The sequence below is a fragment of the Demequina muriae genome (genome assembly GCF_030418295.1).
Lineage (GTDB): Bacteria > Actinomycetota > Actinomycetes > Actinomycetales > Demequinaceae > Demequina > Demequina muriae.
This window is the reverse complement of sequence record NZ_JAUHQA010000001.1, coordinates 1,307,537-1,422,879: the sequence shown is the minus strand read 5'-3', so window position 1 is coordinate 1,422,879 and position 115,343 is coordinate 1,307,537. Positions and strand designations below refer to the sequence as shown.

The 115,343-nt window shown below is 68.8% G+C and carries 101 protein-coding genes and 3 tRNA genes (2 of these 104 running past the window's edge); 44 read left to right on the top strand and 60 right to left on the bottom strand.

Going from position 1 to position 115,343, the window contains the following annotated elements; genetic code table 11:
- Window positions 1-537, bottom strand: the 5' portion of a protein-coding gene (locus tag QQX02_RS06605) for an iron ABC transporter substrate-binding protein (protein WP_301142025.1). 525 nt of this gene lie to the left of the window's left edge; 537 of the gene's 1,062 nt are visible here — the first part of the coding sequence; the start codon lies at window positions 535-537; its stop codon lies beyond the left edge, outside the window.
- Between the two features lie 309 nt (window positions 538-846).
- Here QQX02_RS06605 and QQX02_RS06600 point away from each other — a divergent pair, with 309 nt between their 5' ends.
- The 4 genes from QQX02_RS06600 to QQX02_RS06585 are packed head-to-tail and all read left to right on the top strand — an operon-like array spanning window position 847 to window position 3,873.
- Window positions 847-2,016: a type III polyketide synthase gene (locus QQX02_RS06600; RefSeq protein WP_301142024.1), complete on the top strand. Its 1,170-nt coding sequence runs from the start codon at window positions 847-849 to the stop codon at window positions 2,014-2,016.
- An 11-nt stretch (window positions 2,017-2,027) separates the two neighbouring features.
- The gene (locus QQX02_RS06595) at window positions 2,028-2,714 is read left to right on the top strand and encodes a class I SAM-dependent methyltransferase (protein ID WP_301142023.1); all 687 of its coding nucleotides are present in this window, start codon (window positions 2,028-2,030) and stop codon (window positions 2,712-2,714) included.
- Window positions 2,711-3,061, top strand: a complete 351-nt coding sequence (locus QQX02_RS06590) for a hypothetical protein (protein ID WP_301142022.1) — start codon at window positions 2,711-2,713, stop codon at window positions 3,059-3,061. The genes QQX02_RS06595 and QQX02_RS06590 overlap by 4 nt, the downstream gene beginning before the upstream one ends.
- Window positions 3,061-3,873: a nitroreductase family protein gene (locus tag QQX02_RS06585; RefSeq protein ID WP_301142021.1), complete on the top strand. Its 813-nt coding sequence runs from the start codon at window positions 3,061-3,063 to the stop codon at window positions 3,871-3,873. Before QQX02_RS06590 ends, QQX02_RS06585 begins: the two co-directional genes overlap by 1 nt.
- A gap of 34 nt (window positions 3,874-3,907) precedes the next feature.
- Here the strand turns inward: QQX02_RS06585 and QQX02_RS06580 are convergent, their stop codons facing one another.
- The 12 genes from QQX02_RS06580 to gcvP all read right to left on the bottom strand — a co-directional run bounded on the left by QQX02_RS06580 (window position 3,908) and on the right by gcvP (window position 25,415).
- On the bottom strand, window positions 3,908-4,426 hold the full coding sequence (locus QQX02_RS06580) for a (deoxy)nucleoside triphosphate pyrophosphohydrolase (RefSeq protein WP_301142020.1): 519 nt from the start codon (window positions 4,424-4,426) through the stop codon (window positions 3,908-3,910).
- A gap of 4 nt (window positions 4,427-4,430) precedes the next feature.
- Window positions 4,431-4,814 (bottom strand): glycine cleavage system protein GcvH, encoded by a 384-nt coding sequence (gene gcvH, locus QQX02_RS06575; protein ID WP_301142019.1) that lies wholly within the window; start codon window positions 4,812-4,814, stop codon window positions 4,431-4,433.
- Window positions 4,815-4,867: 53 nt separating this feature from the next.
- Window positions 4,868-6,001: a glycine cleavage system aminomethyltransferase GcvT gene (gene gcvT, locus QQX02_RS06570; RefSeq protein ID WP_301142018.1), complete on the bottom strand. Its 1,134-nt coding sequence runs from the start codon at window positions 5,999-6,001 to the stop codon at window positions 4,868-4,870.
- Window positions 6,002-6,114: 113 nt separating this feature from the next.
- Window positions 6,115-6,786, bottom strand: a complete 672-nt coding sequence (locus QQX02_RS06565; protein WP_301142017.1) for a hypothetical protein — start codon at window positions 6,784-6,786, stop codon at window positions 6,115-6,117.
- 101 nt (window positions 6,787-6,887) lie between these two features.
- On the bottom strand, window positions 6,888-7,706 hold the full coding sequence (locus QQX02_RS06560; protein ID WP_301142015.1) for a PP2C family protein-serine/threonine phosphatase: 819 nt from the start codon (window positions 7,704-7,706) through the stop codon (window positions 6,888-6,890).
- Entirely contained in the window at window positions 7,703-10,150 is a 2,448-nt protein-coding gene (locus QQX02_RS06555) for an FHA domain-containing protein (protein ID WP_301142013.1), read from the bottom strand. The genes QQX02_RS06560 and QQX02_RS06555 overlap by 4 nt, the downstream gene beginning before the upstream one ends.
- A gap of 98 nt (window positions 10,151-10,248) precedes the next feature.
- Window positions 10,249-12,828 (bottom strand): transglutaminaseTgpA domain-containing protein, encoded by a 2,580-nt coding sequence (locus tag QQX02_RS06550; protein WP_301142012.1) that lies wholly within the window; start codon window positions 12,826-12,828, stop codon window positions 10,249-10,251.
- 35 nt (window positions 12,829-12,863) lie between these two features.
- Window positions 12,864-14,255: a DUF58 domain-containing protein gene (locus QQX02_RS06545; protein ID WP_301142011.1), complete on the bottom strand. Its 1,392-nt coding sequence runs from the start codon at window positions 14,253-14,255 to the stop codon at window positions 12,864-12,866.
- Window positions 14,252-15,217 carry an AAA family ATPase gene (locus tag QQX02_RS06540; RefSeq protein ID WP_301142010.1) on the bottom strand — a complete coding sequence of 322 codons (966 nt, stop codon included), beginning with the start codon at window positions 15,215-15,217 and terminating at the stop codon, window positions 14,252-14,254. Before QQX02_RS06540 ends, QQX02_RS06545 begins: the two co-directional genes overlap by 4 nt.
- Before the next feature lie 73 nt (window positions 15,218-15,290).
- A complete protein-coding gene (locus QQX02_RS06535) occupies window positions 15,291-21,284 on the bottom strand; it encodes an Ig-like domain-containing protein (protein ID WP_301142008.1) in 5,994 nt (1,997 codons plus the stop codon).
- A 4-nt stretch (window positions 21,285-21,288) separates the two neighbouring features.
- On the bottom strand, window positions 21,289-22,404 hold the full coding sequence (locus tag QQX02_RS06530; RefSeq protein WP_301142007.1) for a serine/threonine-protein kinase: 1,116 nt from the start codon (window positions 22,402-22,404) through the stop codon (window positions 21,289-21,291).
- A gap of 152 nt (window positions 22,405-22,556) precedes the next feature.
- Window positions 22,557-25,415, bottom strand: coding sequence for an aminomethyl-transferring glycine dehydrogenase (gene gcvP / locus QQX02_RS06525; RefSeq protein ID WP_301142005.1), 2,859 nt, complete (start codon window positions 25,413-25,415; stop codon window positions 22,557-22,559).
- Between the two features lie 112 nt (window positions 25,416-25,527).
- Here gcvP and QQX02_RS06520 point away from each other — a divergent pair, with 112 nt between their 5' ends.
- The 3 genes from QQX02_RS06520 to QQX02_RS06510 all read left to right on the top strand — a co-directional run bounded on the left by QQX02_RS06520 (window position 25,528) and on the right by QQX02_RS06510 (window position 29,363).
- On the top strand, window positions 25,528-25,818 hold the full coding sequence (locus QQX02_RS06520) for a hypothetical protein (RefSeq protein ID WP_301142004.1): 291 nt from the start codon (window positions 25,528-25,530) through the stop codon (window positions 25,816-25,818).
- A 10-nt stretch (window positions 25,819-25,828) separates the two neighbouring features.
- Window positions 25,829-26,815, top strand: coding sequence for a glycosyltransferase family 2 protein (locus QQX02_RS06515; protein ID WP_301142003.1), 987 nt, complete (start codon window positions 25,829-25,831; stop codon window positions 26,813-26,815).
- 91 nt (window positions 26,816-26,906) lie between these two features.
- Complete coding sequence (locus QQX02_RS06510; protein WP_301142002.1) at window positions 26,907-29,363, top strand: glycogen/starch/alpha-glucan phosphorylase; 2,457 nt, start codon at window positions 26,907-26,909, stop codon at window positions 29,361-29,363.
- Window positions 29,364-29,570: 207 nt separating this feature from the next.
- Here the strand turns inward: QQX02_RS06510 and QQX02_RS06505 are convergent, their stop codons facing one another.
- Entirely contained in the window at window positions 29,571-29,954 is a 384-nt protein-coding gene (locus tag QQX02_RS06505; protein WP_301142001.1) for an RNA-binding S4 domain-containing protein, read from the bottom strand.
- 62 nt (window positions 29,955-30,016) lie between these two features.
- Here QQX02_RS06505 and QQX02_RS06500 point away from each other — a divergent pair, with 62 nt between their 5' ends.
- From QQX02_RS06500 to QQX02_RS06485, 4 genes are all read left to right on the top strand, one after another.
- Entirely contained in the window at window positions 30,017-30,664 is a 648-nt protein-coding gene (locus QQX02_RS06500; protein WP_301142000.1) for a hypothetical protein, read from the top strand.
- Window positions 30,661-31,755: a threonine aldolase family protein gene (locus QQX02_RS06495; protein WP_301141998.1), complete on the top strand. Its 1,095-nt coding sequence runs from the start codon at window positions 30,661-30,663 to the stop codon at window positions 31,753-31,755. Before QQX02_RS06500 ends, QQX02_RS06495 begins: the two co-directional genes overlap by 4 nt.
- Window positions 31,755-32,135, top strand: a complete 381-nt coding sequence (locus QQX02_RS06490) for a YchJ family protein (RefSeq protein ID WP_301141996.1) — start codon at window positions 31,755-31,757, stop codon at window positions 32,133-32,135. The genes QQX02_RS06495 and QQX02_RS06490 overlap by 1 nt, the downstream gene beginning before the upstream one ends.
- Window positions 32,136-32,216: 81 nt before the next feature.
- Complete coding sequence (locus tag QQX02_RS06485) at window positions 32,217-32,750, top strand: type 1 glutamine amidotransferase domain-containing protein (protein ID WP_301141994.1); 534 nt, start codon at window positions 32,217-32,219, stop codon at window positions 32,748-32,750.
- Between the two features lie 260 nt (window positions 32,751-33,010).
- On the opposite strand, the gene QQX02_RS06480 is transcribed toward QQX02_RS06485, so the two are convergent.
- The 5 genes from QQX02_RS06480 to QQX02_RS06460 form a co-directional block, all read right to left on the bottom strand.
- The gene (locus QQX02_RS06480) at window positions 33,011-34,492 is read right to left on the bottom strand and encodes a stalk domain-containing protein (RefSeq protein WP_301141993.1); all 1,482 of its coding nucleotides are present in this window, start codon (window positions 34,490-34,492) and stop codon (window positions 33,011-33,013) included.
- A gap of 21 nt (window positions 34,493-34,513) precedes the next feature.
- Window positions 34,514-35,389, bottom strand: a complete 876-nt coding sequence (locus QQX02_RS06475; RefSeq protein ID WP_301141991.1) for a carbohydrate ABC transporter permease — start codon at window positions 35,387-35,389, stop codon at window positions 34,514-34,516.
- 13 nt (window positions 35,390-35,402) lie between these two features.
- Window positions 35,403-36,401 (bottom strand): ABC transporter permease, encoded by a 999-nt coding sequence (locus tag QQX02_RS06470; protein ID WP_301141989.1) that lies wholly within the window; start codon window positions 36,399-36,401, stop codon window positions 35,403-35,405.
- Between the two features lie 13 nt (window positions 36,402-36,414).
- On the bottom strand, window positions 36,415-37,893 hold the full coding sequence (locus QQX02_RS06465) for an ABC transporter substrate-binding protein (protein WP_301141987.1): 1,479 nt from the start codon (window positions 37,891-37,893) through the stop codon (window positions 36,415-36,417).
- Between the two features lie 79 nt (window positions 37,894-37,972).
- The gene (locus tag QQX02_RS06460; protein WP_301141986.1) at window positions 37,973-38,809 is read right to left on the bottom strand and encodes an alpha/beta hydrolase; all 837 of its coding nucleotides are present in this window, start codon (window positions 38,807-38,809) and stop codon (window positions 37,973-37,975) included.
- Window positions 38,810-39,182: 373 nt separating this feature from the next.
- Here QQX02_RS06460 and QQX02_RS06455 point away from each other — a divergent pair, with 373 nt between their 5' ends.
- From QQX02_RS06455 to QQX02_RS06435, 5 genes are all read left to right on the top strand, one after another.
- On the top strand, window positions 39,183-40,220 hold the full coding sequence (locus QQX02_RS06455; RefSeq protein ID WP_301141984.1) for a LacI family DNA-binding transcriptional regulator: 1,038 nt from the start codon (window positions 39,183-39,185) through the stop codon (window positions 40,218-40,220).
- Between the two features lie 47 nt (window positions 40,221-40,267).
- Window positions 40,268-41,494, top strand: coding sequence for an MFS transporter (locus QQX02_RS06450; protein ID WP_301141982.1), 1,227 nt, complete (start codon window positions 40,268-40,270; stop codon window positions 41,492-41,494).
- Between the two features lie 8 nt (window positions 41,495-41,502).
- Window positions 41,503-42,528, top strand: coding sequence for a carboxylesterase family protein (locus tag QQX02_RS06445; RefSeq protein ID WP_301141980.1), 1,026 nt, complete (start codon window positions 41,503-41,505; stop codon window positions 42,526-42,528).
- A 17-nt stretch (window positions 42,529-42,545) separates the two neighbouring features.
- A complete protein-coding gene (gene gtfA, locus QQX02_RS06440; protein ID WP_301141979.1) occupies window positions 42,546-44,012 on the top strand; it encodes a sucrose phosphorylase in 1,467 nt (488 codons plus the stop codon).
- 199 nt (window positions 44,013-44,211) lie between these two features.
- Entirely contained in the window at window positions 44,212-44,394 is a 183-nt protein-coding gene (locus QQX02_RS06435) for a type 1 glutamine amidotransferase family protein (protein WP_301141978.1), read from the top strand.
- A gap of 76 nt (window positions 44,395-44,470) precedes the next feature.
- Here QQX02_RS06435 and gtfA (QQX02_RS06430) read toward each other — a convergent pair whose 3' ends face one another.
- From gtfA (QQX02_RS06430) to QQX02_RS06410, 5 genes are read right to left on the bottom strand one after another with little or no spacing between them, the layout of a single operon-like run.
- Complete coding sequence (gene gtfA, locus QQX02_RS06430; protein WP_301141977.1) at window positions 44,471-45,961, bottom strand: sucrose phosphorylase; 1,491 nt, start codon at window positions 45,959-45,961, stop codon at window positions 44,471-44,473.
- A 14-nt stretch (window positions 45,962-45,975) separates the two neighbouring features.
- Window positions 45,976-46,944, bottom strand: a complete 969-nt coding sequence (locus tag QQX02_RS06425; RefSeq protein WP_301141976.1) for an alpha/beta hydrolase — start codon at window positions 46,942-46,944, stop codon at window positions 45,976-45,978.
- Complete coding sequence (locus QQX02_RS06420) at window positions 46,941-47,765, bottom strand: carbohydrate ABC transporter permease (protein ID WP_301141975.1); 825 nt, start codon at window positions 47,763-47,765, stop codon at window positions 46,941-46,943. Before QQX02_RS06420 ends, QQX02_RS06425 begins: the two co-directional genes overlap by 4 nt.
- Window positions 47,762-48,736 carry a carbohydrate ABC transporter permease gene (locus QQX02_RS06415; protein WP_301141974.1) on the bottom strand — a complete coding sequence of 325 codons (975 nt, stop codon included), beginning with the start codon at window positions 48,734-48,736 and terminating at the stop codon, window positions 47,762-47,764. The genes QQX02_RS06420 and QQX02_RS06415 overlap by 4 nt, the downstream gene beginning before the upstream one ends.
- Window positions 48,737-48,744: 8 nt before the next feature.
- Entirely contained in the window at window positions 48,745-50,136 is a 1,392-nt protein-coding gene (locus tag QQX02_RS06410; protein WP_301141973.1) for an ABC transporter substrate-binding protein, read from the bottom strand.
- A gap of 172 nt (window positions 50,137-50,308) precedes the next feature.
- Here QQX02_RS06410 and QQX02_RS06405 point away from each other — a divergent pair, with 172 nt between their 5' ends.
- Window positions 50,309-51,373 carry a LacI family DNA-binding transcriptional regulator gene (locus tag QQX02_RS06405; protein ID WP_301141972.1) on the top strand — a complete coding sequence of 355 codons (1,065 nt, stop codon included), beginning with the start codon at window positions 50,309-50,311 and terminating at the stop codon, window positions 51,371-51,373.
- Between the two features lie 79 nt (window positions 51,374-51,452).
- Here the strand turns inward: QQX02_RS06405 and QQX02_RS06400 are convergent, their stop codons facing one another.
- Window positions 51,453-51,764 (bottom strand): hypothetical protein, encoded by a 312-nt coding sequence (locus tag QQX02_RS06400; RefSeq protein ID WP_301141970.1) that lies wholly within the window; start codon window positions 51,762-51,764, stop codon window positions 51,453-51,455.
- 21 nt (window positions 51,765-51,785) lie between these two features.
- On the opposite strand from QQX02_RS06400, the gene QQX02_RS06395 reads away from it, so the two are divergent.
- Window positions 51,786-51,944, top strand: a complete 159-nt coding sequence (locus tag QQX02_RS06395; RefSeq protein ID WP_301141968.1) for a hypothetical protein — start codon at window positions 51,786-51,788, stop codon at window positions 51,942-51,944.
- Between the two features lie 281 nt (window positions 51,945-52,225).
- Here QQX02_RS06395 and QQX02_RS06390 read toward each other — a convergent pair whose 3' ends face one another.
- Both QQX02_RS06390 and QQX02_RS06385 read right to left on the bottom strand, forming a co-directional pair.
- Window positions 52,226-52,783, bottom strand: a complete 558-nt coding sequence (locus QQX02_RS06390; protein WP_301141966.1) for a hypothetical protein — start codon at window positions 52,781-52,783, stop codon at window positions 52,226-52,228.
- 352 nt (window positions 52,784-53,135) lie between these two features.
- Window positions 53,136-53,221 (bottom strand) — tRNA-Leu (locus QQX02_RS06385).
- Between the two features lie 48 nt (window positions 53,222-53,269).
- On the opposite strand from QQX02_RS06385, the gene QQX02_RS06380 reads away from it, so the two are divergent.
- The 13 genes from QQX02_RS06380 (at window position 53,270) to QQX02_RS06320 (ending at window position 67,208) form a co-directional block, all read left to right on the top strand.
- Window positions 53,270-53,977 (top strand): FHA domain-containing protein, encoded by a 708-nt coding sequence (locus QQX02_RS06380; RefSeq protein ID WP_301141964.1) that lies wholly within the window; start codon window positions 53,270-53,272, stop codon window positions 53,975-53,977.
- A gap of 4 nt (window positions 53,978-53,981) precedes the next feature.
- Window positions 53,982-54,503, top strand: coding sequence for an FHA domain-containing protein FhaB/FipA (locus tag QQX02_RS06375; protein WP_301141963.1), 522 nt, complete (start codon window positions 53,982-53,984; stop codon window positions 54,501-54,503).
- A gap of 1 nt (window position 54,504) precedes the next feature.
- Window positions 54,505-55,860, top strand: a complete 1,356-nt coding sequence (locus QQX02_RS06370) for a PP2C family protein-serine/threonine phosphatase (protein ID WP_301141962.1) — start codon at window positions 54,505-54,507, stop codon at window positions 55,858-55,860.
- The gene (locus QQX02_RS06365; protein ID WP_301141961.1) at window positions 55,861-57,210 is read left to right on the top strand and encodes an FtsW/RodA/SpoVE family cell cycle protein; all 1,350 of its coding nucleotides are present in this window, start codon (window positions 55,861-55,863) and stop codon (window positions 57,208-57,210) included.
- A complete protein-coding gene (locus QQX02_RS06360; protein ID WP_301141960.1) occupies window positions 57,207-58,676 on the top strand; it encodes a peptidoglycan D,D-transpeptidase FtsI family protein in 1,470 nt (489 codons plus the stop codon). Before QQX02_RS06365 ends, QQX02_RS06360 begins: the two co-directional genes overlap by 4 nt.
- Complete coding sequence (locus tag QQX02_RS06355; RefSeq protein ID WP_301141958.1) at window positions 58,673-59,698, top strand: serine/threonine-protein kinase; 1,026 nt, start codon at window positions 58,673-58,675, stop codon at window positions 59,696-59,698. Before QQX02_RS06360 ends, QQX02_RS06355 begins: the two co-directional genes overlap by 4 nt.
- Before the next feature lie 52 nt (window positions 59,699-59,750).
- Window positions 59,751-61,856 carry a Stk1 family PASTA domain-containing Ser/Thr kinase gene (gene pknB, locus QQX02_RS06350; RefSeq protein WP_301141957.1) on the top strand — a complete coding sequence of 702 codons (2,106 nt, stop codon included), beginning with the start codon at window positions 59,751-59,753 and terminating at the stop codon, window positions 61,854-61,856.
- A gap of 159 nt (window positions 61,857-62,015) precedes the next feature.
- Window positions 62,016-63,089, top strand: a complete 1,074-nt coding sequence (locus QQX02_RS06345; protein WP_301141956.1) for a polyprenyl synthetase family protein — start codon at window positions 62,016-62,018, stop codon at window positions 63,087-63,089.
- 41 nt (window positions 63,090-63,130) lie between these two features.
- The gene (locus QQX02_RS06340) at window positions 63,131-63,994 is read left to right on the top strand and encodes a phytoene/squalene synthase family protein (protein ID WP_301141955.1); all 864 of its coding nucleotides are present in this window, start codon (window positions 63,131-63,133) and stop codon (window positions 63,992-63,994) included.
- 13 nt (window positions 63,995-64,007) lie between these two features.
- Entirely contained in the window at window positions 64,008-65,657 is a 1,650-nt protein-coding gene (crtI, locus tag QQX02_RS06335) for a phytoene desaturase family protein (protein WP_301141954.1), read from the top strand.
- On the top strand, window positions 65,654-65,995 hold the full coding sequence (locus tag QQX02_RS06330; protein WP_301141953.1) for a lycopene cyclase domain-containing protein: 342 nt from the start codon (window positions 65,654-65,656) through the stop codon (window positions 65,993-65,995). The genes crtI and QQX02_RS06330 overlap by 4 nt, the downstream gene beginning before the upstream one ends.
- On the top strand, window positions 65,992-66,333 hold the full coding sequence (locus tag QQX02_RS06325; protein WP_301141951.1) for a lycopene cyclase domain-containing protein: 342 nt from the start codon (window positions 65,992-65,994) through the stop codon (window positions 66,331-66,333). Before QQX02_RS06330 ends, QQX02_RS06325 begins: the two co-directional genes overlap by 4 nt.
- On the top strand, window positions 66,330-67,208 hold the full coding sequence (locus QQX02_RS06320; RefSeq protein WP_367304229.1) for a prenyltransferase: 879 nt from the start codon (window positions 66,330-66,332) through the stop codon (window positions 67,206-67,208). The genes QQX02_RS06325 and QQX02_RS06320 overlap by 4 nt, the downstream gene beginning before the upstream one ends.
- Before the next feature lie 118 nt (window positions 67,209-67,326).
- Here the strand turns inward: QQX02_RS06320 and QQX02_RS06315 are convergent, their stop codons facing one another.
- Genes QQX02_RS06315 through QQX02_RS06305 form a run of 3 tightly spaced genes read right to left on the bottom strand, consistent with a single transcriptional unit; the run spans window position 67,327 to window position 68,893 of the window.
- Window positions 67,327-67,953 (bottom strand): aminodeoxychorismate/anthranilate synthase component II, encoded by a 627-nt coding sequence (locus QQX02_RS06315; RefSeq protein WP_301141949.1) that lies wholly within the window; start codon window positions 67,951-67,953, stop codon window positions 67,327-67,329.
- Window positions 67,950-68,114 (bottom strand): hypothetical protein, encoded by a 165-nt coding sequence (locus QQX02_RS06310; protein WP_301143768.1) that lies wholly within the window; start codon window positions 68,112-68,114, stop codon window positions 67,950-67,952. Before QQX02_RS06310 ends, QQX02_RS06315 begins: the two co-directional genes overlap by 4 nt.
- Window positions 68,111-68,893: a class E sortase gene (locus tag QQX02_RS06305; protein WP_301141947.1), complete on the bottom strand. Its 783-nt coding sequence runs from the start codon at window positions 68,891-68,893 to the stop codon at window positions 68,111-68,113. The genes QQX02_RS06310 and QQX02_RS06305 overlap by 4 nt, the downstream gene beginning before the upstream one ends.
- 116 nt (window positions 68,894-69,009) lie before the next feature.
- Here QQX02_RS06305 and QQX02_RS06300 point away from each other — a divergent pair, with 116 nt between their 5' ends.
- Window positions 69,010-69,258 (top strand): cell division protein CrgA, encoded by a 249-nt coding sequence (locus QQX02_RS06300; RefSeq protein ID WP_301141945.1) that lies wholly within the window; start codon window positions 69,010-69,012, stop codon window positions 69,256-69,258.
- A 162-nt stretch (window positions 69,259-69,420) separates the two neighbouring features.
- On the opposite strand, the gene QQX02_RS06295 is transcribed toward QQX02_RS06300, so the two are convergent.
- Together QQX02_RS06295 and QQX02_RS06290 are read right to left on the bottom strand one after the other, a co-directional pair.
- The gene (locus tag QQX02_RS06295) at window positions 69,421-70,257 is read right to left on the bottom strand and encodes a rhomboid family intramembrane serine protease (protein ID WP_301141944.1); all 837 of its coding nucleotides are present in this window, start codon (window positions 70,255-70,257) and stop codon (window positions 69,421-69,423) included.
- 11 nt (window positions 70,258-70,268) lie between these two features.
- Complete coding sequence (locus QQX02_RS06290) at window positions 70,269-70,805, bottom strand: peptidylprolyl isomerase (RefSeq protein WP_301141942.1); 537 nt, start codon at window positions 70,803-70,805, stop codon at window positions 70,269-70,271.
- A gap of 91 nt (window positions 70,806-70,896) precedes the next feature.
- Between QQX02_RS06290 and QQX02_RS06285 the strand changes: the two genes are divergently transcribed.
- Window positions 70,897-71,946, top strand: coding sequence for a hypothetical protein (locus QQX02_RS06285; protein ID WP_301141941.1), 1,050 nt, complete (start codon window positions 70,897-70,899; stop codon window positions 71,944-71,946).
- 92 nt (window positions 71,947-72,038) lie between these two features.
- Here the strand turns inward: QQX02_RS06285 and QQX02_RS06280 are convergent, their stop codons facing one another.
- From QQX02_RS06280 to QQX02_RS06220, 13 genes are all read right to left on the bottom strand, one after another.
- Entirely contained in the window at window positions 72,039-72,503 is a 465-nt protein-coding gene (locus tag QQX02_RS06280) for a gamma-glutamylcyclotransferase family protein (protein ID WP_301141940.1), read from the bottom strand.
- 84 nt (window positions 72,504-72,587) lie between these two features.
- A complete protein-coding gene (locus QQX02_RS06275) occupies window positions 72,588-73,139 on the bottom strand; it encodes a DUF5317 domain-containing protein (RefSeq protein WP_301141939.1) in 552 nt (183 codons plus the stop codon).
- Window positions 73,140-73,141: 2 nt separating this feature from the next.
- Window positions 73,142-75,100, bottom strand: a complete 1,959-nt coding sequence (locus QQX02_RS06270) for a putative bifunctional diguanylate cyclase/phosphodiesterase (protein WP_301141937.1) — start codon at window positions 75,098-75,100, stop codon at window positions 73,142-73,144.
- A 501-nt stretch (window positions 75,101-75,601) separates the two neighbouring features.
- Window positions 75,602-76,807 (bottom strand): ice-binding family protein, encoded by a 1,206-nt coding sequence (locus QQX02_RS06265; RefSeq protein WP_301141936.1) that lies wholly within the window; start codon window positions 76,805-76,807, stop codon window positions 75,602-75,604.
- A 231-nt stretch (window positions 76,808-77,038) separates the two neighbouring features.
- A tRNA-Ala gene (locus QQX02_RS06260) sits at window positions 77,039-77,114 on the bottom strand.
- A 145-nt stretch (window positions 77,115-77,259) separates the two neighbouring features.
- Window positions 77,260-77,333, bottom strand: a tRNA-Ile gene (locus QQX02_RS06255).
- Between the two features lie 95 nt (window positions 77,334-77,428).
- Window positions 77,429-78,364: a DUF3566 domain-containing protein gene (locus QQX02_RS06250; protein ID WP_301141935.1), complete on the bottom strand. Its 936-nt coding sequence runs from the start codon at window positions 78,362-78,364 to the stop codon at window positions 77,429-77,431.
- Window positions 78,365-78,629: 265 nt separating this feature from the next.
- Window positions 78,630-80,141 carry a catalase gene (locus tag QQX02_RS06245; RefSeq protein ID WP_301141934.1) on the bottom strand — a complete coding sequence of 504 codons (1,512 nt, stop codon included), beginning with the start codon at window positions 80,139-80,141 and terminating at the stop codon, window positions 78,630-78,632.
- A gap of 40 nt (window positions 80,142-80,181) precedes the next feature.
- Window positions 80,182-80,646 carry a Fur family transcriptional regulator gene (locus QQX02_RS06240; RefSeq protein ID WP_301141933.1) on the bottom strand — a complete coding sequence of 155 codons (465 nt, stop codon included), beginning with the start codon at window positions 80,644-80,646 and terminating at the stop codon, window positions 80,182-80,184.
- Window positions 80,647-80,733: 87 nt separating this feature from the next.
- Window positions 80,734-81,027 (bottom strand): putative quinol monooxygenase, encoded by a 294-nt coding sequence (locus QQX02_RS06235; protein WP_301141932.1) that lies wholly within the window; start codon window positions 81,025-81,027, stop codon window positions 80,734-80,736.
- Between the two features lie 2 nt (window positions 81,028-81,029).
- Window positions 81,030-81,839, bottom strand: a complete 810-nt coding sequence (locus QQX02_RS06230) for an ATP-binding cassette domain-containing protein (protein WP_301141931.1) — start codon at window positions 81,837-81,839, stop codon at window positions 81,030-81,032.
- Window positions 81,839-82,864 (bottom strand): ABC transporter permease, encoded by a 1,026-nt coding sequence (locus QQX02_RS06225; RefSeq protein ID WP_301141930.1) that lies wholly within the window; start codon window positions 82,862-82,864, stop codon window positions 81,839-81,841. Before QQX02_RS06225 ends, QQX02_RS06230 begins: the two co-directional genes overlap by 1 nt.
- 66 nt (window positions 82,865-82,930) lie before the next feature.
- Entirely contained in the window at window positions 82,931-84,040 is a 1,110-nt protein-coding gene (locus QQX02_RS06220) for a substrate-binding domain-containing protein (protein ID WP_301141929.1), read from the bottom strand.
- A gap of 122 nt (window positions 84,041-84,162) precedes the next feature.
- Here QQX02_RS06220 and QQX02_RS06215 point away from each other — a divergent pair, with 122 nt between their 5' ends.
- Window positions 84,163-85,209, top strand: coding sequence for a LacI family DNA-binding transcriptional regulator (locus QQX02_RS06215; RefSeq protein ID WP_301141928.1), 1,047 nt, complete (start codon window positions 84,163-84,165; stop codon window positions 85,207-85,209).
- A 183-nt stretch (window positions 85,210-85,392) separates the two neighbouring features.
- The gene (locus QQX02_RS06210) at window positions 85,393-87,888 is read left to right on the top strand and encodes an FAD-dependent oxidoreductase (RefSeq protein WP_301141927.1); all 2,496 of its coding nucleotides are present in this window, start codon (window positions 85,393-85,395) and stop codon (window positions 87,886-87,888) included.
- A 30-nt stretch (window positions 87,889-87,918) separates the two neighbouring features.
- Here QQX02_RS06210 and QQX02_RS06205 read toward each other — a convergent pair whose 3' ends face one another.
- The gene (locus tag QQX02_RS06205) at window positions 87,919-88,689 is read right to left on the bottom strand and encodes a glycerophosphodiester phosphodiesterase family protein (RefSeq protein ID WP_301141926.1); all 771 of its coding nucleotides are present in this window, start codon (window positions 88,687-88,689) and stop codon (window positions 87,919-87,921) included.
- Window positions 88,686-89,654, bottom strand: a complete 969-nt coding sequence (locus QQX02_RS06200) for an alpha/beta hydrolase (protein WP_301141925.1) — start codon at window positions 89,652-89,654, stop codon at window positions 88,686-88,688. Before QQX02_RS06200 ends, QQX02_RS06205 begins: the two co-directional genes overlap by 4 nt.
- Window positions 89,655-89,747: 93 nt before the next feature.
- Between QQX02_RS06200 and QQX02_RS06195 the strand changes: the two genes are divergently transcribed.
- A complete protein-coding gene (locus QQX02_RS06195) occupies window positions 89,748-91,130 on the top strand; it encodes an MFS transporter (protein WP_301141924.1) in 1,383 nt (460 codons plus the stop codon).
- Between the two features lie 127 nt (window positions 91,131-91,257).
- Here QQX02_RS06195 and gyrA read toward each other — a convergent pair whose 3' ends face one another.
- The 7 genes from gyrA to dnaA all read right to left on the bottom strand — a co-directional run bounded on the left by gyrA (window position 91,258) and on the right by dnaA (window position 102,042).
- Entirely contained in the window at window positions 91,258-93,864 is a 2,607-nt protein-coding gene (gene gyrA, locus QQX02_RS06190) for a DNA gyrase subunit A (protein WP_436968523.1), read from the bottom strand.
- Between the two features lie 46 nt (window positions 93,865-93,910).
- On the bottom strand, window positions 93,911-95,914 hold the full coding sequence (gene gyrB / locus QQX02_RS06185) for a DNA topoisomerase (ATP-hydrolyzing) subunit B (RefSeq protein ID WP_301141922.1): 2,004 nt from the start codon (window positions 95,912-95,914) through the stop codon (window positions 93,911-93,913).
- Between the two features lie 285 nt (window positions 95,915-96,199).
- Complete coding sequence (locus tag QQX02_RS06180) at window positions 96,200-97,048, bottom strand: DUF4190 domain-containing protein (protein ID WP_301141920.1); 849 nt, start codon at window positions 97,046-97,048, stop codon at window positions 96,200-96,202.
- A gap of 231 nt (window positions 97,049-97,279) precedes the next feature.
- Window positions 97,280-97,891, bottom strand: a complete 612-nt coding sequence (locus QQX02_RS06175) for a DciA family protein (protein ID WP_301141919.1) — start codon at window positions 97,889-97,891, stop codon at window positions 97,280-97,282.
- On the bottom strand, window positions 97,884-99,077 hold the full coding sequence (recF, locus tag QQX02_RS06170) for a DNA replication/repair protein RecF (RefSeq protein ID WP_301141918.1): 1,194 nt from the start codon (window positions 99,075-99,077) through the stop codon (window positions 97,884-97,886). Before recF ends, QQX02_RS06175 begins: the two co-directional genes overlap by 8 nt.
- Window positions 99,078-99,092: 15 nt before the next feature.
- Complete coding sequence (gene dnaN / locus QQX02_RS06165) at window positions 99,093-100,220, bottom strand: DNA polymerase III subunit beta (protein WP_301141917.1); 1,128 nt, start codon at window positions 100,218-100,220, stop codon at window positions 99,093-99,095.
- A gap of 424 nt (window positions 100,221-100,644) precedes the next feature.
- Entirely contained in the window at window positions 100,645-102,042 is a 1,398-nt protein-coding gene (gene dnaA, locus QQX02_RS06160; protein ID WP_301141915.1) for a chromosomal replication initiator protein DnaA, read from the bottom strand.
- Between the two features lie 230 nt (window positions 102,043-102,272).
- Between dnaA and rpmH the strand changes: the two genes are divergently transcribed.
- The 8 genes from rpmH (at window position 102,273) to QQX02_RS06120 (ending at window position 107,623) form a co-directional block, all read left to right on the top strand.
- Window positions 102,273-102,410, top strand: coding sequence for a 50S ribosomal protein L34 (gene rpmH / locus QQX02_RS06155; RefSeq protein ID WP_062137792.1), 138 nt, complete (start codon window positions 102,273-102,275; stop codon window positions 102,408-102,410).
- Window position 102,411: 1 nt separating this feature from the next.
- On the top strand, window positions 102,412-102,759 hold the full coding sequence (gene rnpA, locus QQX02_RS06150) for a ribonuclease P protein component (RefSeq protein ID WP_301141914.1): 348 nt from the start codon (window positions 102,412-102,414) through the stop codon (window positions 102,757-102,759).
- Complete coding sequence (yidD, locus tag QQX02_RS06145) at window positions 102,756-103,082, top strand: membrane protein insertion efficiency factor YidD (RefSeq protein WP_301141913.1); 327 nt, start codon at window positions 102,756-102,758, stop codon at window positions 103,080-103,082. The genes rnpA and yidD overlap by 4 nt, the downstream gene beginning before the upstream one ends.
- A gap of 8 nt (window positions 103,083-103,090) precedes the next feature.
- Window positions 103,091-104,176 carry a membrane protein insertase YidC gene (yidC, locus tag QQX02_RS06140; RefSeq protein WP_301141912.1) on the top strand — a complete coding sequence of 362 codons (1,086 nt, stop codon included), beginning with the start codon at window positions 103,091-103,093 and terminating at the stop codon, window positions 104,174-104,176.
- A complete protein-coding gene (locus QQX02_RS06135; RefSeq protein WP_301141910.1) occupies window positions 104,176-104,664 on the top strand; it encodes a Jag family protein in 489 nt (162 codons plus the stop codon). Before yidC ends, QQX02_RS06135 begins: the two co-directional genes overlap by 1 nt.
- Window positions 104,665-104,766: 102 nt before the next feature.
- Window positions 104,767-105,363, top strand: a complete 597-nt coding sequence (gene rsmG, locus QQX02_RS06130; protein WP_301141908.1) for a 16S rRNA (guanine(527)-N(7))-methyltransferase RsmG — start codon at window positions 104,767-104,769, stop codon at window positions 105,361-105,363.
- Between the two features lie 197 nt (window positions 105,364-105,560).
- Window positions 105,561-106,577 carry a ParA family protein gene (locus QQX02_RS06125; protein ID WP_301141907.1) on the top strand — a complete coding sequence of 339 codons (1,017 nt, stop codon included), beginning with the start codon at window positions 105,561-105,563 and terminating at the stop codon, window positions 106,575-106,577.
- Window positions 106,574-107,623 (top strand): ParB/RepB/Spo0J family partition protein, encoded by a 1,050-nt coding sequence (locus QQX02_RS06120; RefSeq protein ID WP_301141906.1) that lies wholly within the window; start codon window positions 106,574-106,576, stop codon window positions 107,621-107,623. The genes QQX02_RS06125 and QQX02_RS06120 overlap by 4 nt, the downstream gene beginning before the upstream one ends.
- A gap of 57 nt (window positions 107,624-107,680) precedes the next feature.
- On the opposite strand, the gene QQX02_RS06115 is transcribed toward QQX02_RS06120, so the two are convergent.
- The 6 genes from QQX02_RS06115 to QQX02_RS06085 form a co-directional block, all read right to left on the bottom strand.
- Window positions 107,681-108,610 (bottom strand): D-alanine--D-alanine ligase family protein, encoded by a 930-nt coding sequence (locus QQX02_RS06115; RefSeq protein WP_301141905.1) that lies wholly within the window; start codon window positions 108,608-108,610, stop codon window positions 107,681-107,683.
- A gap of 31 nt (window positions 108,611-108,641) precedes the next feature.
- Window positions 108,642-109,943, bottom strand: coding sequence for an aminotransferase-like domain-containing protein (locus tag QQX02_RS06110; RefSeq protein WP_301141904.1), 1,302 nt, complete (start codon window positions 109,941-109,943; stop codon window positions 108,642-108,644).
- Window positions 109,944-110,043: 100 nt separating this feature from the next.
- Window positions 110,044-111,408 (bottom strand): thioredoxin-disulfide reductase, encoded by a 1,365-nt coding sequence (gene trxB / locus QQX02_RS06100; protein ID WP_436968503.1) that lies wholly within the window; start codon window positions 111,406-111,408, stop codon window positions 110,044-110,046.
- Window positions 111,409-111,471: 63 nt separating this feature from the next.
- Window positions 111,472-112,779, bottom strand: a complete 1,308-nt coding sequence (locus QQX02_RS06095; protein WP_301141903.1) for a protein kinase family protein — start codon at window positions 112,777-112,779, stop codon at window positions 111,472-111,474.
- A 115-nt stretch (window positions 112,780-112,894) separates the two neighbouring features.
- Window positions 112,895-114,586, bottom strand: coding sequence for a murein biosynthesis integral membrane protein MurJ (murJ, locus tag QQX02_RS06090; RefSeq protein ID WP_301141902.1), 1,692 nt, complete (start codon window positions 114,584-114,586; stop codon window positions 112,895-112,897).
- On the bottom strand, window positions 114,579-115,343 hold the final stretch of the coding sequence (locus QQX02_RS06085) for a DUF6049 family protein (RefSeq protein ID WP_301141901.1). Its footprint extends 1,410 nt past the window's final position; the window shows 765 of its 2,175 coding nt (coding positions 1,411-2,175); its start codon lies beyond the right edge, outside the window; its stop codon occupies window positions 114,579-114,581. Before QQX02_RS06085 ends, murJ begins: the two co-directional genes overlap by 8 nt.

Here is a 115,343-nt window from a genome sequence, read left to right as displayed (position 1 = left end):
AGCGATGCCGACCTCGGACGACCACTGCTCATCGGTGAGCGCGGCCACGGTCGTGGGGACCTCATCGGCGCTCAGCTGATCGCTGTCGTAGACCACCACGCGTGCGCGGCCGGTGACGCCGACCCACGATCCGTCGGTCGACGTGAAGCCCGCCGGTACCGTCTCGGTGATGCTCTCGGGCAGCGTGGCGAACATGTCCGCCTTGGCGACGGCTCCCAGTGCGCCGGCGTCCTGCGCCAGGAACACGCCGGCGGGAGTCGCGTCGCCCTCCTCGAGCAGCAGCGCGGCGAGCTCGGTGCTCCCCGCGTAGCGCACATCGACGCTGACGCCGGTCTCGGACTCGAACTGCTCGATCAGCGGATCGATCAGCTCCTGGTCGCGCCCGGCGTAGAGCGTGAACGCGTCGTCGGCCACGGCAGCGGAGTCGGACGAGGTGCCCGGAGTGGGCGAGGTGCCGTCGTCGGCGGCGGAGCATGCGCTGAGGGTGAGCGCCGCGAGGGCGGCGGTCGCAATGGCGGCAGGGCGCAGGGCAATCATGGGTGGCCTCTCGGAAGGTGTCGTGCAGAAGTGAGGCAACCCTAATATGGAATTACGCAACATGCCAATTGCGTAACTGGCAGGGAGTTGTCGCGCCTGTCGACCCACACACCACTCAGGCCCACACCACCCCTGCGCGCTGCACATCGGCACACGTGAGTGTTGACTGTTCCCGGTCGCGCAAGCGATTCTGAACCCCAGGGTCACGGGGTCCTTCTCCTATGCCGCACGTTTCTCCGTCGCCATCCATGTCTGCAGGGCACGGTCGCCCACGGCTGAGCGAGCAGCACACGATCAGAGGATCAGCGCATGATCACCACGGGCGTCCAGACAGGTGCCGTCAGTGTGCGATCGATCGCCACGGCCGTGCCGCCGACCGTCCTCGAGCAGGAGAGGGTGCGCGACCTGTTCGTCGGCCAAGCCGATCTCTCACGCCTCGCGCGGCGACTGGTCGGCTCCGTCTTCGACGCCTCGGCCATCGCGCGTCGCCACACCGTCGTGGACGAGTTCGCGGGTGCGACCTCCGGCGCCGCAGCGTTCTACGAAGCACAGAGCCAGACCATCCTCACCCCGTCCACCGGAGTCCGCAATGCCGCGTACACCCGCGAGGTGCGGCCGCTGCTGACGGCAGCTGCAGCAAGCGCGATCGACGAGGCACCGGGACTCGAACGATCCGACATCACTCACGTCATCACCGTGTCCTGCACCGGGTTCTTCGCGCCCGGACCCGACTACGTCCTGGTGCGGGACCTCGGCCTCGCCCCCTCCACCCGACGCCTGCACATCGGATTCATGGGATGCTACGGCGCGTTCCCGGCGCTGCGCGCCGCCGTCTCGACATGCCTGGCTGAGCCGACCGCGACCGTGCTCATCGTGTGCGTCGAGCTGTGCACGCTGCACGTCCGGTCATCGAACGACCCCGACACGATCGTCGCCTCTTCGGTCTTCGCCGACGGCGCAGCGGCCGCGGTGGTCTCCGCACGGCCAGCGCCCGCCGGCTCGGCGGTGCTCAGCATCGACGCCCAGGAGACGATCCTGACCGATGGCGGCGAGACCGACATGGCCTGGACGATCGGCGACCTCGGGTTCGAGATGGTGCTGTCCCGCTACGTGCCGCGCATCATCGAGGATCAGATCGTCGGCGCGCTCCTGCCCCTCCTGGGCACTGATCCCGCGTCCGCCGCCACCGCGTGGTCGCAGATCGACCGGTGGGCGGTGCACCCAGGCGGGCGCGCGATCCTGGACCGCGTGCAACGCGCGCTCGACCTCACCGAGGAGCAGATGTCCCCCTCGCGAGAGGTGCTGCGCGACTACGGCAACATGTCGAGCGCGACGGTTCTGTTCATTCTGAAGAAGCATCTGGACCACCGGGGACAGGAGGCGGCCACCCCTTCGTCCCCCGAGCGAATCGCCGCGATGGCGTTCGGGCCAGGTCTGACCGTCGAGTCCGCGCTGTTCACACGGCTGGTGACACCATGAGGTCCGGTGGGATGGCCCGTCGGGACACCGAGGCGCGAGAGTTCATGGACGAGCCGGACTGCGACCCCCACCGTCTCGAGCGCACCTACCGGCACTTCACCACCGTCAACCGGCTGGTCTCGGGCTGGCGCCGCATCTACCGGGGAAGGATTCGGCCGCATCTGAGTACCCACACGCCGACCACAGTGCTGGACGTCGGCTTCGGCGGCGGGGACATTCCACGCTCCCTCGCACGGTGGGCCGCCGACGATGGACTGGCGCTGCACATCACAGCCATCGATCCGGACCCGCGCGCGCTCCTCCACGTCCGCCGGCTGCCCACCGCGGATGTCCGCTTCGAGCAGGCGTCGAGCGCAGACCTGGTCGCCCGTGGCGACACGTTCGACATGGTGATCTCGAACCACGTCCTCCACCACCTCGACGCGCACGAGGTGGGCTCGCTGCTGGACGACAGTCTCGCCCTGTCGCGACACCTGGTGATCCACAACGACCTGTCGCGAGGACGCCTCGGCTATCACCTCTACGCGGCAGCGACGGTGTCACTCTCGCGACGGTCGTTCGTGCACCAGGACGGCCTGCTGTCGATCCGCCGCAGCTACCGGCCTCCTGAACTGCGCGCGCAGGTACCCCCGGAATGGAGGGTCGAGCCGATGTTCCCCCAGCGGCTGCTACTCACCCATGAAAGAGTCGGAGGATGAGCCAGCCTCCGGACGGACGGGCGACCCGGGGCCTGATCACGATGGCAGCCGCGTGCTACGCCACCAATGTCGCCTTCGGGCTAGGGGTGGCAACCGGTGTGATCGACAACAGGCGCATCCACTGGGTCCACCACGCGCTGTTCATTGCCACCGGCTCAGTGACAGCACTCGCACTCGCCGCGAGCGCTGTCCAGCGCAGGCCCGCCGGTCTCCCGCTGCTGCTTGCCGTCGGCCCGCTCGCGGCGCTGCCGTATGCCGGTGGACGCCTGCGTCGACATGCGACCGTGGCCGGCATGGCGGCGCCGTCGTTCGTGACCGCGCTCATTCTCGCCTGGAGGAGGCACTGATGGAATTCCTTGACGTCGTCCGTCGCCGCAAGACCACCAACGGGGCTTTCCTGCCCGACCCGGTCACCGAGGAGCATCAACGCCTCCTGATGGAGGTGGCGGGCCGTGCCCCGTCGCAGCTGAACAGCCAGCCGTGGCGATTCGTGATCGTCGAGGAACGCTCGACCATCGAGCGAGTAGCGCAGATCAGCGGCGAGAGCATGACCGAGGCGATGTCGAACGGCACGTTCTTCGAGCGCTACAAGCCGTACTTCCGGTTCAGCAAGGAGGAGATGGAGCGCCGGCGCGACGGGATGCTCTTCGACCGGCTTCCCGCACCGCTGCGCCCGTTCACCAATCAGGTGTTCACTGCTCGTGGGCAGAAGCTCATGAACACCATGCGCGTGCCGCAGACCCTCGGCGCGGAGAACCGCAAGCTGGTTGCCGGCTCTCCGCTGCTGTTAGGCGTGATGCTCGACCGCAACGAGTACCGACCCGGAGAGCTGTCCTCGTTCTACTCGGTGTTCAGCATGGGGGCGGCGATGGAGAACGTCTGGCTCACCACCGTCCAGCTCGGCATGGGCATCCAGTTCATCTCGTTCCCCATGGAGGTTCCTGGGCGGTGGGACGAGATCGTGGCGCTGCTCGAAGTTCCGGACGATCTCGAGCTCATGGCCGTCTACCGGCTTGGCTACGTGCCCGACGAGCAGCGCCGGCCACCGATCGACTGGACCAGCAGCCAGCGGAAGCGTCCCTCGCAGTACGTCTTCCGAGGCACGTGTGCCACGCCCCAAGCAGGGTGGGACGAGCCCGAGAGGGCCGATGAGGCCTGATGAGCGCATCCTGAGGCGCCGCCGCGGCGGGCCGTCAGCAGTAAGCGCGGCGGTGACGATCGGTGGCGTCCTGCAGCAGGGCATCCACGATGCGCTTGTCGGCCGGCAGCCAGGCCACATCGCGCCATCCGCCCGGCTCCAGCACCCGGAGCTCGTCGTGGTCCTGCAGGGGCCGCGGCTCGACCGTCGCACCGTCGGCGCCAGGCAGCACACGAGCCCACCAGACCCTCATCACCAGACGCTCCACATCGGCATCGCCGGGGCGCAGCATCCACACCGGTTCGTCGCCGCATTGGTCGTCGACCCCGCGACCGTCGTCGGGCCCGGGAATCTCGTCGCCGATCTCGATCTCGACGCCCAGCTCCTCGCGGAGCTCTCGCCGGAGCGCCTGCTCGACGCTCTCACCCCGCTCCACCTTGCCTCCCGGGAACTCCCAGAGCCCCGCGAGCGCATCGGGCGCCGTTCGTCGCGCCGCGAGCAGTGTGCGCGGCACCAGCAGGTCGTCAGTGATCGCCGCAGCGACGACGAGCCTGGTCGAGGAGCGGCCGCCCATGGCGTTACGCCGTCGTGCCTGCGTAGGCCGCAGGGTCGAGCAGGCTCGCGGGCTCCTCGGCGAGCGTGACGGTGAAGATCCACCCCTCGCCGTAGACGTCGGAGTTGATGAGGTCCGGCGCTGATTCGAGCGCGGGGTTGACCTCGGCGACGGTGCCCGTGACCGGCGAGTACAGCTCACTCACGGCCTTGGTGGACTCGAGCTCCCCGCATACCTGGCCCGCGACGACCGCCGCACCGACCTCGGGCGCCTCGACATAGACCACGTCGCCGAGCGCATCGGCCGCGTAGGCGGTGATTCCCACCGTGACGACGGAACCCTCCACGAGCTCGCCGCGCACCCACTCGTGCTCCGCCGAGTACTGCAGGTCCTCAGGAATCTCCGGCATGACGGCCCACCTTTCGCTTGTGACACGTGGCCTTCGAGACCATGGGCACGAGGCTAGCCGCCCCGCGTGTAGAACGGTAGCGCCACGACGCGCATCGGCTCCCGGCGTCCCCTGACGTCGACGACGACCTCGGTGCCGATCTCCGCGAGCTGCGGCGGCACGTACGCCATCGCGATCGGGTGACCGAGGGTGGGCGACGGAGCACCAGAGGTGACGATGCCGATCTGGCGATCGTCCGCGTCGGTCACGGGGTAGCCCGTGCGCGGCGACCGTCGGCCCTCACCGGACAAGCCGACCAGGACCTTCTGCGGCCCCTCGTCGCGAGCCCGCTCGAGAGCGGTCCGGCCCACGAAGTCCCCGCGGGCGGGCCCGCCTTCGCGCCCGAACGCCACGATGCGGCCGAGCCCCGCTTCGAAGGGGGTGGTGTCATGACTGAGCTCGCGCCCGTACAGCGGCATGCCCGCCTCGAGTCGCAACGAGTCGCGAGAGGCGAGACCGCACGGCGTCAGCCCCGCGGCGTCGCCACGCTCCATCGCGAGGCGCCACACAGCGCCCGCCCGGTCCGCGGGCACGAACAGCTCGAAGCCGTCCTCGCCGGTGTAGCCCGTCCGGGCGGCGAAGGCGTGGATGCCACCCTCGAGCAGCACGTTGGACGCCTTGTAGTACTTCAGCGCAACGATGTCCTCCGCGCCCAGCTCGCACATCGACGCCGTGATGGACTCCGCGGCGGGCCCCTGGATGGCGATCAGTGCGATCTCGTGCGTCTCATCCTCGACCGCGGCGTCGAAGCCGCCCTCGTGGATGCGGGACCGCAGCTGCGAGAGCACCACCTCGCGGTTGGCGGCATTGGCGACCACCATGAAGTGGTCCCAGTCGCGGCGATAGACGATGACGTCGTCGATCACGCCCCCGTCCGGCGCGCACATCATCGTGTACTTCGCGCCCCACAGCGGAACCCGGCTCAACTGCCCCACGAACGCGTAGTCGAGGGCCGCCGCCGCGTCCGCACCCCTCACCATCAGCTCGCCCATGTGCGAGAGGTCGAACAGCCCCGCCGCGGTGCGTACCGCCTGGTGCTCGGCGATGTCGCCCTCGTATCGCATGGGCATCTGCCACCCGGCGAAGTCGACCATGGTGGCGCCGTCGGCAATGTGCTCGGCATGCAGCGGAGACGTCTGAGAAGTCACATGTCCAACCTACGCGATCGGGCCCCACTGGTCGCCGTCAGCACGCGACGCACGCCGGGATGGGCGGGGTCAGCGAGGGCCCGTGCGGGAGCGCCGATGCGCTGCCCCGGGGGTCAGGGCTCGCCAGCTCCCGACAGGAAGACGATGGCGAGCACCGCGAGAGTCACGACGGCGGCGAGGGCAGCGGCCACCCCCATCGCCGTCAGCAGCCGCCGACGTCGCTCAGCGACACGCCGCCGCGCGGCCTCCGCCGGTGCGACGACCGCAGGCGCCTCCCGCGCATCGGCCCGAGCGGGAGGCGGTCCATCCTCGAGTCGCGGAACCTCCGTCGCGGACGACGCGGCACGCGGACCATACGCTCCGTCCCGCTCGCCGAAGGTGCCGCGAGAGACCTCATGCGACTCATAGCCGTCCGGCAGCTCGCCCGGTCTCGTGCCACGCCTCCAGCCCCCTGGCGCACCGGACTCGCCTGGTCCGCCGCGTGGCCTGGCCAGCTGCGTCGCGTCCTCCTGAGGCTCGGCCACAGGAGCGCCGGATCGGGACGAGAGCCGGGTCGCGTCGGGTTCGTGCCCGGCCGATCGGGACGAGAGCCGCGTCGCGTCGTCGAGGTCGCGAGCGCCCTCCATCGCGGCATCAGGGTGGGCGGCCGATGCGTCCTCGCCGCGTCCGCGGCGGGTCACGATCCGCGTCGCGCCATCGGGGTCGTCGTCATCGTCCGACGTGGGCCTGCGTCGCGACGTCAGGCGAGTGGCGTCGTCAGCATCGTCGTCACGATCCTCGTTCACGGCCTGTGGACTCCCCGCACGACGACGCGGCACGACGCGCGTCTCATCGTCGGACTGGGCTGCGTCATCTGGTGGCGAAGAATGATCGCGTTCGTCGGGGGTCACACGCGCTCCCGGCGGCGTCCCGCTACGGTGGTGTCGTCATCATCGTTCCTCAGTCCCCACGAGCGCCAGGGGGACGGGTCCGCATCGTCGCTGGTCTGCGCATGGAGAGTGTCCGCCACCACCACCGTGACGTTGTCGCTCGCGCCGGCCTCCACCGCGGCCTCGACCAGGCGACTCGCCGCGAGGCCCGCCTCCCCGGCCAGCGCCGCGATCGAGCCGATGCGCGCATCGGACATCGCCTTCATGAGTCCGTCGCTGGCGACCACGAGCCTGCATCCGGGCATCGCGGGCACCAGCCAGGCATCGAAGTCACGCAGGCCGTCGCCGATGGCCCGCGTCACGATGTTGCGGTCCGGATGCACCTCTGCCTGGGCGGGGGTGATGTCGCCGCGGTCCACGAGCTCCTGCACGTAGGAGTGGTCGACGGTGATCTGCGACACGCTCCCCCCGTACAGCGAGTACACCCGGGAGTCGCCGACGTTGATGACCATCCACCAGGGATGACCGTCGTGCTCCACCGCGATGGCTCCGGTGAGCGTGGAGCCGGAGTTGCCGCCCGCCTGCTCACTGACGCGCTCGACGTCGCGCTGCGCGCGCTCGACCGTCGTCACCACGTCGTGGGGCGTCACTGGCGATGCCTCTGCGAGCGGACGGAAGGCCTCCACCACGGCGGTGCTCGCCGCCGCTCCCGCCACATGTCCCCCCATGCCGTCCGCGACCACGTGGACCGGACCGAGGCTCAGGAAGGCGTCCTCGTTGCGAGCGCGCCCACCAGGATCGGTGGCGCCGGCGCCCGCGCACCATGCGACGTTCATCGGCGGTCCTCGGCGACGACGATCCGAGCCACCAGGTCGCCGAGGATCAGGTCGCCGTCGACAAGCGCGCCGTCGTCGCCGACCTCGCGCTCGGTGCCGTCCTCGGCGCGCACGTAGGTGCCGTTGGTGGACCCGAGGTCGCGCACCCACCACCCGCCGTTGCGGGGTTCGAGCTCCGCGTGGAGCTTCGAGAGCGTGCGCGTGGGATCGTCGACGCCGAGGCGGCCCGGGATCGCGGCGGCCGTCGAGCGGCCCAGCACGACGCTCTCGCTCCCCAGCCCGTAGGACGCCCCGCCCTCGACCTCGAGGACCCACGTCTCGCGCTTCCGCGACGCGATGACGGTGTGGTCGTCGTCATCGTCGCTGTCGCTCGCTGGAATCGCACCTGCGGGGGGCGATGGCGGGGCGGCGGTCGGCACAGGTGCGGGCTCAGGCAACGCGCTGCTCGCGGCCGATGCGGTGGCAGGGGGCTCGTGGGCGACCGAGCCGGCGGCCCCGGCTGTCGACGGCGTGCTCGGCGACGGCGTGCTCGGCGGCAGGGGTGCGAACGAGGGCGTCGCGGGTGTCGCGTCGAGTGGCGAGTCAGGGAGTGCGGCATCGCCGAGGTCCGGTGGCGGCGGGATGGGCGTGGGGGCCGATGCCGGGGTCGGGACAGGTGTCGAGGGCACGGCCGGCGTCGGGGGCGACGCGATGCTCGGCACAACTGGTGGCGTGTCGACCGGCGGCGTGTCGACCGGCGGCGCGTCGACGGCCGGGGCCGCTGCGCCGGGGGCATCCGCATGGGGAGCATCCGGGCGGGGCTGGTCTGGGCCGGGCTGGTCTGGGCCGGGCTGGTCTGGGCCGGGCTGGTCTGGGCGGGGGTCGTGAGGGCGTGGCCCGTCAGGTTCCTGCGCCCGGCGCTGGCGTCGCGAGTCGGGCGCGGCTGCGGCCGGAGTCACCGCATCGCCCGTCATGTACGGCGAGAGCCGCTTCAGGTAAGGAGAGGCCGCCGAGGGCGGCGGCACGTGCGGGACAGCCGCCGTCGCGGGCGACGGCTCTGAGGGCGGCGTGGTCGGCGTCGCCGCACGTGGGTCCGCCCCTGCGCCGTCGTTGTCGCGAGCGAGCGACTCCTGGGGTGCCTCCGCAGGCGGCATCGGCGAGGGCCTCTCGTCGGCACCATCGAGGTCAGGACGCGACTCTTCCGCATCAGCAGGCGACGACGGCCGCTCCGACGGCGTGGGAGAGGACACGCCGTCGACTGGAGACGCCGTCGGCGCCTCTGCCGTGCCTGCGGGCGACAGGCCCTGCCACCCCGGCGGGAGCGGAGCGACATCGGCAGCCGCCGACGGGGTGGTCGGGGCTGGTGCGCCGGGGGCGGGGGCGGTGGTCGCCGCAGGCGACGATGGAGTGGCGGTCGATGGGGGCGCCTCAGCGTCGGCGGTGCCCTCGGGAAGGGACGTCACGCGACTGGCGGCCGGCTGGTCGGGCCAGTCGTCGCCGGAGACCTCTGGGTCGCTCGTACGGTCGGCCTGGGGCCCGACCACGCGCACGCCGTCCTTCCGTGCGGCGGCGCCGATCGCTCCCGGCTCATAGGGAGAGGAGTCGCCGTCCGGGGAGGGGCGCGCCGCGACGTCGGGCGAGGAATCCGCGCCGAAGCCCGCCCACCGCTGCGCCACCGTCGCGCCGCCATCGCCCGTCATCCAGGAGGGCTCATGGGCACCTGCGGCCGGCGCGCGGGGAGTGGGAGCGGCCGTGCTTTCATTCGCCGCGTCCGCCTTCGCCGAGACTTCATCGGCGGCGGGCGGTGCGCTGGGCGCCGGCGCGGTCTCGATGGCCGCCGATGGCGGCTCCGCGGGAGCCGCGGCACGCGTGTCCGTCGTGGCGAGCGATCCGCTCGCCAGCGCGGCAGTCTCCTCGGGCTGCGCGGCCGGCCCGCCGCGGTTCGTCGGACCGGACGCCGCGCCCGCGGCAGCGGCGTTGGCCGTCACGCCACGGCCGGTGGCCTGGTAGGAACCCCAGCCGAGGACCGAGGCCCAGATCGCCGGGGCGATCGCGGCGAGCCACGTCAGCCCTCGCGGCGCGCGCATCCGCAGCTCGATGGTGCCGGCACCGGAGATCCACATGACCCACCCGACGAGTCCGCCGAGCAGCCACATGATCAGACCCACGATCATCGTCATGCGCACGGCAGAAGGCGCGGTGTCGAACGCGATCGTCGCCACCACAGCGGTGACCGCCACGACCGCGCCCACGAACTCGACCGACCGGGAGATCGCCACGGGAAGGGTCGCGACACGGCCCTCGCGCGCGGCCGCGATCCAGCGCTGCACCGGTATCCAGGCGTGAACGGGATTGCCGCCGAACTTGCGCAGCAGGGCGCCGAGGGCGAGCCCCATCCACACGAGGTCGATCGCCGCAGCAACGCCGAGCGGCACCAGCACCGCCACCCCCAGTGCCGTGTTCATCGTTGTGGTCCCTTCCTGTCTGCCATCTGAACGCCGTCATCCATCACCGCGCGGTCCTGCCACGACTGTGTCACGGCTCCGCCGGTCCACCGCGCACCCTACGTGCGACGGCGGCGATCCGGCCTGCGCCGTCGCGACCGCCCCGTGGAGCGCCGGCTCCCCGTGCGCGCGGTGTGCTCCGCACGCCACTGCGGCCTGTCGGAGCGCCGACGCGCCTCCGGCTTCGGAGCCGGCGTCGCCACCGAGTGCCACACCGAACGCAGCGACACCCGCATCCTGAGTCTTGCCCACCAGCCCCGCTGTGCCAGCCACGCCGCGCGGTCGGCGTCGATGAGCGCCCAGAACTCTTCCGCCTCCGCGGCCGAGGTGCCGCCGCCGGAGAACGTCGCCCGGTCCGTGACCGTCGCGATGCGCGAGCCGTGGCCGGAGCCGTATGCGGCCGCCATCTCCGCCCGAGTCGCGAGGGGCATCGGCTCCATCCCCGCCTCCACCGCGGTGTCCACATACTCGTCCCAGCCACCGTGCACGACGTCGGCGGGCGCGCCCTTGCGTCGCCGTGATCGGCGTGCGGCCTTCCACGCGACCACCAGCAGGAACGGTCCGCAAAGCACCAGCAGCACCAGCAGCCCGATGCCGCCGATGCGCACGGCGGTGAGGATCCACCCCGCCTGTCCGTCCGCGTCCTCGTCCAGGGAGGGGTCCTCGTCCGTCATGCCTCGCTGAGACGACGGCGGCACGATCGGCTCGGCGCGCTCCGGGTCGAGAGCGGACGGGTACTCGGGGTCGGTCTGCTGGGACAGCTCGGGCGACAGCGGTGCCTCGTACTGCGGCGACACGTCGGCTTGGACCCACGTCCCGTCGCTGCCCTGCACCTCGACCCACGCCGCGAGGTTGCGTCCACGGCACTCGCCCCCGTCGCACGGCGGGACGGTCCAGCCCGACTCGTCCGTCTGGGCAAGTCGCACGCCCACCACCACTCGCGAGGGGAAGCCCAGCTCGGCGGCGACCAGCGCGGCGGCCGCGGCGAACTGCTCGTCGTCGCCGACGGCGGCGACCAGGGACGCACCTGGATTGGTGGCCACGGCCTCCTCGCGCTCGATCAGCGATGCGAACAGCCTGTCGATGCGGTCGTACGAGTGACCGGCGGCCGAGGAGGCGAAGGCGTAGCCGGGAAGATCGCCCTCCCAGTTCGCGGCGGTCTCGCCAGCGTCCAGCGCGTGGCTGAGGTACCCGCGCTCCCGCAGGCGGGTGAGGAGTTCGTGGAGACCGGCGCCGTCGCGAGTGACGTTCTGGAGCGTCACCCAGTCCGACAGCGACGGGGGGATCAGCTCGGTGTCGATGGTCGCGGCGCCAGGAGAGGCGCCGAGATCGGCGAGCACGCCCGGCTCGACCGGGACATGCCCCTCCACCGTGTAGCTGTCGCCGGCGACGATGCCGCCCTCGGCGCCCATGACGCCCGTGGCGCCGTCAGCGAGATAGTAGAAGCCGTCGATCAGCTGGGCCTGACGCGGGCCGTGGAAGTCGACGCTGCCCAGCGGGCCGAGCAGCGGCACCCAGATGCCGCCCCCCGCGCCCACGGTGACGTCGGCACGCACGGTGGTGGTGCCGGGCTCCGGGGCGATCGTCGACGGCACCCGCTGGAAGCGCACGGGCGCCTCGTCGGGACCGGCCGATGCGCTGAAGGTCTCCCCGTCGAAGTGCGCCAGCGAGGCGAGCCGCACGTGCTCGGGCGAGCCTTCGCTCGGCGTGACCGAGAACAGCACCGCATCGTACGCATCGTCCTCGAAGTACGAGCGATAGGAGGCCAGCGGCGACACGGACTCCGCGAGGGTGAGCCGGGGGTCGATCGCGGTGCGGGCGACATCGCGCGGCGTCTGCGCGGCGATGGGGCCGCTCACGACCGTGGCCGCCGCCGTCGCCACGACGATGATCGCCAGCACGGCCGCGACTCCACCGAGGACGCGCACGTGCGGTCGGCGCACCAGGCGCGCCTCAGCACCCTCCTGCGCGATCGCGATCGCGCGGTGCCTGGTGTGGGCCGCGCGCCAGCCGAACCAGCTCAGCACCAGGAAGAAGAGGGCGAGCCCGACCGCGAACTCGCGCGTCACGTAGGTGCCGGCGAGCCCGTCGGTCAGCGCATCCGCCCTCACCGCCGGGCCGATGGCGACGCCTGCGACCAGAAGCCCCGCGAGCACCACGGCGCCGAGGCCCCACGCGCGGCGCGCGCGCACCGCGGCCCACGTCGCCAGCAGGGTCGCAGTGAGGAACAGCGCAAAGACGGGGACGAGCGTGGCGCGGTACTCCCCGAGCGGAAGCGGCAGCGTCACCAGGTCCTTCCATCCGAGGACGGGGCCGCGCACCAGGTCGACGGCGGCATCCTGCCACGCCTCGGGGCCTCCGAGCGCTCCCGGGATCGCGAGCAGGGCCCCACCCCCGACGTACACGAGCAGGGCGAGCACCAGCGCGAGCCCTGGGCCGCGGCGCATGCGCTCGCACGCGACGGCGATCGCGGCGCCGGCGACGATCGCGACGCCCACGGTCAGGACGTACCGCCAGGACTCGAACACCGGCAGGAGGCTCCATGCGGCAATCGCCGCTCCGCCCATGACGAAGACGGCGTTGATGAGAACGAACGTCCACGTCGCCCGGCCGGGCGCGCCCCGCCTTGCCGCCGCCATCCCCCGTCGGGCGCGCAGGTGCCTGCCGCGCGCGCTCACGTCGCGCCCCGGGCGAGCAGCTGTCGGAGGTCGTCGAGCACGCCGAGGCTCAGCACCCGCGTGCGACCCATCGCACGCATCGACGGCTGTGAATGGGGATCGCACACCACCGCGGCGACGGCGACATCGCCTCCGAAGGCGAGCGCGGAGCTCTGGAGGTGAGCATGGGTGGCTGCCGAGCCGGTGATGAGGAAAGCGAGCGACGTGTCCGACGAGGACTCGACGAGCATGCGCGTCAGGGTGGGCATCGACACGACGGCGGCCCCTGCCTCGACGCCCGCGAGGTCGTCCAGCAGGCCGCGCGGCGTCGTGACCCTCAGCTGGCGCAGGGAACGCACCGACGTGCGCGCGAACTCGGGTACCTCGCCGCTGACGATGGCCTGCACGTCGCGCCCGTCCCGGATGGCGCGTACGCCGAGCGAGCCGACGGCGCTCACCGCCATCTCGAACTCGGTGTCGGAGGCGTACGACTCCTCATCGAGGTCGAGCACGACGGAGATGGTGGAGCGACGCGTCTCCTCGAACTGGCGCACCATGAGGGTGCCCGTCTTGGCCGTCGACTTCCAGTGGATCTGGCGCTGCGCGTCTCCACGCGCGTACTCCCGCACCGCGTGGAACGAGATGTCCTCGTTGGTGATGGTCTTGGTGGCGCGGCCCTCGAGATCGCGGATGAACCCCATCGAGGTGCTGGGGATGGCGATGGTGACGGGGTGGATGTACAAGGTGCGCACGTCGGCCCAGTGGAACTCTCGCTGCAGCAGCCGCAGCGGGTCAGAGCGGGACGTGGTGGCGGGACCGACGTCGATGACGCCTCGGCGCGCGGCGGGGATCACGATGGACTCCCGGTGCTGGTGGTCGCGCCGCAGCAGCGGCACGTGGAAGTCGACGAGCCCGTGGCCCACCGGGACGTCGACCCGGCCCGGCAGCGCCAGCCGCGCCTGAGTGTTGCGCACCACGATCTCGCCCTCGGCGTCGTCCCCCGCGACCACCGCGTCGTGGCTCAGGCGGAAGTCGACCTCGTAGGCCTCCCGCCCCAGCAGGAACGGCAGTGCCAGCATGAGCAGCGCCACCGCCACGAGCGCACCGATGAGGAACTCGCCCCACCCGAAGGCCACGCCGAGCACCGTGCCCGCCACCGCCCACATGATCGCGGCCCAGCCGGCCGGCGTCACGACCGACCGCGTGTGCGCCCACCCCGTCGCGACGGCATCGGCCGTGGTCCGCGACCAGCGCAGGGCCCACAGCCCAAGCGCCACCCACCGCCCGCGCGACTCGCCCGTGAGCTGAGTCCGCGTGCCCGCCCACGTGGCGCTCGTGCGCGTGTGGCTGCGGGTATGCGACGCGGCGGACTGATCGGCGCGGGTGCGCCCCGTGGACTCGACGCTCAAGCGAGATCCTTCTGGCTGGGCGGCGGGGTGTCGAGGAGGACCTGACCGATGACGGCCGTCGCCGTGACCCCGTCGAACTCTGCCTCCGGGTCCAGGATGAGGCGGTGCGCGAGGACGGGCTCCGCGAGCGCCTTGACGTCGTCGGGGGTGACGTACGTGCGCCCGTGGCCGAGCGCCCAGGTGCGCGAGCCGCGCGCCAGCGCCATCGCCCCTCGCATCGACGCGCCCAGCCGCACCTGCGTCGCACCGCGGGTGGCGTCCACGATGCGGGCGATGTAGTCCAGGACGAGCGAGCTCGTGTGCACCGCGGCGGACAGCTCCGTCATGGCGGCGATGGTCTGCAGTTCGACCAGGGCGGGCACGACCACGCGAGGGGGCCTGCCCGCGTCGAGGATGCGCAGCGTCGCAGCGTGGTCGGGGTAGCCCAGCGAGGTGCGCATCATGAAGCGGTCCAGCTGCGCCTCCGGGAGCGTGTACGTGCCCGCCTGCTCCACCGGGTTCTGCGTCGCGACCACCATGAAGGGGCGGCCGGCGGGCCGGGTCACGCCGTCGACCGTCACCGCGCCCTCCTCCATCACCTCGAGCAGAGCGGACTGCGTCTTGGGGCTCGCACGGTTGATCTCGTCCGCGAGCACGACGTTCGCGAACACGGGGCCGGCGTGGAACTCGAACGTGCCCTTGCTCTGGTCGAACACCGTGATGCCGGTCACGTCGCCCGGCAGCAGGTCCGGCGTGAACTGGATGCGCGTGCTCGTGCCCTTCACGGTCTGCGCCAGCGCTCGCGCCAACGACGTCTTGCCGGTGCCGGGGACGTCCTCGAGCAGCAGGTGGCCCTCCGAGATCATCGCCGTGAAGGCGAGCTCCACCACGTGACGCTTGCCGAGCACGGCGCGCTCCACGTTGTCCGCGAGCGCGGAGAACGTGCTCGCGAACCAGTCGGCCTGCTCCTCGGTGACGGTCATCGGGTCTCCTTCGCTGGGGGATGGTCGCTGCGCATCCGCGCAGCGGTCGTGGGGCGTGACGGCCGATGCGCGCTCACGGCGCGGCCGTCGGTTCGGGATCGGGGGTGGGCTCGGGGTCCGGCGGGGGCTCCTCGTAGGCGCACGTCACCGTCGTCGACCACGCGTTCATGCCCGCGAGCGCACCTGAGAACGACACGTCCCACCGCATGCGACGCATGTCCTCGATCGCGACCGCGTCGCCTCCCGACTGGCCGAGCATGGTGCTGGTCGCTGTGTAGTGCGCCCCCGTGGCAGAGACGGTGATGCCACCGATGTCCGGGTCGACGCCGGCACGGCATTCCTGAACCTGGATCTCGATCGGATACAGCGGCGAGCCCTCCTGGGCCGGAACGACTGACGTCTGGTTCGAGCACTGGGTGTCGCCGCCGCCGTAGTCGATGCAGTAGCGGGCACGCACCTCGGAGACCGAGCCGACGGGGAGCGAGAAGTCGCTGCTCCAGCCGCTGCCGTTGACGGAGTACTGCGTGTCCATGCCGTAGGGGCGGTCGGGCTGCGGCGACTCCACACCCGTGGCGCACCACCACTCGCTGCCGCTGCAGTTCGCGTCGACGCGGTAGCCGCGCCGGAAGGTCGGTGCACCGGGCTCGAGGTAGGAGTAGACCCGCTTGTCGAGGGTGTTCGACGGAGCGAAGGTGGCGCCGCCGTACCGGCTCTCGCCGCAGAGCGTGAACTCCGTGCGCCGGTTGGGTTCGACGTCCGCGCTCACCTGGCCCTGACCGCCCGAGGTCTGCACCAGACCCGTGCAGGTGCCTCCCCGGCGAATGCCGACCCACGTCTGTGAGCCCTCGCCGCCCGAGCGCACCTGCACGGTGAACGTGACGCGGCTGCGGCTGTCGTTCAGCGAGTAGGTCGCCTGCAGCAGTTCGGGGGCCCCCACCCCGTTAGCGGTGAAGCTGGTGGATTCGCCGCTGGCGCTGCCGCCGCCCACGGGCGGGATCTCGAGGGCGGTCGTGGGCGTCACGCTCACGGTCTGCGCCTGGTTGGATCCCACCTCGAAGCCCTGGATCGCAAGGGTGCGCCCGCTCACCGCGTACTCGCGCGTCGCGCCCGAGGGGCTGGCCAGCGTCACAGATCGCGTGGTCGGGTCCTGGATCCGCATGGTCACGTCGATGCGTCCTCCAGCGCCCCCGGTCTCGCGGGTGGGCTCCCATGCGATCTCGGTGGGCGCCGACGGTGGCGCATATGCCCACGCCGTCACGGACACCCCGTCGCGGGACTGACCGACGGCGTTGACTGCGCGTGCGGTGTACTGACGCTTGTCGCCATTCGAGAGTCCGGACAGCTCGGGGCACGCACCGCGGGCCGAGCAGGTGGCCACCCGGGCGTTGCCGTCGAAGACCTCGAATCCCGAGATCGCGGGGTACGCGGCGCTCGCCGGGCCCGGCGTCACCGCCAGTGTCACGCGACCGTCGGCGAACCCCGTCTGACGGATCTCGGCGGGTGCAGCCGGGAAGCCCTGCAGGTCGAGGCTGATCGAGCCCTGTCGGTCACCCGCGCTCACGCGTCCCTGAGCGTCGCGCACGGAGAAGTTCGCGTCGCACACGGCACCTGGGGCGTCCTGCGCCCATGAGGCACGCACCGTGCGGTCGTCGACTCGGCTCCACGAGACCTGGGGACAGGACGCGGCGCCCGCCACGTCGACCAACTCGAGCGGGGTGCCGGGCAGCGGGTTGACTTCGCCGGAGACGCCCGCGACCGTGACCGTGCACGAGGAGCCCGAGGCCTGCGAGCACCGCTGCACGACGCTTGCGCCCTTGGGCAGCTCGGACGGCGCCGGACCGACCTCGAGCGACAGCGACGTCGCCGGGGTCGCAGGGTCGGACGGGAGGGAGACGGTCACGACGTCCTGGCGTCCCGGGATGGAGGCGTCCTTCGCCGTCACTGTCAGCACCGTCCCGGAGCGCGACACCTCGAAGTGCTGTCCCGAGTAGTCGGTGAAGTACTCGACGGCGCGCGGGGCGGAGCCCTGGGGCCAGGACACCATCTGCTCCACGTCGAACGTGGTCGTCTCGCCCGGCGACAGTTCGAGCGACGCGCCGGTGAGGAGGGGCTGCGGGTCCTCGGCGATGATCACGATCGGCACCGGCAGCACGGTGGGCTCGTCCTGACCCGCCAGCGTGACAGGCACCAGGCACGTGTCCGTGTAGGGGTCGCCCATGCCGGCGGTGTACCGCAGGGTGGTGCCGGACACGAGTTCGCACGTCGAGTCCGCGCGGTGTCCCGACGCGGCCACGCCGCTCCCGTCGATGGCGAGGTCGAATCCCTCGGGGATCGCGGCGAGTTCGACCAGGTCGAACGTGACCGACTCTCCCTCATCCACCTCCGGCGGTGCGAAGTCGTCGCGCAGCGCGACGCGGATCTCCTCGGCGCCAGGCACACGCAGGAACCCGTAGGACACCACCTGCTCGCCGGCGTAGTCCGGACCGGTCACCTGGAACGGCACCAGTCGCGTGACCTCGGGCAGCGGGCCCGCGATGGTGCGGCCCTCGAGCGTCAGGTCCGGCTGGTCCCCCCACAGGGACAGTTCGAGGTCGGCGGTCTCACCCGAGCTCCACGACACGCGGTCCGTGAGGACGTCCACCCCTGTCGCGAAGGTGTCGCGGTTCTCGGCGGTCAGCACCGTGTCGTCGACCACCGGCACGTCTGCGACGGGGTCGCGCACGGCCTTGAGGACGATCCGGCCGATCGCCGTCGAGCCGCCGGGGTTCTCCACGGTGTAGACGAAGGAATGCGTGCCGGGCTCCTCGCCGACGGACAGCGTCACGCGACCGTCCTCGACCGACTCGAGCCGGTCGCTCAACGCCGCGAACTCCTGCGACGCCGGATCCGCATCGGGGCGCACCGACAGCAGCTCCAGGTCTCCGCCGGCAAGATCGATGTCGTTGCCGACGGGGTCGAGGCTGACCCTGCGGTCGGGACCGACCTGCGCCTGCACGTAGTCCGAGTAGGTGACGGGGCGCGGGTCGACGTCGGCGGCGAGCACTCCGACAGTCGCGGTCGCCACCGCCGCCTGCCCGCGGGCGTCGACCACGCTGTAGTCGAACGCCACCTGCCCGGCGAAGCCCGCATCGGCCGTGTACACAATGGACTGGCCGTCGGAGGAGACGCGCGCAGAACCCGATTCCGGCTGGGCCTCGATGCGTTGCAGCGCCACCGCGTCGCCGTCGGGGTCGGTCCCCGTGCCGTCGAAGGGAAGACGGACCGTCTGCCCCGAGGCCACCCTGCCGCTGAGCGGGATCGGCGTCGGCGGCGCGTTCGTGTCCGATTCGAGCACTGTCACGACCACCGTGGCCGTGTCGCGCTGCGCGGGGTAGCCGAGCACGTACGTGGCGTAGGAGATCTCGTGCACGCCGGGCTCGTCCGGAGCGAGATACCGCACGGTCGAGCGCGCGGGGAAGGCCAGCCCCGCTCCCTCGCTCGCCTCGACCGACGCGGCGTCAAGCGCGATGACGTTGCCCGCCGGGCCCACGTCGTTGGCGAGCACGTCGACATCCGCCTGCGTCCCGACGCGCACGGTGATGGCGTCGTCCACGGCGAGCGGCGTCGAGGGCGCCTCCGAATCGAGCAGCATCACCGTGACCTCTCCACGTGCCGTCGCCTCGGTGCGCCCGGACCCGTCCGAGACGCTGTACCGCAGCACGCCCAGCAGTCCGGGCTGGGCGTCCGCGGTCTCGCCGCTGATCCGCAGCGCGGAGTGCCCCACGATGTCCGCCGAGAGCCGCGCGCCTTCCGCGGGCTCAGTCTCGAGCTCGCTCAGCAGCAGCACGTGCCCGCCGGGGTTGGTCACGGAGGACAGGACGTCGATGGTGGCGTCTTCGCGCGACCGGACGAAGGCGGTCAGCGGCACGGTGGACAGCCGCTCCTGCTCAGGCGTGATGACGGTGATGCGGGCCGAGGCTCGCACCTCCGCCACCCCGTCGGTCAGGGTGTAGTCGACCACGTAGGAGCCGGCCTCCGGCGCCGTGAAGGTGAAGCCCACCGTGCCCTGGGCCACGGCGACCGTCGCGTCGTCGCTCGTGTCGGAGGCCGCCTCGGTGACGACCAGCGGCCCGCGCGCCCCGGACACGAGGTCCGCCACGTCCACGGTGGTGGTGACCCCTGCGGTGACGGTGGCCACGACGTCGTCGGCGCGCAGCTCGGGCTCTCCCATCACCGTGACGGTCAGGGTGCGCTCCGCCTGCGCGCCGTACGCGTCCGAGACGGTCACCTCGACCGGCACGGCACCTGACTCGGACGAGGACGCGTTCGTGTGCTGGAACACGACGTCACCCTCGGGTGACGATGCGACCACGCCGGCCGACGCCTCGGTGCGCGCGCTCGCCACATAGATGGGGTCGCCCTCAGGGTCGACCCAGCCCGAGAGCACGTCCACCGACACGGTGCCTCCCGGCGCCACCTGAGGAGCAGGCCACGTGGCGAGGCAGCCCTCGGTGCCGCACCACACGGGCGGGTTGTTCTCGTCGGTGTCCTTCACCGCCAGCGTGACCGATGCGGGCTCGGACAGCAGCCCTTCTCCGGAGGTCCCGTCCGTGACGACGTAGGTGAACGTGGCAGTGCCGGTCGCGTCGGGGGCCACGTCCACCACGACCGTCTGATCATCGTCGCCGACCGTGAGCGTCCCGAACGCGGGGTCGAGGCCCGTCAGCGAGTCCGACACCACGGTGAGCACATCGCCATTGGCATCGTGATCGTTGAGCAGCACCGGCAGGCTCACCTGGCGCCCCGCACGAACGCCGAGGGAATCGTCCGCGGCGACCGGCGGTCGCGGATCCGAGACCTGCGTCGCCACCTCCTGGTCGTCGGGCGCCTGCTGAGACGTGTCGTCCTGCACCCACTGCTGAGAGGAGCGCACGAGCGCGCCCGAGGGCACCCCCCACACCCATCCCGACCGGGCCTCGTTGAGGATCAGGCGCGAGCCATTCGAGCGCAGGCGCGGCGTGCGGCGCTCGCCGAGCGAGCCGTCGCCGTAGTCCAGCTGCGTCGTGGTGCCGTTGGACATCCACAGCGTGCCCGCCCCCTCGCCTGCGGGCAGCCATGCCCCGGCGATGATCGACGTGCCCGGCAGGGCCGCGGGGCGCGCGGGCTGCCCGAGCGCCAGTTCGGTCGATCCGTGCGTCCGTGAGGAGGGCGTGCCGTCGAGGGGCACCGTGACCGAGCCGAACTCATCGGCGATCACGATCCGGTCCGACTCCCGCGACGACTCCTGCAGCAGCGCGCCCTCGGTGGCTGGCGTCGCCACCGGCTCGTCCGTGAGGCTGGACCACACCAGGCCGCTGTCGGCATCGAGGAGCGCCCACTCGGCGCCCACCCAGGCGATCTGCACATCGTCGCTCTCGGGGCCCTCCGGGAGATACACGGTGTCGCGCACCTCGCCCGAGAGCGCATCGGCCAGGAGGACGCTCTGACGCTGGGCCGAATAGGCCGCCAGCTCGCCGTCGACGGAGACCGCGGCGGCGACCGCGCGGAACTGAGGACGATCGTCGCCCTCGGCGACCTCGACGTCTCGATAGGGATCGATCACGCGCGGGGCGATGGCACTGCCGTCGCTCACCGACCCCGCGAGCACCTCGCCGGCCTCGGTGAGGTACGCGACGACGTCGCCGGTGTGGGACACCGCGGTCGTGCCCAGCGGGGTGGACACGGTCTCGTCCCCGCTCGCCTCCCCGACATCGCTGGGTCGTGCCGCGTCGAGCGACGTCACCGAGCCCAGGTTGTCGGAGTACACCAGCAGCGTGCGATCGACCTGCAGGATCTCGCTCGGGTCCTCGACCGCCTTGACGGTGTCGACCTCCGACACGACCGTGTTGATGCGGCCGAACCGTTCGCCGGCGGCGGTCTGAAGCGCCCACACCGACGGGTCGTCCACCTGGACCTCGCGCTCGTCGAAGCCGGGCGACAGGGCGATGCCCACGACCAGGCCCACCAGGACGGCGGCGACCGACGCCCGGCGGACCGTGCGCCAGCGTGCCGCCGTGGCCCGTCCCAGCCCGGCCTCGACGCCGCTCATGCGCTCAAGTCCCCACCACGATCAGCACGGTGATGGCGGCCCCGATCGCGGCGGCGCCGATGACCGCCGCCGTGATCGCCACGGCGCGGCCCACGCGGTTCGCCGCGGCCTCGTGCCGCGTCACGGTGCCGTGCCGCGTGCCGGTCGCGGGCTCTCGTCGCGGGCGACGCGACTCGATCGCGACGGTCGAGCGCGGCATCGGCGTCGCGGGCTCCGTCTCGCGGAGGCCCACCGCCGCCTGCGCCCACTCGTCCGTCGGCACGTCGAGCGGGGTGGGGGGCAGCCCGAGCTCACGCTCGACCTCGCGCAGGGCCTCGCCGAACGCGAGCGCGCTCGGGTACCGGTCGCCCGGCAGTCGCCGCATTCCGCCCTCGAGCACGCGCTCCAGAGAGCCGGGGACGTCCGCACGGCCCGTCGGGGTGTACTTGGCGCGCGAGATGCGGGCACGCAGCTGAAGGTCGTCGCCGCGGCGACCGTCGGGGAGGTCGAACGGAGCGCGCTGGGCGAGCAGGGTGTACACGGTGGCCGCGAGCGCCCACACCTCGGATGCGACGGTGCCGGACGTGCGCTGCTCGACCACCTCAGGCGCGCTCCACGGCGGGGACAGGGCGATGGTCTCGTCCTCGCCCTGGGCCAGCGCCGATGCGACGCCGAAGTCCGACAGGACGGGATGGCCGAAGGAGGTGAGGAGCAGGTTCGAGGGCTTGATGTCGCGGTGCAGCAGGCCCGCGCGGTGCGCGGCCTCGACCGCGCCGGTGATCTTGACGCCGATCGACAGCACCTCGGCCACGGGCATCCGCTCGTTGCGGTAGCGGTTCGTGAGCGAGGAGGGGCAGTACTCGACGACCAGGTACGGCCGGCCGTCGGCGGAGACGCTCGCCTGATAGACCGTGAGGATCGACGGGTGAGAGCTGAGGCTCGCCATGATGTCGGCCTCGGCGGACAGCGTGCGGGCGGCGGCCTGGTCCTCGATGCGGCTCAGCAGCACCTTGACGGCGACGAGTCGGTGCGGCATGTCCTGCTGGAACAGGAACACGTCCGCGAAGCCGCCGGAGCCCAGCGGCCGGATGTACGTGTACCCAGGCAGCACCGGGGGGCTGAGCGGCTGACGACGCACCACGGCCCCTCCCTCCCGTTCACAACTCGTGCCACCGTGCTGCGGCCGGACGGCCGTGGGAACGCAGGTCACTCTAACCCACGGCACACGCCGTCAGAAGGGCCCGCGCGGCCCATGTGACTGATGCCACCCGTGGGTTCAGGAGCGGCGCTGCGTCACTCGTTCGCCTCGGCGGCGTACGCCTCGACTGGGGGGCACGAGCAGACCAGATGACGGTCGCCATGAGCGTTGTCGATGCGCGACACTGGCGCCCAGTACTTGTCCTGGCGCAGGCCGGGCACCGGGAAGGCCGCCTGCTCGCGCGAATAGGCGCGGTCCCAGGCGTCGGAGACCACCGCATCGGCCGTGTGGGGCGCGTGCCGCAGCGGCGAGTCCACTGCGGCGACGTCGCCACGCTCGACGGCGGCGATCTCTTCTCTGATCACCAGCATCGCGTCGATGAAGCGGTCGATCTCGCCCAGGTCCTCCGACTCGGTCGGCTCGACCATCAGCGTGCCGGCGACGGGGAAGGACATCGTCGGCGCGTGGATCCCGAAGTCGATGAGCCGCTTCGCGATGTCCTCGTTGGTGATTCCCGTGGCCTTCGCGATCGGACGGATGTCGAGGACGCACTCGTGCGCCACCAGTCCGCCCGGCCCGCGGTACAGCACCGGGTAGGCGTCCTGGAGTCGCGTCGCGACGTAGTTCGCCGCGAGGACGGCGGTCTCCGTGGCGCGCATCAGACCCTCGTGCCCCATGAGCGCGATGTACGCCCACGTGATCGGAAGGATGCCGGCCGATCCGTAGGGCGCGGCGCTCACCGGTGCACCGCGTCGTTGCAGCTCCGCAGGGCGCTGGATGGTCTGGCGCAGCGCGGGCAGGTACGGCACCAAGTGCTTGGCGACCGCGACGGGGCCGACTCCGGGCCCGCCGCCGCCGTGTGGGATGCAGAACGTCTTGTGGAGGTTCAGGTGGGAGACGTCGCCGCCGAAGTGGCCGGGCTTCGCGAGCCCGACGAGCGCGTTGAGGTTGGCTCCATCGATGAAGACCTGACCCCCGGCGTCGTGGACGGCGGCGCAGACCTCGCCCACATGCGCCTCGTACACGCCGTGCGTGGACGGGTAGGTGATCATCATGCAGGCGACGCGACCCTCGTGCTCCGCGAGCTTCGCGCGCAGGTCATCGGTGTCGACCTCGCCGTCGGGCGCGGTCGCCACGACCACGACGCGCAGTCCCGCCAGGACGGCGGACGCGGCGTTCGTGCCATGGGCCGATGCGGGGATCAGGCAGACGTCCCGCTCGGCGTGGCCGTTGTCGCGGTGGTAGGCCCGGATCGCGAGCAGCCCCGCGTACTCGCCCTGGGCGCCCGAGTTGGGCTGCACCGACACGGCGGCATAGCCCGTGATCTCGGCGAGCCAGCCCTCGAGCTGAGCGATCATGTCGCGGTACCCGGCCGTCTGGTTCGACGGGGCGAACGGGTGGATGCGGGCGAATCCCGGCCAGCTGATGGGTGCCATCTCCACGGCGGCGTTGAGCTTCATCGTGCACGAGCCCAGCGGAATCATGGTGCGGTCCAGTGCCAGGTCGCGGTCCGCGAGCCGGCGCATGTAGCGCATGAGGGACGTCTCCGAGCGGTACTGGTGGAAGACGGGGTGCGTGAGGTAGTCGCTCGTGCGGCGCAGCGACCGCGGGATCGCGACGCGGGGCGCGGTGTACACCGCGTGGCGCTTGACGGCCGTGACCGCCTCGACGAGGTGGTGGAGGATGTCGAGGCTCGTCACCTCGTCGCACGCCATCGCGACGTGATCGTCGTCGACGCGGCGCAGGTTGATGTCGGCGGCCGCCGCGCGGGCGATCACCGAGTCCGCTCCGCCGTGCACCTCGGCCACCACGGTGTCGAAGAAGTTCTCGTGCTTGATGCGCACGCCCGCCGCCGTGAGCGCATCGGCCAGCGTGACGGCCGTGTTGTGGACCTGCTGCGCGATGGCGCGCAGGCCGTCGGGTCCGTGGTGGATCGCGTAGAACCCGGAGACGATCGCGAGCAGCGCCTGCGCCGTGCAGATGTTGGACGTCGCCTTGTCGCGGCGGATGTGCTGCTCGCGCGTCTGCAGCGCGAGCCGGTACGCCGGACGTCCGTCCGCATCGACGCTCACGCCGACCAGGCGGCCGGGCAGCTGGCGCTCGAGGCCGTCCCGCACCGCCATGAACGCGGCGTGGGGGCCGCCGAAGAACAGCGGCACGCCGAATCGCTGGGCGGAGCCGACCGCGATGTCCGCGCCGATCTCGCCGGGCGCCTTGACCATGGTGAGCGACAGCAGGTCGGCCGCGACGGTGACCAGTCCGCCCGTCGCGTGAGCGGCGGCGACGACGTCCTGGATCTCGCGCAGCACCCCGGTGGAGCCGGGCTGCTGAAGGACCAGGCCGATGAGGTCCGCAGGCGCCTCCCACCCGGCATCGATGTCCTGGATCTCGAGGCGAAGACCGATCGCCTCGGCGTGGGCCTCGACCACCGCGATGGTCTGCGGCAGGCACTCCGAGTCGAGCACGACGACCCCGCCCTCGCGGTCCTTGACCGCGCGGCGCATCAGCAGGACGGCCTCGGACACCGCCGTGGCCTCGTCCAGCAGCGACGCGCCCGCGACCGGCAGCGCGGTGAGGTCGGAGATCATCGTCTGGAAGTTCAGCATCGCCTCGAGCCGGCCCTGCGAGATCTCGGCCTGGTACGGCGTGTACGCCGTGTACCAGGCGGGGTTCTCGAGCACATTGCGGCGGATCACCATGGGCGTGATCGTGTCGTAGTAGCCCTGGCCGATCATCTGGGTGTGGACCTGATTGCGCTGCGCGAAGGCCTGCAGGGCGCTCAGCGCACCGTACTCCGTGAGCGGATCCGGAAGCACCAGCACGTCGTCCTGACGGATGGACTCCGGCACCGCCGTCTCCGCGAGGACAGCGAGCGACGGATGGCCCACGGCCGCGAGCATCGTCTCGATGGCGGTCTCGTCGGGGCCGATATGGCGGTCAGCGAAGGAGGTCACGGGCCCATTGTGTCTCAAAGCCCCTGGACGCGACAGAGGCCCGCGGCGAACCGCCGCGTGCGGCCCTCATGCAGCGGCCCTGTGCCACCATGTGGGCACGAGGAGGTCGGCGATGGACGTGATGCTTGGCGCGGTGCTCGGCGCGGTGCTGGGCTGGGGCGCCTCCCGCACCCACCCTGCGGTGGACGCCGGCGCCATCATCGGAGTGCTCAGCGGTCTGGTGGGCGGGCTCGTCGGCCAGGCATGGCTCGGACCGGCGCTCGCTCCCACGCTGGCGGGCGAGTCGCTTGCCGGTGCGGCCGCTGGCGGGGCCATCGGAGGCCTGGTCCTCGCGCCCCTCGTCGGCGTCGCGATCAACCAGCTCCGTCACAGGCAGCGCCGCAGCACCGGCTCCGACCACTAGCCTGAATGCCGTGAAGCTCGTCGTCCAGATCCCCTGCCTCGACGAAGAGGCGACCCTCGGCGAGGTCCTCGCGGGCATTCCCACCGCCATCCCCGGCATCGACGAGATCGAAGTCGTGGTGATCGATGACGGCTCGTCCGACGGGACCTCGCGGATCGCCCACGAGCACGGCGCACATGTGATCCGGCACGTCCGCACCATGGGGCTCGCACAGTCGTTCCGCGATGGCATCGACCACGCCCTCTCCCGCGGCGCGGACATCGTGGTCAACACCGATGGTGACAACCAATACCCGCAGCACCGCATCGGCGACCTGGTCGCCCCCATCGTCGCGGGCGAGGCGGAGATCGTCATCGGCGATCGGCAGACGCACACCATCGCGCACTTCTCCCCGTTCAAGAAGACGATGCAGCGGTTCGGCTCCTGGGTGGTGAACCGCGCGGCCGGCACGCGCCTGCCCGATGCGGCCTCGGGCTTCCGCGCGTACTCGCGGTACTCGCTGTACCGCCTCAACATCGTCACGCGGTTCAGCTACACGATGGAGACGATCATCCAAGCGGGCGACAAGCGCCTTGCGATCGCGTCGGTCCCGATCATCACCAACCCCAAGACGCGCGAGTCGCGGCTGTTCCGCAACGTCGGGGAGCACATGCTGAAGTCTGCGCAGGCGATCCTGCGCTCGTCGATCATGTTCCGCCCGTGGATGCTGTTCGCGTGGCTCGCCTCGCTGTTCGGCATCCTGGGCGCGATCCCGTTCGTGCGGTTCGTCATCCTGCGCGCCCTCGGCAACGACGGCAACCACATCCAGTCGTTGATCTTCGGCACCATCATGCTGGTGGGCGCCGGGCTGTCGCTGGCGCTGGGAATCCTCTCCGACCTCATGAAGACCAACCGCATCCTCCATGAGCAGGCGCTCGAGCGCATGAAGGAGCAGCAGTACGGGCCTGCGATGTCGCCGCTGCAGCGATTCGAGCCCGATGCCGCAGAGGACGCCTGACCTCCGCCACTGCCCTCTCTTTGTGTCCGCCGTGTGAATTCTTGGCCTCCGTGGACACAGGTCCTATGTCGCGCGCCATAGATTGGGAGGTGTGAATGACACCACCGCACCCTCCGCCGCCCGCGAGCACACCGTCGAGAGCTTCACCCGCGAGTTCCTGCGGGAAGTGAACTTCGGTCAGGGCGTCGACCTCGATCGAGCCTCCACGAACGACAAGTACCTCGCGCTCGCGCGCACGGTGCGGGCCTACCTCACCACTCGATGGCTCGAGACTCTCCGCACCCAGCGCCGGGAGCAGAAGAAGGCCGTCGCCTACATGTCCGCTGAGTTCCTGCTCGGACGCCAGCTCGAGAACAACCTGCTCGCCACCGACCTGGGCGAGATCGCTCGCGACTCTCTCGACCTGCTGGGCATCGACCTCGTCGAGCTGTGCAACACGGAGATCGAGCCCGGGCTGGGCAACGGTGGCCTGGGCCGCCTCGCGGCGTGCTTCGTCGACTCGCTCGCCACGGAGAACGTGCCGTCCATCGGCTACGGCATCCGCTACGAGTACGGCATCTTCCGCCAGCGCTTCGAGGATGGCCGCCAGGTGGAGGAGCCGGACGAGTGGCTGCGCCTGGGCTCCCCCTGGGAGATGCCCCACCCGGAGAACGCGGTCAAGGTGGGATTCGGCGGCCGAGTCGAGGCCTGGAAGGACGAGTCGGGACGCGCGCATCGGCGCTGGAGTCCCGACTGGCACGTCACCGGCGTGCCCTACAACTACATGGTGCCGGGCTACCGCAACGGCCGCGTCAACACGCTGCGGCTGTGGTCCGCACGCGCGACCCAGGCCTTCGACCTCGCGATCTTCAACGCCGGCGACTACACCGACGCCGTGCGCGCGCAGACGCAGGCGGAGAACATCTCCAAGGTGCTCTATCCCGAGGACTCGACGCCCCAGGGCAAGGAGCTGCGGCTCCAGCAGCAGTACTTCTTCGTGGCGTGCTCGCTGCGCGACTTCGTCGAGAAGGTGCTGCCGGAGGACTTCGACCTCCACCGCCTGCCGGAGCGGATCACGTTCCAGCTGAACGACACCCACCCCGTCATCGCGGTGCCCGAGCTGATGCGCCTGCTGATCGACGAGCGCGGCTGGGAGTGGGCCGACGCCTGGGCCGTCACTCAGAAGGTGTTCGCGTACACCTGCCACACGCTGCTGCCGGAGGCCCTCGAGGTCTGGCCGGTCGACCTGCTGGGCCGGCTGCTGCCGCGCCACCTCGAGATCATCTACCGCATCAACGAGGAGTTCCTCGAGCAGGTGCGGGAGGCGTTCCCGGGCGACATGCTGCGCGAGCGCCACATGTCGATCATCGCCGAGGAGCCGGTGCGCTCCGTCCGCATGGCCTACCTCGCGACCGTGGCCGGCGCCAAGGTCAACGGCGTCGCCGAGCTGCACTCGCAGCTGCTGCGCGACAAGGTGCTCTCCGACTTCGCCGAGATGTTCCCCCACAAGTTCACGAACGTCACCAACGGCGTGACCCCGCGACGGTTCATGGCGCTGTCCAACCCGCGGCTGAGCGCGCTCATCACCGAGGCGATCGGCGAGGGCTGGGTCACCGACCTGGAGCGTCTGCGCGAGCTCGAGCCGCTCGCCGACGACGCCGAGTTCCGGCGTCGGTTCCGTGAGGTCAAGAGCCACAACCGCGCACGCTTCGCGGGCGTGATCGCCGAGCGGGACGGCATCGAGATCTCGCCCGACGCGATGGTCGACGCGATGGTCAAGCGGCTGCACGAGTACAAGCGCCAGTCGCTCAAGCTGCTGCACATCGTGTCGCTGTACGAGCGCATCACGAGCGGCGCCCTGCCCCTCGCGGACGTGACGCCCCGGACCTTCGTGTTCGGCGCCAAGGCGGCGCCCGGCTACGTGCGCGCCAAGGAGACCATCGCGCTCATCAACGCCGTCGGCAGGACGATCAACGCGGACGCCTCGCTCGAGGGCCGCCTCAAGGTCGCCTTCCCTGCGAACTACAACGTGACGCTCGCCGAGACGCTCATCCCGGCGGCGGACCTGTCCGAGCAGATCTCCCAGGCGGGCAAGGAGGCCTCGGGCACCGGCAACATGAAGTTCGCGCTCAACGGCGCGCTCACCGTCGGCACCGACGACGGCGCGAACGTGGAGATCCGCCAGCTCGTGGGCGACGATCACTTCTTCCTGTTCGGCATGGACGAGCCCGCGGTGTCCGACCTCCAGGCCAGCGGCTACCGCTCGGCCTCGTACTACGAGCAGGACAAGGACCTGCGCGCGGCTCTCGACATGATCGCCTCCGGCGCCTTTACCGGCGGCGACCGCGGATCGTTCGTGTCCTCCATCACCGCGAGCCTCATCGAGCGCGACCGGTTCATGGCACTCGCCGACTTCCGCGCCTACGTGGACGCTCAGGAGCGCGTGGAGGCCCACTGGGCGGACCAGGAGGCGTGGACCAGGTCCGCCGTGCTCAACGTGGCCCGCAGCGGGTACTTCAGCTCGGACCGGTCGATCAGGGACTACCTGGCGCGCATCTGGAACGCCTGACCCTGCCCCAACCCACGCAAGTGTCGAATCGCGTGCGCGATTGCACCGAGAACCGCACATAGATCGACACTTGCGCCCGGTGCGGGCAGTGGCCGACGGCGGACGGCGGCGGGAGTGCGGCCGATGCGCGGGTCGGGTGAGAGGCGAGCGCAGGCGCGCGGGTAGGCGCCGCACAGCTGGCGCTCGGGGGCCGATGCGCCCAGGGCGTCAGAGCGTGCGGCGGCCTCGCAGCCGGTCCAGCTGACGGCGCTCCCGCTTGGTGGGCCGGCCCGCGCCGCGATCCCGTGCCCCCACCGCAGCGGGCCGCTCGACGCGCGGGGGCGGCGGCGGGCTGTGGTCGACATACGCCGCCTGTGCGACAGGCGCGCTCACGCGCTTGACGAGCAGCTGGCGGACCTCGACGATCTTGATCTGCTCGTGGAGGCGCACCTCGACGCGGTCGCCGGCACGGACCGTGGTCGAGGCCTTCGCCCGGTCGCCGTTGACCCGCACGTGCCCGGCGCGGCATGCGGCCGTGGCCTGCGAGCGGGTCTTCGCGAGCCGCACAGCCCAGACCCACGCATCGGCCCTCGCGCTCGTCCTGCTCTCCACGCGATCAGCCTACGTGCGAGCGCGGAGGCGAGCGCGCATCGGCCGGGCATACCCTTGGCGGCATGGACATCATCCTCGAAATCATCGGCTGGACCGGCTCGCTGCTCATCGTCTGGTCGCTCATGCAGGCGCGCGTGCTCAAGTTCCGGTGGATGAACCTCGCGGGCGCCGCGATCGCCACCGTGTACAACGGGATCATCGGGATCTGGCCGTTCGCGTTCATGAACCTCGCGATCACGGTGATCGACATCTACTGGCTCATCCGGCTCTACCGCGAATCGCACGACGAGGCGGTCTACCAGGTGCTCTCCGTCGACGCCGACAACGCCTTCCTGCGTCGCGTGCTCGAGGAGCATGCGGAGGACGTGAAGACCCACGAGCCCGCCTTCGACATCGACGCCGACGCGGGCACCGCAGCCGGCGGCACGCGCCACACGTTCCTGGTGGTGCGCGGCGACGAGGCCGTGGGCATCGTGGTGGTGCGCGATCTCGGCGACGGCCTTGGCCTCGTCGAGCTGGACTGGGTCAAGGAGCGGTTCCGCGACTTCACGCCGGGCGAGTTCGTCTTCCGCAAGTCGCAGGTGCTGTCCGATGCGGGCTTCCGCCGGCTCGAGCTCGCGCCGCACGACGCGACGGACCTGGACTATCTGCGCCGCGTGGGCTTCCACCAGAGCGGCGCCCGCTGGGCACGTGAGGTCACGGCGGCGTGACCCCCGCGACGGGCGCCCGGCACTTCGCCTCGGACAACTACGCCTCCGTCCATCCGGAGGTGCTCGCGGCGATGGCCGACGTCAACGTCGGTCACGACGCCGCGTATGGGGCCGATGCGGCCACGGCCGACTTCGACGCGGCGGTGGCGGCGGAGTTCGGCGAGCATGCGCTCGGGTTCCCCGTGTTCAACGGGACCGGCGCGAACGTCATCGCGCTCATGGCGCTGTCTCCCCGGTGGGGCGGAGTCGTGGCGTCGGAGCACGCGCACATCCATCGGGACGAGAACGGTGCTCCCGAGCGTGTGGGCGGGCTGAAGATCCTCGAAGTGCCGGCGCCGGACGGCCGCATCGATCCGGCCTCGCTGGACGCCTGGGCCGCCGACCTCGGGGATGAACATCGCGCGCAGCCCCTGGTGCTCTCCGTGACGCAGTCCACCGAGCTCGGGACGCTCTACGGCCTGGAATCGCTCGCGGCGCTCGTCGACCGGGCGCACGCGCTCGGCATGAGAGTCCACCTTGACGGGGCGCGGATCGCCAACGCCGCTGCGGCCCTCGGGGTGTCGCTGGCCGAGGCCTGCGCTGGCGCGGACGTGCTGTCGCTCGGCGGCACCAAGAACGGCGCCATGGGTGCCGAGGCCGTGGTCGTGCTCGCTCCCGACCTGCGCGATCGGTTCGCCGCGGAGCTGCCCCACCTGCGCAAGTCCACCATGCAGTTGGGCTCCAAGATGCGGTACGCCTCGGCCCAGCTCACCGCGCTGCTCACGTCGCGCGACGAGTCGGGCGAGCCGCTGTGGCGGCGCAACGCGACCCACGCCAACGCGATGGCGACCGTGCTGCGCCAGGAGTTGGCGCCGCTCGCCGCCGACGGGGTGCTGCGCTTCACTCAGTCAACGCACGCCAATGCGGTGTTCGTCGAGATGCCGCGCACCATGGCCGGCGCGATTCGCGAGACGTTCCGCTTCTACGACTGGCGGCCCGGATCGACCCACGAGACTGTCGAGGTTCGGCTGATGTGCGCGTGGGATACGCGCGCCGAGGACTGCGTCCGGTTGGGCGCGCTGGCCCACGCCGCTGCGCATCCCGGGGCCTGATGGCGCTCGCCTGCCCCTGCGGGTCCGGCTCGCCGTTTGCCGACTGCTGCCGCCCGCTGCTGCGCGGAGAGCGCGAGGCCGCGAGCGCATCGGCCCTGATGCGGTCCCGCTACACCGCGTACGTGCGGCGAGACGAGAACTACCTGCTGCGCACGTGGCACCCCTCGACCCGGCCACCGTCGCTGGATCTGGAGGGCGTGCAGTGGCGCGGACTCGATCTGCACGGCGCCACGGGCGGCGGCGAGGACGACTCGACCGGAACCGTGACGTTCACCGCGCTGTTCGAGGACGAGTCCGGTGCGCCCGGGACGATGCAGGAGTCGAGCAGGTTCGTCCGGGAGCGCGGCCGCTGGCTGTACGTCGACGGAGACGTGCGCTGACCTGACGTCCGGAATGTCTGAGTGCCTGCGTGCGGTTGACGGAGGGGTGGACGGAACTTCCGCCGACGAGAGGAGAGCGCGATGAGCGCACTGATCATCACGACCAACTACGGTGTCGAGCAGGACGAGCTCAAGATGCCGCTCGAGGCGCTCCGCAACGCCGGTGTGCCCGTGACGCTCGCGGCGACCGAGTACAGCCCCGTGCAGTCACTCGTGGGCGACAAGGACCCGGGTGAGACCTTCGAGCCGGACACTCTGCTCGCCGATGTCGAGATGGGCGACTACGCCGTGCTCGTGATTCCCGGCGGCACCATCAACGCCGACAACCTTCGGACGGACGATGCGGCGCTCGCGCTGGTGCGCACGTTCGCTGGGGACGGTCGCACCATCGCGTCCATCTGTCATGGCCCGTGGCTGCTCGCCGAGGCCGACGTCGCTCGCGGCAAGTCGTTGACGTCGTACGAGTCCATCGCGACGGATCTTCGCAACGCGGGCGCGACGTGGGAGGACGTGGAGCTCCGGCGCTGCGAAGAGGAGGGTTGGACTCTCCTCACCTCGCGCAACCCGGGCGACCTCGACGCGTTCTCGCCCGCAGTCGTGGAGGCAGCGCGGTAGGGGCGCTCACCTCCACAACGGCGAAGGCCCCCATCCCGGTGATCCTGGGATGGGGGCCTTCGTGCGCTGCGGGTCAGGGGGTGGTGAAGGACCGCGATCCTGTCCATCGCTGGCGCGCGCCACAGGCCACCTCTCGGCTTCCCTCACATGAGCGATTCTGGGGCCCTTTCCGCCGGATTGCACCCAAACGCTCCCACCCGAGGAGTCCGTCGCAGTGACGACGAAGTCCCGCGAGCGCAGGCCGCGTGACCGTCAGACCGTCACACCGTTAGCAGATCGTCGATGAGGTCGGCCATGTTCTTCGACAGCCGCGCATGACGCTCGGAGACGTAGAGAACAGAACCATTGGTCGTCGTCCGGAGGCCCAGCACGTCATCGCACAGCCACTCCAGTGAGATCCACAGCTGGCCATCGCGGTGCACCGCCTCGGCGTACATGCTGCGCAGGCGTCCGTCGACCACGGCCCCCACGATTCCTCGCGCCAGCTCGACGGTGGTGCCGTTGGCGAAGGTGAGTGTAGCGACCAACCCGTCATCTGCGCTGTCGACGACGGCGCCGAATGCGCTCGCGAGGAATCGCACTGGCACGTACAGATAGGAGCCTCGGACCAGCTCTCCGCCGTCCAGTCCGTGGTACTTGAGTTTGTCGTGCCGAAAGCAAACTCCGCCGATCTCGACCGGCTCATTGTCAACCCACGCGAGCGCACGGTTCTCGGCGATGGCCACCGCATTGGAGTCGCCCACACGAGGACTAATCGTGTCCCTCACCTGAATCGAGCCCTCGTCGCCACGGCGCGTGCCCGAGAACAGATAGTCCCAGACGAGCTCGGCATCGTCAAAGGTCTGTCCATGGTCGCGGTTGAAGACGTCACGGAAGACCACCGGCGCGTGATCGCCTTCATAGAAGGCGAAGTTGCTCTCGCCCTCGATCGCGATCTGGGGCCTGCCTTGCACTCCGTTGATCTCAAGCCAATACTCCCGGTTGCGCCGCACCACCTCGCTCACCCCTGAGGTGTACTGGGGTGGGACCGCGTCGAGGTCCAAACGGCTCTGCCAGATCGCCACCGGCCCAGCAGCGTTCACGGGGCGATCGTTCTCGTCGAACAGCAGCGCGGGGCTGGTGGGTCCACCGGAACCGGCCGCGCCAGCGAGGATGTCGCCGAAGTGGCGGGTGAACTGGTCGGTCATGAGGTTGCCCATGGACATGCCCTGCATGAAGATGCGCGAACCGTCGATCGCGTATGTTTCGCGCATGCGCCCAATGAGCCTGCGGACCATGGCGAGGTCGTGGTTGTCCTCAGGTGAGCGCGGAGGAGGGTTGAGGAAGACGCCGCTGTCATTCGGACGCACCGAGGACTCGAGCTCGTTATCCGCCACCTCGATGAGCCAGAAGCGACGCTGGTGCGCGTTCGGGAAGAGACAGATGAATCCCTCTCGCTCTGCGAGCAACGTCCACGACGTGTAGATCGCCTGGCCCCACCCCGTCATGAGGCCGCCATGCATAGAGACCACCAGCGGTACTGGAGCGCTTCCGTCGTACGAGCTCGGCACGTACGTAAACCACGTGTCCGTGGTGCCCTCGATCACCTCGCCCGTGTGCTCCTGGAGGCCCTCCGGATAGGGGTGTGAATTGTTGCCGTTCTCGTTGACCACGATGTCCGAGCCTTTGATCGCCTCCGGAAGGTAGTCACGATTGTCGTCATCCGGCGTACCGGGGATGAGCGTGATCTTGGTGGATGGCATGAGTCCTCGTTCTCTGGCTGGTCAGCCCTTGACCGCGCCGAGCATGATGCCCTTCGCGAAATACTTCTGGAGCAGCGGGTAGATGATCAGCAGCGGCAACAGTGCCACGAAGGCGACGGCCATGCGCACGGAGACCTGAGGGAGGGCTGCAGTGCTTACCGACGAGCCAGCCTGGCTGCTCGACACTGCCTGGACGTTCTGCACGATCTTCGCGAGGTATGTCTGAATACTGAACATGTTCGAGTCGGACACGTAGTACAGACCATTGGTCCAGTCGTTCCAGTAGAGCAGAGCGATGAATAGTCCAATCGTCGCGAGAATGGGCTTGCCGAGTGGCAGCACCATCGTGAAGTAGATGCGGAAGTAGCCGGCACCGTCCATCTTGGCCGCCTCATAGACCTCCGGCGGGATCGAGTTCGCGTAGAAGGTCCTCATCAGGATGACGTTGAACGCGTTCACGAGGAGCGTCGGGACGATGTACGCAAGCAGGGTGTTCTTCACGCCTAGACCTGAGTACATGATGTACGTCGGCACCAGGCCACCGTTGAACAGCAGAGTGAAGAACACCACGAAGCTGAACGTCCTGCGGCCAGGGAGGTCCGGGACGGAGAGGGCGAATCCCAGTGCGGAGGTGAGCAGCACACCCACCACCGTGCCGATGAGAGTCACGATGATAGTGATCCCGTAGGCGCGCAGGAGCGTGTCGGAGTTCTCGAAGAGGAAGCGGTACGCGTCGAGCGAGAACTGCTCCGGAATGAACGCGTAGCCATTCTTGACCAGGGTCTCCTCGGCGGTGATCGAGGACATGAACAGCAGCACGATGGGCACAACCATCACCACTGTGGTGAGGCCGAGCACCGTGTGGACCACGGCGCGGTACCAACTAAATCGCTTCACGGGTAGCACCCTCCTAGAAGATCGCGCTCTTGGCGTTGTAGCGGCGGACGGCCCAGTTGACGCCGAGCACCAGGACGAACCCCACCATGGACTGGAAGAAGCCGGCGGCTGCGGAGCGCCCGATCCCTCCCACGCTCGTCAGTGCGCGGTAGACGTACGTATCGATGGTCTGCGTGGCGTCGTAGATCGCCCCCGAGTCCATGGGTACCTGGTAGAACAGGCCGAAGTCCGAGTAGAAGATCCGCCCGACGCCCAACAGCACGAGCGTGATGATCGTGGGCATGAGGTTGGGCAACGTCACGTGGCGGAACTGGTCCCAGCGATTCGCTCCGTCCAGCTGGGCGGATTCGTAGAGCGCGCCATCGATCGCCGTCAGGGCGGCGAGGAACAGCAGGGTTGAGAACCCTACGGTCCGCCAGAGGTTCACCAGGATCAGGATCGATGGCCAATGCTCGCCCTCGCCGTACCACTCGACGGGGTCGTCGGCAAAGAACGTGTTGTTCAGCAGACCGTTCTCCTGGCTCAAGAACGCGAAGACGATGTAGCTCACCACAACGATCGAGAGCATGAAGGGCAACAGCACCGACCCCTGATAGAGCTTCTTGAGCTTCTCGCTCACGACATCGTGGATCATCACTGCCAGTGCGATCGCGACGACGTTGGTTACGACTATGAACGCGAGGTTGTAGAGCAGGGTATTGCGCAGAATGATCGATGCGTCACCCGAGCCGAAGAGGAAGACGAAGTTGTCGAGACCCACCCAGGGACTGCCCCAGATGCCTTCCTGGACGTTGAACTTCTTGAACGCGACGACGATGCCTGCCATGGGCACATAGTTGTTGACGGCGAGGTAGACCATCGCGGGCGCCATGAGAAGGAACACGGGCGCGAAGACACGCAGACGGCGTCGCCGAGAGGTCCCCCAGACCGTTGACTTCCGGCGGGGCGGCGGGCCGGCCACCGCGGTCTGCGGCGGCCGGCTCGCGGTCTGCTGAGGAGAGATGAGACTCATGACATCCTCGTAGCTAGTTGTTCGCCAGGTACTCGTCGAACTGGCGCTGCTTCTCGTCGATGACGTCCTGCAGCCCCGCCTGGTACAAGGCTTCGTTGTATTCGGCAAGCCCGGTATCCGGGTCCATCGACCCAAACGAGAGCTGCTTGTTGTACTCGTCGTAGACCGCCTTGAGAGCGGCAATCTGGTCTGCCACCGAGCTCGAGTCGAAGAAGAAGCCGTAGCCCTGCGAGACCAGGCCACTGTTGCCGAACTCCTCGTACAGCTCACCCATGTTCGAAGGATTGCCTTCCCAGACGTGCCCTGCGAACTGGTTCGGCAGCAGGAACCCGGCGTCGTTGTGGTAGCTCACGTTTGACATGTCGACGCCCTCTGGGTACGCCGCGATGCCCTCGTCGCTCTCGACCCAGTCGATCCCCTCCACGCCCCAGTTCAGCAGGTCGTTGAACTCGGCACTCGTGTACGCCCAGTTGAGGAACTCGAATGCCTTCGCCGGGTCCTTGGAGTTCGACACGACGGACAGCAGAGCGGGCGGCGAGATCTTGCCGGCCTCGGACAGGGGGATCACCTCGACCTCGTGTCCGGTCTGCGCCTCCTTCTCGGCCTGCGTCGTCGGCGAGTAAGACTTGATGAAAGAGAAGAGGTTCCCTGCCTGCATCTTCACCTCGGCCTCGTCCTGATTGACCGCGATGTCGCTCGAGCTGTAGCCCTCCACGAACCACTCGCGATTGAGCTCCGCGAAGGCCCTGTACTGATCAGACTCGAACCAGTTGGTCACCTCACTGGTCTGGCCGTAGTCCTCGAGAACGCCGAAGTTGTCCGTGAGCGGGTCGATGTACCCGAAGTGAAGCGTCCCCATGGTCTGAGTGCCATCGAACATCGTCATGTCCGGGTGAGCTTCCTGAACCTTCGCGAACATGTCCGTGATGGCGTCGTAGCTCGAGAGGTCATCCGTGTTCACGTTGAAGTCCTCGACGGAGTATCCGAGCTCGTCGAATATGTCCTTGCGCACAATGAGCGCATTGGGCGACCGCGACAGCGTCTGGGTGCCGAACCCTGCCTTGAAGCCACCGATCTCGGCCCCGGCCACATCCTCACCGAGCATTGCCGCAATGTCCTGCGTCAGGTCGGAGTACTCGTTCGCATCCACCAGATAGCCCGCGTCGATGAATGAGCCCGCATCCTGCGCGAACAGATAGGTGATGTCGAGGGGGTCCGTGCCCGAGGCAAGCTTCAGAGGCAGCTGGGAGAAGTAGTCAGCGAACGTGACCGGGATGAGGTTCACCTTCATGTTGAGCTCTTCCATCGTGAGCTCGTTCACCGCGTCCTTGACCGCCTGCGTCGGGTCTCCGAAGACAGTCATGTACGCGTAGTTGACGGTGTACGGCTCGTCCCCGTCGCCTCCACCCTCGTCGTTGTTCGAGCAACCGGCGAGCGCGACGAGCGAACTCGCGAGCGCAGTCGCCGTCAGCGCCTTTGCTAAACGTGCCATTGTGCTTCTCCTTGAATGGGGGCCGCGTCGGTGCGGCCGGTAGGTGCACTGATCGCCGAGCGACGATCCGAGCTCTTCTCTAGAAAGGGTTCGCGCCCCTGTGGGGCAGATCGAAGAAGTCCAGGGCCCGCTGGATCGCCATGTCCCACAGCGCCCATTCGTGGCCTAGGCCCTCGGGGGTCCAGTACTCCGCCTCGAGTCCGATCTCTTCCGCGTGGGACCGGAAAGCCACGAGGTTCGGATATACGAAGTCGTCATCGGTGCCGGTGGCGAACAGCAGCCGCGGCAGATCGCCGGTGGTCACGCGCTCATCGATGACGCGCCAGACGTTCTCTTCCGAAGCGCGGAATGCGTCCAGCCCGCCGGCGTTGTCCACCATCCCCCGGAGTCGCACTGCGAACAGGTCTGACGGATCGTTGAGGTAGTCCTCCGTCAGAAGTGAGAAGTCCATAGGTGCAGCCGAGAGGATCGCCGCGGCAGCGAACCGATCCGGCTGGTTGACGGCGAACTTGATAGCGCCACGTCCACCCATGGACAGACCAGCAATGAAGTTGTCCTCGCGCGCCTCGGAGACAGGGAGCCAGTTGTAGACCATCGGCATGAGCTCCTCGGTGAGGAAGTCATACATGTCGAAGCCCATCATCGCCTTGCTCCAGTTGGAGTAGTTGCTGTTGAGCGCTGCCGGCATCACGACCACAAGGCTGCGCTCTGCGGCATACCGTTCGATGTTGGTCTTGCGCACCCAGTCGCTGTGATCGCCGAACGTGCCGTGGAGGAGCCAGAGAACGGGCAACCCCTGCTCGTTCGCGTAGAACTCGGACGGCTCTCGGTCACGCGGGAGGTCGGGGACGATGACGTTCACTGAGGTGTTCGAGCGCAAGAAGCGACTCTCGAAGTTGAGCGAGAACAGTGCCATGCCGACTCCTTCGTTGCGGCGAATACGTGGACTAAATCTTTACTGCAGGACCGTAGCCCTGCGCCCAAGATCATGTCAACCCTTGAGCCCCAAGTCTCACAGTCGCCTTCGCGGACAAACGACTCGACACCGAGTCCGAGGATCGGCGCCCGCCTGTTAACCAGGGCCTTTGATGGAGCATCGCCATGGCCACCGGAGTTCAGCGACGCCCAGGAAGGGAGCGTCGTTACCGAACTGAGACGACGTCACGCTTGCTAATGCATCACTAAAACAACCCTTCACATCGCGGTGATCACCTGCTAAGGTCAGTCTTCAAGGACCCACGGACAACAGACGACTAGGCCGCACTGCAGGGCAGACAAAGGGGTAGCGCATGGCACGCTCGAAGGCCGTCAGCATCAAAGACGTCGCGGCCGAGTGCGACGTGTCAGCCACGACCGTGTCGCTGATTCTCAACGACCGCGCAGACGAGTTCCGCATTGCGCCGGCCACCCGCGAGCGCGTGCTCGAGGCCGCGGAGTCTCTCGGCTACAAGCCTCCTCGAGGGTCACGTAAGCGGAGCCCCGTGGCGCGCTCGGCATTGTGGTGCATCTTTGCTCCCGTCGATTTCGCCTCGGGCCCAACCTCGGAGCTCTTTGCAGGCGTCCGTGAGTATGCGCTGGAGAACGACGTGGCCGTCGAGACCATCCTCTTCCCCTACGAGCGCGGCCAGCTCGCTGACAAGGCCTCTTGGATCTCAAGGCAGTTCTGCCACGGCGCGATCGTCGCAGGCCAGACTGACGCGGATGACGAGTACGTCGAGAACGCTCAGTTCGATGTCCCGATCGTCGTCTTCAACCGCTCCTCCAAGAGCCACGCGTCGGTCAACATCGACAACTACGCGGTAGGCCAGCGGGCGATGCGGCACCTGTATGGCCGCGGGCACCGCCGGTTCGGCGTCGTCGCCCCGCCCCATTCGAGCCGTCCCATGAGCCTGCGTTCAGTTGGCTTCGAGGACGAGCTTCAAGGGGCGGCTGGAGACATCACCGCCGCTGAGGTGGTGACAGTGAGGGGATCACTGTCCCACGCCGGCGGCGCCGAGGCAGTGGAGCAGCTCTATCGCGAGGGCCCCGGGCCGACAGCGATCTTTGTACTCAACGACGTGATGGTGGGCGGCCTGATCCGGGAGCTCTCTGCACGTGGGTTAACCGTCCCCGATGACGTGGAAGTCGTCACGTTCGGTGACATGCCGATCAATACCATCCTTCGCCCCACGGTCACCAGCTTTGCGTTCCCTATGCAGGAGATGAGCCGCGAGTGCGCCCGCATCCTTCACCAGGCCGCCGCTGCACCCGACCGTCGTGACGCCGCCGTACGGATGTTCGATGCCGAGTTCGTCGTCCGCGAGAGCTCGCCTGCGGAGACCGGCTGACCCCCCGCATCGGCGCGGCGCACCACGGACCAACGGAACGAGTGACGATGACACTACTCAAGCGCGCGGCTGCGCGACCGGTCACGATCTGGTCTCGCCCATTCGTGTTCATCTTCGTGATCAACCTGATCATCAGCATGGCTCAGTTCATGATGAACACTCTCGTTCCGAAGCTCGCCGAGTCGCTCGGCGCCACGGCTGTGGTGGTGGGAGTGGTCTCCGGCATCTTCGCTGTCACCGCCCTGTCCGTGCGCCCGGGAGTGGGTCCTGCCAGTGTCCGCTTCCGCAAACAGCACCTCCTCGCAGCCACCGTAGGCGTGCTCTTGTTGGCATTTCTCATCTACGCCATCGCCGACTCGATCGAGATGATCATCGTTGCGCGCCTCCTTCACGGCGCCGGAATGGGCCTCCTCGCGCCCGTGACTCTGGCTTTGGCGTCAGATGCACTGCCGGAGTCTCGCATGGCGTCAGGGATCGGCATCTTCTCCCTGGGTCAAGCGGCTTCAACCGCGATCGGCCCGTCGATCGGACTCGCGCTGCTCGCCCACATCGGGTATCAAGCAACATTCCTGTGCGGAGCCGCCGTCATGGGGATGGCGCTGCTGCTCGCACTTCGTGTGAAGGCCGTCGAATACGACGCACCACCGAACCGTGGCTTCTCCTGGAGAACGTTCGTCGCTCCCGAGGCCATCGTCCCGGCCGTGGTGATCTTCTTCCTCGCGGGCGCCTACTCGGGAGTCAACACGTTCGTGGTGCTGTACGGGGACTCGCTGGGGATCGCGGAGATCGGGCTGTTCTTCACGGCCTATGCGGTGTTCGTGCTCATCTCACGGCCGGCCGCTGGACGCATCGCTGATCGGTTCGGCCTCACCACCGTGATCGTTCCAGGGATGATCCTCTTCGCCGTCGCGTTCGTCGTGCTCAGCTACGCCCGGACCCTCACCGGAGTGCTGATTGCCGGCGCCATCTCCGCCTTCGGCTATGGGGTGTGTCAGCCTGCGATCCAGACACTGTCCCTCACCTCTGTCGACAAGCCGCGGCGCGCGGTGGCGGGAAACACCAATTACATCGGCGTGGATCTGGGCTATCTCGTGATGCCCATCATCGCCGGTTGGGTGGTCTCGAGCGTGCACGCAGACGGCGCAACCATGGCGGACTCCTACGCGGTGATGTACCGCGTGATGGTGATTCCGGTGGTAATTGGGCTCGTCTTATACCTGGTGTTCGGCCGCTCACAACGGCGGACTCCCGTGTCGCAAGAGCCGATGGAGTAGGGAGAGCTGTGCACATCACCGCACGCACCCATGTGGGCAACCGCGGCTGGGAACTCGATTCCGTGGAGATCAGCGGCGCGCCTGCGGAAGCCGCCAACGAATGGCAGGTGCTCATTGGCGGCGAAGAGGCACCGCTCCGAAACACGGTTGAGGGCCTGGTAGCGCCGGCGAACTCTGGCACGTCCTACCCGGCGGATCTGCGCGTGGTGGCCCGCAGCGATGGCGCAGTGGTCGCCACGAGAGCCGACGCGACGTACACACGTACCGCCGATGACTTCACGGCTCATGAGAACGGCGGCGTGCGCTACCGCCTCCGTGCACCTCGGGCTCAGGGACCTCGACCCATGCTCGTGTTCCTGCACGGCGGAGGCGAAGCCGGGACCGACGGCTGGGCACAACTCGTCGGCACCCTCGGTGCCGCTCACCTCGCAGAGGCCTACCCGGATTTCCTGGTGCTCGCACCACAGGCGCCGCCTGCATCCGACCTCCTGCCGCCGCCGCATCTGCCCTTTGCCGAGGCGGCCCTTGACCCCACGACGGGCTGGTCGAGGTGCTACCTGGCGGCCCTGGGAGACGTCGTGCGCGGCCTCGTGCACGAGGGGCGCGTGGACCGGTCCCGGATCTATCTCACCGGCGTGTCGATGGGCGGCGCGGGAGCAATCAGAGCGCTCTCCGTCAATCACGGACTGTTCGCGGCCGCCCTGCCCGTGTGTCCCACGATGACACCAGAGACGTTCGGGATCCTCCGCAGCCTGGTCGACGTCCCGCTGTGGCTCAGTTCTGCGTACGTCGATCACACGCCCTACCGACACAAGTACCTCGTGGACGCAGTTCAGGAACTCCAGCGCCGGGGAAGTCCCCACGCGCGACTCACGCTCTTCGCTCCCGAGCAGCTCGAGCGGTACGGATTCGCCACAGATACCAGCCTTGATGCCGAGCAACTGCTGGCAGAGAACCATCACGCATGGGTACCCGCGTACCACGACGAAGACGGCATGCTCACGTGGCTCGTGAGCCAGCGCAGCCCCCATTGAACCTCAAGGAGTCCACCATGAAGCCCGTCACGAACACCCCGATGCTCATCACCTACGCCGATAGCCTCGGCGGCAACCTGACCACCCTCGACAAGGTTCTCAGCAGCCACTTCGAAGGAGCATTCGGCGGCGTGCACGTGCTGCCGTTCTTCCCGTCCTCTGGGGACCGCGGCTTCGCCGTCATCGACTACGAGACTGTGGATCCCGCATTCGGCGATTGGGACGACGTCCGGCAACTCGGCGACAAGTACTACCTCATGGCCGACTTCATGATCAACCATGTCTCCGTGCGCTCGGCAGAGTTCCGCGACTACATGAACCGCGGTACAGAATCTCCCTACAAGGAGATGTTCATCCACTGGGACGAGTTCTGGCCCGACGGCTCTCCCACAGAAGAGCAGATGGACGCGCTGTACCGGCGCAAGGCACAGGGACCGTTCAAGGAGTTCACCCGCGCGGACGGAAGGACGGTGCGGCTGTGGAACACCTTCTTCGAGGAGCAGGTCGACATCGACCCGTTTGCGGCACCCACGCGCGCGTACTTCGAGCGCAACCTCGACCGGCTTGCTGAATTGTTCCCACTGATTCGCTTCGACGCATTCGCCTACGCCTCCAAGCGTCCAGGCACCAGCTGCTTCTTCGTCGAGCCAGAGGTCTGGGATGTTCTCGACGTGGGCATGGAGCCGCTTCGCGAGCACGGAGCGGAGATGCTGCCCGAGATCCACGAGAACTACACGGTGCAGCTGAAGATGGCCGAGCGCGGGCACTGGGTCTACGACTTCGCGCTGCCGATGCTCATGCTCCACGCGATCTTCACCGGCAGCACCGACAGGCTGCGGAACTGGGCGGCGATCTGTCCCCGAAAGCAGTTCACGACGCTCGATACTCACGACGGCATCGGCGTCGTGGACGTCGCGGGCCTCCTGAACGACGACGAGGTCGACGTGGTACGGGAGAGGGTCAACGCTCGCATCGCGCCACTCATGGAGTTCGTGAAGATGCCTCCCGGCCTCATCAAGAAGGGCACGGAGGGATCGAAGCAATACCAACTGATGTCGAGCTTCTACTCGGCCCTGGGCGAGGACGACCGTGCCATGCTGCTTGCCCGGACAGTGCAACTCTTCTGGCCAGGAACGCCGCAGGTGTACTACGTGGGACTGCTCCACGGACCGAACGACGTCGACGCCCTCAAGGCCTCGGGGGAGCCGCGGTCCGTCAACCGTCACGACTACTCGATGGAGGAGATCGCCGAGCGCGTCGTGTACGAGCCCATCGCTCTGACCTTGGACATCCTGCGGTTCCGCTCGACTTTCGCTGCGTTCACGGGCGAGGTCGAGGTGCTGAACGGTGACACATCAGCTGAACTCGTTCTGCGGTGGTCGACTGAGGAGGCGAGCAGCACGCTGCACGCGAACTTCTCCTCGCTGGAGTTCACCGTCACGGCACGTGACGCTGACGGTGAGCGGCAGGTGTTCGCCTCCTGACTGTTGACGCCCGGGAGGGACGCGGGCTCGAGAGCACGTGACGGAGCCACGGGATGCGTGCCTCACGGGATGCGTCGGACACCGCAGCGAGCGGCGCGGGGACGTCGACGCCCTCGTCACCGGGTGCTCTCTGCCGAGCCATCGCCCGCATGTCGGTGTCCAGCGTGCCTGCGATGGGTTGGGTCCGCCTCCAAAGGCGGTGCCGCGTCGCACCTTCGTTGGGGACGGTCGCACCATCGCATCCATCTGTCGTGGCCCGTGGCTGCTCGCCGACGACGTGGAGCTCCGGCGCTGCGAAGAGGAGGGCTGGACTCTCCTCACCTCGCGCAACCCGGGCGACCTCGACGCGTTCTCGCCCGCAGTCGTGGAGGCAGCGCGGTAGGGGCGCTCACCTCCACAACGGCGAAGGCCCCCATCCCGGTGATCCTGGGATGGGGGCCTTCGTGCGTCAGACGGCGCTAGCGCGAGGCGATCACACTGGTGTGGTCGCACACCACCTCGTCGTCGCGGCCGCTCGCGAGCAGAGAGAACGTGCCATCGGCGACATCCGCCTGCAGCACCACCTCCTGGTCGCCCTGGTTCCACCGCATCGACAGCGTCGTGTCGGTGAACTCCGAGGTGAACTCTCCGTCGAAGGCACCGTGCTCGCGGCGCAGCCGCAGGGCTTCCAGCTGCGCGGCCACCACGGGCCTGTAGACGGCAGCGGCGATCTCTTCCGCGGAGTAGTGGTGACGGTTGACGTCGCGGCCCACGCCCGACGCCTCGAGCAGCGCCATGTCGTTGACGCCCGCCAGCAGGCCCACGTAGTACACCTGCGGGATCCCCGGCGTCATGATCTGGATGAGCCGTGCGAGCAGATAGCGCGCGTCGTTCTGTCCCAGGGCGTCGTAGAACGTGCAGTTGACCTGGTAGAGGTCGAGGTTGGAGGCGGCCGCTCCCGTCGCCGCCCGGCTGGTGCCGCCGCTCGCGTCGTGAATCGACTCGACGAGGGCATCGATCTGCGCGGGGTTCAGCAGGCCGGGGTCGCCGGGGCGCAGGTCGTTCGCGCCCACATCGACGATGCCGATGCCGTCGTGGGTGTCCAGCACGGTGACGGCGTTGGCGGGGCGCACGCCGAACCAGGTCTCGAGCGGGCGGAGATCACGCGCGTGGAGCGCGTGCAGCACGAGCGGCGGCAGCGCGAAGTCGTAGACGTAGTCCACGCTCCGGGCGATCTCCACCTGCTGCAGGTAGTGACCGTGGATCTCCAGCAGCACGGAGGCCCCGCGCTCGTGAGCGAGTTCGAGAATGCGCTGCGTGTAGCGCGCGGCGGGCTCCGTCATGAAGCAGGAGGTGCCCGCCTCCTTGCCGGTGTAGCCCACGGCGTCGAGGCGCAGCATGGTGACGCCGGCGGAGGTGAGCGCCTCGATGACGCTCTCGAGGTACTCCCATGCCACGTCGCTGCGCAGGTCGAGGTCCACCTGGTCGGGGGTGAAGGTGGTCCACACCAGCCGGCGCTCGCCACCGAGGGTCATGGTCGTGAACGGCATGCCCGGTCGCGGCCGGTAGATGCGGGCGAGGTCTGCCTCCGTGGCTCCGTCGGGGAACAACGAGGACAGGGTGAGGAACATCGGCGACCATCGGGACTGGTCCCCGTTCTCGACGACATCCTGGAACATCGCGGAGCTCGACGACACGTGGTTGACGATCACGTCGCTCATCACGGTGTGGTCACCGCTGAGCGCCCGCACGTCCTCCCACGAACCGAGCCGGGGATCCACCTGGGTGTGATCGGTGGGGTCGAAGCCCGCGTCCGTGCCGTCGAAGGGCGTGTAGTACGGCAGCAGGTGAACGCCGTCGAAGACGCCGTCGAGCAGGCCCCGCAGCACGGACTGCAGCCCGTCGAGATCGCCGGCCAGTCGATCGATGTAGGTGATGAGCTGGGGTCCCCCAGCACGAGAGTCGGTCATGAGATCTCCTTGGGTCACGCGGCGGGCAGGCGGGTCAGCAGGCGACGGAGCCAGGCCTCACGTGTGTCCCGGGCAGTGCGCGCCATCCGCGTCCACGGCGCGAGCATGTCGAACGCATGGGCGCCGCCCGGCCACACGTGCAGCTCGGCATCGCCGCCGTGCTGCCACAGACGTGACGCGAAGTCGACGCACTCATCGCGGAACGTCTCCGTTGAGCCTACGTCGATGAACACCGGGGGCAACTCGGACAGGTCGTCGGCCAGCGCCGCGGAGGCATGAGACGTGGGGACCGCGCCTCCGAGATAGGCCTCCCACGCCGTCGCGTTCGCGGTCGCGTCCCACGAGCCGGCGCCGATCATCTGGAGTGCGGACGCCGAGTTCGAGCGGTGATCGAGCATCGGGCACATCAGCAGCAGCCCGCTGATTCGTGGCCCGTCCGTGTCGCGGCACCGCAGCGCCACGGAGGCTGCGAGGCCGCCCCCCGCACTGATCCCGCTGAGCACGATGCGGCGCGGGTCGAGCGCGGCAGGAGCCGCACCTGACGCGAGCCACTCGAGAGCGGTCACCACGTCATCGGCTGCCGCGGGATACGGCTGCTCGGGAGCGAGCCGGTACGCCACCGACACCACGGCGCAGCCGGTGTGGTGCGCCAGGTCGGCCATGGCATCGAGGTCGGACTCGGGAATGCCCGCGATCATGCCTCCGCCGTGCAGGAACACGAGCACCGGGGCCGGCGCTCCGTGACCTGGCGGGGTGAGCACCACCACCGGGACGTCAGGCATGTCCCCCCGTCCCGGAGCGGTGAGGTCGGCCCGGTCGAAGCCGCCGTGGGTGAGCGGACCCGTGGGAGCGACGTCCGCGCCCAGACCCCTCACGCGTGGGATGTCGTCGTGACTCATGGTCGTCACGATGATGTCCTGCTGCTGCGCCAGGGCTCTGGCCACCTCGGGGTCGAACGGGGGGCGCGGAGGCTCCTCGTTCATCCCTTCACCGCGCCTTGGAGCAGTGCGGCGACGAACTGGCGCTGGAACACGAGGAACACGATGAGCGTGGGGGTGAGGATCAGCAGCGAGCCAGCGCACAGCAGCGGGATATCCGTGCCCCACTGGCCCTGGAACGCACCCAGCGCGCCGGCCATGGTGCGCTTCTCCGGGTCGTCGACGAGCACGATCGCCAGCAGGAACTGATTCCATGTCCACAGGAACAGCAGGATCGCGAGCGAGGCGATCGCGGGCCGTGACAGGGGCACGTGCACCCGCCAGAACAGCTGCCATGTGCTCGCACCATCCATGCGCGCCGCCTCCGAGAGCTCCTGAGGCATGTTCACGAAGTGCGCGCGCATCCACATCACCGCGAACGGCATGAACAGACCGATCAGCGGCAGGATGATCGCGAGCTGGGTGTTCAGAAGCCCGTAGTCACGCATCTGGTAGTACAGCGGCACGATGATGCCCTCGAACGGCAGCGTCAGGCCCAGCACGAAGATGATGAACAGCGTCCGCTTGAAGGGTACGTTCAGGTGGCCGAGCGCGAACCCCGCGAGGGTCGCGATGAGGATCGCGATCGGCACCACGCCGAGCTCGATGATGAAGCTCGACTGGAGCAGCGCGCCCATGTTCGCGGCGTCGAAGGCCAGCAGGAAGTTGTTCCAGTGGAACTCCTCGGGCAGCGCCAGCCCGGGCGGGTAGGTGCCGGGAGGGTGCAGCGCCGTGATGAACAGGCTCACGAACGGCACGATGGTCACCGCCATCACGACGATGAGGAGGATCCGCCCCGTCCAGAGCTCGCGAGCGGTGGTGTTCATGAGTCGCTATCCGATCGGGTCAGGCGGTTGAGCGGGAGGACCACGATGAGCACCAGCACCGTGAGCGCCACGGCGAGGGCGGACGCCTGGCCGATCTCCCGCTCGAAGAACGCGAGGTAGTAGATCTCGAGACCGGGCACCATGGTGGAGCTGCCGGGGCCGCCCTGAGTCGAGATGAAGATGATGTCGAAGCTTCGCAGCGCGCTGATCACCGTGATGATGATCGCGACGCCCAGCTCCTGGCGCACGGCCGGGAGGGTCACGGACACGAACTCCCGGATGGGCCCGGCGCCGTCGAGGCGCGCGGCCTCGTAGAGAGACGGGTCGACCTTGGTCATGCCGGCCAGCATCAGCAGCATGCACAGGCCCACGTTGACCCAGGCGCCGATCACACCGACGGCGGGAAGCGCGGTGTCGAAGTCGCCGAGCCAGGCACGGGTGAGACCGTCGAGCCCGATGACCCGCATGAACTGGTTCACGGCGCCGTCGGTGGCGAGCAGCCAGGTCCACATGATGCCGGCGGCGACGAGCGGGATCACCTGGGGCAGGAACAGCACTGTCCGGGAGATGCCCGCGAGGCGGCTCGCTCCCATCTTGCGGATGATCGCGGCGGCGATCACGCCGAACACGACGGGGACGAAGGAGAAGTAGATGATGAGCTGGAGCGCGTTGACGATCGGCCCGAGCAGGTCGGGATCGGTCAGCAGTCGCACGTAGTTGTCGACGCCGGCCCAGGTGGCCGTGCTGATGCCGTTCCACTCATAGAAGGAGTACTGCACCGTGGCCACCAGTGGCCGCAGCACGAACACTCCGTAGAACGCGAGCGCCGGCGCTACGAGCAGCAGCCCCGGCAGCCCCGTCCGCAAGCGCCGCACCTTGTCGGCACGGCGCTTGCGGCGGAGGTCGTCTGACGGCCCTGGGGCGGACGGGTGGCTCGAGGCCTTATCCGTGGTGCTCCAGGTCGTAGACATCGGTCAGATCACTCGCCAATCTGCTCGAGGTAGTCGGACTGCACCAGTTCCAGCAGTCCCTCAGGGGTCTGCTCACCGGCCACCATGTTCTGGAGCTGAGGCGTCCAGCTCTGTGCGTAGATGGATCCCGTCGCGTTGGCGATGAAGTCCATCGTGCCGTTGTTCTCGGCCACCGTGGCGCCGGCCGCGAGAGTCTGTGCGGTCACGGAGGACTCGTCGAGCTCAGGCATGAACGCGTCGGCCGGTCCCATCGGGTGAGAGCCGCCGATCTCGACCGCGATGGTGCGAGCAGTCTCGTCGGTGGCGACCCAGTCAAGGAACGTCGCGGCGCAGTCGGGGTTCGCGGCGTTCGCCGAGACTCCGTACGTGAGCGGCGCGGACATGGCGCCGAGCTGGCCGCCCTCTTCCAGCGGGGGCATCAGGAAGAAGCCCGCGTTGCCAGGCATCTGGGTGTCGAGGTTGCCCGACTCCCAGTCACCCGTGAAGATGAAGACGCTGTCGCCCTCGATGAAGCGCGCCATCATCTGCGCGTAGTCGATCGCGTTGATGTCGTCGGCGAAGTAGCCCGACTCGATCCAGCCGTTGAGGTGCTGCGCGGCCGCGAGGTTCGACTCGGTGTCGATGTTCGCGCCCTCCTGCTGGTAGACCCACGAGTTGATCTCGCTGGGGTCGCCGTAGGACGCCATCAGCGCCTGCAGCGGGAACGCGAGACCACCGGTGGCGCCACCGTTGAACTGGTTGAGGGGGGTGAGGCCCTCATCGGCCGCGGCCTGCAGGTAGGCGTCGAACTCGTCGAGCGTGGCGGGCGGCTCGGTCATGCCGATCTGCTCGGCAAGCTCCACGTTGTAGAAGACGCCGGTCATCGAGTAGTTGAGGCCCATCGCGTAGAGCGGGCCGCTTCCGCGACGCCCCTCGTCATCGACGCGCATCTGCTCGAGCTGAGAGGACGGCCACTGGTCCCACCCGAACGCCTCGGCGTACTGGTCGAGGTCGAGCAGCAGTCCGTCGGACGCGAGCTCCGACATCTGCGGCAGCCGCATGATGTCTGTCTCGGAGTCCGCCAGGATGCGGGGCGCGTTCTGCGTGATGACCGCGAACTGGTCCTCACGGATGTTGAACGTCACGTTCGGGTGCTGGTTCTCGAACTCGGCGGCGAGCTCCGCGAACACCGGGAAGCCGGTCTCGACGTAGGCCTCGACCGTCACGTCCTCAGTTCCGCAGCTGATCTCGCCGCTGGCGGAGGTCGTGGCGGATGTGGTGGGAGCGGAGGTCTCCTCTGGCTCTTCATCGCCTCCCGGGGGGGAGCAGGCGGCGAGGGCGAGAAGCCCGATCGCGCCCAGTGCGGCGGAGCGCACCGTGCGCCGCCTCGTGGTGGTGCGGGGTGTTGGTGTCTGGGACATCGTTGTCTCCCATTCCTCTCCTGCCCAAGTCTTGGGCGCTCGTGCTAAACCGAACTAGCAAGCGTTAGAATCGCTCACGATCAGGCAGACTGTCAACTCGGATGCCCTAAGGTGGCTCAATCGTTATAGTCCCGGCGAACACCGCTACGGCAGCGGAGGGGAGGAGAGTGGCGTGGCCAACAAGCGGGTGACACTGGCCGACGTCGCCGCCGAAGCCGGCGTCGCCGTCTCGACCGCCTCGCTCGTGCTCTCCGGACGGGGCGCCGCGGTCCGGATCTCCACCAGCTCGCAGCAGCGCGTGCGCGATGCCGCGCAACGGCTGGGCTACCGGCCCAACGCCGTGTCGGTGGGCTTGCGCAAGGGCCATACGAGCACGCTGGGGTTCATTTCCGACTCCGTGGCCTCCTCCCGCCTCGCCGGCGAGATGATCAAGGGCGCCATCGAGGCGGCGCGCGACCGTGGCTTCATGGTCTTCGTCGGCGAGACCGGCGGCAACACCACTCTCGAGCGCCAGCTGCTCGATGCGATGTTCGATCGCCAGGTCGACGGCGTGATCCTCGCGTCGATGCTGACCCACGGCCGCGACCTGCCCGCCGAGCTCACCCGCACCCCTGCGGTGCTCCTCAACATCGCCACCGAGGGAGACCCTGCCCTGCCGGTCGTCCTCCCCGCAGAGCACCAGGCAGGGCGCGACGCCGCCACGACCCTGGTCGAAGCGGGCCACCGGGACATCCACCTCATCGGCGCCGGCCCCGGCCCGGACGATGTGCGCACGATCTCGAGCGCGGCCCGCCAGCGCCTGGCGGGCATCCTCGAAGTGCTGGGGGAGAACGGCCTCGCCCCCGCATCGGGCCGCGACATCAACCAGTGGCTGCCGCCTGAGGGCTACCGCGCCGCCAGTGCGCTGCTGGAGAAGGGCGTGCCGGGCGCGCTGCTGTGCTTCAACGACCGTCTCGCGATGGGCGCGTACCAGGCGGTGCAGGAGCGCGGCCTGTCGATTCCGGGCGACGTCTCCGTGGTGTCCTTCGACGACGCGTCAATCGCCGCATGGCTGCACCCGGGCCTCACCACGTTCGCCCTTCCGCATCGCGCGATGGGCAAGAAGGCGGCGGATCTGGTGGTCGATGTCATCGAGCACGACCGCCGCGGCACCGACCAGCCGGCGCCTGGCTCCGGGGTCCACCTGATCCCGATGCCCAAGCGCGATCGTGACTCCGTGCGCCATCTCAACAGCTGACGCCACCACGGCAGCCATCGAGGGCGTCAGCACTCACCGCCACCGAGGACCCAAACCCGGGACGGATCACTATCGGGCACTACTCCGGGACTTCGGAGCACCATGACAGCGCTCGCTCCGCGATGCTCACACCCGAGTCCTCCACAGGCGACACCACCACCCGTGCTGAGCCGTCGCTCTCCACCAGGTACACGCCCGGACCCTCGAGAACGACGTCGGACCATTCGAAGGCGAGCGACCACTCGTTCGTCCTCGCGATCCAGAGCCCCCAACTGTCGAGGTCCCCTGTCCCCGAAGAGAAGGGGCGGGCATTCACCACCGGCAGGTCACTTGTGAGGCGGCCTTGCTCGACGGCCTCACTGGAGACGTCGAACAGGTGGCTCCGCGCCATGTCCAGCGGCTCATCCTCCCCATGGAGCAGAACACTGCTAGTACTGCCACCCTGACTCACGCCGGCAACTCTCAGGCGATCTCCGGCGCACACGGGTACAGCGACCATTGCCGACTGATCGCCGCGGATGTCGACCACGACCGCCCCATCGCCACGCTCCGGTTCGCAGCCAGCCGATGACAGTGACGCAGCAAGAAGGACCACCACCACAATCGCAACCCTCATTAGCTGCACGACGTATACCTTCCATCTGCGAAACCAGCTACTCGTTCCATGGGGTTACAGCGTATGGGGCCGCTTATCGTTCTCAGGGTCGACTCCCAGCCAGACGACGCCGCATATGTCAATGCGCACCCAGACCGTTGCCCACGCGCGCGGAATCGCGCTGCGGGGTCGCGATATCCAGCCCAACGGCACTCCGGCACAGGCGCTCCGCTGGCCCATGAGCCTGGGATGCCTCGTCAGCTCGGAGCGCGCACAACCTCGATATCCGCCGGAACCCCGATCCTCTCGAACACTCGCTCGAGCCAGGCGTTCCAGTCGTACTCGCGCGTGTAGTTTGCGATGGCGATGGTCAGCGGGCTTCCCTCGCCATTATCGAGGGTGAGCTGGAAGTGGTAGACGTCCCTGACGGACCCTCGCAACGTCCGGTGCGGTAGCACGAGTTCGCGCAGCACGACCTTCAGCCGACCACGCCGTGCTGGCGTGAGCGCCACGACCTTGCTGATCAGGCTTGTGCGGAGAACGCTCTCGCCTTGGGCGTCGATCGTGAGGATGAGAAGCGGCATCAAGCGCAGCGAGCGGAGCCTCACCGCGACGACAACAAGGAGTAGCGCAAGAACAAGAATCGCAAGCACTGGGAGCACCGTCTGAGTCCAGGGCGTTGGGCGGCCGATCGCTGGATCGATGAAGCCCACGAACCCTCCGAGAATGGTGGCAAGTCCCACAGTGAGCACCGCGACGAGCCTCCGCAGCGCGCCCCACTTGTCGACGCCAGCCCTGGGCAAGTACACGAACATCACTCTTCTGCCTGACGAAGCGATTCTCACCCCCAGGGCCGCCAATCTCGGTACACGTCGTCAAGGCGACGGATGATGCCGTCGAAGGCCGCCGTGCCGAGATCATGACCCGGAACCACGAGTCCCATGCTCAAGCAACCGTGTCCAAGGCGACCATCCCTCCATGCGCCGACTCTCCGTGAGGAGCCATCGTCTGACCGCGCCTGAGCGGGGCCTTCGGACATCAAACGACGAGAAGGCACCTCGTGCAGCTGCGAGACCGCGACTCAGTGCTCCATCGTGACCCGTGACACGCCCGGGCGACACAACAAAGGCCTCTTCTCCGGATCAACCGGTGAAGAGACCTTTGTGATGGTGCGCGAGGGGGGATTTGAACCCCCACGCCCTTTCGGACACTGGCACCTGAAGCCAGCGCGTCTGCCGTTCCGCCACTCGCGCGCGACGAGCAACTTTAGCATGAGCCGAGCGACCTATACGATTCGATGTATGGGAGTCCTGGATCGCTTCGAGAAGGGCGTCGAGAACGCCGTCCACGGCGCGTTCGCGAAGACCTTCAAGTCCGGCGTGAAGCCGGTGGAGCTGGCGAGCGCCGTGCGGCGCCAGTGCGACGCGCGCGCTGCCGCGGTCGACCGCAATCGCACCGTCGCTCCCAACGAGTACACGATCGCCCTCAGCGCCACGGATCACGACACCATCGAGGCCTGGGGCGCCGATGCGCTCTCTCACGAGCTCGAGGACACGCTGCGCGACCACGCGGAACGGCAGCGCTACAGTTTCGTGGGCGCGGTCAGCGTGGACTTCGAGCGCGATGAGTCGCTGTCGACCGGGCGGCTGGCGGTCACGAGCCGCACCACGCGCGGCCCGGTCGCTCCGGCAACGGCCCGCGACCACCACTCGCGGCACCCGCTGCTGGACATCGATGGCGAGCGATACCACCTCACCGGCGAGATGACGGTGGTGGGGCGTGGCTCGGAATCCGACATCGTGGTCGACGACACGGGGGTGTCGCGCCAGCACTGCCGCTTCGAGGTCACCGACCAGGGCACCATCCTCACCGACCTGGGATCCACCAACGGCACCCTCGTGGAGGGCCAGCGCGTGAATGAGGTCACGCTCGTCGACGGGAACGCCGTGACCGTGGGCCGCACCACGATCATGTACTGGGACGGCCTCCCCGTCGACGAGGACGTGTAACTGTATGAGTGAACTCTCGATCACGCTGCTGCGCTTCGGCTTCCTCATCCTTCTGTGGGCACTGGTGCTCGCCGCGATCGGCGTCCTGCGCGCGGACCTCTACGGCACGCGCGTCACGTCACGCGGCCGCGGCAGGGCTGCACGGCGGAGGGACGATGCGCGGGCGGACAAGGTCGCAGCGCCCGCCAGGTCGAACACGGGTGTGCGCACGGGGTCGATCTCCACGAGGGACGAGACTCTCGCGCACCTGGCCGTCACGGCGGGAACGCTCAAGGGCACCACGATTCCGCTCGGCTCCGCCCCGATCCTCATCGGCCGCTCGCCCACCTGCACCCTCGTCATCGACGACGACTACTGCTCGGCGCGCCACTGCCGCGTGTTCCCCGATGCCGGCGGGTGGCTCGTCGAGGACCTCGGCTCCACCAACGGGACGTTCCTCGACAACCAGCGCGTGGACGACCCGATGCCGTTCAAGCGGGGCGACAAGCTGCGGCTCGGCGGCACCACGCTCGAGCTGAGGAGCTGACGTGTTCCTCGGTCTCCACTTCGCCGCGCGCTCTGACGTGGGCCTCATCAGGTCCAACAATCAGGACTCGGCGTATGCGGGACCGCACCTGCTGGTCGTCGCGGACGGCATGGGCGGAGCGGCCGGAGGAGACATCGCGTCATCCATCGCGGTCGGCCGCCTCGCGGGCCTCGACGGCGAGTCCCACGGGCCCGACGACGCTCTCGACGAGCTGAAGTCGGCGATCGCCGACGCCCACGCCGAGATCGTGGACCGCGCACGCAACGACCCCGAGCTGTCAGGGCTGGGCACCACCGTGACGGCGCTGCTGCGCGCGGGCTCGACCCTCTGCATGGCGCACATCGGCGACTCGCGCGCGTATCTGCTCAGGAACGACTCTCTCGATCAGGTCACCACCGACCACAGCTTCGTCCAGCACCTGGTCGACACCGGGCGCCTCAGCGCGGCGGACGCCGAGCACCACCCCAAGCGCTCGATGCTGCTGCGCGTGCTCGGAGACGTGGATGCCGACGTCCCCGTGGACATCTCGGTGCGAGAGACCCGCACGGGCGACCGCTGGCTGCTGTGCTCTGACGGGCTGTCCGGCGTGGTGAGCCGCGACACCCTCCACAAGACGCTCGTCGAGGTCGCCGACCCCGCAGACTGTGCCGACGCGCTGGTGTCTCTCGCGCTCTCCGCCGGCGCCCCCGACAACGTCACCTGCATCGTCGCCGACGTGGTCGACATCGATGCGTCCCCCGATGGCGTGGGCCCGCCCACCGCCTCGCAGATCGTCGGCTCCGCGGCCCGCGATCGTCATCGCCCCTCCGCCGCGGGACGCTCCGCCGCAGGCAAGGCGGCGCGGCTGTCGACCCCTGACGAGGTCGACGACGACGAGGAGCCTTCCCGAAGCGCCCGCCTCTGGTCCCGCGCCCGTCCCTGGCTGCTGCCGCTCGCGGCGCTGCTCGTGGTGATCGGCGGCGCATGGGGCGCCTACGCGTGGACCCAGACTCAGTACTACGTGGGCGCATCGGACGATGCGGTGGCGATCTACCGCGGCATCCCCCAGGAGCTCCCGGTCGTCGCCCTTCAGACCCTCGTCGAGACCACCGGCATCCCGCTCGAGGACCTCGCTCCGTACCAGCAGCAGCGCATCGACGACACGATCAGGGCCGGCAGTCTCGAGGGCGCCAGGGCGATCGTGCAGGCGCTCGAGGCGAACCTGCCGACGCCCGAGCCCCTGCCATCGCCGAGCATCTCCGCCGAACCCTCTCCCGGCCCCACCGCCACCGTGTCCCCCAGCCCTGCCGCGAGCGCGGACGCCTCCGCCGCATCGGCCCTTGACAGCGAGGCCGACTCGCCGGAGAGCGGGGTCTGAGTGGCGACCGTCTCCGAGCTGCAGGTCCGCACCGGGCGGCGCGCCGAGCTCGCGCTGCTGGGCGTGTCGTGGTCGATCATCGTGCTCGCCCGCGCGCTCGTCGACTACCACGCCGACTTCCTCGAGCTGCGGACTCTCGGCATCTACGCGGGCGTGGCGGCGGCGCTCATGCTCGGGTGCCACCTGCTGCTGAGGCGCTACGCCCCGTCCGCCGACCCCGTGCTGCTGCCTGCCGTGCTCGCCATCAACGGCGTCGGCCTGGCGATGATCCGGCGCGTCGACTTCGGCTACGCGCAGTATCGGGGCCGCGACACCGCGTTCGGAGACGCGCAGATCGGCTGGACCGTGGCCGGAGTGCTGCTGGCGATGGCGGTCATCTTCCTGATCCGCGACCATCGCCTGCTGCGCCGCTTCACCTACACCGCGGGCGTCGTCGGACTGGTGCTGTATCTGCTGCCGCTCGTGCCCGGGCTGGGCGTGACCATCAACGGCGCGCGCATCTGGATCGATCTGTTCGGCCGGTCGCTGCAGCCCGGCGAGTTCGCCAAGATCGCCATGGTCATCTTCTTCGCGGGCTACCTCGTGACGAATCGCGACACCCTCGCGCTCGCGGGACCCAAGTTCCTGGGACTGCGGTTCCCGCGCCCCCGCGACATGGGGCCGCTGCTGCTGGTCTGGGCGGCCGCGCTGCTGCTCATGGTCTACCAGCGCGACCTCGGTGCCTCGCTGCTGTTCTTCGGCATCTTCCTGGGGATGCTCTACGTGGCGACGCAGCGCATCAGCTGGGTCGTCACCGGTGTGGCGATGTTCGGCATCGGCGCGGTGCTCGCGGGCACGATCTTCCCCCACGTGCGCGCGCGCTACGACGCGTGGCTCAACGCACTCGACCCCGACCTCTACTCGTCGGGCACCTCCGAACAGCTGGTGCGCGGCCTCTTCGGCATGGCCTCCGGGGGCCTGTTCGGCACTGGCTTGGGTGAGGGCCGTCCCGACCTGGTGCCGTACGCGGAGTCCGACTTCATCATCGCGTCGATCGGCGAGGAGATGGGGCTCACCGGCCTCATGGCGATCCTCGCGCTCTACCTCATCCTCGTGCAGCGCGCGTTCCGCACCTCGATCGGGGTCCGCGACGGGTTCGGCAAGCTCGTCGCGGGCGGCCTCGGCTTCGCGCTCGCCCTGCAGGTGTTCATCGTGGTGGGCGGCGTGACGAGGGTGATCCCGCTCACCGGCCTCACCACGCCCTGGCTCGCCTACGGGGGATCGTCAATGCTGGCGAACTGGATCATCGTGGGCCTGCTGCTGCGCATCTCCGACCAGGCACGTCGCACGACAGCGGAGGTGGCCGAATGAACGAGCCAGCCCGGCGCCTGTCCGTCGTCGTCCTCGTCCTGTTCCTCGCCCTCATGGGCGCCGCGTCCTACATCCAGGTGATCGGCGCGGAAGACCTCAACCAGGATCCGCGCAACGTGCGCACGCTGTACCGCGAATACGGCAACTTCCGCGGCCCCATCGTCGTGGACGGCGAGGCCGTGGTGTGGTCGGAGCCCGTCGACGACCCCTTCAACTACCAGCGCAGCTACACCCAGGGTTCGCTCTACGCGGCCGCGACGGGCTTCTACTCGATCGTGTACGGCCGCAGCGGGCTGGAGCAGACGGAGAACGCGCTGCTCAACGGATCCGCCGACGCGCTGTTCTGGACGCGGCTGGGCAACCTGTTCGCGGGCGAGCAGCAGCAGGGCGCCTCAGTCGAGACCACGCTCTCCGGCGAGCTCCAGGCGGTCGCGGCAGAGCAGCTGGGCGACCAGCGCGGAGCGGTGGTCGCGCTCGACCCTGCGACGGGCGAGGTGCTCGCGATGGTGACGAGCCCCACCTACGATCCTGAGCTGCTGGCGAGCCACGACACCGCCACCGTCAACGCAAACTATGCCGAGCTGCTGGCGCAGGAGGACGGACCGCTCATCAACCGCGCGATCGCGGGCGACACCTACCCGCCGGGGTCCACGTTCAAGCTGCTGGTGGCGGCCGCGGCGCTCGAGGGCGGATACACGCCGGACACCGAGCTCTACGGGCCCCAGCAGCTGGACCTTCCCGGCACGAGCCGGACCATCAGCAACTTCGGCGATGCCGAGTGCGCCGGCGACGAGTACCTGCCGCTCGCGGACGCGCTGCGCATCAGCTGCAACACGGCGTTCGCCGACCTCGGGATGTCGCTCGGATGGGGCGTGCTCGAGCGCAAGGCGCGCGACTTCGGGTGGGACGAGCCGCTCGAGATGCCGCTGCCGGTCACCGCATCGGGCCTGCCCGAGTCGCCCAACGAGTCCGAGACCGCGATGAGCGCGCTCGGCCAGTTCGACGTGCGGGCCACGCCGCTCCAGATGGCGATGGTCGCCTCCGCGATCGCCAACGACGGTGTGCTCATGAAGCCCTACCTCGTCGACACCGTACGCGCCTCGGATCTCACGGTGGTGTCGCAGACCGAGCCCGAGGAGTACCGCCAGTCCATGAGCCCGGAGGACGCCTCCGACCTCACGCAGATGATGGTGGGCGCGGTGGCTGACGGCACCGGCCGCGCGGCGCGCATCGACGGCGTCGAGGTCGCGGGCAAGACCGGCACCGCACAGACCGGCCAGGACACGCCTCCCCACGCATGGTTCGTGTCCTTCGCGCCTGCCGACGATCCGGTGATCGCCATCGCGGTCATCGTCGAGGAGGGCGGCGAGACGGGTTCCGGCGCCACCGGCGGATCGGTCGCGGCCCCGATCGCGCGCTCGATCATGGAGAAGGCGATTCAGCTCGACGCAGAGGGGGACCTGTGAGCATTCACGCAGGCACCACGCTCGGCGGTCGCTACGTGCTGCGGTCGCTGCTGGCCGTGGGCGGCATGGGAGAGGTCTGGCGCGCCGCCGACACCGAACTGGAGCGACCCGTCGCCGTCAAGGTGCTCAAGGACTCCGCCGCCGCGAACGAGACCTTCCTCAAGAGGTTCACCAACGAGGCGCGCAACGCCGCCGGGCTCACTCACCCCAACATCGCCCAGGTCCTCGACTACGGCGACCAGGAGGGCACCGCCTACCTAGTGATGGAGCTCGTCGAGGGCGAGCCGCTGTCGTCGATCCTCGAGCGGGAGATCACCCTCGACGAGCCGCGGCTCGCGCACATCCTGATCGAGACCTGCCGCGGCCTCCAGGTCGCGCACGACGCCGGCGTCATGCATCGCGACGTCAAGCCCGGCAACCTGCTGGTGTCCGAGGGCGACGCCGTCAAGATCACCGACTTCGGGGTCTCGCGCAGCATGGACCAGACCACCCTCACGCAGACCGGCATGGTGATGGGCACCGCCCAGTACCTCGCCCCCGAGCTCGCGCTCGGCAAGCCCGCCACCCCCGCATCGGACGTCTACGCGCTGGGCATCATCGCGTTCGAGGCCGTGGTCGGCAAGCGCCCGTTCACCGCCGCCTCGGCGGTGGACATCGCAATCGCCCACGTGAACGAGCCGGTTCCGGCTCTGCCCGCGAGCGTCTCCGAGGACCTCGCGCACATCATTCACGACGTGCTCGAGAAGAACCCGCGCAAGCGCCCTCGCACGCCCGATGCGCTGGCCGAGCGGCTTCTCTCCGCTCGCCTGCGCGGCGGCGAGTCCACGCGCGGTGCGGGCGCCGACGGCGGCCAGGCGGCCGCACCAGCGGTGCGGCACGAGAGCGCCTCTTCACCCCGATCGCCGGGCACGGGCGGGACGCGCACGCGCGGCCGCACCACCCGGACGATGCCGCCGAGCATCGCGCCCACCGAGTATCGACCCCGCCCCGACGCGCGGCCCACGCGGGAATCGAAGGGATGAGTGCGACAATGACACCCGACAGCGCTGCGGAACGTAGGAGACTGAACGACTGATGAACGACGACGCGAACATGCTTGCGGGACGATACGAGGTCGGCGACCTCATCGGCCGGGGCGGCATGGCCGAGGTTCACATCGGCTACGACACCCGCCTGGGCCGGACGGTCGCCATCAAGATCCTGCGCGCCGACCTGGCGCGCGACCCGTCATTCCAGACCCGGTTTCGCCGCGAGGCACAGTCGGCGGCGGGCCTCAACCACCCGTCGATCGTCGCCGTGTACGACACGGGCGAGGACCACATTCCCGGCGCCACCGGCAACCCGCAGGCCGTGCCGTTCATCGTCATGGAGTACGTCGAGGGCCACACGGTCCGCGACATCCTCAAGGGCGACGTGGCGGCACCCATCGACGAGGCGGTCGAGATCGCCTCGGGCGTGCTCACCGCTCTCGACTACGCGCACCACGCCGGGCTGGTGCACCGCGACATCAAGCCCGCGAACGTGATGCTCACCCCCACCGGCGCGGTCAAGGTCATGGACTTCGGCATCGCGCGCGCCCTCGCCGATGCGGGCAACACGATGACGCAGACTCAGGCGGTCGTGGGAACGGCGCAGTACCTGTCTCCCGAGCAGGCGCGAGGCGAGACCGTCGATGCCCGCTCCGACCTCTACTCCGCCGGCTGCCTGCTGTTCGAGCTGCTCACGGGTCGCCCCCCGTTCATCGGCGACTCCCCGGTGTCCGTCGCCTACCAGCATGTGCGCGAGGAGGCCCCCAAGCCCTCCGACTTCGCCTCCGACGTTCCTCCCGCCCTCGACCAGGTGGTGCTGCGGGCCCTCGCCAAGAACCGTGATCACCGCTACGCCACCGCTCAGGAGTTCCTGGGCGACCTGCGCGCCGTCATGGGCGGCGGCCAGGTCAGCCCGTCGACGGGCGCGATCGCCGTGGGGTCCGCCGCCTTCGGCGCCGGAGCCGCAGGCGTCGCGGCTGCCGCTGCCGGCATGACGCCCGAGCAGATCGAGGACCAGCCCACGCAGGCGATGCCCGCCCAGCAGGCTGGCCCGGATACGGGAGCGACCCAGGTGATGCCCGCCGAAGCGGCGCCGGCATGGGCCTCCGTGGGAGGCGCGGGGTCGGTCCCGCCGCCGCAGTCCGCGACCGTCGCCGTCAGCGACGAGCACGAGCTCGACGACGAGGACGACGCGCGCCGTCGAAAGATCATCCTGTGGGTCTCGCTCGGCGTCGCAGCGCTGATCGCCATCATCCTGCTCATCCTGCTGTTCAACCGCGACGACGAGCCCGAGATCGTCATGGTGGCCGTCCCCGACGTCGTGGGGATGACCGAGGCCGAGGCGCTCACGGCACTCGACGACGTGGGCCTCGTGGGCGAGACCACCACCGAGCCGTCAGACGACGTCGAGGAGGGACTGGTCATCAGCACCGACCCCGCCGCCGAGGATGAGGTGGAGGAGGGCACGTCTGTCTCCGTCCTGGTCTCTGCGGGTCCCGATGCTGTAGAGATCCCGAGCGTGCGCGGGCTGCGGGAGGACGATGCGCGGCGGCAGCTGGAAGACCTCGGTCTCGAGGTCACCATCGGAGATCCCGACGACGACGACCCCGACTTCGAGGAGGGGCGCGTCACCCGCACCGAGCCTGCCGAAGGCACCGAGGTCCCAGGCGGATCCGCCGTCGAGCTGTTCCTGTCGAGCGGCATGGTGGAGCTCCCCGACCTCGTGGGGTCCGATGAGGATGCCGCCCGTGCGCAGCTCAACGAACTGGGCCTGATCCCCGACACCACTGACGTCGTGGACGAGTCCGTCGCCCCGGGCACCGTGGTCTCGCAGAGCCCCGGAGAGGGCCGCGTTCCCCAGCGTTCGACGGTCAACCTCGAGGTCGCCGTCGAGCCGTCGACCGTCGCCGTTCCTGACGTCACCGGACGGTCGCAGGCCGATGCGGAGCGCGAGCTCGGCACGCAGGACCTGACCTTCGGGTACGACGACGAGCAGTACTCGAACGACATTCCCGAAGGCTCAGTCATCTCGCAGAACCCGAACGGCGGCACCCAGGTCGCCCCGGGCACCGAGGTGCGGCTGGTGCTGTCCAGGGGACCCGAGCCGGAGGAGCCCGTCGAGCCGGACGTGGACATCACGGAGGGTGGCTAGTCATGTGGCGCATCGGCAGCGTGCCATGACGACGGCCGATGCGCGCGTGCGCGGCTCGGGCGGTCACGGCGGCATCAGTGATGTCGCGCGCGAAACTGCCTCGATTCTCCGGGAATGTCACAGGCTTTACCCGACGTTGACCGGGTCATCATGTCACCGGTGCTGACCACAGACGGCCTGCGCTCCTTCGTGGATGCGCGACTTCCCCGCGTCCACGAGACCCTCGACGCGCACGTCACCGTCGCGGCCGCCGAGCTCCCTGTCGCTGGGCCCGACTACGCACGACTGTGGCGGTCCATCGGAGAGCAGTTCTCCGGCGGCAAGAACCTCCGCCCGTCGCTGACCCTCGCCGCCTACGCGGGCCTGGGCGGCGACGATGCCGAGGCAGTGGTGCCCGTCGCCGCCGCGATGGAGATGCTGCACACCGCGATGCTCGTGCACGACGACATCCTCGACCACGACGAGGTGCGGCGTGGCCGCCCCAACGTGGCCGGGTGCCGTCGGGCGGACCTCGCGGACCGTGACCTCCCCGCCGATCAGGTCGAGGACCACGTGCTCTCGGCAGCGCTGCTGGGCGGAGACCTGGCGCTCTCGAGCGCCTACGACCTGGTGTCGCGCACCAACCTGCCCGCGCACCATCGGATCGCGTGCCTCGACCTCATCACCCGGGCGGTGCGCGCCACCATCGCAGGCGAGCTGCTCGACATGTACGGCGACCTCACGCCCGTGGCGGAGGCCGACGCGCTGCGCGTGGCCGAACTCAAGACCGCGACCTACTCGTTCGTGGTGCCCCTGCTCGCCGGCGCCCAGCTCGCAGGCGCGGATCCCACGATGGTGTCCCACCTCGAACGGATCGGCACCGGACTGGGCCTGAGCTTCCAGCTGGCCGACGACGACCTGGGCGTCTTCGGCGACCCGGGACAGACGGGCAAGTCGAACCTCTCCGACCTGCGCGCGGGCAAGCGCACCGAACTGGTGCGTCAGGCCTTCGTCGCAGCCTCGCCCGACCAGCTCGCCGTGCTGGAGCGCCACGTCGGAGACCCGGAGCTCACCGATGCCGACGCGGACCGCCTTCGCGAGATCATGGTCGAGACCGGCGCGCGCGGGCGCACCACGGCCCTCTCGCGCCGCTATGCACGGGACGCCGCGCGCATCGCCCGCGAGCGAGTGCCGGCTCCGCTGAGCGGGTATCTCGTCGACCTGGTCGACACGCTCGACGGGCGCTCGTCGTGACCTCTGCGCGCCGCCGAGTGCACCTGAGCAACGAGACATCGATGGCGCTGTACGACGAGGCCGCCCAGGCCGCAGCCGCCCAGGTGATCGCCCGGTACTCCACGTCGTTCGGGATGGGCGCGCGCATGCTGAGCGCCACCCAGCGGCGACACATCGAGTCGGTCTACGCGATGGTGAGGGTGGCGGACGAGATCGTCGACACCTACCAGGGCGCCGACGCCGGCGAGCTGCTCGACGGCTTCGAGGCCGAGGTGTGGCGCGCCATGACCTCCGGATACTCGACCAACCTCGTGGCGCACGCGTTCGGCGCGACCGCGTCCGCCGTCGGCATCACCCGCGAGCAGACCGACCCGTTCTTCGCGTCCATGCGGATGGACCTCGACCGCGCGGTGCACGACGAGGAGTCCTTCGCGACGTACATCTTCGGCTCGGCCGAGGTGGTGGGCGAGATGTGCCTCGCGGTCTTCGCGAACTCCGGCTCCGGCCCGCGGCCCCTCGACGCGGACATGCGCACGGGCGCGCGCCGGCTGGGCGCCGCGTATCAGAAGGTGAACTTCCTGCGCGATCTGGGTGCGGACGAGGATCGCCTGGGTCGCTCGTACTTCCCGGGCCTCACGTCGTCCACCCTCACGGACGCCGGCGTCGCGGCACTGGTCGCGGACTGCCGGGCGGACGTGGCGGCTGCCGAGGCGTGCCTCACCGGCCTGCCCCGGCGCTCCGCCGCCGCCGTCCGCACCACGATCGACATCTACGCGCGGCTGCTCGACGAGATCGAGTCCACCCCGGCTCAGTCCCTCGCCGGTGCGCGCGTCCGCGTGGCCAACGGCACCAAGCTGTATCTGGCGCTGCGGAACTCGTGTCCGTGGACCGCCCCCCGGCGTGACACTCTGCAGGCATCGGCGTGAAAGGCGACAACTCATGAGCGGTCACGTAGTGGTCATCGGCGGCGGGGTGAGCGGGCTCGCGAGCGCCGCACTCCTCGCGCGCGGCGGAGCTGACGTCACCCTGGTGGAAAGACACGATCGCGTGGGCGGCCGCGCGGGCAGGCTCGAGGTCGACGGCTTCACGTTCGACACCGGGCCGTCCTGGTATCTGATGCCGGAGGCCTTCGAGCACTTCTTCGCGCTGCTGGGCCGTCGCGTCGAGGACGAGCTCGACCTCATCGACCTCGACCCGCGCTATCAGGTGTTCTTCGAGCGCGACAGCGCCGCGCTGGCGGACGTGCTCGAGGTCACGGCATCGTCCGAGACCAACCGCTCGCGGTTCGACGAGATGTCTCCCGGCGACGGCCAGGCCATCGCGGACTATGTGGACGAGGCCACGGACCTGTACCGGCTCGCTCTGGACAGGTTCCTCTACACGACCTTCGAGCGTCCGCTGTCGGTCGCCGATCGCTCCCTGCTGCCACGTCTGGGGTCGCTCCTCCCGCTGCTCACTAGGTCTCTCGGTTCTCGGATCGCAGGACGAGTGAAGGATCCCCGCCTCCGCCAGCTGCTCGGGTTCCACGCCGTGTTCCTCGGGTCCTCCCCGGATCGCGTGCCGTCGCTGTTCTCGCTCATGAGCCATCTCGACCTGCGCGACGGCGTCCGCTACCCGCGCGGTGGTCTCTACGCGGTCATGGAGGCCCTCGAACGGGTCGCGCTGGCGGAAGGCGTGACCATCCGCACCGGAGCCGACGTCCGTCGCATCGTGGTCGAGGACGGCCGGGCCGTGGGCGTCACTCTCGCCGACGGCGAGACGCTGCGGGCCGATGCGGTGGTCTCGTCAGCAGACATGCACCACACCGAGACGGAGCTCCTCGAGGAGCAGCACCGCGCCCGTCCCGAGAAGTCGTGGCGCAAGGTGAGGCCGGGCGTGAGCGCGCTGCTCGTGATGGCCGGCGTCGAAGGCGAGCTTCCGGAGCTGAAGCACCACTCGCTGTTCTTCACCCAGGACTGGGATGCCAACTTCGAGGCGATCATGGAGCGCGGCGAGGTGCCCCATCCCGCGTCTGTCTACGTGTCCCGCACCACGGCCACCGACCCCTCCACGGCGCCGGCCGGGCACGAGAACCTCGTGATGCTCGTGCCCTTCCCCGCCGAGCCGGCGCTCGGCGCCACCCCCGAGTCGCGGGAGGCCATGGAGCAGCACGCGGCCCGCTACCTCGACCAGGTGGGGGCGTGGGCCGGGGTGCCGGACTTGCGCGCCCGCACCTCGATCAAGGCGATCCTGACGCCCTCGGACTTCGCCGAGTCGCTGTCCGCCTTCAAGGGCGGCGCGCTCGGGCTGGAGCACACGCTGCTCCAGTCCGCCATGTTCCGCCCGCGCAACATCTCCAGCAAGGTGTCCCACCTGCTCTACGCCGGCGCATCGACCGCACCCGGCATCGGGGTGCCGATCTGCCTCATCTCGGCGGAGCTCGTCGCCAAGCGACTGCTCGGGGAGACCTCGGCGCACCCGTTGAACACGCCACTTCCGGCCGGCTACCTGGCCCGATCCCGCAGGCGCGGCGCCCTCGGCGACCTGGCGCGCGCGCTCGGGTCCTCCGCCGCGCCGCGTCCCGCATCGCCGCAGCAGGCGGGGTCGTGACCTCCTGGCTCTACCTGGGTGCGCTCACCGTGAGCCTGCTGGGCCTCGGAACGCTGGACTGGCGCTACCGCCTCGCCCTGTTCGTGGAGACGCGCCGCACCCTGGCGACGCTCGCATCGGCCGTCGTGGTGTTCCTCATCTGGGACCTCGTCGGAGTGGGCCTCGGGATCTTCTTCCGGGGCGATGCGCCGTACATGACCGGCGTCCTGGTCGCGCCTGAGGTGCCCATCGAAGAGGTCGCGTTCCTCACGCTGCTGACCTACCAGACGCTGCTGCTGTGGCGCGCGTTCTCGCGTGCGCGGCATGCCCGAGCTCTCCAGGGAGGCGAAACGTCGTGACCTACGTGGTGCTCTCCGTGGTCGCCCTCGCCATCATCGCGGCCGCGACCCTGCCCGTCCTCAAGCGCGTCGATCGCCGGCCTCTCCTGCTGACCGCGCTGGTGCTGCTCGTGCTCACGGTGGTGTTCGACAACATCATCGTCGGCGTGGGGCTCGTGGCCTACGACGAGTCGCTCATCAGCGGCGTGCTGATGCCCATCGCTCCCGTCGAGGACCTCGCGTACGCGATCGGCGCCGTCATGCTGGTGCCCGCGCTGTGGATCCTGTTCGGACGGCGGCGCGACGGGCACGCTGGCGCCGCCGCCTCGGACGAGAGTGACCGGGAGCCGCAGCCGTGATCGCCGCGATCGTCAGGGCCTCGCGCCCCATCAGCTGGGTGAACACCGCGTTCCCGTTCGCCGCGGCCTACCTGATGACCGTGCGCGAGATCGACGCGGTGCTCGTCGTCGGCACCCTGTTCTTCCTGGTCCCGTACAACCTCCTCATGTACGGCGTCAACGACGTCTTCGACTACGAGTCCGACCTCGCGAACCCGCGCAAGGGCGGCGTCGAGGGCGACGTGATCCGTGACCGGGCGGCCGCGGCCCGCATTCACCGGGGCATCCTGTGGGCGAGCGCCCTCACCACGGTCCCGCCCGCGATCTGGCTGGCGCTGCAGGGCGACCTCGCGGCGGCGATCACGCTGGCGCTCGTGCTGTTCGGTGTCGTCGCCTACTCGGCGCCCGGCCTGCGCTTCAAGGAACGCCCGTTCCTCGACTCCCTGACGTCGTCGCTCCACTTCGTGGGCCCGCTGCTGTACGCGCTGGTGCTCGCCGACGTCTCGCTCGCGGACGCCGGCATCTGGCCGGTGTGGGCGGCGTTCATCGCGTGGGGAATGGCAAGCCACGCGTTCGGCGCAGTCCAGGACGTCCGCGCGGACCGCGAGGGCGGCATCGGCTCGATCGCCACCGTGCTCGGCGCGCGCGCCACGGCCCGCCTGGCCACGGTGCTGTACGTCGCCGCATCGGCGCTGCTGCTCGCGATGCCATGGCCCGGCATCCTGGCCGCCGTGCTGCCGCTCGCGTATGCGGCGTCGACCGCCCGGTTCTGGACCGTCACCGACGCCACGTGCGAACAGGCGAACCGCGGATGGCGCACGTTCCTGTGGCTCAACCAGCCGGTGGGGTTCCTCGTGACGATGCTGCTGATCGTCTCGTGGAACGGCTGGCTCTAGAGCCTCCGACGGTGGTCCGCACGGACCCGACGGGCCTCCATCAGTGGCGAACCTGCAACGGTGGCTTCGTCACTGATTGACGAGCAAACGTTCCGTGGCGAGCCGGCGAGCCCGGGAGCTACTGACGGACCAGGGGCGACAGGCCGGCGGAACGGCCCTCCGCATCGGGCATTCCGCACACCTCGAGCCAGTTCGCCAGCAGGCGGTGGCCGCCCTCGGTGAGCACCGACTCGGGGTGGAACTGCACGCCGTGCAGCGGCAGCTCGCGGTGCTGCAGGCCCATGATGATGCCGTTGTCCGTGTGGGCAGTGACGACGAGCTCGTCCGAGACCGTGTCGGTCTCGACTGCGAGCGAGTGATAGCGCGTGGCGGTGAACGGCGAGGCGAGACCGCCCAGCACCGATCCGCCCTCGTGCCTCACAGCGGAGGTCTTGCCGTGCATCAGCTCGGGGGCGTGAGAGACCACCCCGCCGTAGACCTCGGCGAGCGCTTGGTGACCCAGGCAGATGCCCAGCATCGGGGTGCCCGTGCGGGCGCACTCGCGGATGACCTCGTTCGAGGCGCCGGCCTCGGCAGGGGTGCCCGGGCCGGGGGACACCAGCACGCCGTCGTAGTCCGCGATCGCGTCGGCATCGGCCAGGGCGTCATTGCGCACCACCACGGTCTCCGCACCCATCTGGCGCAGATAGCCGACGATCGTGTAGACGAACGAGTCGTAGTTGTCGATCACAAGGATGCGGGTCATGGGTCCTCCACGGTGGTCTCTTGGATCGCAAAGTACTCGGACGCCCACGGGAACACGTACTCGAACAGCACGAACACCACAGCGGCGAGCACGAGCAGGAGCAGCAGCACGCGCACCACCACCGGCCCCGGCAGCGCGTTCCAGATCATGGTCGAGATCATGGCGCGACCTCCAGCAGCTCTTCGGGAACGCCGTTCCCGGTCGGGGCCCAGTAGTCCAGGCGACCGTGCACGACCCACCGCTCGGCGGCGGAGAACTTCGGGTGGCAGGTGGTCAGCGTGATGTAGCGGTCGTCGGGCTCGACGCCGGGCTCGCCCGGCATCGGTGCGATCACCTGGACGTCCTGCGGCGTCACGATGTCCCAGGACTCGACCGTGTACACGAACCACGCCTCCTCCGTCTGCACGATCAGGGCGTCGCCGGCCGCGAGCTGATCGATGTCCACGAACGGCTTGCCATACGTGGTGCGGTGCGCGGAGATCGCGAAGTTGCCGGTCTCGCCGGGAAGAGCGGTGTCGGGGTAGTGGCCGATGCCGAGGGGGTCGAGCACGTCGGCCCGCGTCACGCCCTCGTAGATCAACTTCGTGTAGTCCTCGCCCCAGCGCGGCACCATGAGCGCCGCGAACTCGTCGGCGTATCCCGGATACGTCATCTCGGGCGGGTCCGTGTCACGCATCTTCAGCTCGTCCGGGATGGTCTGCACCGTGTCGGCGGCGACGATGGCCGGCTGCACCCACTCGGTCTCCTCGACGGCCTCGCGCTGCACGCGCTCGCCCTGCACGTCGGTGTAGAACAGCTGCCACACGACGAACAGTGCAATGAGCAGGCCCGCCGCGATGAACAGCTCGCCCAAGATGCCCACCGCGCTCAGGCGGCGCCGCTCGCTCCGCGCGGGGGCGGGCGCATCCGCCCGATCGCGGGCCTCAGTGTCGGTCGTCATGATGCGACAAGCGTACGCGAGCGCGTGGGAGTGCTGACGTCGGGCCCTGGCCTGGGTACGCTGGTTCCCATTCACGCCCGCACGCTGCGGGCCGAACCCTGCATCGGAGTACCACCGTGGCCGTCTCGAAGAAGCGCGACAAGAACGTCTACAAGGCCCCCCGCAACCTGGGGAAGCCGGACGACACCGACAACCCCAGGTGGCTGCTGCCGACGGCGGTGACGCTGCTGATCATCGGCCCGGCGTGGATCATCACTTATTACATCTCGCGCGCCCAGTATCCGCTCGACATCGGGGACTGGAACCTGCTGGTGGGCTTCGCGTTCATGGCAGCGGCGATGCTGCTGCTCACGCGCTGGAAGTAGCGCGTCGACCACTCCGCCGCGGTGAAGTGACACCGGTGTAGTTTTCCCCCGCTGTGGACAACCCTGGGGACAACTACACCGGTGTTATTCACATCTGGGGGTGGAACGGGGGATGCCTGAGCCCGGCCGATGCGCGGGGCAGTGGCAGCGGCAGGCGGACGCTCAGTTGCCGGGCAGGGCGCCGGCACGCGCGGCGCGCTCACGGCTGTCGACGCCGCGGAACATCGCAAGCATGATGATCGCGCCGACCACCGCTCCGCCGAGGTGACCCTGCCATGAGAGACCGGCGAAGAACGACAGCGCCGGGATGAACTCGGACACCAGCGGGCCGCCGATGAAGATCGCGGCGATCACGAGCACCGACTGATACGGCAGCCGCAGGCGCTTGAGCACGATGCCGTAGGCGGCGAGCAGCCCGAATATCGCTCCGGAGGCGCCGCCGTGGACGCCCTCGCTGGCCAGCAGCATGACGCCCGCCGACGAACCGAGGAGCGAGCCGAAGTACAGGGCGGCGAAGCGCACGCGCCCCATCGCCGGTTCGAGAGCGTTGCCGAGCTGCCAGAGCGCGACCATGTTCATCGCGATGTGGAAGAAGCCGAACTGGACGAAACCAGCGGTGACCCACCGGTACCACTCGTCGCCCACGTTGACGTACTGAGCGATCAGCTCCGGGCTCGCTCCGGGCCAGAGGCCCAGGTAGCCCTCCCAGCCATCGCCGATGAGCATCGGCGCGAGCAGGAACACCGCGACGTTCAGGCCGACCAGCACATAGGTGACCAGAGGCGGCCCCGAGGCCGCCGTGAATCCCAGCCGCGAGCGCATCGGCCGTGCCTGAGCCTTCGCCTGAGCGAGGCAGTCCACGCACAGCACCCCGACCGCCGCCGGCCGCTGGCATTCCGGGCACGCCGGCCGCTCGCAGCGCTGGCAGCGCACGTACGCGACGCGGTCCGGGTGCCGGGGGCAGGTGGGTGGGGCCGATGCGTCAGGCGGCTGGGTCACGCGTGTGTCCTCTAGGAGATGGTGACGGCCGTGATCATGACGTCGTCGAGCGGACGGTCGCGGCCGTCCGTGGCGGTGGCCCCGATCTTGTCGACTACTGCACGCGACTCGTCATCCGCAACCTTGCCGAAGATGGTGTGGGCCTGGTTGAGGTGCGGGGTCTGGCCGAGAGTGATGAAGAACTGCGAACCGTTGGTGCCCGAGGGCTTGCCCGTGATCGGGTTGGTGCGCTTGCCGGCGTTGGCCATGGCGAGCAGGTACGGCTCGGAGAACTGGTTGTTGGCGTGAATCTCGTCGTCGAACGTGTAGCCGGGGCCGCCGGTGCCGGTGCCCTCGGGGCAGCCGCCCTGGATCATGAAGCCCTCGATGATGCGGTGGAAGACCAGGCCGTTGTAGAACGGCTCGTTGCTGGGCTTGCCGGTCTCGGGGTCGGTCCACTCCTTCTCGCCCGTGGCGAGTCCGACGAAGTTCTTGACGGTGGTGGGGGCATCGTTCGGCATCAGTTCGATGCGGATGGTGCCTTCTGTGGTCTCAAGAGTTGCGATCATGCGGACTATTCTCGCATGCCGCTCGCGTTACTCATATGGAAGTGACAATATGGGGGATCAGGACCCCCCCTGCTAATTGGAGGCACCTCACGTGGCACGCAAGAAGAATCCCCTCGATCATCTCGACGTGGACCAGTATCGCGCGCAGGCTCAGGAGGCCGCCGCGCACGCGAAGGTTGCGGCTGAGCAGGCATCGAAGTCCGCCAGGAAGGCGGCGAAGGAAGCTCAGAAGTGGGCCGCTCCGCAGTATGACAAGGCCGTCGACTGGGCCGGACCCCAGGCCCACAAGGCCAAGGAGTGGGCCAAGCCGTACGCCAAGAAGGCCTATCACTCGGGCGCTCGCAAGGCAGAGCCGTATGTCCGGCGGGCCGGCGACACCGCGACGCACTGGGCCGACGTCGCCCACGCAGCAGTGGTGAGCGCCGCGATCCCCGCCGCACTCCACGCCGTGGAGAACGCTGCGCACGAAGACGAGAAGCGCAGCTGGGGCCGCGTGCTGATTCCGCTCGCTCTCGTGGGCGCCGCGACCGCCGCCGTGGTGGTCTGGGCGCGTCGCGACCCGGGCCGCGACACGTGGGCCGGCGAGGACGAGGAGTGGGAGCTCGCGGGCGACGGCGACTTCAAGCGTCAGCTGCGCGACAACGTCAACAAGGCCACCGACGCGGCCGTGGACGCGGCGAAGAAGGCCGCCGAGGCGGCCGCCTCCGCCGCCACCGCCGTGAAGGAGCAGGCCGGCCCGACGGTCGAGAAGGTCAAGGACCAGGCCAGCCCTTACGTGGACAAGGTCAAGGAGCAGGCGAGCCCTGCGGCCGAGCGACTCCGCGAGACCGCGGTCGAGCAGAGCAAGAAGATCGCGGGCCAGGCCGAGGCGAGCGTCAACAAGGTGCGCGAGTCGGCGAGTTCCGAGGTCAACAAGGTGCGTGCATCGGTCGATGACGCGCGTGACCGTGCGACCGCGGCTGCCGCCAGCACCATCGACGACGCCGAGGACGTGTGGGAGGACGACTCCACTGGAGAGACGCCCACCGCCAAGGTTCAGGCCACTGCGGACGCCGCGGCGAAGAACGCCAAGGCTGCGGCCAAGAAGTCGTCGACGGCTCGTTCGTCTGCAGCCAAGAAGCCGGGCGGCGCCAGCAAGTAGCGCTGCTCTGCACCAACGTCACGGAAGCCCCGGCCCCCACGGCCGGGGCTTCCTGCGTCTGCGGGGTCTGCGATCCGTCGGCGCCTGAGGACTCAGCGCGCGAACCAGTCCCCTGACTCGATCACCGCGAGCCCGTCGATCAGTGCGCCGGGCCCCGCCACATACAGCCATCCCCAGCGCGCGATCCCGGTGGCGGGGTCAGGGAAGCTCACGGCCACCCGCTCGTAGTGGTTGAGCCGTCCACCCACCTCGAAGCCCTCGAGCGCGTCGAGGTCCGCGCGCAGGGACTCCCGCGCCCCCGCATCGGCCGGTGGGACCAGGACGTCGAGAGCGATGGCGCCCGCGGTCTCGCGCGGGACGATGTAGGGATAGCCCGCGGGTGCGTCGTACATTGCGTAGCCGTCGAGCGTCAGCGATCCGGCGTGCACGCCGCCATGACGATCCACGAGCACCGCGTTGGAGCCGCCGGGCCGCAGGGTGCCGTACACGAGATACGGCAGGTCGAGGCCGCCATCGAGCGCGGGGGCGTCGGCCGCGATGTCGGGAGAGAGATCCACACCGCCGATTCTGCCGTGACCCGCGACCCGTACGGGTACCCACCGCACGGAAACGCACGGTCGAGTCACCGAATGGAGCGGAGCTCAGACCGCCTTGCGCTCGTGGGCCTGCGTCGAGGCCGCGCCGATGCGGCGGGTCCCCGTCCACGCCGCGACGATCACGCCGACGACGATGAGCACGTCGCCGACGCTGAAGGTGTTCGCCAGCGGCAGCGGCTCGGGCCAGGCGAAGTTGTCTCCCAGCCATGGCAGCACGGGGTCGGCCACCACCGCAGAGTTCGCGAAGGCGTCGTCGGTGCCGAGGCCCGCCGCCTCGACGGCGCCCGCCCGGGCCGGGAGCACGCCTCCGTTGAGCGCGATCGTGACGCCGTTCGAGAGTGCGCCGAGGCCGACGATGAGCGCGCCGGGCATGGCTCGATTCAGCCACAGGAACACGCCCGCCGCCACGTAGGTGAGGATGTGCATCACGGGGGCGATCCGGTGCAGCGCGTCGATCTGCATGATCACCACCTGCAGCGCCAGCGCCACCCACACCAGGGCCGGCCACCGCCACCGGTGCAGGAGCAGGCCTGCGGGCCACCGCCCGATGAGCAGCGGTGACACGACGACGAGCACGCAGACGGCGAGCAGCAGCATGGTCAGCGACCCGCGCCGCGTGCAGTGGGCGCCGAGCGTCGCTCGAGTTCGAGCCGCTCGCTGATCTCATCCACCGAGGCGGGGCTGCCCAAGTAGTAGCCCTGGCCGATCACTCCGCCCAGCTGGGCGAGCGCCTCAGCCGTCGCGTCGTCCTCGATTCCCTCCGCGACCACGCGCAGGTCGAGCGCGAGGGCGAGGGCGATGGTGGAGCGCACGATGATCAGGTCATGGTGGTCGGAGCCGATGTTGCTCACGAATGACCGGTCGACCTTGAGCTCGTCGATCTGGAGGCGCTTGAGATAGCTCAGCGAGGCGTTGCCGGTCCCATAGTCGTCGATCGCGATCTCAACGCCGATGCCCCGCACGGCGCGGATCACCATGTCGGCGCGCACCGTGTCGGAGAGGATCCCGGTCTCCGTGATCTCGAGCACCAGCGCAGAGGGCGGCACCTGGTGACGCGCCAGCGCCTCGTAGATCTGCTGCGCCAGGCCCACGTCCGAGAGGTGGCGGGCAGACAGGTTGACCGCCACGCGAATCTGGTGCCCGGCCTCTCGCCACCGTGCGAGCTGCGCCAGCGCCGCGTCGAGCACGAAGTGGGTGACCGGGAAGATCAGTCCGGAGTTCTCCGCAAGGGGGATGAAGTCGTCGGGCGCGATGGTGCCGCGCGTGGGGTGATCCCACCGCACCAGCGCCTCGACGGCGACCGTTCGGCGAGAGTTCAGGTCCACCTGCGGCTGGTAGACCACCCGCAGCTGCTGAGAGTCGAGCGCGGAGCGCAGGTCAGCGAGAAGTTGGAGGCGTTCGACGGTGTTGACGTCGTACTCCGGCGAGTAGGTGCTGATCCGGTCCCGCTCGAGCTTCGCGTGGTACAGCGCGATGTCGGAGTTCTTCATCAGCGTCTCGCCGTCGGTGCCGTGCATGGGCGCCACGGCGACGCCGGCACTCGAGCGCACCAGCAGCTCGAGGCTCTCGATCCTGATCGGCGCGTCCAAGGCCGCGAGCAGGTCGCGCGCGACGCGCCGCGAGTCGGCGAGGCCGCCATGCACGACGACTGCGAACTCATCGCCGCCGAGGCGGTGGACGGATCCGCCTTCGGGCACCGCGTTGCGCAGCCGCTCGGCCACGTCCCGGAGGATCGTGTCGCCCACCGGGTGGCCCAGGGTGTCGTTGAAGTCCTTGAAGTGATCCAGGTCCAGGAGCACCAGTCCCGGCCCTTGGGTGGTGGTGTGCTGTGAGGCGCGCAACGCCCTCGTGAGGGCGTTGTCGAGCTGGCCTCGGTTGCCCAGACCCGTCAGAGAGTCGTGCGCCGCATCGTGCGCGTGCCGTGCCACCACGGTGGCGAAGAGGTGCGCCGCGACCACCGGCGCGGCGAGGAGCGCCAGCACGCCGACGCCGTCGGACGCGACGTCGGCCGCGATGCCGCCCACGCTGAGCAGCACCAGGTGAGTGAGGAAGGAGTTGCGCGCATCGGTGCGCAGCACGAATGTCAGAGGCTGCCCGGACGCGAGAGCGACCACCGCGGCGACGAGGAACCAGTTGACGATGACCATCGCAACGCCGGCGATCAGGAGCGCTCCGACATGTCCGGGCGTCACCGGCTCAGGCACGCCAAAGGTCGGCTGGCCGGTGAGGAGCCCGTAGACGATCCCCGCGGAGAGGACGCTCAGCGCGTATTGCGCGGTATTGAAGAGTGACTTCTTGAACTCACGACGATTGACGATGTCATCGGTGAGGCTCGACACCACCTGCACGACGATCGCCAGGCCGAGCCCTCCCACGGCGATCAGGGCGAGCACGAAGGGTGCCGACGTCGACAGCGACCTCGTCTCCGCGCCCGCAAGCACGAGCAGGATGGGCTTGACCTCTCCCGCGATCGCCGCCACCGCGAGGAACGCGACCGAGGCCAGCGGCAGGGCGGCGAGGAACGCCTCCCACGGGCTCAGCATGATCGCTGCGATCACGCTGCCCAAGCCTGCGGTGCTGACGACCGCCAAGTAAATGGTGAGCGGCGAGAGCGACGCCGAGGCTCGAGCCCCGGCGTCGCCCTCGCCAGAGGGTGGTCTCAGACCCACTTATAGCCAGCGCCGACGATGGCGGCGACGGCGACGAGGGTGCTCGCGCTCGCCGCGACACGCACGACCTTGCTGTTCTGAAGAACGCTCCACTTGTTCATCTATCTCTCCCTTGCTGAGGAGACGATGGTGACGGTTGAACCCGCCATCCGACACCTGCGTCCCCGGAAGGCCCGGGTATTCCGATGTGCGGCCATCGTCCGCTTTGTTGCGGTCCGCCGGACTGCGTCCCACAGTTCATACTCTCGCATTCGAGAGCACAAGGCCAGCATTGCGAGCGTCGCATCTGTCCGAATCGAGCCTTCGGAGCAGGGACGACGGCGCGCGCGGGCAGGCCAAGACCCACGGCCGCTCACGTCGCCCGTGGGCTCGCGCACTCGACCACAAACGTCAGCGGCGCACCGCCGCGACTCGCACCCGCCGCCGTTCGCTGACGATCGCCAGGGCGACGCCGCCAGCGATCAGAGCGATCGCGACCGGCACCAGGCCGGGCGTCACGGGTCCGGTGACCGCCAGCTCCGTGCCCTCGACGACGCCGGTGTCGGTGTCCTCGGCCACGGTGACTGCCGCATCCTGAGCCGGTGCCTCCACGGTGATGGTGTAAGTCTCCGAGGTCTCAGGAGCGATGCCATTCGCGGCGGTCACGGTGAACGTGCTCGTGCCCGGTGATGTGGGGGTGCCGGAGATCACGCCAGTGTCCTCATCGAACGTCAGACCCGCGGGGAGTTCACCGCTGAGCGTGAAGGTGGGAGTGGGGGTCCCCTCCGCGGTCACAGTGAACTCGTAGGCCGTGCCGGCGGTCGCATCGGTCGGTGCGCCTGAGGTGATGGTCGGAGCGAAGACTTCGGAGACGGTGCCAGGAGGCGGGCAGCCCGTCGGCGCCGTGATGTCGTTGGTGTCCAGCGTCACCGCGCCATTCAGCGCGATCAGCCGGCCCTCGATCGAGGCGCCCGTCACCGCAGTCACGGAGGCGGCCGCGAGGACGGTGCCCTGGAAGTCCGCGGCGCCCTGGATCGTGGCGGAGCTGCCGACCTGCCAGAACACGTTGCACGCGTTCGCGCCGCCGGTGATGACGATCTGACTCGCGCCGCCGATCGTGAGCGTCGATGAGGCCTGGAACACCCACACGGAATCGGCTGCGCCCTCGAGCGTGAGAATGCCAGCCCCAGCAAGCGAGAGCTCGCCGCCGGTGTAGACGCCCGGCGTCAGGCTCAGACCATTCAGCTCTCCGACGCCGGTCTGGGTCGGCGACAACGACGCTGCGATGCCGTATGCACCCGTCGCATCGTCCTGCGCCTGCGCGGCTTCAGCATCGGTCTGGTGCACGGTGCCGTTGACGACGCCGTCCGGAAGGCCCCCGAATCCGGTGATTGACGTGCCGGGCGAGAGCCCGACGTCGCCGTTGACCACGCTTGGCCCGGTATTGGTGATCTCGCTCGTCGCCAGGACGCCGTAGGTCGCGGCGGTGCCCAAGTCGACGGGGCCGTCGAGGACGGTGGCGGCCGAGGCCGGCCCACCGGTGCCGAGGAGGAGGGCGGCGGTGAGGCCGAGGGCTGTGGCAAGCCACAGCGGGGTGCGGAGGGAGGTGCTGGCCATGGTGGCCCCTGACTGCGAGCGAGACGCACCTGCACACGCCGACGACGTCCGGAAGGTCCCGATTTGTCGAGTATCACACGCGCGGAAGGCGCGACTATAGGCCGAGTGGGCAACATCACTCGGTGCATCCCGGGGCGAAAGTCAGCGGCTGCTGCGGGCCATCGAATGCACGATGGGCCCGCGGAGAATCCTCGACGTGAGCCGGGCGCCCGAACTCGGGCGAACCTTCGGTGGTGGAGCCTAGGGGAATCGAACCCCTGACCTCCTGCTTGCAAAGCAGGCGCTCTACCAATTGAGCTAAGGCCCCGTGCTCTGACCGTGCGGGTCAGAACTCGTGGTGGACATCCTCCCAGATGTCACGCCGTGCGTCACGGGCAAGAGCCCCGTACGCGACCGCGACCGCCGCGATCACTGCGGCGATGATGACCATTCTCTTCATACGTCCACCTCGGTGGGCCCAGGAGGACTTGAACCTCCGACCTCTTCGTTATCAGCGAAGCGCTCTAACCGCCTGAGCTATGGGCCCGATGCGGCACAGCCGCGGCGACCAACGATACCCCACCCGCACACGGCGAACCAAACCGGCATCGGCCGGTCGTCGACGCACGCTCAAGGTGCGCGTCAGTCGTCGGTGAGGGTGACGTAGATGCCGCCGACGACCTTGGAGATCGTGTTGTAGAGGAACGCGCCGAGCGTCGCCAGCGCGGTGAGCAGCACCACGTTGACCACGGCCATCAGGACGGTGGCGGACATCCACTTGTTGAGAGCGAAGAACTGGAGCAGGTCCACCTCCTGATCCTCGGTGAACAGCTGGAGCACCCACTCGTTCGCCAGCGCGAACACGCCCAGGCTGTCGAGCGCGCCCCACAGCACGTAGACCGCGACCACCATCATGATGCCGAGCGCGATGGACAGCAGGAAGCCGATCTTGAGCGCGGACCACGGGTCGATGCGCGACACCAGCACGCGAACCTTGCGCGGGCCGCCCTTGCGCTCGGAGGCCGCGATGTCGTCAGCCGAGGTGAGGTCCTCCTTGGCCTTCGCGGCGAAGTCCTTGAAGCGACCGAAACCGGCCGAGGCGGAGGCGCCGACGCCCGCCGCCGCACCCGCGAAAGCGGAGGTGTGACCGGTCGAGGTGGCCTGAGCATCCGACGTGGGGTGCTGTCCGCTCACCGGCTGCTGGCCCGTCGTGGGGGCGCTGCTCGGCGCGGACGGGGCGCGGTTCACCGGAGCACCGGCGCCGGGACCGTTCACCGGCGAGAAGACGCCGCCCGCCGAGTGCTGGCTGGACACGGGCTGCTGAGCGGAGGTGGGCTGCTGCCTCGACACCGGCTGCTGCCTCGACACCGGCTGCTGCGCCGACGTGGGCTGCTGCGCCGAGGTCGGGGCGGGGGCGTCGTATGGCGACCGTGGCTGCTGGCCCGACACCGGCTGCTCGCTGGTGATGGGGCGCAGCGAGGAGCGCGTCGGCGTACGCGGGGCGTCGCCTGACCCCTCGTCCGACCGGGCGCTGAAACTGGGCCCGGTGCCGGGGTTCGCGCGGTTATCCGCGTTCATGTGCGTCTCCTCCTCGACCGCGCGGCCGCGCGGGCATGGTGTCCAGGGTACTGGAGGGCGGTGGAACAACGGAGGCGGGGAAGACCTCACCCGCCCATCGATGTGCGTGGCCCACTGTACGGGAACGCCTCAGGGTGTGCGAGAGGTTCCCCGCGCATCGGCCTTCCCCTGCGGTGCCGCGGCCCCGGGAACGACGAAGCCGGGCCGCGCTGCACACCATCGTGATGCAGAGCGACCCGGCTGTCGCGTCTCGGGACGGTGAGCGTCAGACGTCGGCGGGCGCCCACTTGGTGCCCGGCTCGCCGGCCTCGACGGGAGCATCTCCCGCGAGGTTCGCGCGGAGCTGGGCGCCCAGGCCAGCGTCGACGTTGGTCCAGTACTGGATCGCACGCTCGCGAATGTCATCCGCCTTCACGGCGCCCACGTGACCAGTGATCTGCTCGAGGAACCGTGACTTCTCCTCGTCGTTGAACACGTCGCGGTACATGGTCCCGGCCTGACCGAAGTCGTCGTCCTCCGGGTGCAGCGCCGCGGCGGTGCGCACCATCTCGCCATCGGACTCCCAGCCGCCGGACTCGGCCGCGCGGGCCGGGTCTGCGTGGGCTCCGCCGCGCGAGTTGGGCGCGTACACGGGAGTGTCCGCCGAGGAGAACGAGTACCGCATCGAGCCCTCCTTCGAGTACGAGTGGGCGTCCTGGTGCACGTTCCTCGGTGCGTTGACCGGCAGCTGCGCGTGGTTGGTGCCCACGCGGTAGCGCTGCGCATCGGCGTAGGAGAAGATCCGCGCGATCAGCATCTTGTCCGGCGAGGGGCCAATGCCGGGGACGAAGTTGGACGGCGCGAACGCGGCCTGCTCGATCTCCCCGAAGTAGTTCTCGGGGTTGCGGTTGAGCTCCATGGAGCCGACCTCGATCAGCGGGTAGTCGCCGTGCGGCCACACCTTGGTCAGGTCGAACGGGTTGAAGCGGTAGGTCTTCGCGTCCTCGTAGGGCATGACCTGCACGCTGAGCTTCCAGCGCGGGAAGTCGCCGTCCTCGATGTGCGTGTAGAGGTCGCGGATGTGGTGGTCGGCGTCCGAGCCGGCCAGCTGTGCCGCCTCATCACCCGTCAGGTGGTGCACGCCCTGCTCGGTGTGGAAGTGGTACTTGACCCAGAACCGCTCGCCCTCGGCATTGATCCACTGGTACGTGTGCGATCCGTAGCCGTTCATCTCGCGCCACGAGCGCGGCAGGCCGCGGTCGCCCATGAGCCACGTCACCTGGTGAGCGGACTCGGGGGACAGGGTCCAGAAGTCCCACTGCATGTCGTTGTCGCGCAGGTGCGAGCCCGGCAGTCGCTTCTGCGAACGGATGAAGTCGGGGAACTTGATGCCGTCCTTGATGAAGAACACGGGGGTGTTGTTGCCGACGAGGTCGTAGTTGCCCTCATCGGTGTAGAACTTCAGCGCGAAGCCGCGGGGGTCGCGCCAGGTGTCGGGCGAGCCCTGCTCGCCGGCGACGGTGCTGAAGCGGGCGAGCATGTCCGTGGTCGCTCCTGGCTGGAACAGCGAGGCCCGGGTGTACTTCGACACGTCGTTGGTGACGGTGAGGGTGCCGTAGGCGCCGCCGCCCTTGGCGTGGACCACGCGCTCCGGCACGCGCTCACGGTTGAACTGCGCGAGCTTCTCGACCAGGTAGTGGTCGGTCAGCGAGATGGGGCCGTCCTGGCCCACGGTCTGCGAGTGCTCGTCCGAGGCGACCGGCGCCCCTGCGTTGGTGGTGGTGTACTTCTCAGTCACGTCTGTGTCTCCTTGATTGACGGTGGACGGGTACGGGTCTTCAAGCGTGGGTGTTTGTCGCGAGGCCGGGTGGGACGGCCGATGCGGTCGCACAGTCGGCGCACACTCCCCAGAAGGTCACTTCGGCCTCGGAGAGGTCGAAGCCGGCGGAGTCGCTCGGCGTCAGGCAGGGTGCGTGACCGGTGACGCAGTCGACGTCCGCGACCGTGCCGCATCGCTTGCACACGATGTGGTGGTGGTTGTCGCCCACCCGCAGCTCGAACAGGCCAGGGTGTCCGGCCGGCTCGATGCGGCGCACGAGGCCCGCGGCCACGAGATCGCCGAGCACGTTGTATACGGCCTGCAGCGACGTGGAAGGAAGAAACTCGCGCACGCGCTCGAAGATGGCATCGGCCGATGCGTGGGGTTGAGCGCCGAGCGCCTTCATCACCGAGAGTCTGGGCTGGGTGACGCGCAGCCCGGACTCACGCAGAAGCGTGTCGGCGGGTGGGGGCGGCGTAGACATCGACCCCACCCTAGCGCTTCTTTTGATTCACTCAAAATAAGGCAAGGGTGGGGCCGCGCCGGAAGGCCACGCGAGGTGTCCGGGTGTCTACGCGAGCGCGCGGAGCTCCGTCAGTTCCGAAGCGCCGCCGGAGACGTGGTCGGCGAGCGCAGCATTGAACTCCACGGAGTGCCGAGAGACGAGGTGTGCCCCGAAAGCGGCCTCATCGTCGTAGACCTCGTAGACGAAGAACGAGCCCTCGCTCTCCGTCTCCCGCCACGGCTCGAAGGCGATGTTGCCCGGCTCGGCTCGCACCGCTGAGGCAAGCTGTGCGAGCAGCGCCGCGACCGTGCTCTCATGTCCGGGAAGTGCGTGAATGCGCGCGTAGAGCGAGATCGTCATCCCTACGCCTCGGCCGCGCCGGTCATGATCGCGACCGCGTCGGTGCGCGAGTGCGACTGTGGCGTCACGATCGCCGCGCACCGGCCCAGTCGCTGGATGTGGATCCTGTCCGCGACGTCGAACACCTGCGGCATGTTGTGACTGATGAGGATGACAGGGGTCCCCTCGTCGCGCAGCCGCTTCACCAGGTCGAGCACCTGATTGGACTCGCGCACTCCGAGCGCGGCGGTGGGCTCATCGAGCACCACCACCTTTGATCCGAAGGCGGCGGCACGCGCGACGGCAACGGCCTGCCGCTGCCCGCCCGACAGGCTCTCGATGGGAACAGTGACGTCCTGGAGAGTGGTGATTCCAAGACGGCGCAGCTCATCACGGGTGCGCTCCCGCATCCTCTTGATGTCAAGCTGCCGGAACACGGATCCCATCACGCCGGGCTTGCGCACTTCACGGCCCAGGAACAGGTTGGACGCGACGTCGAGGGCTGGTGACACGGCGAGGTTCTGATAGACCGCCTCGATGCCGTGCTCCTTGGCGTCCTCGGGCCTCCGGAAGCGCACTTCCTCGCCGTCCAGTTCAATGGTGCCGGCGTCGGGGATCTCCGCACCGGTCAGGCACTTGATGAGCGTCGACTTGCCTGCGCCGTTGTCGCCGATGATCGCCAGCACTTCCCCCGGGTACAGGTCGAGGTCGACGCCATCGAGGCCGACGACGCGACCGTAGGTCTTCACGAGTCCACGGGCAGTGAGCACTGGTGTGGCGCTCTTCGCCGTCCCCGACTCCTGGGGAGCGGCGGATGTTGGGGTCGCAGCCATCAGCGTGCCCTCCGAATCCACTGGTCAACGGATACGGCGACAATCACGAGAATTCCCACCGCAAGGGTCTGGTAAAGCACATCGAGGCCCGCCAACGAGAGGCCGTTGCGGAACACGCCCACGATCAGCGCCCCCAGCAGCGTTCCCCACACCGCGCCGCGGCCGCCGAACAGGCTGGTGCCGCCGATCACGACCGCGGTGATGGAGTCGAGGTTGAGGTCTGCGCCCGCGTTCGGGCTCGCGGCGCTGGTACGGCCGATCTGCAGCCACGCGGCGATCGCGATGATCGCGCCGGCAGAGATGTAGACGGAACGCAGCACCCAGGTCGTGCGCACTCCGGCGAGGCGGGCCGCCTCCGGGTCATCGCCCACGGCGTAGACGTGCCTGCCCCATGCGGTGGTCGCCAGGATCCACGCCATGACCACGTAGAGCACGAACATGATGACCACGCCGTAGGAGATGCTCACGCCGGCCACCGGGAAGGACTTGCCAGTCCAGGTCATCATCGCCGGCATGTCGGAACCGCGTACCGTCGCGCCCTTGGAGTACAGCAGTGTCAAGGCCAGGAAGATCGAGTAGGTGCCCAGTGTCACGATGAACGGCGGCAGCTTGAGCTTGGTCACGAGCATGCCGTTGATCACTCCTGTGATCAGTCCCACGAGTATGCCCAGGAGCAACGCCATCGGAGCCGAGAAGCCATGCTCGGCAGCGGCGACGGCCATGACCATCGACGCCAGCACCATCGCGGTGCCGACGGACAGGTCGATGCCTGCCGTCAGAATGATGAGTGTCTGGGCAAGCGCGACGGTGCCCACGATCGCGACCTGCTGGGTGATCAGTGACAGGTTCGCTGGAAGCAGGAACCTGTCGTTCAGCATCCCGAAGACAACGATCGAGACCAGCAGGACGACTGCGGGGCTCAGTGCGGGATAGCGGTGCAGCACGGACCGCAAGCGCTGAATCGGCGTCTGTGCCGTTTCGAACACGTGCGCCGCGGGTGACTCGGTCTCAGTTGATGCAGTCATGTCCTCATCCTCGAGGTTGGCTCGGTGGCGCCGCCGGGGCGACGCCACCGAGCGCGTCCTATGGAACTATCCCCAGCAGATCTCGGAGCCGGTGGCGGTGTCGATGCTCTCGAGGCCGTCGACCGGGTTGTCAGTCACCAGGGCGACACCCGTGTTGAAGAAGTCGAGCCCCTCGCTGACCTCAGGGGTGGTGCCGGTGCGCACCAGTTCGGTGATCGCGGCGACGCCGAGCTCGGCCATCTTGAGCGGGTACTGCTGGCTCGTTGCGCCGATCACGCCGGACTCGACCCCGTCCACGCCTGCGCAGCCACCGTCCACCGAGACCAGCAGCACGTCGGACTTGCCTGCCGCGTCCAGCGCAGCCTTGGCGCCATAGGCGGCGGGCTCATTGATCGTGTAGACCACGTTGATGTCAGGGTTCTGCGCGAGCAGCAGTTCCATGGCCGTGCGGCCGCCGTCTTCGGCGCCCTGCGTCGCTTCGTTGCCGACGATCGTGTACGAGCCTCCGGTGTACGAACCGGTGGCGGCCTCATCGCCATTCACCTGAGGGTCGGCGACATCGATGCCCATGCCGGTGAGGAAGCCCTGGTCGCGGGCGTAGTCCACGGAGACGATTTTGTCGTCAAAGAGGTCCAGCATGCCGATCACGGCGTCTTCGCCGTCGAGGGCGGTGGCGGTCCACTCGCCGATGAGCTGACCGGCGAGGAAGTTGTCGGTCGCGAAGGTGATGTCGACCGCGTCCTCCGTTGACGGCGGGGTGTCGAGGGCGATCACGTAGAGGCCGGCTTCGCGTGCCTTCATGAGCGCGTCCTCGACCGCCTGGCCGGACGGGGTGATGAGGATGCCTGCGTCGCCACGGGCAATCGAGTTCTCGATCGCCTGGATCTGCGTGTCCTCGTCGCCGTCCTCGCGCCCGGCGGCGACTGTCAGGGTCGCGCCCTCGGCTGCGGCGGCCTCCTCAGCGCCCTCCTGCATGGCGACGAAGAAGGGGTTCGTGGTGGTCTTGAGGATGAGTGCGACGCCGATCTCCTCATCGCCGCTCGCGGCGGGAGACTCGGACGCGTCGACGGTGCTCTCGTTGCTGCACCCAGTCAGGACGAAGGCCGCTGCGCCCATGGCTGCCACGCCTTTCCACAGAAGCCGGTGCCCAGAGTGGCGCTCGGTGAACTGATTCATCGTTGAATCTCCTTGACTCTCGCAACACTGTCCGGGTTGACAACGTTGTCATGACGCACGGTAGGCCCAGTTCCCTCATGAGTCAAGCCAATTTCGTAGACCGTGATGCTAGTGTGACAACGATGTCCGATCCCGAGCAGCGTTCGACGACCCGCACGCCACGGCCTACCATGCGAGACGTGGCGGCGCTCGCGCGCGTAGGAATCAAGACGGTGTCGAGGGTTCTGAACAATGAGCCCAACGTGACCCCGGAGACCGCGGAGCGCGTGGAACGGGCGGCGGCGCAGCTCAACTACGAGATCAATTCCGTCGCCGGCAATCTCCGGCGAACCGGACATGCGACCAAGACGGTGGGCCTGGTCGTCGGGCATGTCGCGAACCCATTCTCGGGTCAGATTCACGCCGGGGTCGAGGACGTCCTCTACTCCCATGGCTATTCAGTGCTGGCCGCGAGCCTTGACGACGATGCTGATCGCGAGCAGCGGCTCGTCCGCGAGTTCCTGCGGCGCCGTGTCGACGGACTGATCCTCACCACGATCTCCGACGAACAGACCTACCTCCTGCCCGAGCTCTCGCGCGGGCTGCCGATCGTATTCGTCGACCGCGAGCCATCCGGCGTCACCGCAGACGCCGTCGTGGGCGACAACATCGGTGGGGCACGAGAGGCCACTGCCCACCTGATCGCCCACGGCCATCGCCGCATCGCGTGCCTCGCCGACCGCGAGTTCCTGTCCACGGCGAAGCGCCGCGTCGAAGGCTACCGTCTGGCCCTGAGCGAGGGGGGCGTGGAGTTCGACCCGTCCCTGGTGACGATGAACCTCAGATCAGCGGACGCCGCCCAGGCAGCAGTTACCGCGCTGCTCAGCGGAGAGCACCCGCCCACCGCGATCTTCGCTGCGCAGAACCTCATCACGATCGGCGTCATCCGGGCGCTGCGCGCCGCCGGAATGCAGCACGCGATCGCGCTGATGTCCTTCGATGACTTCGAGGTGGCGGACTCGCTCGACCCCGGCATCTCCTGCGTCACTCAGGATCCACGCTCGATGGGCTCGCTCGCAGGCAAGAAGCTGCTCGCACGGCTCGGGGGAGACCACACCCCCGCGTCCACGATCATCTCTCCCACCACGTTCATCGCACGCGGGTCTGGCGAGATCCCCGCTCCTCTCTAGCCCGCACTCGCGAGGCGGCATTCCGGCCGATCGCCACTGCCGCGAGCGCTGCCATCGCGGCGTGCGCCCGGCCGATGCGCAGGAGCGCCACACCACCATCGGGCGCGGGTGACCTTTGGCCCAGGTGGGGGCCGCCGCGCACACGTACCTTGAGGGAAGAACTAATACCCCTGGAGGTATGCCATGAAACTGGTAGTCGTGGGCGGCGTCGCCGCCGGAGCATCCACCGCAGCGCGCGCGCGTCGCCTCGACGAGGACGCGGAGATCATCGTCTTCGAGCGGGGTCACCACGTGTCGTTCGCCAACTGCGGCCTGCCGTATCACGTGGGCGAAGTCATCAGCGAGCGCTCGCGCCTGCTGCTGCAGACCCCCGAGAGCCTGCGCGAGTCGCTCGCGATCGACGTACGGATCGCCACCGAGGTCGTCTCCATCGACCGCGAGGCCCGCGTCGTCACGGTGCGCGAGGTCGACACCGGCCGCGAGTACACCGAGGGCTACGACGCCCTCGCGCTGTGCATGGGCGCCGAGCCCATGCGCCCGCCCCTGCCCGGCATCGACCTGCCGTCCGTTCAGGTCCTCAGGCGCATCGGCGACATGGACCGCATCAAGGCCAGGCTCGACGCCTCGCTCGCTGAGCAGAAGGCCGGCCGGCGTGGCGTGGTCACCGCCGTGGTCGTGGGCGCCGGATACATCGGCCTCGAGATGGCGGAGAACCTTCACCACCGCGGCGTGCGCGTGGACGTGGTCGAGCTCGCGGACCAGATCCTGCCGCCCGTCGACGCGGACATCGCCGCGCCCGTCGAGCAGCACCTGCGCGCACGAGGCATCGGCCTCCACCTGTCGACCGCGGCGGCCGCCTTCAGGGCCCTCGCGGACGTCGATGGCGACGACCGCGTCTCCGTGGAGCTCAACTCGGGCACCACCATCGCTGCGGACCTCGTGATCCTGGCCGCTGGCGTGCGTCCCTCCGTGGCCCTTGCGATCGACGCGGGCCTGGAGCTCGGGACCCACGGCGGCATCGCCGTCGACACCCACATGCGCACCTCCGACCTGCACATCTGGGCCGCGGGCGACGCGGTCGAGACCCCGCACCCCGTGCTGCCCGGCAGCCACCTCAACCCCCTCGCGGGGCCCGCGAACCGGCAGGCGCGCGTCGCGGCCGAGAACATCTGCGGTCGCGACACCGAATACCTCTCCACCCAGGGCACCAGCATCGTCAAGGTGTTCGACATGGTCGCGGGCGGCACGGGCGCGACCCGCCGCCAGCTCGACGCCGCCGGCATCGAGCACCGCGTGGTGCACGTGCACCCATCGGGCCACGCCGGCTACTACCCCGGCACCGCGATGATGCACCTGAAGGTGCTGTTCTCTCCCGAGGATGGCCGGCTGCTGGGCGCCCAGGCGTGCGGCTTCGACGGCGTCGACAAGCGGCTCGACCTGCTCGCCATGGCCATCCGCGCCGGGCTCACCGTGCACGACCTCGAGCAGCAGGAGCTCGCATACGCGCCGCCGTTCGGATCAGCGAAGGACCCGATCAACATGGCCGGCTTCGTGGCGGCGAACGTGCTGAAGGGCGACCTGACGCTCTGGTACGCCGAGGACTATCCCGCCGCCACGGAGGGCGCGAGGCTCATCGACGTGCGCACCCCCGAGGAGTACGACGTCTGGCACATCCCCGGCGCCGAGTCGGTGCCGCTGGCCACGTTCCGCGAGGCGATGGCGGACTGGGACCGCACCACCCCCATCCGCCTGTACTGCGCCGTGGGCTTCCGCTCCTACCTCGCCCACCGCATCCTCGTGCAGAGCGGGTTCGCTGACGTCGCCACCCTCTCCGGCGGGTCCACGACCTTCACCCACGTGCACGGCCGCGCGAGCGACACGTACGAGGCGCAGCCGCCCATGGAGAACTACGCGGAGAAGGTGAGTGTCGCATCGGCCGTCGCCACCGCCACCGGTGCGCGCACCGATCTCGACTGCACCGGGCTGGCGTGTCCCGGGCCCATCATGCGCCTCGCGGCTGCCATGAAGGCGGCCGATGCGGGGGACGAGATCCGCGTCACCGTCTCCGATCCGGGCTTCGCCTTGGACGGGCCGGCCTGGGCCTCCAAGAACGGCCACACCCTGGTGGACATCGAGCCCCAGGGCGCGGGCTACGTCGCCACTTTCCGCAAGGGCGGCTTCGCACCCGTCGCCACCCGCGCACAGGGTCCCGAGAAGATGTCGATGGTGGTCTTCTCCGGCGACCTGGACAAGCTGATCGCGGCATTCATCATCGCCAACGGCGCGATCGCGATGGGCCAGGAGGTGTCGATGTTCTTCACGTTCTGGGGCCTGAACTCGCTGCGTCGCGAGGACCCGCCGCGGCGCGAGAAGAAGGCCATGGAGAAGATGTTCGGCGCGATGATGCCACGCGGCGCCAACAAGCTCACGCTGTCGCAGATGCACATGGCGGGAGCGGGCACCGCGATGATCAAGAGCGTGATGAAGCGTCACGAGGTCCAGCCTCTGCCCGAGCTCATCCAGGCCGCGCAGGACGGCGGCGCGCGGCTGATCGGCTGCACGATGACCATGGACCTTCTCGGCATCGCGGCCTCCGACCTGATCGATGGGGTCGAGCTGGGCGGCGTCGCGACGTTCCTGGGCGAGTCTCAGGAGTCGGGAAGCACTCTGTTCATCTAGGAGGCACGGTTCATCTAGGAGGCACGGGCGCTAGGCCCACTGGCCGCGTGCGACCAGCACCTCCTTGAGGATGTCCGCGCGGTCGGAGACCAGTCCGTCCACGCCGAGGTCGAGCAGGTGCACCATGTGGTCGCGGCGGTTGACCGTCCACACATGCACCTCGCGGCCCGCGGCGTGGGCGGCCTCGATCTGGCGCGCGAAGAGGAACGGCACCGGGCCCTTGCGCCACGGAATCTGCAAGGCGTCGACGTCTCCCAGGCTCGCGTGCGCATCGGCCCCCACCCACGTGCCGACGAGCCAGGCGATGGCCTCGCGCTCGGAGGCCGGCGTGGCGACCGGCCGCGACAGCAGCTTGAGGGTCGCGCGGCGACGATCAGCGGAGAACGATCCCACGCAGACGCGGTCGTGGGAGCGCGTGCGCTCGATCGCCTCGGCCACCGGCCGGATGCCGGACTCACCCTTGACGTCGATGTTGATGCGCGCGTCGGGCCACGTGCCCAGCACGTCGTCGAGGCGCGGCACCGGCTCCACGCCGCCGATGCGCGCCGCCTTCACCGAGTCCCAATCGCGCTCCGCGACCAGGCCGGTCGCATCCGTGGTGCGGTCAAGGGTCTCATCGTGGAGCGCCACGGCGACGCCGTCCCGCGTGCCGTGAGCGTCGGTCTCGAGGTACCGGTACCCCAGGTCCACCGCAGCCTGGAACGCCTTCATGGAGTTCTCGAGGCCCTCCAGGGAGAAGCCGCGGTGCGCAAGGGCGATCGGCCGTCCGCCGTTGTCGAAGTACGGGTGTCGAGGGGTCATTCCAGCACTGTATCCACGAAGTCGCCCACCGCGTCGAAGAAGGCGCGTCGAGGGCCCTCGGCGGAGAGCGAGAGGTCGTGCACCGCGCCCTCGACCACAGCGTCCCGGACGTCGCTGCCCAGTCCCGGCGCCCACGCCTCGATGAGTGCGGTGTCGACCACCACGTCCTGACTCTGGTGGCGAGGGTTGTCGTCGCGGTCGGGGCCGGAGGAATCGGACCTGGCCACGAGCACCGGCACGCGAATGTCGAGCCCGCGCGCCACACGACGCTGCGCCGCCCTGGTCGCCGCCAGCCAGCCCGCGGTCGCCGGCTCTCCGCCCGGCTTCTTCCACTGGGGATCGAAGACCCAGCCGCCCTTGTCTCGCAGTGCCACAGAGTAGGGGGATGGCACCCGAGCGAGCACCGTGCCCGCGCGGAGACGGCTGATGGTCGGCGTCGCGGCCAGCGCGTAGCGCTCCCACGGTCGCAGCATCAGGCCGAAGAAGGGGCTGTTCAGCACCAGCGCAGCGAGGTCCGGGTGCGGGGTGTCGGACGCCCAGATGGCCGCGGCGAGCCCTCCCGTGGAATGCGCATGGATCACGAGAGGCAGGTGCTCCTCGCCGGTCCGTTCCTTCGCATCGGCCAGAGCCGCTGCCGAGGCTGCCGTGATGTCCTCGCCGAGCTCGGCGATGTCGGTGATGTGGTGAGGCTTGTCCCCGGGTGTCAGCGACCGGCCTGCGCGCCGCATGTCCACCGCATAGAACGCGAGCCCCATCTCCGTGAGCGCGTCCGCGACGTGGGTGGTGAAGAAGTAGTCGTTGTACCCGTGGACGTGGAGCACCACTCCGCGTGTCCGGGTGGGAAGGCCGATGCGGCGAATCAGGGTGGCGGGCCCGAGGGGGGCCCGCTCGTAGTCGGGGAGCACGTCGTCGCGCCACTGCCCCTCTGTCCACTCCACGCGGGTGGGGGCGCTCTCGGGTTCCATCCTCCGATGCTATCTCTGCTGAATGGAGGCGACCGCGGCGCATTCTGGCGCGCCCGTCACCGTCCGTTCATCAGGCGCGGGCACACTGAGCGCATGAGCAACGACGACGTGCTGCCCTCGATCGCCGACGCGCCCGGCTTCCCCGACTCCGACCGCGTGCCTCGCAAACAGGTGTGGGCGTGGGCACTGTGGGACTGGGCGACGCAACCGTTCAACTCCGTCATCATCACGTTCGTCTTCACTGCCCTCTACTTGACCTCCGACAGCTTCATCGACCCGGCCATCGCCGCGCTCGGCGAGGACGACCCCGCGTACTCGGCCGCGATCGACAACCTGGCGTCAAGCCTCGGCTGGGGCATCACTGCCGCGGGCATCCTCGTCGCTCTCCTGGCCCCCGTGCTGGGCCAGCGCGCCGATGCGTCCGGCAAGCGCAAGTCCTGGCTGGGCGTGATGACACTGGTGCTCGTCGCCTGCGTCGGCGGCCTGTACTTCGTCGAGGCGACCCCCGATGCGTTCTGGCTTGGCGTGGGGCTCATCGCCTTGGGATCGATCGTGGCCGAGATCGCCAACGTGAACTACTACGCGATGATGGTCCAGGTCTCGACGCCCCGCACCATGGGCCGCGTCTCCGGCCTGGGGTGGGGACTGGGGTACATGGGCGGCATCGTCGCGCTCGTGTTCGTGGTGCTGCTCGACACCTTCGAGTGGTTCGGCATGGACACCTCGAACGGCATGGCGTACCGGCTGATCGCGGTGGGGTGCGCGGTGTGGACGCTCGTCTTCGCGTGGCCACTGTTCCGGTACGTTCCCGAGACGCAGGTGCGCAAGCGGCCGACCGTCAGCATCGTCAAGGGATACGCGATCCTGGTGGCAGACCTCCGCCGCCTGTGGAACGAGGCGCGTTCCACGCTGTGGTTCCTGCTCGCATCGGCCGTCTATCGCGATGGGCTCGCGGGCGTCTTCACCTTCGGCGCGATCATTGCCGCCGTGGCCTTCGGGTTCTCGGACAGTCAGGTCATCCTGTTCGGCATCGCCGCGAACCTCGTGGCCGGCGTATCGACGATCATCGCGGGCAGGTTCGACGACCGCCTGGGTCCGCGCCGAGTCATCCTGGTCGCGTTGGGCGTCATCGTGGCCGCGGGCGTGGTGATCGTGGCGCTCCATGGCGTGGGCCCGATCGTGTTCTGGGTGTGCGGGCTGCTGCTGTCCGGCATGGTGGGACCGGCGCAGGCCGCGTCCCGGTCGCTGCTCGCCCGGGTGTCGCCTGCCGGTCGCGAGGCCGAGATGTTCGGCCTCTACGCGACCACCGGGCGCGCCGCATCATTCCTCGCGCCCGGGATGTGGGCCCTGTTCATCACCCTCTTCGGGGCGACCATCTGGGGGACGCTCGGCGTCATCTCCGTGGTGCTGGCCGGCATGGTGCTCATGCTGTTCGTCCGCACGCCGGCGGATCGCGGAGCGGTCGAGCCCGCCTGACCCTGTCCGGCACTCGCTGTCGCCTAGGGGAGCTCGCGGCTTCCTGTCCGGCACTCACTGTCAATGAGTGCCGGACAGGAGTCACCGAACCCGCGTAGGGGTCAATGAGTGCCGGACAGGTGCGCGGTCAGTCGGCCGATGCGGGGGTGGGGGCGTCCGGGGCAGATTCAGTGGTCGGGGCAACCGGGTTCTCGCCCTCGGCCTCCTCGATCTCCTCTTCGACCTTGCGCTCGACATTGCGGGCCACGCCGATGATCACGTCGCCCTTGGCGGGCTTAGCGAAGGTCACGCCCATCGTGTTCTTGCCCTTGGCGGGGACCTGGTCCACACGGGACCGGACCACCTTGCCGGACTCCATGATCACCAGCACCTCGTCGTTGTCGTCGACGAGCAGCGCGCCCACGAGGTCGCCGCGCTCCTCCGTGAGGGTCGCGACCTTCACCCCCAGGCCGCCACGGTGCTTGGGCGTCCATGCCGAGACGGCGGTGCGCTTGGCGAAGCCGTGCTCAGTGACGACGAAGGAGAACGGGCCCCCGGCGGCGGCTGCTGCATCGGCCGCAGCGGCCGCGGCCGCCTCGTCGGACTCGTCCGAGACGCCCAGGTCCTCCGCATCGGGGACCGACGCATCGATGACGTCCATCGCCAGCAGCTCGTCGTCGCCACGGAAGCTCATGCCCTTGACGCCAGACGTCGCGCGACCCATGGGGCGCAGCTCGTCGTCGGTGGCATGGAAGCGCACCGACTGTCCCTTGCGTGACACGAGCATCAGGTCGTCATCAGGGCCGACCAGGCGTGCGGCCACGAGCTCGTCGGGGCGGATCTCGCCGTCCTCCGACTCGACGTCGCGCAGGTTTACGGCGATGAGCCCGCCCGTGCGGTTCGAGTCGTAGGCAGTGAGGTCCGTCTTCTTGACGAGGCCGCGCTTGGTGGCTAGCACCAGGTAGGGCTTGTCGTCGTACGACTTGAGGTCGAGCACCTGTGCGATCTGCTCTCCCGGCTGGAAGGCCAGCAGGTTGGCGACGTGCTGACCCTTCGAGTCGCGTCCGCCCTCGGGCAGTTCGTAACCCTTGGCCCGGTACACGCGACCCAGGTTGGTGAAGAACAACAGCCAGTGGTGCGTGGTGGTGACGAAGAACTGGTCGATCATGTCGTCGCTGCGCAGAGTCGCGCCGCGCACACCCTTGCCGCCGCGCTTCTGCGCCCGGTACTGGTCGGAACGAGTGCGCTTCGCATAGCCGCTGCGGGTGATCGTGACGACCACCTCTTCCTCGGCGATCAGGTCTTCGATGTCCACGGAGCCGTCGAAGGGGCTGATCTCGGTGCGGCGCGCGTCACCGTACTTGCGCACCACCTCGGCGAGCTCGTCCGCGATGATCGTCCGCTGACGGGGCTCGCTCCCGAGGATGTCGGTGAGGTCCTTGATCTGAGCCATCAGGCCCTCGTACTCGGCCTCGATCTTCTGGCGCTCGAGAGCGGCCAGGCGACGCAGCTGGAGGTTGAGGATCGCGTTCGCCTGCACCTCGTCGACGTCCAGGAGCTCCATCAGACCCGTGCGCGCCTCATCAACATTGGGCGAGCGCCGGATCAGTGCGATGACCTCGTCGAGGAGGTCAAGAGCCTTGACGTAGCCGCGCAGGACGTGGGCCTCGCGCTCGGCCTTGGCCAAGCGGTATGCGGTGCGGCGCTGGATGACCTCGATCTGGTGCGTGACCCAGTGCCGGACGAAGGCGTCGATGCTGAGCGTGCGCGGGACGCCGTCCACCAGGGCGACCATGTTGGCGCCGAAGGTGTCCTGCAGCTGAGTGTGCTTGTAGAGGTTGTTCAGCACCACCTTCGCGACGGCGTCGCGCTTGAGCACGATCACCAGTCGCTGCCCGGTGCGGCCTGACGTCTCATCGCGGATGTCCGCGATGCCGCCGATCTTGCCCTCCTTGACGAGCTCCGCGATCTTGAGCGCGAGGTTGTCGTAATTCACCTGGTACGGAAGCTCGGTGACCACCAGGCACTGGCGGCCCTGGAGCTCCTCGACCGTGACGACCGAGCGCATCGTGATCGAGCCACGACCCGTGCGGTACGCGTCCTCGATCCCGCGGCGGCCCAGAATGATGGCGCCCGTGGGGAAGTCGGGTCCCTGGATGCGGGCGATGAGCGCGTCCTGCAGCTCTTCCTTGGTCGCATCCGGGTTGTCGAGGTGCCACTGCACGCCAGCAGCGACTTCACGCAGGTTGTGCGGCGGGATGTTGGTAGCCATGCCGACGGCGATGCCGGAGGAGCCGTTCGCGAGCAGGTTCGGGAAGCGCGCGGGAAGCACCGCTGGCTCCTGCGTCCGGCCGTCGTAGTTGTCCTGGAAGTCGACGGTGTCCTCGTCGATGTCGCGCACCATCTCCATGGCGATCTGCGCCATGCGGGCCTCGGTGTACCGGTGCGCGGCGGCGGGATCGTTTCCGGGCGAGCCGAAGTTTCCCTGGCCGTCGGCCAGTGGGTAGCGGAGCGACCAGTCCTGGACCATCCGGACCAAGGTGTCGTAAACGGCACTGTCACCGTGGGGGTGATAGTTGCCCATCACCTCGCCGATGATGCGGGTGCACTTGGAGAACGCGCGGTCGGGGCGGTAGCCGCCGTCGTACATCGCGTAGATGACTCGACGGTGGACGGGCTTCAACCCATCGCGGACGTCCGGCAGCGCGCGGCCCACGATGACGGACATCGCATAGTCGAGGTACGACTGCTGCATCTCCACATTGAGGTCGACCTTGTCGATGCGGCCATGGTTGTGGATCTCAGATGTCAAGGAACCTCACGTCCTTCGCGTTGCGCTGGATGAAGTTGCGTCGCGACTCGACGTCCTCACCCATCAAGATGGAGAAGGTCTCGTCCGCGAGAGCGGCGTCGTCCATGGTGATCTGAAGCAGCGTGCGGGTCTCGGGGTTCATCGTGGTCTCCCACAGCTCCGAGTAGTCCATCTCGCCCAGACCCTTGTATCGCTGGATGCCGTTGTCCTTCGGGATCTTGTGGCCTGCGGCGAGGCCCTCCTTGAGCAGGGCGTCCCGCTCGCGATCCGTGAACACGTACTGGTGATCCGAGTTGGACCACTTGAGCTTGTACAGCGGCGGCTGTGCGAGGTACACATAACCGGCCTCGATGAGCGGCCGCATGTACCGGAACAGCACCGTCAGCAGCAGGGTCCGGATGTGCTGGCCGTCGACGTCGGCGTCGGCCATCAGCACGATCTTGTGATACCTCGACTTGTCGAGGTCGAACTCGTCGCCGATGCCCGAGCCGAAGGCCGTGAACAGCGCCTGGATCTCCGTGTTCGCCAGCGCCTTGTCGAGGCGAGCGCGCTCGACGTTCAGCACCTTGCCGCGCAGCGGCAGGATCGCCTGTGTTGCCGGGTTGCGGCCTCGCACCGCGGAACCGCCGGCCGAGTCACCCTCGACCAGGAAGATCTCGGAGATGCTCGGGTCCTTCGACGAGCAGTCGCGCAGCTTGCCAGGCATGCCGCCCGATTCGAGCAGGCCCTTGCGGCGCGTGGCCTCACGGGCCTTGCGCGCGGCGAGCCGAGCCTGCGACGCCTGCATCGCCTTGCGGATGATCTCCTTGGCGTCCTGCGGGTGGGCGTCGAACCAGTCCGTGAGCTTCTCGCCCACGATCTTCTGGACGAACGTCTTCGCCTCGGTGTTGCCGAGCTTGGTCTTGGTCTGACCCTCGAACTGCGGCTCGCCGAGTTTCACGGACAGCACTGCGGTGAGGCCCTCGCGCACGTCGTCGCCCGTGAGGTTCTCGTCCTTGTCCTTGAGGAGCGACTTGTCACGCGCGTACCGGTTCACCAGCGACGTGAGCGCCGCACGGAAGCCCTCTTCGTGTGCACCGCCCTCGGTGGTCGCGATCGTGTTCGCGTAGGTGAAGACCGACTCCGAATAGCCATTGGTCCACTGCATCGCGAGCTCGAGCGCGATCTTCTTCTCGACGTCCTCTGCCTCGAGCGAGATGACCTCGGCGTGCACCCGCTCCGACTTCTTCGTGTCGTTGAGGTGAGTCACGTAGTCGACGAGCCCGCCGTCGTACTTGTAGGTCACGACGCGCGACGTGGGGTGTTCGTCCGCATCCGGGTCGGAGTCCGCGGCGATGTGCTCCGGCCGCTCGTCCGTGAGCGAGATCGTCAGGCCCTTGTTGAGGAAGGCCATCTGCTGGAACCGTGCGCGCAGCGTCTCGAAGTCGTAGACCGTGGTCTCGAAGATCTCGGGGTCCGCCCAGAACGTCTGCTGCGTGCCCGTCTCGTCGGTGGGCTCGCCCATCTCGAGCGTGCCCTGGGGCTTGCCGCCGTCAGCGAACACCTGCGTCCACACGTTGCCCTGGCGCTTGACGACAGTCTCGACGCGAGCGGACAGCGCATTCACGACCGAGATGCCCACGCCGTGCAGACCACCCGAGACCGCGTAGCCACCACCGCCGAACTTGCCGCCCGCGTGGAGGATCGTCATGACGACCTCGACCGTGGGCTTGTGCTCCGTGGGGTGGATGTCGACGGGGATGCCACGGCCGTTGTCGGTGACGCGCACTCCGCCGTCCTGCATGAGCGTCACGGTGATCGTGTCGCAGTGGCCGGCGAGCGCCTCGTCCACCGAGTTGTCCACGACTTCGTAGACCAGGTGGTGGAGACCACGCTCTCCTGTGGAGCCGATGTACATGCCCGGGCGCTTGCGGACGGCCTCGAGGCCCTCCAGGACGGTGATGTTCGCAGCACCGTACGCAGGCTGCGCCACGGGCGCGTCGTTCTGGGCCACAGATTTCGCCTTTCAAGCGGTTCACGCGGGCACGGACGGCTCGCGACGTACTGGTGACCATTCTAGACGGTTCTAGGGCCGAAATTTCGCGTGTGGATGCCACTTGTGGGGAAGTCGTGACTGGCCAATACGCGTGACACGTCAACGGGTCGGGTTCAGAGGGGCCGCTGACTACCCGTAGGTGCCGCGCGGACCGCGTCCGCGGACGGCGTCCAAGGCGCCAATGCGAGGGGCCGGCGACTTCCTCGGAAGTCGCCGGCCCCAGCCGCAAAGAGACGTGTGGAACTACGTCGCTTCGACGAAGACCGTGTCAGAGAACCAGCCCATCTCGACTCCCCACACTCCGCCTTCCTGCACCTCACTGGGGATCTCGTAGAGCAAGTTGCCCGATCCCGTGCCCCCCTCGTACAGATCATCGATGTCCATCACGTCCTCTGGGATCACGGCTGACGCCTCCTGGAACGAACGGCCATCGGGGGCGACGTAGAAGACCGTCAGTTCGAGCCACGGTGTCACAGGCTCGGATGAAGCGACGTTCGTGATCGTCACAGGGAGGATCACGAAGGTGCTTCCGTCGGCAGCAGGGTCGTTGAACTGGTTCTCGCTGGCGACGGTCTCGTCGGCAGCCCAGTTCGCTGTTCCGAGGGTCACCTCGACCTCGTCGTTCGTGAGAACTGATCCTGCCGGGAACGGATTGTCGCGGGTGCCTTCCGGAGAACCTTCTGGCTCGTCCGCGACTTCCTCGTCCTCCTCGTTGGTGCCCTCGGCCGGTTCGTCCGAGGCGTCCGTGGCAGGCTCCGGGGACAGCTCGGCAGCGAACTCTTCGTCAACTTCGTCAATGGCTCCGTCGACGGCCGCGACGCCGGCGGCAGTCGAGACGATCGCAAAGATGATGGCGAGACCGGACAAGACGGATCCGATGATCGCCATCACCTTTCCACCGGCGGTGCCCTTGAACGCCTTGACGACGGCGATGATGCCGAACACCAGGCCGATCGCTCCGATCAGGGCGGAGCCGATCGACAGGAACGGAATCCACGATCCAAGGATCGCGACGATGCCGAGCACGAGAGCCGTGATCGCGAAGCCCTTCTTCTGGGGCTCGGGGACGTGGGTGGGCGGAGGAACCGCCATGGGTGGAACGTTGTGTTCGGACATACTTTCTCTGCTCCTCAGCTAGAACGGCGCGCGCGCTCACGCACACCAAGTCAGGCCCCTCAAGAGAGGTCGCGTCCACGCGAGTGCGGAGTGGTCATGCGACAGCACTCCGTCACCACTCATGGACGAGAGGGCGGCCTGTGGCGCTCACCCTAGCAACGGCGTCCGACAACGCCTGGGCCCCCGGACCCAGCTCTACCTGCGCGGTTACCCGTACGTGTCGCGCGGACCGCGTCCGCGGACGGTCCGCTGACCCCGCGTCCAGGAGCGAGTGGTGGGTCCCGAGACCTTGAGTTCGCGCACGATGTCGCGGCCGAACTCCTCGTTGATGCGGTGGCGGATCTGGCCTGACATGATGCCCAGCTGCGTGGCCCACGCGGTGGAACTGGCCTTCACCGTCAGGACGCCTTCCTCGAAGGTCAGCGGCTCGCAGTGGTCGGCGATCTGGTCGCCGACGACCTCGCGCCACCGCGCCGTGACGCCGGAGACCTCGATCTGCTCGGTCCATCCCATGCGCCGCAGCAGCGCGTCGACCGCCTCCGACATCGCTGCCGGATCCCGCCCGGGAGCGAACGGGCGCGATGAGCGCCGCTTCTGCTCACGCTGACGCCGGCCCGCCTTGGGGCTGGAGCGGTAGGCGCCTCTCAGGCGGGCCGATGCGCGGGCTCGCTCCATCGCCGCCTTCGCCAGGTCATGGGGCGAGCTCGAAACGCCGGCGCTGTCGGCTGCCTCAGGCGACGCGTCCTCAGCGGCCTCATCGTGCGGCTCGCCAGCGCCGGCGCGGACCTCGGGATCCTCAGGGCGCTGACGCTCAGTCATCGCTCTCGACCCCATCACTGGAGTCGTTCCCCGGATCCTTCACGCCCGCGTCGTCCCTCACCACGGTTCCGTCGATGACCCGCAGCACCTCTCCGCGCAGGGCCTCGGGCACGTCCTCCGCGACGGCGGCGGTGATCAGCACCTGACTCGCCTCCGTCAGACGGGCGGCGAGAGCGGCGCGACGGCCGGTGTCGAGTTCGGCGAAAACGTCATCGAGAATCAGCACCGGTTCGCCGTCCTCGTCCGCATCCGGACCATCGTCCCTGGTGAGGAGCTCATACGATCCCAGACGGAGCGCGAGGGCGCATGACCACGACTCACCGTGGCTCGCATATCCCTTGGCCGGCATGGTCCCGAGCGCGATGTCCAGATCGTCCCGGTGAGGCCCCGCGATGGTGACGCCGCGCTCGATCTCCTTGGGTCGCACCTCCTGAAGCCGTGCGAGAAGCACCGCACCGAGATCCGCCGCCGACGCATCGGCCGCATAGCCGTCGGCGTCCGCAAGCCCGGTCACGTACGAGACGCGGCAGTCACCGCCCCCGGGGGCGACGGCTTCATAGGCTGCGGCGACGTGCGGAGCGAGGAGGCGCACGGCCCGGAGTCGCGCCGCCATGATGCGGCCGCCGAGATCTGCCAGCTTCTCGTCCCAGATGTCGAGCATCGTCAGATCGCCGCGAGCATTCTTCGCTGTCTTCAGCATCGACGATCGCTGACGCAGCACACGATCGTAATCGGAGTGGTCGCCGGCGATGGCGGGCTGGAGGGCCACGCACAGCTCGTCCATGAAGAGGCGTCGGCCTGAGGGATCTCCCTTGACGAGCGCGAGGTCCTCCGGTGCGAAGACGACGGTCCGCAGCACGCCGAGCAGGTCGCGTGGCTTGGCCTGCGATCGCCCCAGCCGAGCCGAGTTGGCGCGGCCCTGGTTGAGCGTCACCTCGATGGCCAGCGACCGGCCGGACTTCTCGACCCGGGCACGCACCACCGCACGTTCCGCACCCTGCCGGACCAGCGGGGCGTCGGCCGCGACACGGTGAGAGGACAGATTCGACAGGTACCGGACCGCCTCGACCACGTTGGTCTTGCCCTGACCGTTGTGCCCTACCAGCGTGGTCACACGCGGGCCGAACTCGATCTCCTGCTCCGCGTAGGAACGGAAGTCCGTCAGGTGCAGGTGGGTGACGCGCACGCTACGTCTGCAGTGTCACGACTGGATGCGAATGGGCACCAGCAGATAGCGGAAGTCGGAGGCGAGCTCTCCGCCGGGTGCGGTGAGGCCCACGAACTCCACCGGCTTGGTGTCCTGTGTGAAACCGAGCCGCACGTACTCCGTCGACAGCGCACCGAGGCCATCGAGCAGGTACTGAGGGTTGAAGGCCACCGTGATGGCGTCGCCCTCGAGCTGGCACTCGAGCGCTTCGGACGCCTGAGCGTCGTCGCTCTGGCCGGCGTCGAGCGTGACCTCCCCCTCGGCGAAGGCGAGTCGAACGGAGGAGTTGCGCTCAGCGACGAGCGACACGCGACGTGTCGCCTCGATCAGCTCAGTGGTCTTGACCACCGCGGTGACGGGGCTCTCGTCCGGGAACAGGCGACGTACCTGCGGGTAGTCACCATCCATGAGCAGCGACGTGGTGGTGAGGCCTGCGGCCTCGAAGCCGATGAGGTCCACGCCGGTGCCCGAGCTGAGGGCGACAGTGACGTCGCCTGCGCCGAGAGCCTTCGCGGTGTCGTTCAGCGTGCGAGCACGCACCAGCGCGACGGCCGATGCGTCAGAGGCGGAGGGCTTCCACGACATCTCCCGCAGCGCGAGACGGTAGCGATCGGTGGCCAGCAGCGAGATGTGGGAGCCCTCGATCTCGACCCTCACGCCGGTGAGGATCGGCAGGGTCTCGTCCCTGGACGCGGCGACTGTCACCTGGGCGACGGCGCGCTGGAAGTCGGTGCCGTCGATCGTTCCTGATTGGGCCGGGAGATCGGGAAGCGCGGGGTACTGATCAACCGGCATGGTGGCCAGCGTGAAGCGCGAGGCGCCACAGGTCACGGAGACCTTGGTTCCCTCGAGTGCGAAGTCGACGGGCTTGTGGGGCAGCGCGTTGGCGATCTCCTTGAGGAGACGGCCCGAGACGAGCACCTCGCCCGCGTCATCGACGTCAGCGGCGAAGGTGCCGCGGGCCGAGACCTCGTAGTCGAAGCTGGCGAGTGTGACCTCACCGGTCGCATCGGCCGTGATGCGTACTCCGGCGAGGACGGGGACCGGGGGGCGCGCCGGCAGAGCGCGCGAGGTCCACGCGACGGCGTCGGCGAGCACGTCGCGATCGACGGTGAATTTCATTCAGGTGCTCCTTGATGTCACTGACGGACAGACTACGCCACAGTGACGACACGGCAAGCGGATGGAAAGCTCGCGAGAGCGAACGGCGCGTTGTGGAAATGAAGGCCCTCCATGTGCACACGTCATGACAAGAGTGAGTAGTAGTCATAGGGGACGTGGAAACTGGGGACAACCTGTCCCGTCCCTGGTAGATCCGATCGTTGCCATGTGCATCGACTCGGGAGACAGGGTGCTTCTTGTCATTCGTGACGGTGGAGGACCGTCGTTCATTCACAGGCTGTCCCCGAAACTCACAGTTCTGTCCCTGTGGAGACAGGCCTGTGTCCACCTTTACTCACAGGGTTATCCACATGTGTGCAGGGTGTGATAAGGCGCACGACAAGAATCGCGGAATGGCGCAGGCCGGTTCAGTGCGAAGGAGCGGTCAGCGACGCGACTGCTGCTTGATGCGCGCGTGGATCTCGTTGACCTGGTTGTACATCTGACGCCGCTGCGCGATCTGGTCTTCCACCTTCTTGACCGCGTACATCACCGTGGTGTGATCCTTGCCGCCGAAGTTCTCGCCGATCTTTGGCAGGGACAGATCAGTGAGCTGGCGGCATAGGTACATGGCGATCTGACGTGCCGTGACATACACGCGGCTGCGGCTCGTGCCGGTGAGCTCTTCCATCGAGATGCCGAAGTAGTCGGCGGTGATGCCGATGATGGTCGAGGCCGTGATCTCCGAGTCGTCGTCCGAGATCAGATCCTTGAGCACCACCTGGGCAAGAGAGAGATCCACCGGCTGCTTGTTGAGCGCCGCGAACGCCGTGACCCGGATGAGAGCTCCTTCGAGCTCGCGGATGTTGCTCGTGATGTTGGAAGCGATGTACTCGAGCACGTCCCCAGGAGCCTGAACGTCGTCGGCCGCCGCCTTCTTGCGAAGAATCGCGATGCGGGTCTCGAGGTCGGGGGGCTGCACGTCGGTCATGAGGCCCCACTCGAAGCGGGTCCTCATGCGCTCCTCGATGCCGTCGAGGTTGCGCGGACTGACATCGGAGGTGATCACCACATGCTTGCCGGCGTTATGGAGCGCGTTGAAGGTGTGGAAGAACTCCTCGAGGGTCTGTTCCTTGCCCTGCAGGAACTGGATGTCATCGATGAGCAGGACGTCGACCTCGCGGTAGTTGCGCTTGAAGCTCAGCGAACGGTCGTCACGGATCGAGTTGATGAAGTCGTTGGTGAACTCCTCGGAGTTCACGTACCTCACACGCGTCTGCGGTTTCAGATGGCGGGTGTAGTGGCCGATCGCATGGAGAAGGTGGGTCTTGCCCAGGCCAGAGTCCCCGTAGATGAAGAGTGGGTTGTACGTCTTGCCAGGTGACTCGGCCACAGCAAGAGCCGCTGCGTGGGCGAACCGATTCGACGAGCCGATCACGAAGGTGTCGAAGGTATAGCGCGGGTTGAGGTGCGGATCCTCGTAGGCGGGTTCCGGCTCGGTGCGCGTGGGACCACTCGAGCGCCGCTGCGGCGGTTCATCGTCGACCGGGGTGCTCGGCTCCGGCGGACTGACAGACGAGTCGACGGTGACGGCGATCCGCACCTCGCGACCGATCATGTCCGACAGCGCACGAGTGAGGAGCTCGCGAATGGTCGTCTCGACGTAGTTCTTGGTGAAGTCCTCCGCCACCGCGAGGAAGACGTTGTCCTCGACGATCGCGAGGGGCTTGATGAGCCGAATGAAGGAGCGATGCTGAGCGGTGACGTCGTCGCTCTGGCGAAGAGAGTCGAGCGTACGGGCCCAGACCTGATCCATGGACTCGGCGCCGGGTGGGGTGGCCATCGACTCTCCTTCCGGCTTCTCCACATGGTTGTGCACAGGACGTTGAGAGCCTGTCACCCATTCGTTACCTCGCCGGCGCGTGTCGCTGCCCGGGTTGGTCTCCGTGTTGGTGGAGCCTATCCTGTTCAGGCCGGGCATCCAATGCGTGTGCGGCGACTTGACCCTGCGCTCACTGACGCGTAACGTTAGTGCGCTTTCTGCCCGTACCCAATATTCCCGTGGAGTGACCCGTGAGCAAGCGGACTTTTCAGCCGAACAACCGCAAGCGCGCCAAGACGCACGGCTTCCGTCTGCGCATGCGCACCCGTGCCGGGCGATCGATTCTGACCGCGCGTCGCCGTAAGGGCCGCGGCAAGCTGTCGGCGTAAGGTGCTCCCGGCCCGCTCCCGGATGACGGCCGCCGCGGACTTCTCGTCCGCGATGCGTCTGGGCACCCGGAGCGGTCGGGCCACCGTCGTCGTGCACATGAGGCAAACCGGCAATGCTCAGAGCATCGCCGGTTTCGCTGTTTCTAAAGCCGTGGGAGGTGCCGTGATCCGCAACCGCGTGAAGCGGCGCCTGCGCGCCATCATGCGTGAGCTCCTGCCGACTCTTCCTGACGGCACGGCCGTGGTGATCCGCGCTCTGCCGCGCTCCGCCGAAGTCGATTTCGCGCGCCTTCGCGCCGATGTGACTGACGCCGTGGGCACCGCGTCGCGAAAGCTCTCCGCGGTATGAGCAGAGTCGAGACGATCGCGAGGGCGGTGGCATCGCTGCCACGCCTGCTGCTCGTCGGGCTCATTCGTCTGTATCAACTGACGGTGTCTCCCCTGCTCGGCCCGCGATGCAAGTACTACCCCTCCTGTTCCCACTACGGACTCGAGGCGGTGCGCCGGCATGGCGCGATGCGGGGCTTCGTCCTCGCATCGTGGCGAGTGCTGCGCTGCAACCCCTGGAGCCACGGGGGCGTTGACGATGTGCCCGCCAAGGGCGCTCCGCTCTTCCGGCGGGGATCGCACAAGACTTCATCAGACGCCTCGGCGTCGGCAAGCACTAGGTAAGGATCGCAGTGGACGGCTTCTTCTCCTTTCTCTACCCGCTCGAGTGGGTCGTGGCCAACATCATGGTGGGCTTCCACTGGCTGCTGACCAACGTCGGGCTCTCGTCTGACGGCGGCTGGACGTGGGCACTGTCCATCGTGGGGCTCGTCGTGCTGATCCGCATCCTGCTGATCCCGCTCTTCGTGAAGCAGATCAAGGCGTCCCGAGCGATGCAGGTGATCGCGCCGGAGCTCAAGGCGGTGCAGAACAAGTACAAGGGCAAGAAGGATCAGGCGTCTCGCGAGGCCATGAGCCGCGAGACCATGGAGCTCTACTCCAAGCACAAGACGAACCCGTTCGCCTCGTGCCTGCCCATCCTCGTCCAGGCACCCATCTTCTTCGCGCTGTTCCGGGTGCTCAACTATCGGATGAACCCCGACGACGCGAGCCTCCCGGCCTCTGAGCAGACGTACTCGGGCATCGGCTGGCTGACGCCCGAGCTTGCGGAGCAGGGTCACGACGCGACCATCTTCGGCGCGCAGCTGTCGGACACCTTCCTGACCTCGGATAACACCGCCGTCAAGATCGTCTCGGCGGTGCTGATCATCGCGATGGTGGCGACGACCTTCCTCACCCAGCGTCAGCTCACGCGCAAGAACATGCCTGCCTCGGCGCTCGAGGGGCCGATGGCCCAGCAGCAGAAGATCCTCATGTACGCGCTGCCCTTTATCTTCGTGATCACCGGGCCCAACTTCCCCGTGGGTGTGCTGATCTACTGGACCACGACGAACCTGTGGACCATGGGTCAGCAGTTCTACGTAATCCGCAACAATCCGACACCCGGGTCCGAAGCGGAGAAGGCGCTGAAGGCGCGCAAGGAGGCCAAGGCCCGCAAGAAGGGCGTGGTCATCGAGAGCACCTCCGAGGATGTGACCGCGATCGAGGCGACCAAGGAGCCCCGTCAGCGCCAGCAGCCCAAGAAGGGTGCGCCTCGCTCGCAGCGCAAGAAGGGCGCTCCGCGCCAGCCCTCCCCCGGCGATGCCGGTGATGAGTCCGCAACCCCGGACGACGCCGACGACGCAGCAGAACGTGATGCAGAGAAGAAGGACGACTGATGACTGAATCGAAGAACGCTTCCGGTCTCGAGGCGGAGGGTGATGCTGCAGCAGACTTCCTCGAAGAGCTGCTCGACATCCTCGACATGGACGGTGACATCGACATCTCCGTCGAAGCCGGCCGCGCCAAGGTGGCCGTGGTCTCCGAAGGTCCCCACCAGGACCTCAAGCGTCTGGTGGGTCCGGACGGAGAGGTGTTGGACGCGCTCCAGGACCTCGCTCGCCTGGCGGTGCAGTCCGAGACCGGTGAGATGAGTCGCCTGATGCTCGACATCGCCGACTTCCGTGCGGGCCGCCGCGAACGGCTGGCGGAGCAGGCGCGTGAGACCATCGCGAAGGTGAGGGAGACCGGCGAGAGCGTCGCCATGCCGGCGATGAACGCTTTCGAGCGCAAGGTGGTGCACGACGTGGTCCTCGAGGCTGGACTCGTGTCCGAGTCGGAGGGCGAGGACCCTGATCGTCACGTCGTCGTCTCGCCGCAGGCGTGACGCGTTTCACGTGAAACATTGGTCGGGATCGTGACGCAAGACGGAGTACCCGAGGGCGTAGGCGGAGATCTGGCATCGGACCCGCTTCATGGAAGTGACGGCGTGCGTGACTTCTTCGGCGAGGCCTACCCTCGGGTCGAGCGCTTCGCTCTCATGCTCGCAGACCAAGGCGTGCTGCGTGGGCTCATCGGCCCGCGCGAGCTGACGCGGCTCTGGGAGAGACACATCCTCAACTCCGCGGCCGTCGCGCCCTTCCTCGGCCAGGGGACCATCGTCGATGTGGGCTCCGGCGCCGGACTCCCGGGGCTCGTGATCGCGGCGATGCTGCCCGAGCGGAGGGTGGTCCTCGTCGAGCCCATGGAGCGCCGCACGACCTGGCTCTTCGAGGCGGCCGAGCACTGTGGGATTGAGAACGTCACTGTGGTGCGGGGACGGGCCGAAGAGGTCCAGGACGTGGTCGAGGCCGACGTCATCACGGCGCGTGCGGTCGCTCCCATCGACAAGCTGGTCAAGTGGTGTGCACCGTTGCTCGCGGACGGCGGCGAGATGGCCCTCCTGAAGGGCCAGAGCGCGCCAGAGGAACTGGAGCGCGCCAAGTACGTCTTGCGCAAGTTCGGCTTCGTGGGGTCGGTCGAGTCGGCGCCGACCCTTCCAGATCTCGCCCCCACGACGGTCGTCAGGCTTCAGCGCACCATGTGAGGGATGGGGGCGAATCTGGGGCGCCGGCCGGGCTCGTCAGAACTATCCCCAAAGTTATCCACACCCCGTTCATACGGGGAATCGAGGTTCTCCCCCATGTTCATCCACAGGGGACGGCGGTCGGGTCGAACCGGTAGAGTCGTGCGAGTGCAGTTCCAGCGGAGACTGTTTCACGTGAAACAAGCGGAAGGACAACAGTGACAGAGCCCACCACTGGCGCCACTGGACTAGGCGCTGAGCTGTCGGCTCGCCCGGCGGCGCGGTCGGCGGAAGACACCACCGTTTCACGTGAAACCACCGACGCGTTGGCCGGCCTCGATCACGACGAGGGCAGCCCCCTGGCCAATGAACTGATCGCCACGGAGCGGCTGCGCCGCGAGCTCGAGAAGTCGGACTTCCCTCGCCCTCCCCAGACGCGCGTGATCGCCGTCTCGAACCAGAAGGGCGGGGTGGGCAAGACCACCTCGACCGTCAACATCGCGGCGGCTCTGGCGAAGAGGGGCGCGAACGTGTTGGTGATCGACGCGGATCCGCAGGGAAACGCCTCGACTGCACTAGGCGTCGACCACCGATCGGGGACTCCCTCGATCTACGAGGTCCTCCTCGACGACGAGCCCATGGCCAACGTCGCGCAGCGGTGCCCTGACCTGCCGACCTTGTGGTGCGTTCCTGCGACCATCGATCTTGCTGGCGCGGACATTGAGATGGTGTCGATCGTGCGACGGGAGTTCCGGCTCCACGGCGCCGTCAATGACCTCCTCGCCGGCCCCGGCAAGAAGCTCGACTATGTGTTCATCGACTGCCCACCCAGCCTCGGCCTCCTGACGCTCAACGCGATGGTGGTGGCCCATGAGGTGCTGATCCCGATTCAGTGCGAGTACTACGCGCTCGAGGGCCTGACCCAGCTGATCAAGACAGTGGAGATGGTGAAGAAGCACCTGAACCGCGACATCGTGGTGTCGACGATCGTGCTCACCATGTTCGATGGACGCACCAACCTCGCCCGCGAGGTGGCGTCGGAGGTGCGCAGCCATTTCCCCGACGAGACACTCGAGCACACCGTGCCGCGCAGCGTGCGGGTCTCTGAGGCTCCCAGTTTCGGTCAGACAGTCATCACGCACGACCCCCACTCCTCAGGCGCCGTGGCTTACACCGCGGTGGCGAGGGAGATTGCGGCTCGGGGCGCCGCCACCCATAGAGGAGAGCACCAGTGAGCAAGCCCAAGCGCGGCCTCGGTCGAGGTCTCGGCGCCCTGATCCCCAGCGAGCCGGACGGAACGGATCACGACAGCCCGTCGTCCGACGGCCTGGCTGAGGAGAACGGCACGGTATCGGACAACGGCAGTGTGCGAACTCCACGGGAGCGCCCGCACGACGTGTTCTTCGAGTCCAGCGGTACCCGCGAAGACGTGGACCTGGTCCCCGTGCCGGGCGCGAGGTTCGCGAGCATCGACCCTCACTCGGTCACGCCGAACCCGCGCCAGCCCCGCGACGTCTTCGACGCGGATGCCATGGCCGAGCTCATCGCGTCGATCAAGGAGATCGGCGTCCTGCAGCCGATCGTGGTGCGACCTCACCCGAACGGCACCGGCTATGAGCTCATCATGGGCGAGCGCCGTCTGCGCGCGACCAAGGAGGCCGGGCTCGACCTCATCCCGGCAATCGTGCGCGACACCGTCGACACGGACATGCTGCGCGACGCGCTGGTGGAGAACCTTCACCGCAGCCAGCTGAACCCGCTGGAAGAGGCAGCCGCCTATCAGCAACTGCTCGACGACTTCGGCATCACCCACGAGCAGCTGGCCGAACGCATCAGCCGCTCACGGCCGCAGATCACCAACACTCTGCGGCTGCTGCGGCTCCCGCCGCTCGTCCAGCGCCGCGTGGCTGCTGGTGTGCTGAGCGCGGGCCACGCTCGTGCGCTCCTGGGGCTTGAGAATGCCGAGCAGATGGAGACCCTTGCTCAGCGCATCGTCGCGGAGGGCCTGTCTGTTCGTGCGACGGAAGAGGCGGTGACGCTGGGCGTCGACAAGCCCAAGCCCGCCCGCGGCCAGGTGCGAGCCGGAGGCCGTACAGCCGCGCTCGACGAGCTCGGCTCGCGGCTGGGCGACCGCTTCGATACCCGTGTCAAGATCCAGCTGGGCAAGGCCCGAGGCAAGATCACCATCGACTTCGCGTCGGTGGAGGATCTGAACCGCATCGTCGGCGTGCTCGACCCTCAGGATCCGGGCGTCCTCCAGGGCGGCAAGGACGACGCGTGAGCCGTTTCTACCAGCGCTGATGCCTCCGAGCCACGAGCTTCCACAGCAGTACGACTCTTACACGAGCGCGGCTCGCACGATCCCTTCGTAGATCTCCCCGATGTCGCGAGGATCGGCGACGGCCGCCTGTGGCAGCAGCGACGTCTCGGTCATCCCGGGCGCGATGTTGACGTCGAGCACCTGTGGCCGGCCCTCGTGGTCCAGGATCATGTCGACGCGGGAGAGGTCCCGCAGGCCCATGACGCGATGGACGGTGAGCGCCGCCTCGGTGACGCGTGCCGCATCGGCCGTCTCGAGCCTGGCCGGCGTGTAGTACTGGACCCTGCCCGCGTTGTAGCGGGCGTCGTAGTCGTACGGGCCGTCGCAGACGATCTCCACCGGAGGCAGTGCGGTGGCGTCTGTCCCCGTGCCGATGACCGAAACGGCGACCTCGGTGCCCGACACCGCGGTCTCGATCATCGCGTTGTCGCCGTAGGCGAAGCAGTGCACCATGGCGCGGGACAGCTGGGAACGGTCCGTGACGAGAGACACCCCGAGCGCCGAGCCTCCCCGAGCCGGCTTGACCGCGAGCGGCAGGCCGAACCTCGCCACGATGGCGTCCATCACCTGTTCGGCGCCGACCTCACGGAACAGCGACTGCGGCAGCGTGACGAAGTCGGGGGTGAGGACGCCCTCGCGGCCATAGACGGCCTTGGCGACCGGCTTCACCCACGCGACCCTGGCGGCCTTGGAGCGGGTCCCCACGTACCGCACACCGGCCAGCTCGAGCAGTGCTTGGAGCGATCCGTCCTCCCCGGAGGAACCGTGAAGAAGCGGCCACACCACCCCATCTGCCAGGGACGATAGTGTTCCCAACAGGCGAGTGTCGACATCCTGAACCTGGACCTTGACGCCCCGGTCGCGAAGGATCTCCGCGACCCGGCGACCCGAACGCAGCGACACGTCGCGCTCGTGGGACAGGCCTCCTGCCAGAATCAGCACGTCCATGGGAGCCTCCTGAGGTCGGGTGCGGTGGGAGTCATGCGATGTCGGGCGACGGGAACTCGACGGTGTCGCCGCCCGCGCCCTCATCGGTTCCGAAGATGCGGACGGTCTCGAGCTCGGCGTCCACCACGGTGGACAGGCGTCGCACGCCTTCCTTGATGCGTTCAGGCGTGGGGTAGCAATAGGACAGCCGCATGTGGTCGGCGCCCTGGCCGTCGTAGTAGAACGCCGTGCCGGGCACGTACGCGACGCGCTCGGTGACCGCGCGCGGAAGCATCGACTTCGCGTTCAGGCCCGGAGGAAGCTTGACCCAGACGTAGAATCCGCCGTCAGGAACGTTCCACGACGCCTCGGGGATGTGCTCCTCGAGAGCCGAGATCATGGCGTCGCGACGCTCGCGGTACTGCTCGCGGAACTTCTTGATCTGACCCTGCCAGTCGGCGTGGTCGAGGTACGCCTTGATCGCGAACTGGGAGGCATTCGAGGGGCACAGGATCGCGGCCTCGGACGCGAGCACCAGCTTCTCGCGCACGGCGTGCGGCGCCACCGCCCACCCGACGCGGTAGCCGGGAGCGAACGTCTTGGAGAATGACCCCAGGTAGATGACGCCTTCCTCGCTCATCGAGCGCAGGGCGGGCACCGGCTCGCGGTCGAACCCGAGCAGGCCGTAGGGGTTGTCCTCGAGCACCAGCACGCCATAGCGCTGGCAGATCTCGAGGATGCGCGGACGTCGCTCGAGCGACAGGCTCACCCCACCGGGGTTGTGATAGTTCGGCACCGTGTAGAGGAACTTGACCCTCCGACCCTCGGAGCGCAGCCGGCCAAGCGTCGCCTCGAGGGCCTCGGGGACCAGCCCGTCGGCATCCATGGCGACATGCACCACGTCTGCCTCCTGCGCGCGGAAGACGCCGAGCGCGCCCACGTACGACGGGGCCTCGGCGACCACAACGTCGCCCGGATCGATGAAGATCTTGGTGACCAGGTCCAGAGCCTGCTGGGAGCCCGTGGTGACCACCACATCGTCCGGATGCGCAGAGATGCCCTCGAGCGCCATCACCTGCGTGATGTGCTCGCGCAGACCCTCGTCGCCCTGGCCGGATCCGTACTGCAGCGCGACCTCGCCCTGCTCGAGTACCAGCCGCCGCGTCATCTCGGCGATCTCCTCGAGCGGCAGCCCGCCGATGTACGGCATGCCACCCGCCAGTGACACCACCTCGGGCCTGTTGGCCACGGAGAACAGTGCCCGGATCTCCGACGCGCGCATCGCGTGGGCACGGGCGGCATACGAGTCGAACCAGGGGTCCAGTCGCGTGCCGGGGCCGTCGGGTGCGTTCATGCTGGCAAGTCTTTCATGGCCGCGGGCCGATGCGCACGCGTCTCAGTATGCACAGAGGCCGGGCCGCGCATGCGGACCCGGCCTCTGCTGCGCTGACGAGCTAGGCGAGCACCTCGTCGAACAGTGCGCTCAGGGCCGGCTTGGGCTTGGCGCCCACGACCGAGCGGATGAGCTCGCCGCCCTTGAAGACGTTCATCGTGGGGATCGACGTCACGCCGTACGCCATCGCGAGCTGCGGGTTGGCATCGGTGTCGACCTTGACGATCTTGATGCGACCCGCGTACTCCTCCGCGAGCTCGTCCAGGATGGGGGCGACGGCGCGGCACGGGCCGCACCACTCCGCCCAGAAGTCCACGATGACGGGGACGTCGGACTTGATGACCTCGTCCTGGAAGGTGTCCTCGGTCGCGGCGACGGGGGTCGTGGGCACCACGCCTGCAGGAGCCTCTTCGGTGACCACAGCGGCGGGCACCTCGGACTCGTTCGACTCGAGGTCGGCGAGCGCGTCCAGGTAGTGCTGGGCGTCCAGGGCGGCCGCGCAGCCCGATCCGGCGGCGGTGATCGCTTGGCGGTAGCGGTTGTCGACCAGGTCGCCGCAGGCGAACACGCCCTCGACGTTGGTCGCGGTGGTGCGGCCGATGACCTGCACGTAGCCCTCGGCATCGGTGTCGACGACGTCGGTGACCAGCTCGGAGCGCGGAACGTGCCCGATCGCCACGAACAGCCCGGTCGCGGGGACCGTCCGCTCCTCGCCGGTGTTGACGTCGCGCAGACGCACGCCGGACAGCTTCGCGTCGCCCTCGAGACCAGCGACCTCAGAGTGCCAGGCGAACTCGATCTTGGGGTCATTCACGGCACGGTCGGCCATGATCTTGGAGGCGCGCAGCTCGCCGCGGCGGTGGACCACGGTGACCTTCGAGGCGAATCGCGTGAGGAACGTGGCCTCCTCCATCGCGGAGTCGCCGCCGCCCACGACCACGACCTCCTGGTCGCGGAAGAAGAACCCGTCGCAGGTCGCGCACCAGCTCACGCCCTTGCCCGACAGTCGCTTCTCGTCGTCGAGCCCCAGCTCCCGGTACGCCGAGCCGGTCGCGAGGATCACGGCCTTCGCCGTGAACTCCTTGCCGAGCGCGGTCTTCACGGTCTTGATGGGGCCCTCGAGCTGGAGCTCAGAGGCGTCGTCGAACATCACCTCGGCGCCGAATCGCTCCGCTTGGCCCTGCAGCGTCTCCATGAGCTCAGGTCCCTGCACACCGTCCACGAAGCCCGGGAAGTTCTCGACCTCGGTGGTGTTCATGAGGGCGCCGCCGGCGGTGATCGAACCGGCGATGACCAGCGGCTGCAGGCCGGCGCGTGCGGCGTAGATGGCGGCGGTGTAGCCGGCGGGGCCGGAGCCCACGATGATGACGGTGCGGGTGTCGCTCACGGTGCTTCCTTCACTTGAGTGGTCGGGCGCCTGCGGCACCCGGCTTGATAACGAATCGTAGGCGGTGGTTCTTCCCTCGTCCGCGGTCGGCCGATGCGAGGGTCAGTCGTCCCCGGACACGCTAGGTGAGGGAGACGGCGAGTAGGTGAACTCCGGGTAACTGGCGGGTGGATTGTTCCGCCGGTCGAAGTCGGGCTCGAAGGGCGACAGCAGCATCGACAGCGCGACGATGGCGACGACCACGGTGATGGCGAGGAACACGCCGACGAGTACTGGGCCGGAGTTGAGCGGCGCGGGCCGCTGCGCACGGTGCCGAGCGCTTTCTGCGGCGGTGCCGAGCGCGGCCGAGTCCGGCCACCGTCGCTCGAGGCGCTCCAGCAGGGCCTGGGCGGCGGAGGGCGGGACCTCGGCGTTCTGCTCGGTCGTGATCTCCTGCCAGGTCTCGAGCGCGAGTGGCTCATCGGCGTGGCGGGCGGCGGCGCGGCGCGTGTGCTTCGAGTACTGCGCCGCGACCTCGGGCGGAACCGGCACGTGACCGTCCTCCGCCTGTTCTGCGAGCACGGCGGCGCGGTCGACGTGGTCGGCGCGCACCTCCTGTGCGACCTCGGGGACCGCGAGCCCCGCAGCGATGGCCGCCGCAGCCTCGTGCTCCGCGCTTGCGAGGGTGTCGTGGGTGACGCCGATGATCGGGGCCCTCGTGGACCGCGGAGGCGCCGGGGACGCCACGCTGGGCGCGTGGGGCATCCCTCGCACGGCCGCGCGCAAGGAGCGCAACGCCGCCGCATCGGCCGGACCGGCTGCCTGCACGATCTCGGCGAGCGTGTGCGGACCCGTGCCCGCGACTGTGGCGAGCGCGAGGTCCCGCGCGGGGGCCGGCAGCCTCTCGGGCACCTCAGCCGCCGTGACCGCATCGGGATCCAGGCCCGTGAGGAGCGCGAGGTGAAGGCGGCCGAGCGCGACCGCATCGGAGTGCTCCGAGTGACCTCGTCCCAGGCCCGCCTGCGTCGCGAGCTCGCCCTCCGCGTCGAGCCCGGAGACGACGATGCGCCCTGCAGAGGTCACGGTGATGGACGAGGCGCGCAGGTAGCCGTGGTGGACGCCCGCTGCGGCGGCGACCGTGAGCGCTCGGGCGGTCTCGCCGATGATCGAGGAGGCCAGGCGCGGAGGCACGATGCGGTGGCCGGCGACCTCGGCGATCGAGAGCCCGACGGGGCGTTCGGAGACGACGTACGTGATCCGCTCGTCGCCCACCGTCTCGCGACCGGAGGCGATCACTCGGGCGAAGCGGACGTCGCGCACCTGCGCGGCACGTACCGCGGCCCGGCGGACGGCGGAGGGTGCGAGAGACGCGAGGACATCGACGGTGACCTCGACGTCGCGGCGCTCATCATGGGCGACCCAGCGATCCACGCCCGGGAGATCATGGTGCTCACGGCGACGCAGAACGAAGCGGCGACCCAGCGTCGCTCCTGCCTCCACGTCTCATCTCCCCGGTGTCGCCTGCCCCCACACAGGGGACTCCATCCTAACCGCGACCGAGGCGGCGCAGGATCGGTTGGGCGGCGTCTCGGGCCTCCTGAACCCGGAGCAGCCACAGGCCGCCCGCGTACACCCCGAGCAGGATCAGCCCGCCCCCGGCGACCACGGCCACGGCGGCGATCCTGCCGCCCACGCCCTCGAGATCCTGGATCGGCGGCACCGTCAGCATGAGCGCCCACACGACGCCGCTCGCCACCAGGACGGCGAGCGCGGCCTTCGCGTGGAGCACGAGCACACGGCGGCCGTCGAGGCCCCCGATGCGGCGGCTCAGGCCGCCCGCCCGCAGCACCACGCCCACCACATTGGACATGGCGAGGCCGAGCCCGACTCCCACCGTCCACCAGCGGGGCTCGGTCCACAGCCGGAACGCCCAGGCGATGCCGACCCACGCGATCGTCATGGGGATGTGCATGTAGAAGATCGACCGCGCCTCTTCGAGCACGAAGTACACGCGCTTGAACAGCACCGTCGCGCCCAGCGGCACCAGGCCGAGCACCATCGCGCTCATCACCCAGGCGACCGACTGGACCTCCTCGACGGTCGCGGTGATGAGGATGGCGCGCACGATGTACGGCGCGAACAGGATCATCGCGGCGGTGGCGAACACGGTCAGCACGCCCACGGTCCTGAGGCCGTGTGAGAGATCGCGCCGCAGCGATGCCATGTCGCCGCGCGTGACGTGGCCCGCCATCGCCGTGTACATCGCGGTCGCAAGCGAGATGGTGATCACCGAGTGCGGCACCAGGTACAGCGACAACGCCTGGAAGTAGGCGGCGTTTCCCGCGATCTCACCCCCCGCATCGGCCCCAGGAGCGGTGGCTGCCGCGGACGCCACCTGCATCACGAGCAGCACGCCCACCTGCTCCACGGCCACCGCCGCCAGCGCCCAGCTGGCGACCCGGCCGATGACGGTGAGCTCGCCCTTGGGTCCACGCCAGCGCCAGTGCCAGCGGTAGCCTCCGCGCACCAGCGGAACGATCAGGATCAGGGCCTGCGCCGCGATGCCCAGCGTGGCCGTGCCGCCGATCAACGCGATGGCGCCCGGCGTCCACTCCTCCGGAGCCAGCGGGTTGGCCGTGTCGAAGGGCCCGAACACCGCGAGGAACACGAGCAGCCCCACGATCGACACGATGTTGTTCAGCACCGGCGCCCACATGAACGGCCCGAACTGGGACTTCGCGTTGAGCACCTGGCCCAGCAGCGTGTAGAGGCCGTAGAAGAACAGCTGAGGGATGCACCAGTAGGCGAAGGCGGTGCCGAGCGCGAGCATCTCGGGTGACCAGCCGTCGGTGTACAACGCGATCCAGGCCTGCGCCGTGACGGTGAACGCGATCGTGGCGCCCAGGGTGATGACCCCGCCGATCGTGAGAATCCGATCGACCGTGCGCTCCCCACCCTCCCGGTGAAGGGCCTTCACGATCTGTGGCACCAGCGCGGCGTTGAGCACTCCCGCAGCGAGAATCGCGAAGAAGGCGTTGGGCAGCCGGTTCGCCGCGTCGTACGCGTTCGCCGCGTCGGCGTTCAGGCCGATGGCCGCGACCAGCAGCATGTTGCGCACGAGTCCGAGCACGCGCGACGTAGCGGTGCCGGAGGCCATGATGGCCGAGGATCGGCGCAGCGAGTGGCGGGGGCGCGGCTGCTCGGAGCCGGCCGATGCGGGTTCGGCCGGCTCAGTCACGTCCGGTCCCGCGATCGACCTGCGGGGCGTCCTCGTCCGGCTCGCCGGGATCGTCACCTTCGGCGGCGGGCTCGTCGCCCTCGGCCGAAGGCTTGACGTCGTCGCTGGCCTCGTCGTCGTCCTCAAAGGGGACGTTCTCGGTCTCGCTGTCGGGCTCCGTGGCGGGAGCCGGAGCGGGCTCGGCGCGAGTGTCCCTCCGGCCCCGTCTGGCAGTCCTCACCAGCCCGGCGACGAGCAGCAGCACCAGCAGCACCGAGAACACGGCGGTGGCGGCGTTGCCCCAGTCCGCACGCACGCGGACCGCGAACGTCTGCGCCTCGCTGGCCGGCAGGCCCTCCGTGCTGCGCAGTACGACTGCCACCCTCACGTTGGCGCTGGACACGGCCTCGACCGGAACGAGCGAGGCGCCTTCGGCTCCGGCAGGCACGGTGATCGTGGGGGTCGCCAGCACCTGGAGGTTGGGGGAGAAGCTCGTGAGGTCGACGCGCACGGCGACGTCGTGATCCAGACCATTGACGATGGTGACGGGAATCTCCCCCGACTCTGCCAGCAGGTTCAGGTCGGAGCTCTCGGCGATCCGCAGCGAAGCCAGCGTGGCGTCGACGCGCGCGAGCGCGGCGCTCACGGCGGCGTCGCGGAGCCCGGGATCGCCCCGGTACGTGACCGAGGCGCCTTGGAGCAGGTCCGTCCCCCAGTCGGCGAGCGCCGTGGACGGGGAGGTGGTGGCGGAAGAAAGTGTGGTGAGCCTCTCGAGCGC

Bases quoted from the DNA above. Each gene is read 5' to 3' on its own strand.
- gyrA (WP_436968523.1), bottom strand. From the start codon at position 93,864: ATGCAGCAGTCGTACCTCGACTATGCGATGTCCGTCATCGTGGGCCGC.
- QQX02_RS06135 (WP_301141910.1), top strand. From the start codon at position 104,176: ATGACTGAATCGAAGAACGCTTCCGGTCTCGAGGCGGAGGGTGATGCT.
- QQX02_RS06340 (WP_301141955.1), top strand. From the start codon at position 63,131: ATGGCGCTGTACGACGAGGCCGCCCAGGCCGCAGCCGCCCAGGTGATC.
- dnaN (WP_301141917.1), bottom strand. From the start codon at position 100,220: ATGAAATTCACCGTCGATCGCGACGTGCTCGCCGACGCCGTCGCGTGG.
- QQX02_RS06220 (WP_301141929.1), bottom strand. From the start codon at position 84,040: ATGAATCAGTTCACCGAGCGCCACTCTGGGCACCGGCTTCTGTGGAAA.
- QQX02_RS06225 (WP_301141930.1), bottom strand. From the start codon at position 82,864: ATGACTGCATCAACTGAGACCGAGTCACCCGCGGCGCACGTGTTCGAA.
- QQX02_RS06425 (WP_301141976.1), bottom strand. From the start codon at position 46,944: ATGAACGAGGAGCCTCCGCGCCCCCCGTTCGACCCCGAGGTGGCCAGA.
- QQX02_RS06250 (WP_301141935.1), bottom strand. From the start codon at position 78,364: ATGAACGCGGATAACCGCGCGAACCCCGGCACCGGGCCCAGTTTCAGC.
- QQX02_RS06500 (WP_301142000.1), top strand. From the start codon at position 30,017: ATGGACATCATCCTCGAAATCATCGGCTGGACCGGCTCGCTGCTCATC.
- gtfA (WP_301141977.1), bottom strand. From the start codon at position 45,961: ATGACCGACTCTCGTGCTGGGGGACCCCAGCTCATCACCTACATCGAT.
- QQX02_RS06460 (WP_301141986.1), bottom strand. From the start codon at position 38,809: ATGGCACTGTTCTCGCTCAACTTCGAGAGTCGCTTCTTGCGCTCGAAC.
- dnaA (WP_301141915.1), bottom strand. From the start codon at position 102,042: ATGGCCACCCCACCCGGCGCCGAGTCCATGGATCAGGTCTGGGCCCGT.
- QQX02_RS06470 (WP_301141989.1), bottom strand. From the start codon at position 36,401: ATGAGTCTCATCTCTCCTCAGCAGACCGCGAGCCGGCCGCCGCAGACC.
- QQX02_RS06205 (WP_301141926.1), bottom strand. From the start codon at position 88,689: ATGACCCCTCGACACCCGTACTTCGACAACGGCGGACGGCCGATCGCC.
- QQX02_RS06180 (WP_301141920.1), bottom strand. From the start codon at position 97,048: ATGGCGGTTCCTCCGCCCACCCACGTCCCCGAGCCCCAGAAGAAGGGC.
- QQX02_RS06455 (WP_301141984.1), top strand. From the start codon at position 39,183: ATGGCACGCTCGAAGGCCGTCAGCATCAAAGACGTCGCGGCCGAGTGC.
- crtI (WP_301141954.1), top strand. From the start codon at position 64,008: ATGAGCGGTCACGTAGTGGTCATCGGCGGCGGGGTGAGCGGGCTCGCG.
- QQX02_RS06480 (WP_301141993.1), bottom strand. From the start codon at position 34,492: ATGCCATCCACCAAGATCACGCTCATCCCCGGTACGCCGGATGACGAC.
- QQX02_RS06235 (WP_301141932.1), bottom strand. From the start codon at position 81,027: ATGACGATCTCGCTCTACGCGCGCATTCACGCACTTCCCGGACATGAG.
- QQX02_RS06420 (WP_301141975.1), bottom strand. From the start codon at position 47,765: ATGAACACCACCGCTCGCGAGCTCTGGACGGGGCGGATCCTCCTCATC.
- QQX02_RS06230 (WP_301141931.1), bottom strand. From the start codon at position 81,839: ATGGCTGCGACCCCAACATCCGCCGCTCCCCAGGAGTCGGGGACGGCG.
- QQX02_RS06595 (WP_301142023.1), top strand. From the start codon at position 2,028: ATGGCCCGTCGGGACACCGAGGCGCGAGAGTTCATGGACGAGCCGGAC.
- QQX02_RS06265 (WP_301141936.1), bottom strand. From the start codon at position 76,807: ATGGCCAGCACCTCCCTCCGCACCCCGCTGTGGCTTGCCACAGCCCTC.
- QQX02_RS06600 (WP_301142024.1), top strand. From the start codon at position 847: ATGATCACCACGGGCGTCCAGACAGGTGCCGTCAGTGTGCGATCGATC.
- QQX02_RS06240 (WP_301141933.1), bottom strand. From the start codon at position 80,646: ATGTCTACGCCGCCCCCACCCGCCGACACGCTTCTGCGTGAGTCCGGG.
- yidD (WP_301141913.1), top strand. From the start codon at position 102,756: ATGAGCAGAGTCGAGACGATCGCGAGGGCGGTGGCATCGCTGCCACGC.
- QQX02_RS06540 (WP_301142010.1), bottom strand. From the start codon at position 15,217: ATGACCGTCACCGAGGAGCAGGCCGACTGGTTCGCGAGCACGTTCTCC.
- QQX02_RS06550 (WP_301142012.1), bottom strand. From the start codon at position 12,828: ATGGCGGCGGCAAGGCGGGGCGCGCCCGGCCGGGCGACGTGGACGTTC.
- QQX02_RS06410 (WP_301141973.1), bottom strand. From the start codon at position 50,136: ATGTCCCAGACACCAACACCCCGCACCACCACGAGGCGGCGCACGGTG.
- gtfA (WP_301141979.1), top strand. From the start codon at position 42,546: ATGAAGCCCGTCACGAACACCCCGATGCTCATCACCTACGCCGATAGC.
- gcvH (WP_301142019.1), bottom strand. From the start codon at position 4,814: ATGCCGGAGATTCCTGAGGACCTGCAGTACTCGGCGGAGCACGAGTGG.
- QQX02_RS06400 (WP_301141970.1), bottom strand. From the start codon at position 51,764: ATGGCGCGGAGCCACCTGTTCGACGTCTCCAGTGAGGCCGTCGAGCAA.
- QQX02_RS06315 (WP_301141949.1), bottom strand. From the start codon at position 67,953: ATGACCCGCATCCTTGTGATCGACAACTACGACTCGTTCGTCTACACG.
- QQX02_RS06195 (WP_301141924.1), top strand. From the start codon at position 89,748: ATGAGCAACGACGACGTGCTGCCCTCGATCGCCGACGCGCCCGGCTTC.
- QQX02_RS06395 (WP_301141968.1), top strand. From the start codon at position 51,786: ATGGAGCAGAACACTGCTAGTACTGCCACCCTGACTCACGCCGGCAAC.
- QQX02_RS06450 (WP_301141982.1), top strand. From the start codon at position 40,268: ATGACACTACTCAAGCGCGCGGCTGCGCGACCGGTCACGATCTGGTCT.
- QQX02_RS06465 (WP_301141987.1), bottom strand. From the start codon at position 37,893: ATGGCACGTTTAGCAAAGGCGCTGACGGCGACTGCGCTCGCGAGTTCG.
- QQX02_RS06200 (WP_301141925.1), bottom strand. From the start codon at position 89,654: ATGGAACCCGAGAGCGCCCCCACCCGCGTGGAGTGGACAGAGGGGCAG.
- QQX02_RS06585 (WP_301142021.1), top strand. From the start codon at position 3,061: ATGGAATTCCTTGACGTCGTCCGTCGCCGCAAGACCACCAACGGGGCT.
- QQX02_RS06275 (WP_301141939.1), bottom strand. From the start codon at position 73,139: ATGCTGCTGCTCGCCGTCTGCGTGCTCGTCGTCGTGTCACCGCTGCTC.
- QQX02_RS06520 (WP_301142004.1), top strand. From the start codon at position 25,528: ATGGACGTGATGCTTGGCGCGGTGCTCGGCGCGGTGCTGGGCTGGGGC.
- QQX02_RS06110 (WP_301141904.1), bottom strand. From the start codon at position 109,943: ATGAACGCACCCGACGGCCCCGGCACGCGACTGGACCCCTGGTTCGAC.
- QQX02_RS06555 (WP_301142013.1), bottom strand. From the start codon at position 10,150: ATGAACACGGCACTGGGGGTGGCGGTGCTGGTGCCGCTCGGCGTTGCT.
- QQX02_RS06310 (WP_301143768.1), bottom strand. From the start codon at position 68,114: ATGATCTCGACCATGATCTGGAACGCGCTGCCGGGGCCGGTGGTGGTG.
- QQX02_RS06210 (WP_301141927.1), top strand. From the start codon at position 85,393: ATGAAACTGGTAGTCGTGGGCGGCGTCGCCGCCGGAGCATCCACCGCA.
- QQX02_RS06490 (WP_301141996.1), top strand. From the start codon at position 31,755: ATGGCGCTCGCCTGCCCCTGCGGGTCCGGCTCGCCGTTTGCCGACTGC.
- QQX02_RS06175 (WP_301141919.1), bottom strand. From the start codon at position 97,891: ATGACTGAGCGTCAGCGCCCTGAGGATCCCGAGGTCCGCGCCGGCGCT.
- QQX02_RS06590 (WP_301142022.1), top strand. From the start codon at position 2,711: ATGAGCCAGCCTCCGGACGGACGGGCGACCCGGGGCCTGATCACGATG.
- QQX02_RS06305 (WP_301141947.1), bottom strand. From the start codon at position 68,893: ATGACGACCGACACTGAGGCCCGCGATCGGGCGGATGCGCCCGCCCCC.
- pknB (WP_301141957.1), top strand. From the start codon at position 59,751: ATGAACGACGACGCGAACATGCTTGCGGGACGATACGAGGTCGGCGAC.
- QQX02_RS06535 (WP_301142008.1), bottom strand. From the start codon at position 21,284: ATGAGCGGCGTCGAGGCCGGGCTGGGACGGGCCACGGCGGCACGCTGG.
- QQX02_RS06580 (WP_301142020.1), bottom strand. From the start codon at position 4,426: ATGGGCGGCCGCTCCTCGACCAGGCTCGTCGTCGCTGCGGCGATCACT.
- QQX02_RS06390 (WP_301141966.1), bottom strand. From the start codon at position 52,783: ATGTTCGTGTACTTGCCCAGGGCTGGCGTCGACAAGTGGGGCGCGCTG.
- QQX02_RS06560 (WP_301142015.1), bottom strand. From the start codon at position 7,706: ATGAACGTCGCATGGTGCGCGGGCGCCGGCGCCACCGATCCTGGTGGG.
- QQX02_RS06375 (WP_301141963.1), top strand. From the start codon at position 53,982: ATGAGTGAACTCTCGATCACGCTGCTGCGCTTCGGCTTCCTCATCCTT.
- QQX02_RS06290 (WP_301141942.1), bottom strand. From the start codon at position 70,805: ATGATCGCAACTCTTGAGACCACAGAAGGCACCATCCGCATCGAACTG.
- QQX02_RS06380 (WP_301141964.1), top strand. From the start codon at position 53,270: ATGGGAGTCCTGGATCGCTTCGAGAAGGGCGTCGAGAACGCCGTCCAC.
- QQX02_RS06215 (WP_301141928.1), top strand. From the start codon at position 84,163: ATGTCCGATCCCGAGCAGCGTTCGACGACCCGCACGCCACGGCCTACC.
- QQX02_RS06485 (WP_301141994.1), top strand. From the start codon at position 32,217: ATGAGCGCACTGATCATCACGACCAACTACGGTGTCGAGCAGGACGAG.
- QQX02_RS06415 (WP_301141974.1), bottom strand. From the start codon at position 48,736: ATGTCTACGACCTGGAGCACCACGGATAAGGCCTCGAGCCACCCGTCC.
- QQX02_RS06115 (WP_301141905.1), bottom strand. From the start codon at position 108,610: ATGGACGTGCTGATTCTGGCAGGAGGCCTGTCCCACGAGCGCGACGTG.
- QQX02_RS06360 (WP_301141960.1), top strand. From the start codon at position 57,207: ATGAACGAGCCAGCCCGGCGCCTGTCCGTCGTCGTCCTCGTCCTGTTC.